This window comes from Streptomyces sp. NPDC002817 (assembly GCF_053592055.1).
Genome location: NZ_JBSFUY010000002.1, coordinates 447,975 through 560,591 on the forward strand (window position 1 = coordinate 447,975; position 112,617 = coordinate 560,591).

At 70.6% G+C, this 112,617-nt stretch carries 99 protein-coding genes, 2 tRNA genes, 1 pseudogene and 1 riboswitch (1 of these 103 cut by a window edge); of the genes and pseudogenes, 62 read left to right on the forward strand and 40 right to left on the reverse strand.

Features of this window, described 5'->3' with window-relative positions:
• Window positions 1-406 carry the beginning of a dolichyl-phosphate-mannose--protein mannosyltransferase gene (locus ACWD3I_RS05065; protein WP_365394115.1) on the reverse strand. The gene continues 1,346 nt to the left of window position 1, outside the view, so 406 of the gene's 1,752 nt are visible here — the first part of the coding sequence; its start codon is at window positions 404-406; its stop codon lies off the left edge, out of view.
• Between the two features lie 62 nt (window positions 407-468).
• Between ACWD3I_RS05065 and rsmI the strand changes: the two genes are divergently transcribed.
• From rsmI to ACWD3I_RS05110, 9 genes are all read left to right on the forward strand, one after another.
• Window positions 469-1,317 (forward strand): 16S rRNA (cytidine(1402)-2'-O)-methyltransferase, encoded by an 849-nt coding sequence (gene rsmI, locus ACWD3I_RS05070; protein ID WP_266891303.1) that lies wholly within the window; start codon window positions 469-471, stop codon window positions 1,315-1,317.
• Window positions 1,318-1,565: 248 nt separating this feature from the next.
• Window positions 1,566-1,976, forward strand: a complete 411-nt coding sequence (locus ACWD3I_RS05075; protein ID WP_365394114.1) for a hypothetical protein — start codon at window positions 1,566-1,568, stop codon at window positions 1,974-1,976.
• A gap of 52 nt (window positions 1,977-2,028) precedes the next feature.
• Entirely contained in the window at window positions 2,029-2,928 is a 900-nt protein-coding gene (locus ACWD3I_RS05080) for a TatD family hydrolase (protein WP_365394113.1), read from the forward strand.
• A gap of 96 nt (window positions 2,929-3,024) precedes the next feature.
• Window positions 3,025-4,371, forward strand: a complete 1,347-nt coding sequence (locus ACWD3I_RS05085; protein ID WP_365394112.1) for a ubiquitin-like domain-containing protein — start codon at window positions 3,025-3,027, stop codon at window positions 4,369-4,371.
• A 33-nt stretch (window positions 4,372-4,404) separates the two neighbouring features.
• Window positions 4,405-5,298: a 16S rRNA (adenine(1518)-N(6)/adenine(1519)-N(6))-dimethyltransferase RsmA gene (gene rsmA, locus ACWD3I_RS05090; RefSeq protein ID WP_365394111.1), complete on the forward strand. Its 894-nt coding sequence runs from the start codon at window positions 4,405-4,407 to the stop codon at window positions 5,296-5,298.
• Window positions 5,295-6,197, forward strand: coding sequence for a 4-(cytidine 5'-diphospho)-2-C-methyl-D-erythritol kinase (locus tag ACWD3I_RS05095; protein WP_365394110.1), 903 nt, complete (start codon window positions 5,295-5,297; stop codon window positions 6,195-6,197). The genes rsmA and ACWD3I_RS05095 overlap by 4 nt, the downstream gene beginning before the upstream one ends.
• Window positions 6,198-6,451: 254 nt before the next feature.
• The gene (locus tag ACWD3I_RS05100) at window positions 6,452-7,231 is read left to right on the forward strand and encodes an MHYT domain-containing protein (RefSeq protein ID WP_365394109.1); all 780 of its coding nucleotides are present in this window, start codon (window positions 6,452-6,454) and stop codon (window positions 7,229-7,231) included.
• 130 nt (window positions 7,232-7,361) lie between these two features.
• Entirely contained in the window at window positions 7,362-9,347 is a 1,986-nt protein-coding gene (locus ACWD3I_RS05105) for a sensor histidine kinase (RefSeq protein ID WP_365394108.1), read from the forward strand.
• Window positions 9,348-9,554: 207 nt separating this feature from the next.
• On the forward strand, window positions 9,555-10,592 hold the full coding sequence (locus ACWD3I_RS05110) for a peptidoglycan recognition protein family protein (RefSeq protein WP_365394107.1): 1,038 nt from the start codon (window positions 9,555-9,557) through the stop codon (window positions 10,590-10,592).
• Window positions 10,593-10,639: 47 nt separating this feature from the next.
• Here the strand turns inward: ACWD3I_RS05110 and ACWD3I_RS05115 are convergent, their stop codons facing one another.
• Window positions 10,640-12,241, reverse strand: a complete 1,602-nt coding sequence (locus ACWD3I_RS05115; protein ID WP_365394106.1) for a S8 family peptidase — start codon at window positions 12,239-12,241, stop codon at window positions 10,640-10,642.
• Window positions 12,242-12,438: 197 nt separating this feature from the next.
• Between ACWD3I_RS05115 and ACWD3I_RS05120 the strand changes: the two genes are divergently transcribed.
• The 4 genes from ACWD3I_RS05120 (at window position 12,439) to ACWD3I_RS05135 (ending at window position 19,113) form a co-directional block, all read left to right on the forward strand.
• Window positions 12,439-14,241 (forward strand): ABC-F family ATP-binding cassette domain-containing protein, encoded by a 1,803-nt coding sequence (locus tag ACWD3I_RS05120; RefSeq protein ID WP_365394105.1) that lies wholly within the window; start codon window positions 12,439-12,441, stop codon window positions 14,239-14,241.
• Between the two features lie 191 nt (window positions 14,242-14,432).
• Window positions 14,433-16,217, forward strand: a complete 1,785-nt coding sequence (locus tag ACWD3I_RS05125; RefSeq protein ID WP_365394104.1) for an outer membrane protein assembly factor BamB family protein — start codon at window positions 14,433-14,435, stop codon at window positions 16,215-16,217.
• Between the two features lie 55 nt (window positions 16,218-16,272).
• Window positions 16,273-18,108: an outer membrane protein assembly factor BamB family protein gene (locus ACWD3I_RS05130; RefSeq protein ID WP_365394103.1), complete on the forward strand. Its 1,836-nt coding sequence runs from the start codon at window positions 16,273-16,275 to the stop codon at window positions 18,106-18,108.
• 297 nt (window positions 18,109-18,405) lie between these two features.
• Window positions 18,406-19,113, forward strand: coding sequence for a helix-turn-helix transcriptional regulator (locus ACWD3I_RS05135; RefSeq protein ID WP_365394102.1), 708 nt, complete (start codon window positions 18,406-18,408; stop codon window positions 19,111-19,113).
• Between the two features lie 48 nt (window positions 19,114-19,161).
• On the opposite strand, the gene ACWD3I_RS05140 is transcribed toward ACWD3I_RS05135, so the two are convergent.
• Both ACWD3I_RS05140 and ACWD3I_RS05145 read right to left on the reverse strand, forming a co-directional pair.
• Entirely contained in the window at window positions 19,162-19,482 is a 321-nt protein-coding gene (locus ACWD3I_RS05140) for a hypothetical protein (RefSeq protein ID WP_365394101.1), read from the reverse strand.
• Window positions 19,483-19,511: 29 nt separating this feature from the next.
• A complete protein-coding gene (locus ACWD3I_RS05145) occupies window positions 19,512-21,200 on the reverse strand; it encodes a sodium:solute symporter family protein (protein WP_365394100.1) in 1,689 nt (562 codons plus the stop codon).
• A gap of 111 nt (window positions 21,201-21,311) precedes the next feature.
• Here ACWD3I_RS05145 and galT point away from each other — a divergent pair, with 111 nt between their 5' ends.
• From galT to ACWD3I_RS05185, 8 genes are all read left to right on the forward strand, one after another.
• Window positions 21,312-22,373 carry a galactose-1-phosphate uridylyltransferase gene (gene galT / locus ACWD3I_RS05150; RefSeq protein ID WP_365394099.1) on the forward strand — a complete coding sequence of 354 codons (1,062 nt, stop codon included), beginning with the start codon at window positions 21,312-21,314 and terminating at the stop codon, window positions 22,371-22,373.
• Window positions 22,370-23,344 (forward strand): UDP-glucose 4-epimerase GalE, encoded by a 975-nt coding sequence (galE, locus tag ACWD3I_RS05155; protein WP_365394098.1) that lies wholly within the window; start codon window positions 22,370-22,372, stop codon window positions 23,342-23,344. Before galT ends, galE begins: the two co-directional genes overlap by 4 nt.
• Entirely contained in the window at window positions 23,344-24,495 is a 1,152-nt protein-coding gene (gene galK, locus ACWD3I_RS05160) for a galactokinase (protein WP_365394097.1), read from the forward strand. The genes galE and galK overlap by 1 nt, the downstream gene beginning before the upstream one ends.
• Before the next feature lie 157 nt (window positions 24,496-24,652).
• A complete protein-coding gene (locus ACWD3I_RS05165; protein WP_365394096.1) occupies window positions 24,653-24,937 on the forward strand; it encodes a hypothetical protein in 285 nt (94 codons plus the stop codon).
• A complete protein-coding gene (locus tag ACWD3I_RS05170; protein ID WP_365394095.1) occupies window positions 24,934-26,172 on the forward strand; it encodes a WXG100 family type VII secretion target in 1,239 nt (412 codons plus the stop codon). The genes ACWD3I_RS05165 and ACWD3I_RS05170 overlap by 4 nt, the downstream gene beginning before the upstream one ends.
• Window positions 26,169-26,807, forward strand: coding sequence for a hypothetical protein (locus ACWD3I_RS05175; RefSeq protein WP_365394094.1), 639 nt, complete (start codon window positions 26,169-26,171; stop codon window positions 26,805-26,807). Before ACWD3I_RS05170 ends, ACWD3I_RS05175 begins: the two co-directional genes overlap by 4 nt.
• Entirely contained in the window at window positions 26,804-27,715 is a 912-nt protein-coding gene (locus ACWD3I_RS05180; protein ID WP_365394093.1) for a hypothetical protein, read from the forward strand. The genes ACWD3I_RS05175 and ACWD3I_RS05180 overlap by 4 nt, the downstream gene beginning before the upstream one ends.
• A gap of 135 nt (window positions 27,716-27,850) precedes the next feature.
• Window positions 27,851-28,528, forward strand: a complete 678-nt coding sequence (locus tag ACWD3I_RS05185; RefSeq protein WP_365394092.1) for a hypothetical protein — start codon at window positions 27,851-27,853, stop codon at window positions 28,526-28,528.
• Here ACWD3I_RS05185 and ACWD3I_RS05190 read toward each other — a convergent pair.
• Window positions 28,525-28,980, reverse strand: coding sequence for a GNAT family N-acetyltransferase (locus ACWD3I_RS05190; RefSeq protein ID WP_365394091.1), 456 nt, complete (start codon window positions 28,978-28,980; stop codon window positions 28,525-28,527). The two genes, ACWD3I_RS05185 and ACWD3I_RS05190, sit on opposite strands and share 4 nt — an antisense overlap.
• Window positions 28,981-29,238: 258 nt before the next feature.
• On the opposite strand from ACWD3I_RS05190, the gene ACWD3I_RS05195 reads away from it, so the two are divergent.
• A complete protein-coding gene (locus tag ACWD3I_RS05195) occupies window positions 29,239-30,006 on the forward strand; it encodes a LuxR C-terminal-related transcriptional regulator (RefSeq protein WP_046257593.1) in 768 nt (255 codons plus the stop codon).
• Here ACWD3I_RS05195 and tamR read toward each other — a convergent pair.
• The gene (tamR, locus tag ACWD3I_RS05200; protein WP_266891343.1) at window positions 29,965-30,462 is read right to left on the reverse strand and encodes a MarR family transcriptional regulator TamR; all 498 of its coding nucleotides are present in this window, start codon (window positions 30,460-30,462) and stop codon (window positions 29,965-29,967) included. The genes ACWD3I_RS05195 and tamR overlap by 42 nt on opposite strands.
• Window positions 30,463-30,550: 88 nt before the next feature.
• On the opposite strand from tamR, the gene ACWD3I_RS05205 reads away from it, so the two are divergent.
• The 3 genes from ACWD3I_RS05205 (at window position 30,551) to ACWD3I_RS05215 (ending at window position 31,948) form a co-directional block, all read left to right on the forward strand.
• A complete protein-coding gene (locus ACWD3I_RS05205; protein ID WP_365394090.1) occupies window positions 30,551-31,348 on the forward strand; it encodes a trans-aconitate 2-methyltransferase in 798 nt (265 codons plus the stop codon).
• Entirely contained in the window at window positions 31,348-31,710 is a 363-nt protein-coding gene (locus ACWD3I_RS05210) for a VOC family protein (protein WP_365394089.1), read from the forward strand. Before ACWD3I_RS05205 ends, ACWD3I_RS05210 begins: the two co-directional genes overlap by 1 nt.
• Before the next feature lie 64 nt (window positions 31,711-31,774).
• Window positions 31,775-31,948 (forward strand): CsbD family protein, encoded by a 174-nt coding sequence (locus tag ACWD3I_RS05215; RefSeq protein WP_365394088.1) that lies wholly within the window; start codon window positions 31,775-31,777, stop codon window positions 31,946-31,948.
• Between the two features lie 21 nt (window positions 31,949-31,969).
• Here the strand turns inward: ACWD3I_RS05215 and ACWD3I_RS05220 are convergent, their stop codons facing one another.
• Window positions 31,970-32,647, reverse strand: coding sequence for a TetR/AcrR family transcriptional regulator (locus ACWD3I_RS05220; protein WP_365394087.1), 678 nt, complete (start codon window positions 32,645-32,647; stop codon window positions 31,970-31,972).
• Window positions 32,644-33,654 carry an acyl-CoA desaturase gene (locus ACWD3I_RS05225; protein ID WP_365394086.1) on the reverse strand — a complete coding sequence of 337 codons (1,011 nt, stop codon included), beginning with the start codon at window positions 33,652-33,654 and terminating at the stop codon, window positions 32,644-32,646. Before ACWD3I_RS05225 ends, ACWD3I_RS05220 begins: the two co-directional genes overlap by 4 nt.
• A 301-nt stretch (window positions 33,655-33,955) precedes the next feature.
• Here ACWD3I_RS05225 and ppc point away from each other — a divergent pair, with 301 nt between their 5' ends.
• Window positions 33,956-36,715 carry a phosphoenolpyruvate carboxylase gene (ppc, locus tag ACWD3I_RS05230; RefSeq protein WP_365394085.1) on the forward strand — a complete coding sequence of 920 codons (2,760 nt, stop codon included), beginning with the start codon at window positions 33,956-33,958 and terminating at the stop codon, window positions 36,713-36,715.
• A 76-nt stretch (window positions 36,716-36,791) separates the two neighbouring features.
• On the opposite strand, the gene ACWD3I_RS05235 is transcribed toward ppc, so the two are convergent.
• The 7 genes from ACWD3I_RS05235 to ACWD3I_RS05265 all read right to left on the reverse strand — a co-directional run bounded on the left by ACWD3I_RS05235 (window position 36,792) and on the right by ACWD3I_RS05265 (window position 42,312).
• A complete protein-coding gene (locus ACWD3I_RS05235; protein WP_365397540.1) occupies window positions 36,792-37,451 on the reverse strand; it encodes an LPXTG cell wall anchor domain-containing protein in 660 nt (219 codons plus the stop codon).
• Between the two features lie 134 nt (window positions 37,452-37,585).
• Window positions 37,586-38,089 (reverse strand): hypothetical protein, encoded by a 504-nt coding sequence (locus ACWD3I_RS05240; RefSeq protein ID WP_365397537.1) that lies wholly within the window; start codon window positions 38,087-38,089, stop codon window positions 37,586-37,588.
• A 54-nt stretch (window positions 38,090-38,143) separates the two neighbouring features.
• Window positions 38,144-38,746, reverse strand: coding sequence for an aminoacyl-tRNA hydrolase (gene pth / locus ACWD3I_RS05245; RefSeq protein ID WP_365397534.1), 603 nt, complete (start codon window positions 38,744-38,746; stop codon window positions 38,144-38,146).
• Between the two features lie 80 nt (window positions 38,747-38,826).
• Window positions 38,827-39,411, reverse strand: a complete 585-nt coding sequence (locus tag ACWD3I_RS05250; RefSeq protein WP_365397531.1) for a 50S ribosomal protein L25/general stress protein Ctc — start codon at window positions 39,409-39,411, stop codon at window positions 38,827-38,829.
• Between the two features lie 202 nt (window positions 39,412-39,613).
• Complete coding sequence (locus ACWD3I_RS05255; RefSeq protein ID WP_266891365.1) at window positions 39,614-40,594, reverse strand: ribose-phosphate diphosphokinase; 981 nt, start codon at window positions 40,592-40,594, stop codon at window positions 39,614-39,616.
• 75 nt (window positions 40,595-40,669) lie between these two features.
• Window positions 40,670-42,118, reverse strand: a complete 1,449-nt coding sequence (gene glmU / locus ACWD3I_RS05260) for a bifunctional UDP-N-acetylglucosamine diphosphorylase/glucosamine-1-phosphate N-acetyltransferase GlmU (protein ID WP_365397527.1) — start codon at window positions 42,116-42,118, stop codon at window positions 40,670-40,672.
• Window positions 42,119-42,240: 122 nt separating this feature from the next.
• Window positions 42,241-42,312 (reverse strand) — tRNA-Gln (locus ACWD3I_RS05265).
• Window positions 42,313-42,569: 257 nt separating this feature from the next.
• Between ACWD3I_RS05265 and ACWD3I_RS05270 the strand changes: the two genes are divergently transcribed.
• Entirely contained in the window at window positions 42,570-43,877 is a 1,308-nt protein-coding gene (locus ACWD3I_RS05270; RefSeq protein WP_365397524.1) for a sensor histidine kinase, read from the forward strand.
• Window positions 43,878-43,919: 42 nt separating this feature from the next.
• Here the strand turns inward: ACWD3I_RS05270 and ACWD3I_RS05275 are convergent, their stop codons facing one another.
• Window positions 43,920-44,414 carry an SUKH-3 domain-containing protein gene (locus ACWD3I_RS05275; RefSeq protein WP_266891371.1) on the reverse strand — a complete coding sequence of 165 codons (495 nt, stop codon included), beginning with the start codon at window positions 44,412-44,414 and terminating at the stop codon, window positions 43,920-43,922.
• A 73-nt stretch (window positions 44,415-44,487) separates the two neighbouring features.
• On the reverse strand, window positions 44,488-45,039 hold the full coding sequence (locus tag ACWD3I_RS05280) for a YwqJ-related putative deaminase (RefSeq protein WP_451084032.1): 552 nt from the start codon (window positions 45,037-45,039) through the stop codon (window positions 44,488-44,490).
• A gap of 301 nt (window positions 45,040-45,340) precedes the next feature.
• On the opposite strand from ACWD3I_RS05280, the gene ACWD3I_RS05285 reads away from it, so the two are divergent.
• The 4 genes from ACWD3I_RS05285 to ACWD3I_RS05300 all read left to right on the forward strand — a co-directional run bounded on the left by ACWD3I_RS05285 (window position 45,341) and on the right by ACWD3I_RS05300 (window position 50,818).
• Window positions 45,341-46,330 (forward strand): SMI1/KNR4 family protein, encoded by a 990-nt coding sequence (locus ACWD3I_RS05285; protein ID WP_365397518.1) that lies wholly within the window; start codon window positions 45,341-45,343, stop codon window positions 46,328-46,330.
• 8 nt (window positions 46,331-46,338) lie between these two features.
• On the forward strand, window positions 46,339-49,149 hold the full coding sequence (locus tag ACWD3I_RS05290) for an SUKH-4 family immunity protein (protein ID WP_365397515.1): 2,811 nt from the start codon (window positions 46,339-46,341) through the stop codon (window positions 49,147-49,149).
• 186 nt (window positions 49,150-49,335) lie between these two features.
• Window positions 49,336-49,797, forward strand: coding sequence for a carboxymuconolactone decarboxylase family protein (locus tag ACWD3I_RS05295; RefSeq protein WP_365397512.1), 462 nt, complete (start codon window positions 49,336-49,338; stop codon window positions 49,795-49,797).
• A gap of 136 nt (window positions 49,798-49,933) precedes the next feature.
• Window positions 49,934-50,818: a coiled-coil domain-containing protein gene (locus ACWD3I_RS05300; protein ID WP_365397509.1), complete on the forward strand. Its 885-nt coding sequence runs from the start codon at window positions 49,934-49,936 to the stop codon at window positions 50,816-50,818.
• Between the two features lie 90 nt (window positions 50,819-50,908).
• Here ACWD3I_RS05300 and ACWD3I_RS05305 read toward each other — a convergent pair whose 3' ends face one another.
• The 3 genes from ACWD3I_RS05305 to ACWD3I_RS05315 form a co-directional block, all read right to left on the reverse strand.
• Entirely contained in the window at window positions 50,909-52,528 is a 1,620-nt protein-coding gene (locus ACWD3I_RS05305; protein ID WP_365397506.1) for a sodium/solute symporter, read from the reverse strand.
• Window positions 52,525-52,935 (reverse strand): DUF485 domain-containing protein, encoded by a 411-nt coding sequence (locus tag ACWD3I_RS05310; protein ID WP_365397503.1) that lies wholly within the window; start codon window positions 52,933-52,935, stop codon window positions 52,525-52,527. Before ACWD3I_RS05310 ends, ACWD3I_RS05305 begins: the two co-directional genes overlap by 4 nt.
• Before the next feature lie 198 nt (window positions 52,936-53,133).
• Window positions 53,134-55,539, reverse strand: coding sequence for a hypothetical protein (locus ACWD3I_RS05315; protein WP_365397500.1), 2,406 nt, complete (start codon window positions 55,537-55,539; stop codon window positions 53,134-53,136).
• Between the two features lie 160 nt (window positions 55,540-55,699).
• Here ACWD3I_RS05315 and ACWD3I_RS05320 point away from each other — a divergent pair, with 160 nt between their 5' ends.
• Window positions 55,700-56,089, forward strand: coding sequence for a hypothetical protein (locus tag ACWD3I_RS05320; protein ID WP_365397497.1), 390 nt, complete (start codon window positions 55,700-55,702; stop codon window positions 56,087-56,089).
• A gap of 34 nt (window positions 56,090-56,123) precedes the next feature.
• On the opposite strand, the gene ACWD3I_RS05325 is transcribed toward ACWD3I_RS05320, so the two are convergent.
• A complete protein-coding gene (locus ACWD3I_RS05325) occupies window positions 56,124-56,618 on the reverse strand; it encodes a GNAT family N-acetyltransferase (protein ID WP_365397494.1) in 495 nt (164 codons plus the stop codon).
• Between the two features lie 19 nt (window positions 56,619-56,637).
• Window positions 56,638-58,143, reverse strand: coding sequence for an MFS transporter (locus tag ACWD3I_RS05330; RefSeq protein WP_365397491.1), 1,506 nt, complete (start codon window positions 58,141-58,143; stop codon window positions 56,638-56,640).
• A gap of 407 nt (window positions 58,144-58,550) precedes the next feature.
• Here ACWD3I_RS05330 and ACWD3I_RS05335 point away from each other — a divergent pair, with 407 nt between their 5' ends.
• The 3 genes from ACWD3I_RS05335 (at window position 58,551) to mfd (ending at window position 65,961) form a co-directional block, all read left to right on the forward strand.
• Window positions 58,551-59,339, forward strand: a complete 789-nt coding sequence (locus ACWD3I_RS05335; RefSeq protein WP_351682564.1) for an ABC transporter ATP-binding protein — start codon at window positions 58,551-58,553, stop codon at window positions 59,337-59,339.
• Window positions 59,336-61,900, forward strand: coding sequence for an ABC transporter permease (locus tag ACWD3I_RS05340; protein ID WP_365397487.1), 2,565 nt, complete (start codon window positions 59,336-59,338; stop codon window positions 61,898-61,900). The genes ACWD3I_RS05335 and ACWD3I_RS05340 overlap by 4 nt, the downstream gene beginning before the upstream one ends.
• 530 nt (window positions 61,901-62,430) lie before the next feature.
• The gene (gene mfd / locus ACWD3I_RS05345) at window positions 62,431-65,961 is read left to right on the forward strand and encodes a transcription-repair coupling factor (RefSeq protein ID WP_365397485.1); all 3,531 of its coding nucleotides are present in this window, start codon (window positions 62,431-62,433) and stop codon (window positions 65,959-65,961) included.
• A 140-nt stretch (window positions 65,962-66,101) separates the two neighbouring features.
• Here the strand turns inward: mfd and ACWD3I_RS05350 are convergent, their stop codons facing one another.
• A complete protein-coding gene (locus ACWD3I_RS05350) occupies window positions 66,102-66,686 on the reverse strand; it encodes a TetR/AcrR family transcriptional regulator (protein ID WP_365397482.1) in 585 nt (194 codons plus the stop codon).
• Window positions 66,687-66,802: 116 nt separating this feature from the next.
• On the opposite strand from ACWD3I_RS05350, the gene ACWD3I_RS05355 reads away from it, so the two are divergent.
• Both ACWD3I_RS05355 and ACWD3I_RS05360 read left to right on the forward strand, forming a co-directional pair.
• The gene (locus ACWD3I_RS05355; protein WP_365397479.1) at window positions 66,803-67,738 is read left to right on the forward strand and encodes an SCO6745 family protein; all 936 of its coding nucleotides are present in this window, start codon (window positions 66,803-66,805) and stop codon (window positions 67,736-67,738) included.
• A 1,001-nt stretch (window positions 67,739-68,739) separates the two neighbouring features.
• Window positions 68,740-69,216 (forward strand): hypothetical protein, encoded by a 477-nt coding sequence (locus ACWD3I_RS05360; protein WP_365397477.1) that lies wholly within the window; start codon window positions 68,740-68,742, stop codon window positions 69,214-69,216.
• 142 nt (window positions 69,217-69,358) lie between these two features.
• Here the strand turns inward: ACWD3I_RS05360 and ACWD3I_RS05365 are convergent, their stop codons facing one another.
• Window positions 69,359-69,544, reverse strand: a complete 186-nt coding sequence (locus ACWD3I_RS05365; RefSeq protein WP_365397474.1) for an antitoxin — start codon at window positions 69,542-69,544, stop codon at window positions 69,359-69,361.
• 161 nt (window positions 69,545-69,705) lie between these two features.
• Between ACWD3I_RS05365 and ACWD3I_RS05370 the strand changes: the two genes are divergently transcribed.
• Together ACWD3I_RS05370 and ACWD3I_RS05375 are read left to right on the forward strand one after the other, a co-directional pair.
• Entirely contained in the window at window positions 69,706-70,476 is a 771-nt protein-coding gene (locus tag ACWD3I_RS05370) for an HNH endonuclease family protein (RefSeq protein ID WP_365397471.1), read from the forward strand.
• A gap of 62 nt (window positions 70,477-70,538) precedes the next feature.
• Entirely contained in the window at window positions 70,539-71,288 is a 750-nt protein-coding gene (locus ACWD3I_RS05375; protein WP_365397468.1) for an N-acetyltransferase, read from the forward strand.
• Window positions 71,289-71,294: 6 nt separating this feature from the next.
• Here ACWD3I_RS05375 and ACWD3I_RS05380 read toward each other — a convergent pair whose 3' ends face one another.
• Together ACWD3I_RS05380 and ACWD3I_RS05385 are read right to left on the reverse strand one after the other, a co-directional pair.
• Window positions 71,295-72,098: a LolA-like protein gene (locus ACWD3I_RS05380; protein ID WP_365397465.1), complete on the reverse strand. Its 804-nt coding sequence runs from the start codon at window positions 72,096-72,098 to the stop codon at window positions 71,295-71,297.
• A gap of 134 nt (window positions 72,099-72,232) precedes the next feature.
• Window positions 72,233-72,913 carry a hypothetical protein gene (locus ACWD3I_RS05385; RefSeq protein ID WP_365397462.1) on the reverse strand — a complete coding sequence of 227 codons (681 nt, stop codon included), beginning with the start codon at window positions 72,911-72,913 and terminating at the stop codon, window positions 72,233-72,235.
• 229 nt (window positions 72,914-73,142) lie between these two features.
• Between ACWD3I_RS05385 and ACWD3I_RS05390 the strand changes: the two genes are divergently transcribed.
• From ACWD3I_RS05390 to ACWD3I_RS05410, 5 genes are all read left to right on the forward strand, one after another.
• Entirely contained in the window at window positions 73,143-75,239 is a 2,097-nt protein-coding gene (locus ACWD3I_RS05390) for an N-6 DNA methylase (protein WP_365397459.1), read from the forward strand.
• Between the two features lie 215 nt (window positions 75,240-75,454).
• Complete coding sequence (locus ACWD3I_RS05395; protein WP_365397456.1) at window positions 75,455-76,096, forward strand: hypothetical protein; 642 nt, start codon at window positions 75,455-75,457, stop codon at window positions 76,094-76,096.
• Between the two features lie 38 nt (window positions 76,097-76,134).
• On the forward strand, window positions 76,135-77,628 hold the full coding sequence (locus ACWD3I_RS05400) for a serine/threonine-protein kinase (RefSeq protein ID WP_266899534.1): 1,494 nt from the start codon (window positions 76,135-76,137) through the stop codon (window positions 77,626-77,628).
• Window positions 77,629-77,830: 202 nt separating this feature from the next.
• Window positions 77,831-78,475: a SurA N-terminal domain-containing protein gene (locus tag ACWD3I_RS05405; RefSeq protein ID WP_365397453.1), complete on the forward strand. Its 645-nt coding sequence runs from the start codon at window positions 77,831-77,833 to the stop codon at window positions 78,473-78,475.
• Between the two features lie 87 nt (window positions 78,476-78,562).
• Complete coding sequence (locus ACWD3I_RS05410) at window positions 78,563-79,552, forward strand: nucleoside triphosphate pyrophosphohydrolase (RefSeq protein WP_365397450.1); 990 nt, start codon at window positions 78,563-78,565, stop codon at window positions 79,550-79,552.
• Window positions 79,553-79,567: 15 nt separating this feature from the next.
• Here ACWD3I_RS05410 and ACWD3I_RS05415 read toward each other — a convergent pair whose 3' ends face one another.
• A complete protein-coding gene (locus tag ACWD3I_RS05415) occupies window positions 79,568-80,827 on the reverse strand; it encodes a cytochrome P450 family protein (protein ID WP_365397447.1) in 1,260 nt (419 codons plus the stop codon).
• Between the two features lie 3 nt (window positions 80,828-80,830).
• On the opposite strand from ACWD3I_RS05415, the gene ACWD3I_RS05420 reads away from it, so the two are divergent.
• The 9 genes and pseudogenes from ACWD3I_RS05420 to ACWD3I_RS05460 all read left to right on the forward strand — a co-directional run bounded on the left by ACWD3I_RS05420 (window position 80,831) and on the right by ACWD3I_RS05460 (window position 90,620).
• Entirely contained in the window at window positions 80,831-81,472 is a 642-nt protein-coding gene (locus ACWD3I_RS05420; RefSeq protein WP_365397444.1) for a transposase, read from the forward strand.
• A gap of 125 nt (window positions 81,473-81,597) precedes the next feature.
• A complete protein-coding gene (locus tag ACWD3I_RS05425; RefSeq protein WP_365397441.1) occupies window positions 81,598-82,521 on the forward strand; it encodes a transglycosylase family protein in 924 nt (307 codons plus the stop codon).
• 204 nt (window positions 82,522-82,725) lie between these two features.
• Window positions 82,726-82,893, forward strand: a riboswitch (cyclic di-AMP (ydaO/yuaA leader).
• 3 nt (window positions 82,894-82,896) lie between these two features.
• Window positions 82,897-83,583: a transglycosylase family protein gene (locus ACWD3I_RS05430; RefSeq protein WP_365397438.1), complete on the forward strand. Its 687-nt coding sequence runs from the start codon at window positions 82,897-82,899 to the stop codon at window positions 83,581-83,583.
• A gap of 330 nt (window positions 83,584-83,913) precedes the next feature.
• The gene (gene eno, locus ACWD3I_RS05435; protein WP_266891431.1) at window positions 83,914-85,194 is read left to right on the forward strand and encodes a phosphopyruvate hydratase; all 1,281 of its coding nucleotides are present in this window, start codon (window positions 83,914-83,916) and stop codon (window positions 85,192-85,194) included.
• Between the two features lie 101 nt (window positions 85,195-85,295).
• Complete coding sequence (locus tag ACWD3I_RS05440; protein ID WP_365397434.1) at window positions 85,296-85,772, forward strand: FtsB family cell division protein; 477 nt, start codon at window positions 85,296-85,298, stop codon at window positions 85,770-85,772.
• A gap of 45 nt (window positions 85,773-85,817) precedes the next feature.
• Window positions 85,818-86,222, forward strand: a pseudogene (locus ACWD3I_RS05445) (DUF501 domain-containing protein); the annotation flags it as partial.
• 201 nt (window positions 86,223-86,423) lie between these two features.
• Window positions 86,424-87,380, forward strand: coding sequence for a Ppx/GppA phosphatase family protein (locus tag ACWD3I_RS05450; RefSeq protein WP_365397554.1), 957 nt, complete (start codon window positions 86,424-86,426; stop codon window positions 87,378-87,380).
• Between the two features lie 420 nt (window positions 87,381-87,800).
• Window positions 87,801-89,183 carry an NAD(P)/FAD-dependent oxidoreductase gene (locus ACWD3I_RS05455; protein WP_365397431.1) on the forward strand — a complete coding sequence of 461 codons (1,383 nt, stop codon included), beginning with the start codon at window positions 87,801-87,803 and terminating at the stop codon, window positions 89,181-89,183.
• A gap of 147 nt (window positions 89,184-89,330) precedes the next feature.
• Window positions 89,331-90,620 carry a cyclopropane-fatty-acyl-phospholipid synthase family protein gene (locus ACWD3I_RS05460; RefSeq protein ID WP_365397428.1) on the forward strand — a complete coding sequence of 430 codons (1,290 nt, stop codon included), beginning with the start codon at window positions 89,331-89,333 and terminating at the stop codon, window positions 90,618-90,620.
• A gap of 53 nt (window positions 90,621-90,673) precedes the next feature.
• On the opposite strand, the gene ACWD3I_RS05465 is transcribed toward ACWD3I_RS05460, so the two are convergent.
• Complete coding sequence (locus tag ACWD3I_RS05465) at window positions 90,674-93,202, reverse strand: ABC transporter permease (protein ID WP_365397425.1); 2,529 nt, start codon at window positions 93,200-93,202, stop codon at window positions 90,674-90,676.
• Entirely contained in the window at window positions 93,202-93,972 is a 771-nt protein-coding gene (locus ACWD3I_RS05470) for an ABC transporter ATP-binding protein (protein WP_266891442.1), read from the reverse strand. Before ACWD3I_RS05470 ends, ACWD3I_RS05465 begins: the two co-directional genes overlap by 1 nt.
• Before the next feature lie 392 nt (window positions 93,973-94,364).
• On the opposite strand from ACWD3I_RS05470, the gene ACWD3I_RS05475 reads away from it, so the two are divergent.
• From ACWD3I_RS05475 to ACWD3I_RS05485, 3 genes are all read left to right on the forward strand, one after another.
• Window positions 94,365-94,447 (forward strand) — tRNA-Leu (locus tag ACWD3I_RS05475).
• Between the two features lie 267 nt (window positions 94,448-94,714).
• Entirely contained in the window at window positions 94,715-95,890 is a 1,176-nt protein-coding gene (locus ACWD3I_RS05480; protein ID WP_365397422.1) for a 4-hydroxybenzoate 3-monooxygenase, read from the forward strand.
• Window positions 95,891-96,084: 194 nt separating this feature from the next.
• Window positions 96,085-97,011, forward strand: coding sequence for a Bax inhibitor-1/YccA family protein (locus ACWD3I_RS05485; protein ID WP_365397419.1), 927 nt, complete (start codon window positions 96,085-96,087; stop codon window positions 97,009-97,011).
• Between the two features lie 71 nt (window positions 97,012-97,082).
• Here ACWD3I_RS05485 and ACWD3I_RS05490 read toward each other — a convergent pair whose 3' ends face one another.
• Window positions 97,083-97,313, reverse strand: coding sequence for a DUF4287 domain-containing protein (locus ACWD3I_RS05490; protein ID WP_046257545.1), 231 nt, complete (start codon window positions 97,311-97,313; stop codon window positions 97,083-97,085).
• Window positions 97,314-97,417: 104 nt separating this feature from the next.
• On the opposite strand from ACWD3I_RS05490, the gene ACWD3I_RS05495 reads away from it, so the two are divergent.
• A complete protein-coding gene (locus tag ACWD3I_RS05495; RefSeq protein ID WP_365397415.1) occupies window positions 97,418-97,729 on the forward strand; it encodes a hypothetical protein in 312 nt (103 codons plus the stop codon).
• Window position 97,730: 1 nt separating this feature from the next.
• Here the strand turns inward: ACWD3I_RS05495 and ACWD3I_RS05500 are convergent, their stop codons facing one another.
• From ACWD3I_RS05500 to ACWD3I_RS05510, 3 genes are all read right to left on the reverse strand, one after another.
• Window positions 97,731-98,513 carry a hypothetical protein gene (locus ACWD3I_RS05500; protein ID WP_365397551.1) on the reverse strand — a complete coding sequence of 261 codons (783 nt, stop codon included), beginning with the start codon at window positions 98,511-98,513 and terminating at the stop codon, window positions 97,731-97,733.
• Between the two features lie 283 nt (window positions 98,514-98,796).
• Window positions 98,797-100,017, reverse strand: coding sequence for an acetyl-CoA C-acetyltransferase (locus tag ACWD3I_RS05505; protein WP_266891451.1), 1,221 nt, complete (start codon window positions 100,015-100,017; stop codon window positions 98,797-98,799).
• A 315-nt stretch (window positions 100,018-100,332) separates the two neighbouring features.
• On the reverse strand, window positions 100,333-101,364 hold the full coding sequence (locus tag ACWD3I_RS05510; protein WP_365397410.1) for an SGNH/GDSL hydrolase family protein: 1,032 nt from the start codon (window positions 101,362-101,364) through the stop codon (window positions 100,333-100,335).
• 149 nt (window positions 101,365-101,513) lie between these two features.
• Here ACWD3I_RS05510 and ACWD3I_RS05515 point away from each other — a divergent pair, with 149 nt between their 5' ends.
• A complete protein-coding gene (locus tag ACWD3I_RS05515) occupies window positions 101,514-102,902 on the forward strand; it encodes a cystathionine beta-synthase (RefSeq protein WP_365397407.1) in 1,389 nt (462 codons plus the stop codon).
• Between the two features lie 343 nt (window positions 102,903-103,245).
• Here the strand turns inward: ACWD3I_RS05515 and ACWD3I_RS05520 are convergent, their stop codons facing one another.
• A complete protein-coding gene (locus tag ACWD3I_RS05520; RefSeq protein ID WP_365397404.1) occupies window positions 103,246-104,073 on the reverse strand; it encodes a helix-turn-helix transcriptional regulator in 828 nt (275 codons plus the stop codon).
• Window positions 104,074-104,222: 149 nt separating this feature from the next.
• Here ACWD3I_RS05520 and ACWD3I_RS05525 point away from each other — a divergent pair, with 149 nt between their 5' ends.
• Window positions 104,223-104,984: an SDR family oxidoreductase gene (locus ACWD3I_RS05525; RefSeq protein ID WP_365397401.1), complete on the forward strand. Its 762-nt coding sequence runs from the start codon at window positions 104,223-104,225 to the stop codon at window positions 104,982-104,984.
• Between the two features lie 9 nt (window positions 104,985-104,993).
• On the opposite strand, the gene ACWD3I_RS05530 is transcribed toward ACWD3I_RS05525, so the two are convergent.
• The 5 genes from ACWD3I_RS05530 to ACWD3I_RS05550 form a co-directional block, all read right to left on the reverse strand.
• Window positions 104,994-105,425 carry a hypothetical protein gene (locus ACWD3I_RS05530; RefSeq protein ID WP_365397548.1) on the reverse strand — a complete coding sequence of 144 codons (432 nt, stop codon included), beginning with the start codon at window positions 105,423-105,425 and terminating at the stop codon, window positions 104,994-104,996.
• An 87-nt stretch (window positions 105,426-105,512) separates the two neighbouring features.
• On the reverse strand, window positions 105,513-106,442 hold the full coding sequence (locus ACWD3I_RS05535; protein ID WP_365397398.1) for an ABC transporter substrate-binding protein: 930 nt from the start codon (window positions 106,440-106,442) through the stop codon (window positions 105,513-105,515).
• Between the two features lie 10 nt (window positions 106,443-106,452).
• On the reverse strand, window positions 106,453-107,115 hold the full coding sequence (locus tag ACWD3I_RS05540; RefSeq protein ID WP_365397545.1) for an ABC transporter permease: 663 nt from the start codon (window positions 107,113-107,115) through the stop codon (window positions 106,453-106,455).
• Window positions 107,115-107,756, reverse strand: a complete 642-nt coding sequence (locus ACWD3I_RS05545; protein WP_365397395.1) for an ABC transporter permease — start codon at window positions 107,754-107,756, stop codon at window positions 107,115-107,117. The genes ACWD3I_RS05540 and ACWD3I_RS05545 overlap by 1 nt, the downstream gene beginning before the upstream one ends.
• Window positions 107,753-108,790: an ABC transporter ATP-binding protein gene (locus ACWD3I_RS05550; RefSeq protein WP_365397392.1), complete on the reverse strand. Its 1,038-nt coding sequence runs from the start codon at window positions 108,788-108,790 to the stop codon at window positions 107,753-107,755. Before ACWD3I_RS05550 ends, ACWD3I_RS05545 begins: the two co-directional genes overlap by 4 nt.
• A 141-nt stretch (window positions 108,791-108,931) precedes the next feature.
• Between ACWD3I_RS05550 and ACWD3I_RS05555 the strand changes: the two genes are divergently transcribed.
• From ACWD3I_RS05555 to ACWD3I_RS05565, 3 genes are all read left to right on the forward strand, one after another.
• Window positions 108,932-110,644, forward strand: coding sequence for an aromatic amino acid ammonia-lyase (locus tag ACWD3I_RS05555; protein ID WP_365397389.1), 1,713 nt, complete (start codon window positions 108,932-108,934; stop codon window positions 110,642-110,644).
• Complete coding sequence (locus ACWD3I_RS05560; RefSeq protein WP_365397386.1) at window positions 110,641-111,561, forward strand: MurR/RpiR family transcriptional regulator; 921 nt, start codon at window positions 110,641-110,643, stop codon at window positions 111,559-111,561. Before ACWD3I_RS05555 ends, ACWD3I_RS05560 begins: the two co-directional genes overlap by 4 nt.
• An 81-nt stretch (window positions 111,562-111,642) precedes the next feature.
• Complete coding sequence (locus tag ACWD3I_RS05565) at window positions 111,643-112,236, forward strand: hypothetical protein (protein WP_365397383.1); 594 nt, start codon at window positions 111,643-111,645, stop codon at window positions 112,234-112,236.
• A gap of 3 nt (window positions 112,237-112,239) precedes the next feature.
• Here the strand turns inward: ACWD3I_RS05565 and ACWD3I_RS05570 are convergent, their stop codons facing one another.
• Window positions 112,240-112,614, reverse strand: coding sequence for a roadblock/LC7 domain-containing protein (locus tag ACWD3I_RS05570; protein ID WP_365397380.1), 375 nt, complete (start codon window positions 112,612-112,614; stop codon window positions 112,240-112,242).
• Between the last annotated feature and the right edge of the window lie 3 nt (window positions 112,615-112,617).

The following is a 112,617-nucleotide window of genomic DNA, read 5'->3' on the forward strand; positions in this document are numbered from 1 at the left end:
CGTCCAGGATCAGGTCGTTGGCGTTCTTGTCCCAGTTGACCTCGAAGCCGCGGTGGACGAGCGCCCAGGCGTCCTTGGCGTAGTACGTCTCATCGAATATCACCGCCTTCGGGCCGCCCAGGTTCCAGAACCGGATGACGCCCGCGAACAGCGTGACGAGCAGCGGACCGCCCCAGCCGGACCACCGCACGATCCGGTCGACCAGCGCTTTCGGCAGCCCGAGCGCCGCCCACATCCGCGGGTTGGGCTGTGCGTACGGCGGTACGAGCCGGTCGCGCACGTCGCTTCTGGGCCCGGCCGTGTAGCCGAAACGGCGCAGCCGCTGCTGCCACGACGGCCGCTGGTCTTGCGGTGCCTGGGCCTGTCGGGTGTCCGTGGAGTCCATGGACGACGCTGTACTGGTCACCGCGCCATCGTAGGGAACACGGCTGTGGGAGTCCCGTGGATGGGTGCTGCGAGGATGGAAACGTGACAGGAACCCTTGTTTTGGCAGGCACCCCCATCGGCGACACCGCGGACGCCCCGCCCCGGCTCGCCGCGGAACTGGCCGGTGCGGACGTGGTCGCCGCCGAGGACACCCGGCGGCTGCGGCGCCTCACCCAGGCGCTCGGGGTGACGCCCAAGGGGCGCGTCGTGTCGTACTTCGAGGGCAACGAGGCCGCCCGTACGCCCGAGCTGGTCGAGGAGCTCGTCGGCGGCGCGCGCGTGCTGCTCGTGACGGACGCCGGGATGCCGTCGGTCTCGGACCCCGGCTACCGGCTGGTGGCGGCCGCCGTCGAGAAGGACATCCGCGTCACCGCCGTCCCCGGCCCCTCCGCCGTCCTCACCGCGCTCGCGCTGTCCGGGCTGCCCGTCGACCGGTTCTGCTTCGAGGGGTTCCTGCCGCGCAAGGCGGGCGAGCGGCTGACCCGGTTGCGGGAGGTCGCCGGGGAGCGGCGGACCCTCGTGTACTTCGAGGCCCCGCACCGGCTCGACGACACCCTCGCCGCGATGGCCGAGGTGTTCGGCGCGGAGCGGCGCGCCGCCGTCTGCCGCGAGCTGACCAAGACGTACGAGGAGGTCAAGCGGGGCCCGCTGGAGGAGCTCGCCGCGTGGGCCGCGGAGGGGGTGCGCGGGGAGATCACCGTCGTCGTCGAGGGCGCCCCGGAGAAGGGACCCGAGGAGCTCGACGGCCCGGAGCTGGTGCGCCGGGTGCGGGTCCGCGAGGAGGCGGGCGAGCGACGCAAGGAGGCGATCGCGGCGGTGGCGGCGGAGGCGGGGCTGCCGAAACGGGAGGTCTTCGACGCGGTCGTCGCGGCCAAGAACGCGGCCTCCTAGAAGAGGGCGCGTGATCCGGCGCACATGCCCTCTGAGCAGGGCGCATGTCTTTTGAGCGTGCGCCCCACGGGCAGGCAAAGGGCGATGGCCGAAGGCAAAGCGCAGCCCCCGCCGCAGAGGCCGTTTCGGCAAGGAAAGTCCAAGACGGTTCCAACACTCGACAGGGCTGATGCATTCGCTCCGGCGGAAGCGTCCACTGGATGAAGGGACGCACCCGTCCCTGTGTCCAGCGGACCAGAGGAGCTGGCATGAGCGAGATCGCAGGGCAGACCGCCGCACTGCGCAGCGGCGCCACCGCCGTCGTCCACGAGTCGTATTCCTTCGCCTGCATGCGGTGCGGGCACGGCTGGGAGCAGTCGTACGAGATCGAGCACCACACCGGTGCCGACGGCCACGACTTCGTCATCTACGTCGCGAACGGCCAGGTCGTGCCGTCGCCGCTGTCCCGGCCCACGTGCCAGAACTGCGACGGGCACGTCGTACGGATCATGCGGCCGGGGCAGGTGTCCTCGGTGCTCGACGCCGCGCACCGCCAGCAGCGCCGCGCCCCGCAGGCCGGCCCGGCCGAGGCGCCCGAGGTGCCCGCGCAGGCCAGGGAGCGCCACCACTGGCAGCTGTCCGATCTCCTGCACCCGTTCCACCACCGCAAGGCGAGCTGAAGCCCCGCCTCCCCCCCGGGGAGAGGGCATGCCCCTTTCGTAGGATCGGGGCATGCCCTCCTCAAGCTCCAGCGCTCGCGAGAAGCACGCAGAAAGCACAGCGCCGCCGCTGCCCGAACCCCTCCGGGTGCCCGTCGCCGACTCCCACACCCATCTCGACATGCAGTCCGGGACGGTGGAGGAGGCTCTCGCGAAGGCCGCGTCGGTGGGTGTGACGACGGTCGTACAGGTCGGCTGCGACGTACGGGGCTCGCAGTGGGCCGCGAAGACGGCGGCGCTGCACGACGCCGTCCATGCCACCGTCGCCCTGCACCCCAACGAGGCGCCGCGCATCGTCCACGGCGACCCCGACGGCTGGTCCCGGCAGGGCGCGCGGCAGCCGGGAGGCGCGCAGGCGCTCGACGAGGCGCTCGCGGAGATCGAGCGCCTGGCCGCGCTTCCGCAGGTCAAGGGCGTCGGCGAGACCGGCCTCGACTACTTCCGCACCGGCCCCGAGGGCAAGGAGGCGCAGGAGCGCTCCTTCCGCGCCCACATCGAGATCGCCAAGCGGCACGGCAAGGCCCTCGTCATCCACGACCGCGACGCCCACGCCGACGTCCTGCGCGTACTCAAGGAGGAGGGCGCCCCCGAGCGCACCGTCTTCCACTGCTACTCCGGCGACGCCGAGATGGCGGAGATCTGCGCCGGCGCCGGATACTTCATGTCCTTCGCCGGCAACGTCACCTTCAAGAACGCCCAGAACCTGCGGGACGCGGTCGCGGTGGCCCCGCCGGAGCTGCTCCTCGTGGAGACCGACGCGCCCTTCCTGACGCCGGCGCCGTACCGCGGACGGCCCAACGCGCCCTATCTCATTCCGGTCACGGTGCGCGCGATGGCCGCGGTGCGGGGGATCGACGAGGACGCGTTGGCTACGGCACTCGCCTCGAACACCGCTCGGGCGTTCGGCTACTGACCCGATCGGCCGTGACCACCAGTAGCCGCGTCGCTTTGGAGAGTGACGGACACTCCGCTAGGTTCTGGGTCTCTCTGGACCCTGGAGCGTGTCGGCGTGAGCAACTCCCAGTACCAGACGTACGAGACGTACGGCCCCGACGATCCGTACGGCGCGGTGTACGACCCGCACAGCGCGGAGACGGTGCCGTACGGCGTCCAGGTCGCGCCGACGCTGCCGACCCCGCCGATGCCCGTGTCGTACGAGGACACGTACCGGCCCGCGTACGAGCGGCCCGAGGCGCCCGCCCCGCACCCCGCAGTGAGCGGGCGGGCCGCGCGCCGGCGGAAGGGGAGGGGCGCCGAGCGCGCGGACAGCGCGATGCGCCGGTTGGTGCCGCAGGCGCTGGTCGTGGCGTTCCTCGCCGGCGGCACCACCGCGTTCGTCGCCAAGGACAAGGCGATCGAGCTGACCGTCGACGGCAAGCCGCGCACGCTGCACACCTTCGCCGACGACGTGACCGAACTCCTCGCCGACGAGGGCGTCGACGTGGGGGCGCACGACGTGGTCGCGCCCGCCCCCGGGACGGCGCTCTCCAGCGGCGACGAGATCGCGGTGCACTACGGGCGCCCCGTACGGCTCACGCTCGACGGGGAGCGGCGCGAGGTGTGGACGACGGCGCGCACGGTGGACGGGGCGCTCAAGCAGCTGGGAGTGCGCGCGGAGGGCGCGTATGTGTCGACCTCGCGCTCCCGGCCGATCGGGCGGGAGGGGCTCACGCTGGACGTGCGCACCGAGCGCGCGGTCACGGTCATGGCGGACGGCCGGTCGCGCACCGTGCGCACGAACGCGGCGACCGTGGGGGAGGTCGTCGAGGAGGCCGGGATCACGCTGCGCGGGCAGGACACGACTTCGGTCGCGCCGGGGAGTTTTCCGCGTGACGGGCAGACCGTCACCGTGCTGCGGATCACCGGGACCAAGGAGGTCCGCGACGAGGCGATCCCCTTCCGGGTGGAGCGCACCGAGGACCCCTCGCTGTTCAGGGGCACGGAGGTCGTCGAGCAGGCGGGGCAGGCGGGGCTGCGGCGGATCACGTACTCCCTGCGGATCGTCAACGGTGTCAGGCAGAAGCCGCGGCGGATCAGGACCGAGGTGGTGCGCGAGGCGCGGACGCAGCTGGTGAAGGTGGGGACCAAGCCGCTGCCGATGTCCGTGCAGGGCGCGGACGGGCTGGACTGGCAGCAGCTGGCGACCTGCGAGTCGGGGGGCCGGCCCGACGCGGTGGATCCGTCGGGGACGTACGGCGGGCTGTACCAGTTCGACACCCGGACCTGGCAGGGGCTGGGCGGCAGCGGACGGCCGCAGGACGCACCGGCGGCGGAACAGACGTTCCGGGCGAAGAAGCTGTATGTGCAGCGGGGTGCCAGCCCTTGGCCGCACTGCGGGAGGCGGCTGCACGGGTGAGGGGTGCCCCCGCCGCCCCGTACCCTTGTGGCCGTGAGCAGCAGCCCCGCCCCCGACGCCCTTCTCGGCCCCGCCGACGTCCGTGAGCTCGCGGAAGTCCTCGGTGTGCGGCCGACCAAGCAGCGCGGGCAGAACTTCGTGATCGACGCGAATACGGTGCGCCGTATCGTCCGTACCGCAGACGTCCGCCCGGACGACGTCGTCGTCGAGGTCGGTCCGGGGCTCGGGTCCCTCACCCTCGCGTTGCTCGAAGTCGCGGACCGGGTCACCGCGGTCGAGATCGACGACGTACTCGCCGCCGCGCTGCCCGCCACCATCGCGGCCCGTATGCCCGGCCGGGCCGACCGGTTCGCGCTGGTGAACTCCGACGCGATGCAGGTCGGCGAGTTGCCGGGCCCGGCACCCACCGCGCTCGTGGCGAACCTGCCGTACAACGTCGCCGTACCCGTCCTGCTGCACATGCTCGAGACCTTCCCGACCATCGAGCGGACCCTGGTCATGGTCCAGGCGGAGGTCGCGGACCGGCTCGCCGCGGGGCCCGGCTCCCGGGTGTACGGCGTGCCGTCGGTGAAGGCCAACTGGTACGCCGAGGTCAAGCGGGCCGGGTCCATCGGCCGTAAGGTCTTCTGGCCCGCGCCCAATGTCGACAGCGGGCTCGTGTCGCTCGTCAAGCGCGCCGAGCCGATCAGGACCACCGCCTCCAGGCGCGAGGTCTTCGCCGTCGTCGACGCGGCCTTCGCGCAGCGGCGCAAGACGCTGCGGGCCGCCCTCGCCGGGTGGGCCGGGTCCGCGGCCGCCGCCGAGGCCGCGCTCGTCGCCGCCGGGGTCTCGCCGCAGGCGCGCGGAGAGGCCCTCACCGTCGAGGAGTTCGCCCGTATCGCCGAGAACCGTGTCGAGCACGACAACGAGGAGCTGAGCCGCCCGTGAGCGTCACCGTCCGCGTCCCCGCCAAGGTCAACGTCCAGCTCGCGGTCGGCGCCGCCCGCCCCGACGGCTTCCACGACCTGGCCAACGTCTTCCTGGCGGTCGGCCTCCACGACGAGGTGACGGTCACCCCGGCCGACGAGCTGCGCATCACCTGCGCGGGGCCGGACGCGGGGCAGGTGCCTCTCGACCGTACGAACCTGGCCGCGCGCGCGGCGCTGGCCCTCGCCGAGCGGCGCGGCATCGAACCCGCCGTGCACATCCACATAGCCAAGGACATCCCCGTCGCCGGCGGCATGGCCGGCGGCAGTGCGGACGGTGCCGGGGCGCTGCTGGCCTGCGACACCCTGTGGGGCACGAACGCCTCCCGCGCGGAACTGCTCGAGATCTGCGCCGAGTTGGGCAGCGATGTGCCGTTCAGCCTGGTGGGCGGGGCCGCGCTCGGGACCGGGCGGGGGGAGAGGCTGCGTGTGCTCGACGTCGGCGGGAGCTTCCACTGGGTCTTCGCGATGGCGAGGCGCGGGCTGTCCACCCCGGCCGTCTTCCGGGAGTTCGACCGGCTGGCCGAGGGGCTCGACGTCCCCGAGCCCGTCGCCTCGCAGGAGTTGATCGACGCGCTCGCGAAGGGTGACTCCGACGCGCTCGCCGCGGCCGTCTCCAACGACCTTCAGCCCGCCGCTCTTTCGCTCTTCCCGGAGCTCGCCGACACCCTCGCGGCCGGCCGATCCGCCGGTGCGCTCGCCGCGCTGGTGTCGGGGTCGGGTCCGACGACGGCGTTCCTGGCGCGCGATCCGGAGGCCGCGGTGAAGGTGGCCGAGGCGCTGTCGGCGTCCGGTACGTGCCGGACCGTGCGGACCGCGGCGGGGCCCGTGCCGGGTGCGACCGTGGTGGCTGGATCCTGACGTTCCCCTGACAGTTTCCCGATCTTCCTCAAACCCTTCACCGGGTAGGGGTTGACTGCACATATATGCAGGTCAGGTGTTACCTAGACCACAGTACTTTAATGTTCACCATTGGCCTTCGAGGTCCTTTTTCGCACGCTCTGTGTCATGGGTGGGGCTGGCATGATCAGCCAACCCCGGTCCTCTGTTACCGGCGGTACTTCCGTGTGCGCGGCGACCCCCCGCCCGTGCCACGTGCGAGAGGAAATCCCCCCATGGGTCACATGGATCACTTCAGCGCCGGCTGGGTCACCCCCGTCCTTTCCTATGTCATGGCGTGCGTCGGCTCGGCGCTGGGACTGCGCTGCACTCTCAGGGCGCTCGAGTCGGACGGCGCCTCGAAACGGAACTGGCTGACGCTGGCCTCGGTCGCCATCGGCTCCGGCATCTGGACCATGCACTTCATCGCCATGCTGGGCTTCAGCGTCGAGGGCACACCCATCCGCTACGACGTCCCGCTCACCGTGCTCAGCCTGCTGATGTCCGTCGGCGTGGTCGCGGCCGGCGTCTTCACCGCGGGGTACGGCAAGTCCCGGGTGACCTCGGTCGTCTTCGGCGGCCTGGGCACCGGCGTCGGTGTCGCGGCCATGCACTACACCGGCATGGCCGCGCTCAATCTGCACGGCCAGGTCGACTACGACCCCGCCCTCGTCATCGCCTCCGTCGCAATCGCCGTCGTCGCCGCGACCGCGGCGTTGACGCTGACGCTGGTCGTGCGGGGTGGGGTGCTGACCGTACTCGCCGCGCTGGTCATGGGGCTTGCGGTGAGCAGCATGCACTACACCGCGATGTACGCCGTCGGGATCTCGCTGACGCCCAGCAGCGCGGGCTTGCCGGGGGCGACGCCGACGGAGTTCATCTTTCCGCTGGCCGTGGTGCTCGGGTCGTTCCTGTTCCTGGCCGCCGCGTATGTCGCGTTGTCGCCGACCGGTAAGCGGCATGAGTCCGCCATTGCCGCGGAGATCCTCCGCGAGGTCGAGCTGGCGACTGCCTAGAGCGCCAACGGGCCTGCCACGTCATGTGCTTCGGCGTGTGCGGGTTCGTCGTGGCTGGTCGCGCAGTTCCCCTCGCCCCTTTGGGGCGCGTTGTACGCACCGTAATTTCCTTGAACGAGGTTCCCCCCCCATGCGCGTTCTCCGCACCACGACCGGCAGACTCCGGCCCAGATCCGTTCGGGCGAAGATCGTCTCCCTGCTGATGCTGCCCATCGTGTCCCTCATGGCGCTGTGGGGCTTCGCCGCCGTGACGACCGCGTCCAGCATCGGCGACACCGAGCGCGCCAAGGACGTCAACGCCGAACTCCTCGCCCCCGTCAGCAGGTTCGTCACCGCGTTGCAGGCCGAGCGCACCGCCGTCATGCGGCACAAGGACGTGCCCGCCGCCTACGCCACCGCCCGCAAGACCACCGACAGGGCCGCGACCGCCCTGCTCGACGGCATCAACGCCTCCAGCTCGGACGCGGCCCTCCTCGACGCGAGCCTGCCGCAGCGCATCGAGACCCTGGAGGGCGAGGCCGACCGGCTCCCCCGGCTCCGTACCGAGGCGGCCGCGAAGCCCTCGACGGCGTACCCGAAGTACACCGCGGTCATCGAGCACGCCTTCTCGGTCGCGGGTGGCCTCACCGGCGACCAGAGCACCGACGCCGCCTCCGACGCGCGCGTGGTGCTCGAACTCGCCCGGGCGCGCGAGGCGTTGGCCCGTGAGCAGGCGCTGCTGGGCGCCGCCCGGGCCGCCGGGACGCTGACCCGGCAGGACTACGCGCAGTTCGTCGGCTCGGTCGCCACGCAGCGGCAGCTGCTCCAGCCGGCGGCCGACGACCTCAGGCCCGCGCACCGGGCGGCGTACGAGGAGATCCTGTCCGGCGACGAGTACGCAGGCCTCCAGGCGGTCGAGAACCGGGTGCAGAGCGCAGGTCCCGGCGCCTCGGCCGTGGCCTCGGGGCTGCTGACCGGCTGGGACGCGGCGTCGGCCGGGGTGCTGAAGGACCTGACCGCGGCCGAGAGCGCCGCCGGTATCGGCGCGACCGCCAAGGCCGACCCGTTCGGCTGGGACACCCTCGGCGCCTCCGGCGTCGCCGTGGTGCTGGGCCTCGTGGGCGTGCTGCTGTCGCTGCTCGTGTCCGTCCTCGTCGGGCGCGGCCTCATCGTCGAACTGCTCGACCTGCGCAACGACGCCCTGGAGGTGGCAGGCCGCCGATTGCCGCAGGCCATGCGCAGACTGCACGCGGGGCAGGGCGTCGACATCGACGCCGAGGCCCCCCTGCGCCGCCTCGTCGGTGATGAACTCGCCCAGGTGGGCACCGCGTTGACCGCCGTCCAGCGCGCCGCGCTCAAGGCCGCCTCCGAGCGCGCCGAACTCCTCAGCGGCATCTCCGGCGTGTACGTCAGCCTCGCCCGCCGCAGCCAGGTGCTGCTGCACCGCCAGCTCGACCTGCTGGACGGCATGGCGCACCGGCAGCAGGACCCGAACGAACTGCAGGACCTGTACCGCGTCGACTACCTGGCCACCCGGATGCGCCGTCACTCCGAGTCGCTGCTGATCCTGTCCGGCATCGCGCCCGGCCGCGGCTGGCGGGACCCGATCCCGCTGGCCGACGTGCTGCGCGCCGCGACCGCCGAGATCGAGAACGCGGGCCGGGTGCAGATCTGGGCGGTGCCGAAGGTGTCCGTGGTGGGCGGTTCGGTCGCCGACGTCATCCATCTGCTCGCCGAACTCGTCGAGAACGCGACGGCGTTCTCACCGCCCAGCGCCAAGGTGCAGCTGCGCGCGGCCCGGATGCGGGACGGGGTGCTCATCGAGATCGAGGACAGCGGCTTCGGCATGAACGAGCAGGCCCTCGCGGACGCCAACAGCAAGATCCAGTCCGAGAGGGTCGACCTCCTCGACGCCAAGCAGATCGGCCTTTTCGTGGTGAACCGGCTGCGCGAGCGCCAGGGTCTGCGGGTGGAGCTGCGCGCCTCGCCCAACGGCGGTGTCACCGCGGCGGTGTTCATCCCCGAACCCTTGATACGCGACGACATGCCGGTGGGCGAGCAGGTCTTCGGCGGGCGTGGGCTGGCCCCGGCCGCGGCGCTGATCCCGCAGCAGCGGATCACCGGCACCGGGGCATGACGCGGTCTTTGCCCGATCTCCACACGATCTACTGCGGACGTAGTACGTGGGGAACACCAGGGGCCCCTAGGGTCACTTGATACTTCAAGCGCCACCAGCGCCCCGCAAGGTGTCACCGGCGCTCCTCAAGTGAACGCATCGGAAGGCACGTCCGTGTCCGAATCCCCCACCTCCCACCGCAGGAAGCGGCCCCTGTCACGTCGTGGCGTGATCGGGGCCGCCGGAGCCGTGGCCGCCGGGGCCGCCCTGACCCCGGTGGTCTTCGCGGCGACCGACTCCGACTCCGGTTCGCAGCCCGAGGCGTCCGGTACGACGCCGGAGAAGTTCCCCACGACCCGCTCCGACGCGGCCACCGGCGCCGGCGCGGCCACCACCGCCTTCGCCGCCTCCTATGTCGGTGTCCGCTGGGCCGGCGCACAGGACGGCGCGTCCCTGCGTCTCCCGGACGGCGACTGGCGGACGCTGAGCGGCGGCTGCGCGACCGTCGACGGCGGAGGCGCTGCCCTGGTCGCGGCCGGCTCCACCACGTCGTACGAGGTGAAGGCGGCGGACGGCACGACGGACGTGCGCTCGCTCGCGATCGACACCACCGACGGGCCGCAGCGCACCTTCAAGGTGCCCTCGGAGCCCACGCGCGTGCGCGGCGTGCGCTACCAGTCGCGGCCCGCGTGGGGTGCGGACGAGTCGAAGCGGTACAAGAACGGCGTGGTCAACTCGCCGGAGAAGTACTACGCGTTGCAGACGATCACCGTCCACCACACGGACACCCCGAACGGCGACGCCGATCCCGCCGCGACCGTCCGGGCGATCTACGAGTACCACGCGGTCACCCTCGACTGGGGCGACATCGGCTACCACTTCCTCATCGACGAGGCGGGCACCGTCTACGAGGGCCGTTACTCCGGCGACGACAACGTCCCCGCCTTCAACTCCGACGGCGACCTCGTCACCGCCTTCCACACCTCCGGCTACAACTCCGGCAACCTCGGCATCGCGCTCCTCGGCACCCTCACCGACCGGGGCCCGACGGACGCGGCCAAGGCCTCGCTGGTCCGTCTGATCAAGGTGATCTCCCGCTTCAAGGGCCTCGACCCGCAGGCGAAGGTCACCTTCACCAACCCGGTCAACGGTGTGACCAAGGACGTCGAGACGGTCAGCGGCCACCGCGACTGGCTGGAGACGGACTGCCCCGGACAGACGATGTACGACCTGCTGACCGAGGTGCGGGCGGCAGCCGCCCGGTGACGGCCGTGCGCCCCGGGCGGTCGTGCTCCCGGGGCGCACACCCGCTTCTAGAACGTCAGCTTCCAGCTGTTGAGATAGCCGGTGTCCGCGCTGTACACGTCCTGGACCTTGAGCTGCCAGGTCCCGTTGACGGTCGTCTCGGCGGACGCGTCGACCGTGTACGTGGCGTCGACGTTGTCCGTGGAGTCCGAGGAACTGCTGCTCTTGAGGCGGTACGTCGAGCCGTCCGGGGCGACCAGGTCGATCACCAGGTCACCGCGGTAGGTGTGGACGATGTTGACGTAGACCGACAGGTCGCTGGGCGCGCTGCCGGTCAGGCCGCTGACGGTGATCGGCGAGTAGACGGCCGAGCCCGCGTCCGGGACGGACACGTCGGTCGTCGACTCGAAGGCGGTGCCGGTGTCGCCGCCGTCGTCCCCGCCGTCGTCGTCACCGGCCGGGGTGACCTGGAGCAGCAGGTTGGGGCTGCCGGTGCCCACGCCGGTGAGCGTGGAGGCGGAGGCCGCCGAGACCAGCGCGGAGGACACCTGGGCGGGCGTGGCGCTCGGGTTCTCGCCCAGGTAGACCGCGGCCGCGCCCGCCACGTGCGGGGACGCCATCGACGTACCGGAAAGACTCGCGGTGGCGGAGTTCGAGGTGTTGTACGTCGAGGTGATGCTCGATCCCGGCGCGAACAGATCCAGTGCGGAGCCGTAGTTGGAGTAACCAGCGCGTGCGTCCGCGCTGGTGGAGGCGCCGACCGTGATCGCGGTGGCGACCCGGGCCGGGGAGTTCGAGGACGCGGTGGTGTTGTCGTTGCCCGCCGCGACCGCGTAGGTGATGCCCGCGGCGATGGAGTTGGCCACCGCCGCGTCCAGCACGGAGTCCGCGTCGCCGCCCAGCGACATGTTGGCGACCGCCGGGAACCGGGCGTTCTCGGTCACCCAGTCGATGCCCGCGACCACGCCGTCGGTCGTGCCGGAACCGTCGTCGTCGAGGACCCGGACGGCGACGATGTCCGCGGCCTTGGCGACCCCGTAGGTGCCGCTCGCGACGGTGCCGGCGACGTGGGTGCCGTGGCCGTTGCCGTCCTGGGCGGTGGAGTCGCCGTCGACGGCGTCGTAGCCGTAGGAGGCACGGCCGCCGAAGTCGGTGTGGGTGATGCGGACGCCGGTGTCGATGATGTACGCCGTGACGCCGCCGCCCGCGCTGGACGGGTAGGTGTAGGCGGAGTCCAGCGGCAGGTCCGCCTGGTCGATGCGGTCCAGGCCCCAGGTCGGGCTCGTCTGGGTGTCGGTGATGTGGACCGTCTTGTTCTGGGTGACCGAGGCGACGGCCGGGTCGGCGGCGAGCCGCTTGGCCTCGGTCTCGGTCATGTCGGTCGCGTAGCCGTTGAGCGCCTTCTTGTAGGTGCGGGTGACCTCGGCGCCGTGGCGGGTGGCGACCGCCCTGCCTTTGGTGGAGGCGGCCCTCGTGCCCGGCTTGAGGGTGACGATGTAGCTGTCCTTGATGGCGCCCTGGGCGTCGGCGCCCAGGATCACGCCCTCGGCGGGGGCGGCGGAGGCGGGGGCGGTCGTGGCGGCGCCGACGGCGAGCAGGGCGGCGGCGGAGACGAGCGCGGCGAGGGCTCCGCGTCTGCGTCGGGGTGTGGGGGACTGCTGCACGAACATGGGGGTGGGACCCCTTCTGGGAAACGTGCGCGGACTGGGCGAGTGGGGGTGGCCTGTGTCCTGTGCGCACACGGTGGCGGTTTTGATGAGGTCACGTCAATCAGGGGAATCCCTACGTCCGGGTAACGGCCGTGGGAAGGGCCGACCGGCGGCCGGACTACCCTGGAGGGTCGAGCATCCCCCTTGTCAGGAGAGAAATGGCCGTCAATCTGGTCAATGTCGAGAACGTCAGCAAGGTGTACGGCACCCGTGCCCTGCTCGACGGCGTCTCGCTCGGCGTCTCCGAGGGCGATCGCATCGGTGTCGTCGGCCGGAACGGCGACGGCAAGACCACCCTGATCCGCATGCTCGCCAAGCAGGAGGAGCCCGACACCGGCCGCGTCACCCACTCCGGCGGGCTGCGCAGCGGCGTCCTCACCCAGCACGACTCCCTGGACTCGACCGCGACCGTCCGCCACGAGGTCATCCGGGACATGGCCGACCACGAGTGGGCCGGCAACGCCAAGATCCGCGACGTCCTGACCGGTCTCTTCGGCGGCCTCGACCTGCCCGGCTTCCCCCAGGGCCTCGACACCGTCATCGGCCCGCTCTCCGGCGGTGAGCGCCGCCGGATCGCGCTCGCCAAACTCCTCATCGAGGAGCAGGACCTGCTCGTCCTCGACGAGCCCACCAACCACCTCGACGTCGAGGGCATCTCCTGGCTCGCCCGGCATCTGCGCGAGCGCCGGTCCGCGCTCGTCTGCGTCACCCACGACCGCTGGTTCCTCGACCAGGTGTGCACGCGCATGTGGGACGTGCAGAAGGGCGACGTCTTCGAGTACGAGGGCGGCTACTCCGACTACGTCTTCGCCCGCGCCGAGCGCGAGCGCATCGCCGCCACCGAGGAGACCAAGCGGCAGAACCTGGTCCGCAAGGAACTCGCCTGGCTGCGCCGCGGCGCCCCGGCCCGTACCTCCAAGCCGCGCTTCCGCGTCGAGGCCGCCAACGAGCTCATCAAGGACGTGCCGCCGCCGCGCGACTCCAGCGAGCTGATGAAGTTCGCGTCCTCGCGGCTCGGCAAGACGGTCTTCGACCTGGAGGACGTGACCGTCCAGGCCGGCCCCAAGGTGCTGCTCAAGCACATCACCTGGCAGCTCGGCCCCGGCGACCGCATCGGCCTGGTCGGTGTCAACGGCGCCGGCAAGACCTCCCTGCTGCGCGCCATGCGCGAGGCCTGGCGGACCGAGGGCGAGACGCAGCCCGTCGGCGGCCGGGTCTCCGTGGGGAAGACGGTCAAGCTCGCCTATCTCTCCCAGGAGGTCGCCGAACTCGACCCGACCCTGCGGGTGCTCGAGGCGGTGCAGCGGGTGCGTGAGCGTGTCGACCTCGGCAAGGGGCGCGAGATGACCGCCGGGCAGCTGTGCGAGACGTTCGGCTTCAACAAGGAGAAGCAGTGGACGCCGGTCGGCGACCTGTCGGGTGGTGAGCGGCGCAGGCTCCAGCTCCTGCGTCTCCTCATGGACGAGCCCAACGTCCTCTTCCTCGACGAGCCCACCAACGACCTCGACATCGAGACGCTGACCCAGCTGGAGGACCTCCTCGACGGCTGGCCCGGCTCGATGATCGTCATCTCCCACGACCGCTTCTTCGTCGAGCGCACCACCGACCGGGTCTTCGCCCTCCTCGGCGACGCCACCCTGCGGATGCTGCCGCGCGGTATCGACGAGTACATCGAGCGCCGCCACAAGATGGAGGAGGCCGCGGCCGCCGCCGCACCGGTCGTCCAGAAGGCCGCGCCCGACAGGAGCGCCGCCGATCAGCGGGCCGCCAAGAAGGAGCTCCAGAAGATCGAGCGGCAGCTCGACAAGGTCTCCGAGAAGGAGACCAAGCTGCACGCCCAAATCGCCGATAACGCCACGGACTTCGCGAAGGTGGCCGAACTCGACGCCACGCTCCGGGACTTGGCCACGGAGCGCGAGGAGCTGGAGATGCGCTGGCTGGAACTCGCCGAGGACGCGTGAAGGGTGCGTGAAGGCGCATAACGGAGGCGTCACGGGCCGGTCCTCCCTTGGGCACAGGGGATGATCGGCCCGGGTTCCTGTCGGTCCCGGGTGATAGAAAGAGCCGTCTGAGAACTTTCTGAGTACGACTCTGAGTCCGTTACCTACCTCAGGGCGTGGCTAAAAATCAGTGAACGAGGGGGAACGCGCTGATGACTCAGCCGCCCAACCAGCCGCCCGGCTTCGGAGCACCGCAGGACCCGCCGCCGCAGGGTGGCTTCGGCGCGCCGCCGCCCCCTGCGGGCCCGCCGCAGACGCCGCCGCCTCCGCAGGGGCCGCCGGCGGGTGCGCCCCAGCCCGGGTACGGCTATCCCCAGCAGCCGCCCGCCGGTCCGTACGGCCAGCCGCAGCAACCGGGGCCTTACGCCCAGCCCCAGCAGCCGGGCCCCTACGGCCAGCCCGGTCCCTACGGTCAGCCCCAGCCGCCCGGCCCCTACGGCCAGCCCGGCTACGGCTACCCGCCCCAGCCGCAGTACCCCGGCGGTCCCGGCACCCCGCCGTCCGGCTCGCGCAACCCCTTCAAGGGCAAGCCCGCCCTCGTCATCGCCGCGGCCGTGGCCGGGCTGCTGGTGGTCGGCGGCACCGTGTGGGCGGTCGCGAGCGGCGACGACGACCCGAAGAAGCCGGTCGCCAAGGAGAGCGGCAGCGCCAAGCCGTCCGCCTCCGACGACCCGGTCAACCCCGGGTACGGCGACGGTGGCGGCGGCGAGGAGCAGACGGACCTCAACGAGGGCCGCCAGTCCGGCGAGTCGAAGGTGCTCTGGTACAAGGACGCGCCCGACGCCCCCGGCAACGGCGCCGACGCCCCCGGCATGTGGATCACCGACAAGACCGCGGTGAAGGCGGCGTACAAGCAGCTCGTCGCCTACAACGTCGGCGACGGCAAGCCCACCTGGGACCCGATCACCTTCGACCAGAAGATCTGCGCGACCACCCCGCAGCAGACGGCCGCCGGCAAGATCGTCGTGGCCTACATGAGCGGCAGCAGCGACCGCGCGGAGTGCAACAAGCTCCAGGAGATCGACCTCAACACCGGCGAGAAGGGCTGGAGCGGCGAGGTATCCGACGGCGAGCTGTTCGACAGCACCCTCCAGATCGAACTGTCCATCACCGGCAAGACGTTGCTGGTGGGTCGCTCGATGTCGGGCACGGGGTACGACGTGGAGACCGGCAAGAAGCTCTTCGACAAGGCGAAGTACGGCGACGCCTGCTTCCCCAGCGCCTTCGCGGGCGGCGCCAAGCTGATCGCCGTCTCCTCCTGCGACGCCTCCGGTGACAACGAGCACGACGAGGTGCAGGAGCTGGACCCGACGACCGGCAAGGTCAAGTGGACCCAGAAGTTCGACAAGGGCTGGCGGGTCGCGCGCGCCTACTCCCTCGACCCGCTGGTCATCTACAGCACCAACGAGGACAAGAACAGCTGGAACATCTCCACGTTCACCGACGGTGGCAAGTTCCGCTCCCAGGTCGCCTTCGACGAGGACTTCGCCCCCGCCTGCGACTGGGCGATCTTCGCGCGTGACCTGACGGGCTGCACCGGCGCGGTCGCCGACGCGGACACCCTCTACCTGCCCACCGAGGCCACCTCCAGCGCCAACGAGATCGTGGCGATCAACCTCTCCAACGGCAAGGAGAAGTGGCGCGTCAAGTCCCCGGCGGACGAGGCGATGCTGCCGCTGAAGATCGAGAACGGCAAGCTGATCGCCTACGTCCAGCCGTCGTACGACGCGGGCGGCCAGGTCGTCTCCCTCGCCACCACCGGCTCGAACCACAAGCCGGCCAAGCTGCTCCAGAACCCGGCGGGCATCGCCGACATCGAGGACGGCTTCTACTCCAAGGCCATCGACTGGGTCGACGGACGCTTCTACCTCTCGACCACACGGTTGAGCGGCAACGACGACACGCCGGAGAAGTTGATGCTCGCCTACGGCAAGTAGCCCCTCGCCCCGTCACGTTCCCGCCGTCGTCCCTACTTCCCGAGGTACCCGCGTCATGACCCAGCCGCCGCCCCCGCCGCCCAACCAGCCCCCGCCCGGGGGTGGTTTCGGCCCGCCGCAGGACCAGCCGCCGCAGCAGCCCGGATTCGGCGCCCCGCAGCCGCCGGCCCAGCAGCCCGGCTACGGCTACCCGCAGGCGCCCCCGCCGCCGCAGGGCGCCCCGCAGACGCCCCCGCCCCCGCAGGCACCGCCGGCGGAGCCGGGCTACGGCTACCCCGGCCAGCAACCGCAGCCGTCGTACGGCCAGCAGCCGAACCCGTACGGGCAGCAGCCCGGCGGTTACGGCCAGCAGCCCAACCCCTATGGCCAGCAGCCCGGTTACGGCTACCAGCAGCCGACCATGCCGCTGCACCCCCAGCCCGGTCAGCCGGCCGGTGGCGGACGGAAGATCAGCCCGCAGCTGGCGATCATCGTCGCGGCGGTGGTGGCGATCGCGCTGATCGTGGGCGGCGGTGCCTGGTACGCCTCCTCGTCCGGCGACGACAAGAAGGACACCGCGAGCTCCAGCGGCGGCACCGGCGGTGGCGGCGACGAGAAGGGCGGCACCGGCGGCACCTCCAGCAAGGGCGACGAGAAGGTCCCGTCCAGCACCGCCGCGTCCGTCCTCTTCCAGGTCCCGCAGCCCAAGCCGCCGGTCGACACCACGTACACGGTGAACGGCTCCTGGCTGACCGACACGGTCTACGCCAAGAGCGGCATCGCCGAGGTCGTCGGCTACGACCCCGACAAGGGCACCAAGCTGTGGACGATCAAGCTGCCCGGCCCGGTGTGCCAGGCCAGCCGCCACGCCACCGAGAACGGTCTGACGGCGATCGCCTACGAGCCCGCCATGCCGACGAAGGAACGTACGGCCGGCTGCAGCCAGATCGCGGCGATCGACCTGAGCGCGGGCAAGAAGCTGTGGACCAAGACCGCCAAGTCCGGTGACCGGCCGATCCGCTGGGACAATGTCACCGTCAGCGCGAACACGGTCGCCGCGGGCAGCACCAGCGGCGGCGGCGCCTGGGACATCGAGAGCGGCAAGTCGCTGTGGGCCCCGAAGCCGACCGACACCTGCTACGACGCGGGCTACGGCGGCGGCGAGAAGCTGGTCGCGGTCCGCAAGTGCGGTTCCTACGGCCAGCGCCAGCTGCAGATCCAGACCATCGACCCGGCCTCCGGGAAGGTGATCTCCGAGTACAAGATGGCGACGGGCATCGAGTACGCGAGCATCGTCTCCACCGAGCCACTCGTCGTGGCCGCCGAGGTCGGCGAGGTCGAGGGCGCGCAGGGCATCTCGGACGTCTTCGCCATCGACAACAAGACCGGCAAGCTGCGCTCGCGCATCTCGGTGGATCCCGAGAAGTACGTGGCCCGTTGCGACGGCATCAGCAGGGTCGAGTACTGCTTCCAGATCGTGGTCGGCAACGACCGGCTCTACCTGCCGACCGAGGAGCGCGACGTCACCGGCAGCGACTACTCCCGGACCAACTCGATCGTCGCCATCGACCTGAACAGCGGCAAGGAGACCGGCCAGCGCGCCGACGCGGGTGACGGCTACATGCTCACCCCGCTGCGCATGGACGGCGGCAACGTGCTGGCGTACAAGCGGCCGCCGTACGACAAGGGCGGTCAGATCGTGACCATCGACGGCGGCACCTTCAAGGAGACGAAGCTCCTGGAGAACCCGGCGACGGAGGCGGTGCGCGACGTGGAGACGAGCATGCTCCCCGAGTACTCCGAGATCCTCTACCGCGACGGACGGCTGTTCATGGCGCAGGTCTACGCGAGCGACTTCGGTGGCAGTTCGACCGAGAAGGAGTATCTCGCGGTCGCCTTCGGAACGAAGTGATCGCTCAGCGCGTGTGAATCCGCTGGTGACCACGGCCCCGTCCCTGCTCAGGGGCGGGGCCGTGCGCGTACCACCCATCAACCTCGAATGCCGGAAATTCCGTCGATCCGGGGCACTTCTCACCAGTAGGGGGAGCGCAACGTCGAACAAGCGTGTAGCTTCCGGGGGCATGAAGAGCGGGGGAGCCGGGAGGGGGCTTCTGACCGTGCGACCAGTGGGCATCCATAGTGGAGCATCCACAGCGGGGCATGGGGATCGTTGCATGGGGATCCATTGGGGGGACTGGGGGGTTGCTCGATGGGAGTGCGGCTCATGGTGGTCGACGACCACCGTCTGCTCGCGGAGGCGCTGGCCTCGGCGTTGAAGCTGCGCGGGCACCGGGTGCTCGCCGCGGCGGCACCCGCCGCGGGCGCGGCGGAGCTGGTGATCACCCGGGCGCCCGAGGTGTGCCTGCTGGGCACGGCGACACCGGCCGAACCGGGCATCTTCGACCCGGTGGTGAAGATCAAGCGCGACCGTCCGCAGGTGGCGGTCCTGGTGCTGGGCCCGGTGCCGAGTCCGCGCGGGATCGCGGCCGCTTTCGCCGCCGGTGCCTCCGGCTATGTACGCCATGACGAGCGCATCGAAGGTGTCGAGCGGGCGATCATGAAGGCGAGGGCGGGCGAGGCGGCGGTCGCGCCCCAGCTCCTGCAAGGCGCCTTCAGCGAACTGCTGAACCCGGCCGCCCAGCCCGACGACGAGGGCCAGCGACTGCTCCAGATGCTCACCCCGAGGGAGGTGGAGGTCCTGGTACGCGTCGCCGACGGCGAGGACACCAGGCTCATCGCGGCCGGCATGGGCATCGCCCCCTCCACCGCCCGCACCCACGTCCAACGCGTCCTGATGAAGCTGGGAGTGGGATCGCGCCTGGAGGCAGCGGCCCTGGCGGCCCGAACCGGCCTACTGGACCGAGCGGGCCCGATACCGCACTCCACTCAGGACCTGAGCGGGGGCCCGGAGGCCTGAGCCGGGCCTGAGAACGCTCGACTCCGGCCTCGGCCCCGGCGGGTGTTCCTACTCGGTCGGCTTCTCGGCCTCCATGGTCGGGGGTGTCGGTGGCGGGGTGGGGCGGAGCTTCAGCCACACCAGGAAGAAGATGCCGAGGAGCAGCATCCCGAGGCCGGTCCAGAGGTTGATGTTGACGCCCTCGGCCTTGTCGAGGGTGGCGTCGGAGGGGTTGATGCCGGCGATCGTGACGATGACGCCGTACAACACGAACAGGCCGCCGATGATGCGGCGCAGGTCGAAGATGCGGGCCGCGGTGGCGGACTGGGCCTGTAGTTCGGCGACTTCCCGCTGGACGTCCTTGTCGGAGTATCCGGAGTGGTCGGACATGGTCTCTCAAACTCCCTTCCGGGGCGCGATCAGAACGAGAACGGGATGTAACAGGCGGCAGCCAGGATCACCGCGCCCCAGCCCAGCAGGGCCGGCCTGCGGTACCAGGCGTCGTCGCCCTCGGCCGGTGCCTCGGACATGCCCGGGGAGCGGGTGCCGTAGACCAGGCCCTGGAGCTCCGCCGCCGGCTTGGGCGCGGTGAACAGCGACACCGCGACCATGACCACCGCGCCCGCCACGAAGCCCACGATCGCCGAGACGAAGTTGGCGCCCTGGTCGGTCGGGATGTCGACGATGCCCTGCTTGTAGATCCAGAAGTAGTTCACCATCGCCGCCACCGTGCCTGCCAGCAGACCCCAGAAGCCCGACTTCGCGGACGCGCGCTTCCAGAACATGCCGACGATGAAGACGACGAACATCGGCACGTTGAAGAAGGAGAACAGGGTCTGGAGGTAGCTCATGATGTTCGAGAAGGACGAGGCCAGGAACGCCGTGCCCACCGACGCCACCACGCCGATCACCGTGATCAGGCGGCCGAAGCGCACGTAGTACGCGTCCTCACGGCCCTTCTCCACGTACCGCGCCCAGATGTCGTTCGTGAACACCGTGTTGAAGGACGACACGTTCGCCGCCATGCCCGCCATGAAGGCGGCCAGCAGACCGGTCACCGCGATGCCCAGGACACCGTTGGGCAGCAGCTGTTCCATCAGGTACGGGATCGCGTCGTTGTACTGGTAGCCCGACTCCGTGGTACCGAAGCCGGGGATCAGGGCCGCGGCCGTCAGGCCCGGGATCATCACCAGGAAGACGATGAAGATCTTGGGGTAGGCGGCGATCAGGGGCGTCCGCCGGGCCGCGCTCAGGTTCTTCGCCGACAGCGCTCGCTGGACCTCCGCGAAGTTCGTCGTCCAGTAGCCGAAGGACAGCACGAAGCCCAGGCCCAGCACGATCGTCAGCCAGTTCGCGCCGAGCGGGTTGTCCGAGCCGATGCCGGTACCGCCCCACGCCGTCGTGAAGTCGGCGCCGTGCTGGGCCGTCAGCTTGTCCGTCAGGCCGTCCCAGCCGCCCACCTTCTTCAGGCCCAGCACCACGATCGGGATGAGGGCCGCGAGGATCACGAAGAACTGCAGGACCTCGTTGTAGATCGCCGACGACAGACCGCCGAGCGTGATGTACGCCAGCACGAACGCGCCCGCGACCACGATCGCCACCCACTGCGGCCAGCCCAGCAGCGCCTCGACGACGATCGCGAGGGCGTACAGGTTGACCCCGGAGATCAGGATCGCGGCGAAGGCGAAGAGTGCCGAGCTCAGCAGGTGCGCCCACTTGTCGAAGCGCAGCAGCAGCATCTCGGGGACCGAGCGGACTTTGGAGGAGTAGTAGAAGGGCATCATCACCAGGCCGAGGAAGACCATGGCCGGGATGGCGCCGATCCAGTACCAGTGCACGGTGTAGACGCCGTACTGCGCACTGTTGGCGGCCATGCCGAGGATCTCGGTGGCGGCCAGGTTGGCGGAGATGAAGGCCAGACCCGTGATCCAGGCGGGCAGCGAGCGCCCCGAGAGGAAGAAGTCGAGGCTGGTCTTCACCGAGCGGCGGGCCGCGAACCCGATGCCCAGGACCACCACGAAGTAGATGCCGAGGATCGTGTAGTCGAGCCAGTTCGTGGGGAGTCGCAGCTCGGCTGCTAGATATGTGCCTTTTGTGACAGTTTGCATGGGCAGCCATTCAACCCTTCCACTGGTGCGCTTTGTTTGATTCCGACGTTGACGCGACTGTCGAGTTATGGTTACTTGTGTTTAGTTCTGTTTGAGTGAAGGAGTCCGGCGGTGAAGAAGACCTCGACCCGACTGGCCGACGGTCGCGAGCTCATCTACTACGACCTGCGCGACGACACCGTGCGGGACGCGGTGGACCGCCGTCCGCTGGACCGGACGGTCACCACGTCCGAGGTCCGCCGCGACGTGCTGCTCGGCGACTCGGTCGCGATCGCCTCGCACCGCCAGGGCCGCACCTACCACCCGCCGGCCGACGAGTGCCCGCTGTGCCCGTCGCAGGGCGAGCGGCTCAGCGAGATCCCGGACTCGTCGTACGACGCCGTGGTCTTCGAGAACCGCTTCCCGTCCCTCGCCGGTGACTCCGGTCGCTGCGAGGTCGTCTGCTTCACCTCCGACCACAACGCGTCCTTCGCCGACCTCACCGAGGAGCAGGCGCGCTTGGTCCTCGACGCGTGGACGGACCGGACGTCGGAGTTGTCTCATCTGCCCTCCGTGGAACAGGTGTTCTGCTTCGAGAACCGCGGCGCCGAGATCGGTGTGACCTTGGGTCACCCGCACGGGCAGATCTACGCGTACCCCTTCACCACGCCCCGCACCGCGCTGACACTGCGCTCGGTCGCCGCCCACAAGGAGGCGACGGGCGGGGAGAACCTCTTCGACGCCGTCCTGGAGCGCGAACTCGCCGACGAGCGGGTCGTCCTGGAGGGTGAACACTGGGTGGCCTTCGTGCCGTACGCGGCGCACTGGCCGTACGAGGTGCACCTGTACCCGAAGCGCCGGGTGCCGGACCTGCTGGGGCTCGACGAGGACGCGCGCTCAGAATTCCCCCAGGTTTATCTGGAACTCTTGAGGCGCTTCGACCGGATCTTCGGCGAAGGTGAGCCCCTCACGCCGTACATCGCGGCCTGGCATCAGGCCCCGTTCGGCGCGCTGGAGGAGTTCGAGGGCGTCAACCGTGACGACTTCGCGCTCCACCTCGAGCTTTTCACCATCCGCCGCACGCCCGGCAAGCTGAAGTTTCTCGCGGGTTCCGAGTCCGGCATGAACGTGTTCATCAACGACATCCGGCCGGAGGCCGCGGCCGAGCGACTGCGAGAGGTAGCGAGTTCATGAGCGGTAAGTACCTGGTCACCGGTGGCGCGGGCTATGTCGGCAGCGTGGTCGCCCAGCATCTGCTGGAGGCGGGCCACGAGGTCGTCGTCCTCGACAACCTGACGACGGGCTTCCGCGAGGGCGTCCCGGCGGGCGCCTCCTTCATCGAGGGCGACATCCGCGACGCGGGCAAGTGGCTGGACGGCTCCTACGACGGAGTCCTGCACTTCGCCGCCTTCTCGCAGGTCGGCGAGTCGGTCGTGAAGCCCGAGAAGTACTGGGACAACAACGTCGGCGGCACCATGGCGCTGCTGGGCGCCATGCGCGAGGCGGGCGTGCGGAAGCTCGTCTTCTCCTCCACGGCGGCCACGTACGGCGAGCCGGTCAGCACCCCGATCACCGAGTCCGACCCGACGGCCCCGACGTCGCCCTACGGCGCCTCGAAGCTCGCCGTCGACCACATGATCACCGGTGAGGCGGCCGCCCACGGTCTGGGCGCGGTGTCGCTGCGCTACTTCAACGTGGCGGGCGCGTACGGACAGCAGGGCGAGCGCCACGACCCCGAGTCGCACCTCATCCCGCTGGTCCTCCAGGTCGCGCAGGGCAAGCGGGAGGCGATCTCCGTCTTCGGCGAGGACTACCCGACGCCGGACGGCACCTGCGTCCGTGACTACATCCACGTCGCCGACCTGGCCGAGGCCCATCTGCTGGCGCTGAAGGCCGCGCAGCCGGGCGAGCACCTGATCTGCAACCTCGGCAACGGCGAGGGCTTCTCCGTCCGCCAGGTCATCGAGACCGTCCGTCAGGTCACCGGCCACCCGATCCCCGAGGTCGTGGCCCCTCGCCGCGGCGGCGACCCGGCGATCCTGGTGGCGTCGGCGCGGGCCGCGCGCGAGAAGCTGGGCTGGAACCCGTCCCGCGCGGATCTCGCGGGGATCGTCGCGGACGCGTGGGAGTTCACGCAGAACATCGGCACAGCAAGGGAGCAGTAGTGGGGCAGCAGGTGCGGGACGGTTTCGTCGAGCTCTACGGAACCGAACCCGAAGGTGTCTGGTCGGCGCCGGGCCGCGTCAACCTCATCGGTGAGCACACCGACTACAACGACGGCTTCGTGATGCCCTTCGCGCTGCCGCACACCGCCGTGGCGGCGGTCTCGCGGCGCACGGACGGCGTCCTGCGGCTGCACTCCGCGGACGTCGAGGGCGGGGTCGTGGAGCTGACGCTCGACGCCATGGTCCCGGAGTCCGACAAGAGCTGGACGGCGTACCCGGCGGGTGTCCTCTGGGCCCTGCGCGAGGCCGGCCACCCGGTGACCGGCGCCGACATCCATCTGTCGTCGACGGTCCCGTCGGGCGCGGGCCTGTCCTCGTCGGCGGCGCTGGAGGTCGTGGTGGCCCTGGCCGTCAACGACCTGTTCGAACTCGGTCTGCAGCGCTGGCAGCTGGCCCGCCTGTGCCAGCGCGGGGAGAACGTCTACGTCGGCGCCCCGACCGGCATCATGGACCAGACGGCCTCGGCCTGCTGCGAGGACGGCCACGCGCTGTTCCTCGACACCCGCGACCTGTCCCAGAAGCAGATCCCCCTCGACCTGGCGGCCGAGGGCATGCGCCTGCTGGTCGTCGACACCCAGGTCAAGCACTCCCACAGCGAGGGCGAGTACGGCAAGCGCCGCGCGGGCTGCGAGAAGGGTGCGGCACTGCTGGGCGTGGACGCGCTGCGGGACGTGCCGTACGGCGAACTGGACGCGGCTCTGGCCCGGTTGGGCGACGAGGAAGAGGTCGTACGACTCGTCCGTCACGTCGTCACGGAGGACGAGCGCGTCGAGCGCGTCGTCAAGCTGCTGGAGTCGGGCGACACCCGCGCCATCGGCCCGGTCCTGATCGAGGGCCACGCCTCCCTGCGCGACGACTTCCGTATCTCCTGCCCGGAGCTGGACCTGGTCGTCGACACGGCCATCGCCTCGGGAGCCCTGGGCGCCCGGATGACCGGTGGCGGTTTCGGCGGCTCGGCGATCGTGCTGGCGGACGTCGCCGACGTGGACTCCATCACCAAGGCGGTGGAGGAGGCCTTCGCCGCGGCCGGGTTCACGGCGCCCCGCGTGTTCGAGGCGGTGCCTTCGCCGGGGGCGCGCAGGCTCTCCTGAGGTTCGCCGCTCCCGTCAGCCCCGTGCTCCTCGCCGAGCGCGGGGCTGACCCTTGTTTTGCCCTGTTTGATTGGATCTTGACGAGCGCGAGGCCGATCCCTGACGCGGCCCCCGAGTAGCGTCGATCCGTTCGAGTACGGGCAGACACGGGGGCGAGATGAGCGACCTGTCGGTCGATTACGCGGTGCTGAACCGCGTGCGGCACAACCTCGACCACATCGCCGAGCTGATGAGGAAACCCGGCCGGGAGATGCGGGAGGTCACCGGTGACGCCATGGGGGTGCCCGAACTCGCCCGGCGGATGGACCACTTCGGCGACGAGTGGTCGTACGGCATCAAGCAGCTGACGAAGTTCTCCGAGAAGGCGTCCAAGGCGCTGCTCAAGGTCAAGGAGTCCTTCGAGAAGCTGGACCACGAACTGGCCGAGGCGGGCCGCAAGTGACACCGGAGGACTTCCCGGCCCTGGGGTTCGTGCCCTGCCCCGGTGACCACGCCGCGGCCGACGAGGTGGCCAGGACGGTGCGCCGGACCGCGAAGGCGCTCGTCGAGATCTGCCAGGTCCTGCACGGCACCGGGGCCGGCGACTGGAAGGGGCAGGCGGCGGAGGCCTTCCGGGAGAAGTTCGACGACGAGTTCCGGCCGCGCATGGACGACGCCCGCGACTCGTTCCGTGACGCTGCGACCGCCCTGGAGGACTGGGCGGCGTACATGGAGCGCAAGCAGGCGGCCGCGGTACGGCTGGAGGCGCGGGCGGCCGAGGTCGACGACCGGCCGACCGGTGCCGAGAAGGCCGACGGGAAGAAGGCCGACGAGCACCGGCACCAGCTGGAGGAGCTGCGACGCGAGGGCCACCGGATGGCCGGCGACTACCGGGAGTACGGCGAGCGCATCGCCGACCGGCTGAAGAACGCCATGGACATCGCGCCGAACGAGCCCGGCATGTGGGACCGGCTCGGGGACGCCATCGAGAGCCTCGGCAAGGCCCTGGCCGACCTGCCGGGGGAGGTGGGGGACCTGCTCTCCGCCGTCGGCGACTGGATCGAGGCCCACGCGGACTGGATCACCGTCGCCGCCTCCGTCGTCGGGGTCATCGCCATCTTCTGCCCGGCGCTCGCTCCGCTCGCGATCGGACTGAGTGCGGTCGCGCTGTTCGCGCACGCGGCGTCGTACGGCATGGAGGGACTCTTCCCGCCCACCGGCGAGAACATCGGGAACTGGCTCACGCTGGGCGGCGACGCGCTCGGCATGATTCCCGGCGTCGGAGCGGCGAAGTCGGGCCTGACGGCCGGGTTCAGGGCGGGACGGGCGGCCGAGGGCTTCGTCGCCGGTACCAGGGTCGGCATCAGGACGGCCGCCGTGACGGCGAAGGACGTCATGAAGGCCGTCGACCCGGTCGCCAAGGTGATCGACAAGCCGGTGATGGCCGTCGCCACCAGGCTGGGCGTCTCGCGCGGCGCCGCCCTGACCGCCACGGAAGGGGTCCAGGCCGCGGCCATGCTCGCCTGGACGGCACCGACCGCGGTCAACGCCCTGGGCACGAGCCCGGCGAAGTACGACGCCGCCACTGTGGGCACCGGCGCGGGCAACATCGTCACGGGCGTCGGCGGCGGAAAGGTCGGCGGACTCGTCGCCGTCGGCAGCGCCATCGGTCTCGGCGCCTGGGAGCTGACCAAGTGAGCGCGGCCACTGTCGACCTGCCCGACCTCTGGTTCGAACTGCCGCCGGGATTCCTGGCGTTCGACCTGGCGGAGGATCCGGAGCCCCGGATGCTGAGGATGGCCGACGCGGCCGACTCGCTCTTCGCCGGCGCCACGCAGGAACAGAAGTTCAGCCTCGTCGTGTCCGGCGAGTACCTGCTCCAGACGATGATCGCGGCCGGCGCCGAGCATGTGTCGAGCTGCCTGCTGCGCATGCCCGGGGACCGGCTGTCCCAGGGCACGCTCTGCGTGCTCGTCGAACCGCCGGGGCCGGGGCCGCGGAGCCAGGACCGACAGGGGGCGGCGCGGCGCACGGCCGAACAGTGGGGCGAACTGTTCCCGGACGCCGAGGTCGGGCTGGTCATGCTGCCCTACGGCATCTCCGCCCTCTGCATCCGCGAGCAGGAGCTGCGGATCCCCGGAGCGCTCTTCGGCCTGGACGAACCGGTGGCGACCACGGTCCGACAGGCGCAGTTCTGCGTGCCGCTCAAGACCGGTCCGGGTGCGGCGCTCTTCGTCTTCATGACGCAGGACGTCGAGCACTGGAGCGCGTACGTCGAGGTGCTCGGCGGCATCATGAAGTCGGTCTCGGCCGGAACGGAGACACAGGAATGAGCGGCAGCGCGGAAGCGGCACAGGAGGCTCGGGGGAGGCGCACCCGGCACCCCGTCCCGCTCGCGATCGGCATCGGCTGCTACGTCGTCGCCGTGATCGCCGGGATGTTCTTCCTGGCGGACGACGTCGGCCTGGCCGTCCGGATCCCCCTGTGGATCGTGCACGGCGTCCTGCTCGCCCTGCTGATCCGGAAACTGGGAGCCAGGGAGTCCGGTTCCTACGCGGCCCTGTTCATCGTGCTCACCTCGGCGATGTCCGTGTACGTCGTCGGCCTGGCACGCGACGACCTCACCCTCCGGCAGCGGGGCGAGAAGGTCAGGGCCACGGTCGTGAGGGAATGGCGGGACCCGGCGCAGGGGCGCAGGGCCCGGCACTCGCACTACACGCTGGAACGGCAGGACGGCACCCGGGTGCCGGGCCCCGCCATGGAGACGACGTCCGACCTCTACGACGTCGGCCAGCGGCTGACCGTGATCGAGGACCCCGACGGCGACCTGGCACCGCAGACGCCGGGCCAGGCCGACGCCACCGGCGAGGTGCTCGGCGCGAGCGCACTGGCCCTCGCCGCACTCGCCTGCGTCGGCTGGATGACCTGGCGCGGCTCGGACGCCGCACGGCGCCGTGACGCACGCACGAGCCCGGGCGACGGCCTGCGCAAGGCGTACAAGGCTGTCACCCGCGATCGCACCACCCCGCAGCAGCAGGAGGAGAACCTCCGTGAGGCCCTGCGCACCCACCCCGCCGACCGGCGCGGCTACATCAAGCTCGCCCCCGAGGACTACCCCGACCTGACCCACACCCGAGCCGCCCGTATCGCCCACGAGACGGGCCTGCGCGCGGAGGCGGCCGGCAACCGGGGTTCGTGGCGGTTCGGGGAGCGGGTGGTGGAGGAAGTCCCTGACGAGTGAGGCCTGCCGGGGCTCGGCGCGTGCGAACACGTTGTGGGGATTGTCCCCGAGTCGTCCTGAGACCGTAACTCCCCGGCCAGAACCCCCCGTTCCGTGTGACCGTGGGGCATATCGCCGTGGGCGAAGGGGGATTTCATGGCTGTGCAGGGCGGTCCTCAGGCTTCACCGCGCAAGGAGCCGGGGTGCCTCAGGGGTCTGGTGGCTCTGGTCGTGTTCATCGGGATCATCTATGCGATCTGGTGGTTCACGGGCGGCAAGGACGGTGACGACGAGGCCTCCTCCAGGCCGTCCGTGTCCGCCTCGGCCACCGGGGACGGCGGCGGCAGTTCGGGGGAGTGGAAGGCCGGGGACTGCGGTGGTCCCGATCCGGACCGGGCTCCCGACGGGTACACGGCGTTGAACTGCGACGACTCCGACGCCACCTTCAAGGCGCTGAAGATCATGGACGCCAGTATCCTGCCCGCCGCGGTCCAGTGCCCGGCGGGGACGGACGTGGTCATCGAGGTGTCGATGAGCTTCGGGTCCGACGAGAAGCCGAGCGGCGGCATCCCCACCGACACCGTCTGCGGGCGCAATCTCTCCGACGACCATCCCGGCGACGCGGGCGCGGGCGGCGGGCAGCTGGTGAAGGGGGACTGCGTCGCGGCGGACGTCGCGGAGATCGCGTGCGACCAGGCGGGTTCCGGTGACTTCAAGGTGCTCGGGCTCGTCGACGCCGGTTCCGCCCGCTGCCCCTCCGGCACCACCGACCCCATCCGGCTGACGATGGTGGTGGGACGGCCGTACGACACCGTCTGCGGCCGCAAGTTCTAGCCGATCCGCTTCGTCAGCGTGTACTCGGTGATCCCCGGCGGATAGTCGGGGATCACGCACACCACGTCGTACCCCTGCTTCTTGTAGAACTCCGGTGCCTGGAAGTCCCAGGTCTCCAGGCGGGAGTTCACACATCCTCGCTCGTCGCGGGAGAGTGTCTCCGCCGTCGCGAGCAACTGCGAACCGAGGCCCGCCCCCCGCCACCGGTCGTCCACCCACAGGTATGTCACGTGCAGCCACGTCGTCCAGGTGTGGCCGACCAGCCCGCCCGCCAGTTCGCCCGCGCCGTCCAAAGCCCAGACGTGGAGCGGAAGTTCCCGTTCACCTGGGGTTCCGTGCAGGGCGCGCAGGATCGGTGAGGCCGCCGTGTTCGTGTCGCGGAGCCGTCTGTGGAGCAGATCGCGTCGGCCTCTGTCGACTTCTGTCTCAATGCGAAACATGCGGCTCACCATAAACGTGCTGGACAGCCAGTTCTGCAAATTACCTTCCGCTCCCGGCCCCCGGCCGTACCCTGATGAACAGCACCGGTGGGGGCCGGTGCTGATCAGGGGGCGAGACAGTCGGGTACGGCGCCCGAAGTGGGGGTAGCAGTTCGTGCACGGCGGCGGCCGTGCGGCCATCGCGCTTCGGACGTCGTACCTGCGCCGGTCTTTCCGTCTCCCGACGATGGGGTATCCCCTGCTCTTACAGAGCTTGGGGAAGGGGGTTTCGTGGTTCGCATCCGAGTCCTGGTAGTCGACGACCATCGCATTTTCGCCGAGTCGCTCGCCGCAGCTCTGGCGGCCGAGCCCGATGTCGACGTTTCCGCCGCCGGCAGCGGTCCCGCCGCGCTGCGCAGTCTGGAGCGCGCGGCCGCCGAGGGGCGCCGCTACGACGTGCTGCTCGTCGACGCCGATCTGGGCGGCAACGTCCAGGGCATCCGGCCCGCCGTGCCCGTACAGGAGGGCAACGAGGACGGGCTCGTCGACGGCATCTCGCTGGTGGTCGGGGTGCGTTCCGCGCAGCCCGGCGTACGCATCGTCGTCCTCGCCGAGAAGGACGACCAGCGGCGTGCCGCGCTCGCCCTGCAGGCCGGGGCGTCGGGGTGGGTGGCCAAGGACTGTTCGCTGTCCAGACTGCTGACCGTCATACGAGGGGTGCTGCGGGACGAGACGCATCTGCCGCCCGCCCTGCTCACGGGGGTCCTCAGGGAGCTCACCGCCGCTCGCAAGCACCGCACCGAGAGTGAGCGGCTCGTCGAGTCCCTGACCCCGCGCGAGCGGGAGGTGCTGCGGTGCATGGTCGCCGGTCTGGGCAGAAAGGCCGTCGCCGAGCGGCTGTTCCTCTCGCCGCACACCGTCCGCACCCATATGCAGAACGTCCTCGGAAAGCTCGGCGTGCACTCCACGCTGGCCGCCGTCGCGCTCGCCCGCCGTGCCGGGGTCGGGCCCGTCGACCTAGCCGGGGATGTTGTCGAACGGGGCGGTCAACTGGCGTAGCAACCCCGCCAGTTCGCCCCGCTGGGCCCGGGAGAGCTCCGCGAGGATCGCGCGCTCCTGGTCGAGCAGTCCGGCGAGGGCCTGGTCCGCGCGGTCCTGGCCCTCGTCCGTCAGCCGGACCAGCACGCCACGCCGGTCCGAGGGGTCCGGCAGACGTTCCACCAGGCCCTTCTTGGTCAGCCGGTCGATGCGGTTCGTCATCGTGCCCGAGGTGACCAGGGTCTGTGTCAGCAGCTGCCCGGGGGAGAGCTGATACGGCGTTCCCGCGCGCCGCAGCGCGGTGAGGACGTCGAACTCCCAGGGCTCCAGGCTGTGCTCGGAGAAGGCCAGTCGACGTGCCCGGTCCAGGTGCCGGGCCAGTCTGCTCACCCGGCTGAGCACCTCGAGCGGTTCCACGTCGAGGTCAGGGCGCTCCCGGCGCCATGCTGCGACCAGCCGATCGACCTCGTCCTCCATGGCGATCAGTCTAGTGGTTGTGTCGATGTGGAGTCTCTTGATGTGAAGTCTCTTGACGTCGAGATAAATCGGGGGTCACAGTGGAGCCATGACGACTTGGGACCCCGCCCAGTACCTGCGCCACGCCGACCACCGCGCCCGGCCCTTCGCGGACCTCCTCACCCGCGTCCCCGGCCTGCCCGCCGAGGAGGCGCCCCGCATCGCCGACCTCGGCTGCGGCCCCGGCAACGTCACCGCGGTCCTCGCCGACCGCTGGCCCACCGCCCGCGTCACCGGCTACGACAACTCGCCCGAGATGCTCGACCGGGCCCGCACCGAGCACGAGGGCCCCACGCCGGGCGGCGGCCGGCTCGACTTCGCCCACGCCGACGTCCGCACCTGGGCGCCCGCACAGCCGTACGACCTCATCGTCAGCAATGCCACGCTGCAATGGGTCCCCGGACATGCGGAGCGCTTCGCCGACTGGATCGCGGGGCTCGCGCCGGGCGGCACCTTCGCCTTCCAGGTGCCGGGGAACTTCGGCGCCCCCAGCCACCAGCTGATGCGCGAACTCGCCCACACCGCCGGCCTCGGCGACCTCCTGCGCCACGACGACGCCGTCCTCACCCCCGAGACCTATCTGGAGCACCTGACCGCCCTCGGTTGCACGGCCGACGTGTGGGAGACGACGTACATCCACCTCCTCACCGGTGAGGACCCGGTCCTCGACTGGGTGAAGGGAACGGGACTGCGGCCCGTCCTCACCGCGCTCGCCGACGATCCGCAGAACCGCGACGACTTCGTGGGCCGCTACCGGGACGCCCTGCGCAAGGCCTATCCGGCGGGACCGCACGGCACACCCTTCCCGTTCCGCCGGATCTTCGCCGTCGCCCGCAAGGGGGCGTGATGCTCACCGGGGTCGACCACGTCCAGCTCGCCGCACCGCCGGGCTCCGAGGACCGGCTGCGGGCGTACTACGTCGGCGTGCTCGGCATGGCGGAGATCCCCAAGCCGCCGGTGCTCGCCGCGCGTGGCGGGTGCTGGTTCCGGGCGGGGGCCGTGCAGCTGCACCTGGGCGTCGAAGATGATTTCCGGCCCGCCCGGAAGGCCCACCCCGGGCTGCGGGTCACGGACATCGAGACGTACGCGGCCCGGCTTGAGGCCCACGGCGCCACGGTGACCTGGGACGCCGACCTGCCGGGACACCGGCGCTTCTACTCCAGCGATCCCGTCGGCAACCGGCTGGAGTTTCTGGAGCCGGTTGTTTGAGCCTCCCCACGCAGGCCACTCGCTGGAGTGACAGCGGGGGACGATCCAGCCGGGAGTGAGTGACGTGGCGAAGGAACAGAAGGCCCGGGCGAAGAAGGAACAGGCCAAGGGCAAGGCCAAGGAGACCATGGGCCGCGCGGTCGGCAACGAGCGGATGACCGCCGAGGGCCGCACCGAACAGGCCAAGGGCGACATGCGCCAGGCCAAGGAGAAGGCCAAGGACGCCTTCAAGCGGTGACCCCGAGGGGCGCCGCGGGACTCAGCTCTTGCGGCGCCCTATCAGGTGCGGCTTCTGCTCGAGGCCGTCCAGCCCGTGCCACGACAGGTTCACCAGGTGCGCGGCGACCTCCGCCTTCTTCGGGCGGCGCACGTCCAGCCACCACTGGCCGGTCAGGGCGACCATGCCGACCAGGGCCTGGGCGTACAGCGGGGCCAGCTTCGGGTCGAAGCCGCGAAGCTTGAACTCGCGGCCCAGGATGTCCTCCACCTGGGTGGCGATGTCCGAGATCAGCGAAGCGAAGGTACCCGTCGACTGCGGGATGGGGGAGTCACGGACCAGGATGCGGAAGCCGTCCGTGTACTCCTCGATGTAGTCCAGGAGTGCGAAGGCCGCCTGTTCGAGGAGCTCGCGCGGATGGCCGGCGGTCAGGGAGCTCGTGACCATGTCGAGCAGGCGCCGCATCTCACGGTCCACCACCACCGCGTACAGGCCTTCCTTGCCGCCGAAGTGCTCGTACACCACCGGCTTGGACACCCCGGCCTTCGCCGCGATCTCCTCCACCGACGTGCCCTCGAACCCCTTGGCGGCGAAGAGGGTGCGACCGATCTCGAGCAGCTGCTGACGACGCTCGGCACCCGTCATCCGGGTGCGGCGCGTGCGCCTTGGTTTCTCATTGCTCTCGGTGCTGCTGGAGTCGGTCGCCACGGCGTCAATCATGCCGCCTTCGCGGGCTCCTTCCCGCGTCGGGAGCCGCCTTCGTCGGTGTTACGGCGCGAATCGATACGTGAGCGTGACGGCCAGCGGACGTCGTACGCCCAGCCGAACATCTCGAACCAGCGGATCAGACGCGCCGAGGAGTCGATCTGGCCGCGCTCCACCCCGTGCCGCGCGGAGGTCGGGTCGGCGTGGTGCAGGTTGTGCCACGACTCACCGCAGGACAGCACCGCCAGCCACCACACGTTGCCCGAGCGGTCCCGCGACTTGAACGGCCGCCTGCCCACCGCGTGGCAGATCGAGTTGATCGACCAGGTCACGTGGTGCAGCAGACAGACCCGGACCAGCGAGCCCCAGAGGAACGCCGTGAACGCGCCCCACCACGACATCGTCACCAGACCGCCGACCAGCGGGGGGATGGCCAGGGAGAGCATCGCCCAGAAGATGAAGTCCCGGGAGATCCGGCGGATCGCCGGGTCCTTGATCAGATCCGGCGCGTACTTCTCCTGCGGGGTCTGCTCCTCGTCGAACATCCAGCCGATGTGCGCCCACCACAGGCCCTTCATCAGCGCCGGAACCGTCTCGCCGAACCGCCACGGGGAGTGCGGGTCGCCCTCCGCGTCCGAGAACTTGTGGTGCTTGCGATGGTCGGCGACCCACCGCACCAGAGGCCCCTCCACCGCCATCGACCCCGCGATCGCCAGCGCGATCCGCAGCGGGCGCCTGGCCTTGAAGGAGCCGTGGGTGAAGTAGCGGTGGAAACCGATCGTGATGCCGTGACAGCCGAGGAAGTACATGAAGACGAGCAGGCCGAGGTCCAGCCAGCTCACTCCCCAGCCCCACGCCAGCGGCACCGCCGCGAGCACGGCGAGGAACGGAACGACGATGAAGAGCAGGAGGGTGATCTGCTCGAGCGAACGCTTCTGCTCGCCGCCCAGGGTGGCGGACGGCATCGAAGGATCGTCGGGCGCCTTCGGGGCGTCTTCGATCACATCGGAGCTTGTGGTCATGGGGCGTCCCCTGTGGGGTTCGAGGGTTTTGTGACAAGGGCCTGGTCAGCGGAGCCTGTGGAAGGGGAGCGGGACTCCCTACGGTTCCGTAACCTACGGCGTCGTAAGTATGGCAGCGCGTCGCCCGACGGCAAGAGCCCGAGAGTCTGCGCGTCCGCACGGACACCTATCCTGGAGTCGTTCGGACAGCGCGGTCCGCTCTCATTTCTTCCCGGATGTCCGGTCCGTATGCGGCAGCAGCCGTCGGACCGGTACCGGGTTCCCTCCCGGACGAGCTTCAACACTGCAAGGAGCCGCACCTGTGAGCAGTGCCGACGACAAGACCGTTTCTCAGGAGACCACCTCCGCCGAGCTGCGCGCCGACATCAGGCGACTGGGGGACCTCCTCGGCGAGACCCTCGTCCGGCAGGAAGGCCCGGAGCTGCTGGAACTCGTCGAGAAGGTCCGCAGCCTCACCCGTGAGGACGGTGACGCCGCCGCCGAACTGCTGCGGGGCACCGAGCTGGAGACCGCCGCCAAGCTGGTGCGCGCCTTCTCGACCTACTTCCACCTGGCCAACGTCACCGAGCAGGTCCACCGAGGCCGTGAGCTCAGAGCCAAGCGTGCCGCCGAGGGCGGCCTGCTCGCCCGCACCGCCGACCGCCTCAAGGACGCCGACCCCGAGCACCTGCGCCAGACGGTCCAGAACCTCAACGTTCGTCCGGTGTTCACGGCGCACCCCACCGAGGCCGCCCGCCGCTCGGTCCTCAACAAGCTCCGCCGTATCGCCGCGCTGCTGGAGACCCCGGTCCTGGAGACCGACCGCCGCCGCTACGACACCCGCCTGGCCGAGAACATCGACCTGGTGTGGCAGACCGACGAACTGCGTGTCGTACGCCCCGAGGTGACCGACGAGTCCCGCAACGCCATCTACTACCTCGACGAGCTGCACGCGAACGCGGTCGGTGACGTCCTGGAGGACCTGACCGCCGAGCTGGACCGCGTCGGCGTCACCCTCCCCGAGAACACCCGCCCCCTCACCTTCGGCACCTGGATCGGCGGCGACCGCGACGGCAACCCGAACGTCACCCCCCAGGTGACCTGGGACGTCCTGATCCTCCAGCACGAGCACGGCATCAACGACGCGCTCGACCTGATCGACGAGCTGCGCGGCTTCCTCTCCAACTCCATCCGCTACACCGGCGCCACCGAGGAGCTGCTCACCTCGCTCCGGGCCGACCTGGAGCGCCTCCCGGAGATCAGCCCCCGCTACAAGCGCCTCAACGCCGAGGAGCCCTACCGGCTCAAGGCCACCGCGATCCGCCAGAAGCTGGAGAACACCAAGCTGCGGCTCGCCAAGAACACCCCGCACGAGGACGGCCGCGACTACCTCGGCACCGCCGAGCTGCTCCAGGACCTGACGCTGGTCCAGACCTCCCTGCGCGAACACCGCGGCGGCCTGATCGCCGACGGCCGGATGAACCGTACGATCCGTACGCTCGCCGCCTTCGGCCTCCAGCTCGCCACCATGGACGTCCGCGAGCACGCCGACGCCCACCACCACGCCCTCGGCCAGCTCTTCGACCGGCTCGGCGAGGAGTCCTGGCGCTACGTGGACATGCCCCGCGACTACCGCGGCAAGCTGCTCGCCAAGGAGCTCAGGTCGCGCAGGCCGCTGGCGCCCACCCCGGCCCCGCTGGACGCGGCCGGCGAGAAGACCCTCGGCGTCTTCCACACCGTCAAGCGCGCCCTCGACGTCTTCGGACCCGAGGTCATCGAGTCGTACATCATCTCGATGTGCCAGGGCGCCGACGACGTCTTCGCCGCCGCCGTCCTGGCGCGCGAGGCGGGCCTGATCGACCTGCACGCCGGCTGGGCCAAGATCGGCATCGTGCCGCTCCTGGAGACCACGGACGAGCTCAAGGCCGCCGACACGATCCTGGAGGACATGCTCTCCGACCCCTCCTACCGGCGCCTGGTCGCGCTGAACGGGGACGTGCAGGAGGTCATGCTCGGCTACTCCGACTCCTCGAAGTTCGGCGGCATCACCACCTCCCAGTGGGAGATCCACCGCGCCCAGCGCCGGCTGCGTGACGTCGCGCACCGCTACGGCGTGCGTCTGCGCCTGTTCCACGGCCGCGGCGGCACCGTCGGCCGCGGTGGCGGCCCCTCGCACGACGCGATCCTCGCCCAGCCCTGGGGAACCCTGGAGGGCGAGATCAAGGTGACCGAGCAGGGCGAGGTCATCTCCGACAAGTACCTGGTCCCCTCGCTGGCCCGGGAGAACCTGGAGCTCACGGTCGCGGCCACCCTCCAGGCCTCCGCCCTGCACACGTCCCCGCGTCAGTCCGACGAGGCGCTGGCCCGCTGGGACGCCGCGATGGACGTGGTGAGCGACGCGGCCCACGCCGCCTACCGCCGTCTGGTCGAGGACCCGGACCTGCCGTCGTACTTCCTCGCGTCGACGCCGGTGGACCAGCTCGCCGACCTGCACCTCGGCTCGCGGCCCTCGCGACGGCCCGGCTCGGGCGTCTCCCTGGACGGCCTGCGCGCCATCCCGTGGGTGTTCGGCTGGACCCAGTCCCGCCAGATCGTCCCCGGCTGGTTCGGCGTCGGCTCCGGCCTGAAGGCGCTGCGCGAGGCGGGCCTGACTGCGACATTGGGAGGAGAGGGCGTGCTCGACGAGATGCACGAGCAGTGGCACTTCTTCCAGAACTTCATCTCCAACGTCGAGATGACCCTGGCCAAGACCGATCTGCGGATCGCCCGCCACTACGTCGAGACCCTGGTCCCGGCCGAGCTCCAGCACGTCTTCGCCGACATCGAGGCCGAGCACGCGCTGACGGTCCGCGAGGTCCTGCGGATCACCGGCGAGACCGAACTCCTGGACGCGCAGCCCGTCCTGAGGCAGACCTTCGCCATCCGCGACGCCTACCTCGACCCGATCTCCTACCTCCAGGTGGCCCTGCTCAAGCGGCAGCGCGACGCGGCCGCCGCGGGCGAGGAGGCGGACCCGACGCTGGGCCGCGCCCTGCTGCTGACGGTCAACGGTGTGGCGGCGGGTCTGCGCAACACCGGCTGACGGTCTCTCGTGACATGGCGGTGCCCCCGAGCCTCGTACCGGCTCGGGGGCACCGCCATGTCGGGGCTTTGCGGCCCTACGACGCCTTGCGACGCCGGAACACCAGGTAGCCGCCCGCCGCGACCAGCACCGCCGCGGCACCGCTCAGCAGACCGACGGGGGCACCGCTGCCGGTCTCGGCGAGATCGCCGGCGCTGCTCCGGGCGGACGGGGAGGAGGAGGCGGACGGGGTTCCCGCGGCCTCGGCGGGCTGCGAGACGGAGGCCGAGGGCGAGGCGGGGGCGGACGGCGTCGCCGTGCCGTCACCCGGGTTGCCGTCGTCGGTGTCCTCGCAGTCGGTCCAGAACACCTTGTGCTTGGCGGAGCCCTTCTCCCCCTCGAAGTTCCAGAACAGCTTGTAGTGGCCGTCCGGCAGCGACAGGTCCTCCGTACGGCCATGACCCTCGCCGTCGAGGGTGATCTCGCCGGACTTCACGGTCTCGCCCTTGACGCCGGCCGTCGGGGCCCAGGACTCGATGTGCCAGTCGACCTCCTGGGCGCTGTCGAAGCCGAAGGCGTCCAGGTAGAAGGTGCAGACGTGCGGTTCGTTGCGACGGAGTTCCTCGCCGGTGGAGGCGTCGTGGATCTTCACGGTCCCGTTGTCACCGGGGGCGGTGGCGTGGGCGGAGGGAGTGGCCGCGAGCAGGGCGGCCACGGCGACGCCGGACAGGGCGCCGGCGCGGGTGAGGGTACGCATGGGCAGTCCATCTTCGAGATGTGACAGGGAAGATGTGGAGGGGGCGGCTCAGCTTCCAGCCCCGCCTGACCCAAGGTCAATCACGAACAGGCAACGCTCAGGTCCTCCACAGGTGTGGAGAACCCCGAAAGCCGTCAGATGGTCACGAAAACGGCGGTGAGCAGTGCGATTCCCGCCCCCGCCATGACCCACGCGCCCCGCGTGCGCCCCAGTCCGCCCGCGACGACGACCGACGCCAGCAGCAGCGCACCGCCCAACGGAACCCAGGCGTAGAGAATCCCGGCCGGCCCGGAGCGGACCACGTCGTCACTGCTGGGCTTCACGACGACGGTGTACGTCTGTCCCCTGCGCACCGCGACCGTCTTCTCGATGACGACCTTCGCGCGCGGCGTGGACCCCTGCGAGATCGGCGTGTAGGGCCCGGTGCAGGTGTCGCCCCCGCACCGCGTCACCTCGATCGTGCCGCTCTCCCGGCCCTTGGTCAGCATCACGTGCTGCGCGGTGCCCCACGACGCCCACACCCCCGCGATCAGGATCAGCGCCGCGACCGTACCCATCGCCGCGAGCCGTCCGAAGCGGAGGGCGGCGACCGAGGCCGGGCGGGAGGCCTGACGGGACTTGGCGGCTGTGGCAGGCATGGCGGGGATCATTGGCCATGCCTGATCAGCCCGTCAACTTCGGTAGGTGACAAGTCAGGAGTTGTACGTGCTTTGCGCCCGCTCCAGCCCTTCGACGACCAGACTCTCCACGGCGTCCGCGGCCCGGTCCACGAAGTAGTCGAGCTCCTTGCGCTCGCCCGACGAGAAGTCCTTCAGCACGAAGTCGGCGACCTGCATCCGCCCCGGCGGCCGTCCGATCCCGAACCGCACCCGGTGGTACTCCGCGGTGAACGCCTTCGTCATCGACTTCAGACCGTTGTGCCCGTTGTCGCCGCCGCCGAGTTTGAGCCGCAGCGTTCCGTAGTCGATGTCGAGCTCGTCATGGATCGCCACGATGTTGGCGACGGGCACCTTGTAGAAGTCCTTGAGCGCGTTCACCGGCCCACCGGACAGATTCATGTACGACATCGGCTTGGCCAGGATCACCCGGCGGTTGAACGGCCCGGGCGGCCCGATCCGCCCCTCCACGACCTGTGCCTGTGCCTTGCCGGCCCGCTTGAACCGCCCCCCGATCCGCTCGGCCAGCAGATCGGCCACCATGAAACCGACGTTGTGCCGGTTGGCGGCGTACTCCGGCCCGGGATTGCCGAGGCCGACGATCAGCCAGGGCCCGTTGGCATCGGTCGTCACGTCCATCTCTCCTTCACGGTCCCTCGATACGCGCCGACCGCCGCCCCGAGGGGAGCGGCGGCCGGCAGTCGCTGTTGCGGGGAGGATCAGGCCTCGGTGGCGTCGGCCTCGGCGTCCGCCGGGGCCTCCTCGGCCTGGGCGGCCAGGACCTGGAGCACGACCGCGTCCTCGTCGGTCGCCAGCGTGGTGCCCTCGGGCAGCGGGATGTCCTTGGCGAGGATGGAGGCACCGGCCTCCAGGCCCGCGATGGAGACGGTGACCGACTCCGGGATGTGCGTGGCCTCGGCCTCGACGTTCAGCGTGCTCAGCACGTGCTCGAGCAGGTAGGCGCCCGGCGCCAGCTCGCCCTCGGTGTGCACGTAGACCTCGACGTTGACCTTCTCGCCGCGCTTCACCAGAAGCAGGTCGACGTGCTCGAGGAAGCCCTTGATGGCGTCGCGCTGCACAGCCTTCGGGATCGCCAGCTGGGTCTTGCCCTCGATGTCCAGGGTGAGCAGGACGTTCGGGGTACGCAGGGCGAGCTGCAGCTCGTGGCCCGGCAGGGTGATGTGGACCGGCTCGGCACCGTGACCGTAGACAACGGCGGGAACCTTGCTGGCACGGCGGATACGGCGGGCCGCACCCTTGCCGAACTCGGTGCGGGTCTCGGCGGCGAGCTTGACGTCAGCCATGGTCACTCCTCGTAGAACAGTTGGGGAAGGTGGTCACCCGGCCAAACCATCGGCCTGCTACGAAGAGCGCGTCGATAACGGAGCGCCGACACCCGCGTGAACAGGTACGGCCTCCCTCGCCGAGCAACTTGCGCAGTCTACTCGGCGGGGGAGGCCGTAGAAAAATCGATCATGCAGAAGCGTTCTGCCACATGGGCAGGGCTCAGTGCTCGTCGAAGAGGCTCGTCACCGAACCGTCCTCGAACACCTCACGTACCGCGCTCGCGATCGTCGGCGCGATGGAGAGGACCTTGATCTTGTCCAGGTCCGCGCCCAGCTCGCCCGGCGTCGGCAGCGTGTCGGTGAACACGAACTCGCTCACACGGGAGTTCTTGAGCCGGTCGGCGGCCGGACCGGAGAGCACACCGTGCGTGGCGGTGACGATGACGTCCTCGGCGCCGTGCGCGAAGAGGGCGTCCGCGGCCGCGCAGATGGTGCCACCGGTGTCGATCATGTCGTCGACGAGGACGCACACACGACCCTTGACCTCACCCACGACCTCGTGGACGGTCACCTGGTTCGCCACGTCCTTGTCGCGCCGCTTGTGCACGATGGCCAGAGGCGCGCCGAGCCGGTCGCACCAGCGGTCGGCGACCCGCACCCGGCCCGCGTCCGGGGACACGACCGTCAGCTTGGACCTGTCGACCTTCCTGCCCACGTAGTCCGCGAGCAGCGGAAGGGCGAAGAGGTGGTCGACCGGGCCGTCGAAGAAGCCCTGGATCTGGTCGGTGTGCAGATCGACGGTGAGGATGCGGTCGGCACCGGCCGTCTTCATCAGGTCCGCGATCAGACGCGCCGAGATCGGTTCACGCCCACGGTGCTTCTTGTCCTGGCGCGCGTAACCGTAGAACGGCACGATGACCGTGATGGAGCGGGCCGACGCACGCTTCAGCGCGTCGATCATGATCAGCTGCTCCATGATCCACTGGTTGATCGGAGCCGTGTGGCTCTGGATCACGAAGCAGTCCGCACCTCGCGCCGACTCCTCGTAGCGGACGTAGATCTCGCCGTTCGCGAAGTCGAAGGCCTTGGTCGGGACAACCCCGACGCCCAGCTGCTCGGCAACCTCCTTGGCAAGCTCGGGGTGGGCGCGGCCGGAGAAGAACATCATCTTCTTCTCGCCGGTCGTCTTGATCCCGGTCACAGCTGTCTCCTCAGAGGTGTCTCAACTGGGTGTGCATTTATCACGGTACGCCGTCCCGGACGCACCCGTTTCCGGTCAGTCTTCGCTCTCGACCTGCCGAGAAGCCGACTCGGCCGCCTTCGCGGCCGCGCTCCCGGGACGCTTGCGAGCCACCCAACCCTCGATATTCCGCTGCTGACCACGGGCCACAGCGAGCGAACCGGGCGGCACGTCCTTCGTGATCACGGACCCGGCGGCGGTGTACGCACCGTCCCCGACCGTGACAGGAGCCACAAACATATTGTCCGAACCGGTGCGGCAGTGCGAGCCGACGGTGGTGTGGTGCTTGTCCTGCCCGTCGTAGTTCACGAAGACGCTCGCGGCACCGATGTTGGTGTGGTCGCCGATGGTGGCGTCACCGACATAGGAGAGGTGCGGAACCTTGGTGCCCTCGCCGATCGAGGCGTTCTTGGTCTCGACGTACGTCCCGATCTTGCCCTTGGCGCCGAGGCGGGTACCGGGCCGCAGATAGGCGTACGGCCCCACGGTCGCGTTCGGGCCGACGTGGGCGCCGTCGGAGACGGTGTTGTCCACGCGGGCGCCCGCTCCGACCACGGTGTCCTTGAGCCGGCTGTTGGGTCCGACCTCCGCGCCCTCGCCGATGTGGGTGGCGCCGTGCAGCTGGGTGCCCGGGTGGACGAGGGCGTCCTGCTCGAAGGTGACGGTGACGTCGACCCAGGTCGTGGCCGGGTCGATGACGGAGACGCCGGCGAGCATGGCGCGGGTCAGGAGACGGTCGTTGAGGATGCGGCGGGCCTCGCTGAGCTGGACCCGGTTGTTGATCCCGGCGATCTCGCGGTGGTCACCGGCGACGGAGGCGCCGACGCGGTGACCGGCCTCGCGCAGGATCCCGAGGACGTCCGTGAGGTACTCCTCGCCCTGCGAGTTGTCGGTGCGGACCTTGCCGAGAGCGTCGGCGAGGAGCTGTCCGTCGAACGCGAACACACCGGAGTTGATCTCACGGATGGCGCGCTGCGACTCGGAGGCGTCCTTGTGCTCGACGATCGCGGTGACGGCACCGGAGACACCGTCGCGGACGATACGGCCGTAGCCGGTGGCGTCGGGGACCTCGGCGGTGAGCACGGTGACGGCGTTGCCGTCGGTGGTGTGGGTGGCGGCGAGGGCGCGCAGGGTCTCACCGGTGAGAAGGGGAGTGTCCCCGCACACGACGACGACGGTCCCGTCGACGACACCGCCCAGCTCTTCGAGCGCCATGCGGACGGCGTGCCCGGTGCCGTTCTGCTGCGCCTGGACCGCGGTGCGTACGTCGGGGTCGATGACGCCGAGGTGCTCGGTGACCTTCTCGCGCGCGTGGCCGACGACGACGACGAGATTCTCGGGGTCCAACTCCCGCGCTGCGGCGAGCACATGACCCACGAGGCTGCGGCCACAGATCTCGTGCAGGACCTTGGGTGTGGCCGACTTCATACGGGTGCCCTCACCCGCTGCGAGAACGACGACGGCTGCCGGGCGAATGGCGCTCACGGGATGCCCTTCGGCTGTGGAGGGGGTGGGTGACATCCGCAGGATACCGGGGCGTTTCATGGGGGACATGGGAGCGGGCCCTGACTGTGCTGTCACCGGTCAGGGCCCGATCTGTGCTTGTGCTCCCCCGCCAGGACTCGAACCCGGACAAATGGCACCAAAAGCCACGGTGCTGCCAATTACACCACGGGGGATGGCGCTCGGCTGGACCGGACACCTGGTCAGGTCGCCGAGCGGGCACCCAACACTATGCCGTACCGGGCCCCTTTCATGCGACGGTACAAGTCGTCGTCACCCGGGTGGAATTCGATCTTCCGGAACGGAACGGTGAGCGATTCGGCAGTTCGAGGGATATCGGTTTGTTTCGTATCCGGCCGGTCACGCAGTGTGGTGTAGGCCAATCCCGGAAACTCACCGGAAAACGCGCGCCGCCCGCCCGTAGGCTGGAGACATGACCACGACGGGGGAAGACCACGCCGCGGCCCGGCCAGGGCCCTGGTGGTGGGATCGGTGGCGCAGTGCCGTACTGGACGCGAGCCTGGCTCTCGCGTCCGTCGTCGAGTGCGGGGCGGAGGGGTACCGGTTCGCGGGGGACGCGGGGATCCCCAGCACCGCGGGGATCGTGTTCGGCGTTCTCGCCGGGTCCGCGCTGCTCGTGCGGCGCAAGTGGCCCATCGCCGTCGTGCTCGTCTCCATCGCCATCACGCCCGCCCAGATGGGCTACCTCATGGCCATCGTCGGCCTCTACACCCTCGCCGCCTCCGAGCTGCCCCGCCGGATCATCGGCTCCCTCGCGGGGATGTCGCTGGTCGGTCAGCTGATCGTGATGTTCGTGCGGATACGGCAGGGCACCACGCGTGGCGGCTGGGAGCTCGGGGACTGGTTCGTCCCGTTCGCCGCGATCACCATCGCCATCGGACTGACCGCGCCTCCGCTGCTCCTCGGACTGTACGTCGGCGCCCGGCGCCGGCTGATGGAGAGCCTGCGGGAACGGGCCGACAGCCTGGAGCGGGAGCTTCAACTGCTCGCCGAGCGGGCGGAGGAGCGGGCCGAGTGGGCGCGCGGCGAGGAGCGGACCCGGATCGCCCGGGAGATGCATGACGTCGTCGCGCACCGGGTGAGCCTGATGGTCGTCCACGCGGCCGCCTTGCAGGCCGTCGCCCGGAAGGATCCCGAGAAGGCCGTCAAGAACGCCGCCCTCGTGGGGGACATGGGGCGCCAGGCGCTCACCGAACTGCGGGAGATGCTCGGGGTGCTGCGCAGCGGGGAGGGCGTCAGGAGCGTCCGCTCGCCCGACTCCGTGCCGCTCGCCGCCGTCGGTGTCGCCGCCGCGGCTGCCGCCTCGCGGGCCGCCGACGAGTCGGACGGGCCCTGTCTGTCCGAGCTGGAGGAGCTGATCGGGCAGTCGGCCGCCACCGGGATGGTCGTGGACCTGACCATCGACGGTGACGCCCGGGACTACGGCGCCGACATCGAGCAGACCGCGTACCGCGTCGTCCAGGAGGCGCTGACCAACGTCCACAAGCACGCGGCGGGCGCCAAGACGCATGTGCGGCTCGCGCATCGGGTGTCCGAGATCGCGATGCAGGTGGAGAACGAGCCGCCGCCGGAGGTGTCGATGGCGTCGGCGCGGTTGCCGTCCGGGGGGAACGGTCTGGTCGGCATGAAGGAGCGGGTCGTCGCGCTGGGCGGGGTGTTCGTGTCCGGGCCGACCGACGCGGGGGGCTTTCGGGTGTCGGCGGTCATTCCGGCGGCGTGACCCGGCGGCGCTTCTCCGTATCGCCTCGTGCTTCTTCCCGCGTCAGCCCGCTGTGAGCCGTACCGGTTCCGTGCCCGCGACGAGGGCGGCCAGGGCCTGGTCGATGTCGGGGCCGAGGTACCAGTCGCCGGTGTGGTCGAGGGCGTAGGCACGCCCCTCGGTGTCGATGGCCAGGAGCGCCGCGGTCTCGGTCTCCGCGCCGAGGGGGCAGACCTCGGTGTCGAGGGCGCGGCCGAGGTCGGCGAGGGTGCGGGCCATGTGGAGGCCGTGCAGGGGGTCGAGGTGGAGGCTCGCCGGGGCGATCTGGCGGCCGGGTCCGGTGGGTGTGATGTGGAGGCCGCCGAATTCGGCCCAGGCCTCGACGGCGGCGGGGAATACGGCGTGGCGGTGGCCCGCCGGGGAGGCGTGTTCACGCAGGGCGTCGGCCCAGATCTCGGCCTGCTTGATGTCCCAGCGCCCGGGTTGCCAGCCGGCGGCGCGCAGGGCGGCGTCGACGGGGACCGGGAAGCGCGTGCTGGAGGTGCGGTCTGGGTGCATCTGCCCTTCGATCGTCGAGTTCGCTGACGTGGTGCCCGGCCTGTCGGCCGTCCTGCCTGCCGTGCGTGGGGGATCAGTCGTCGGCTGCCGCCGGGTCGACGACGCGTACGCCGAAGTGGGCGCTGAGGGCCGCGCAGGCGCGGCAGGGGGCGGCGAAGCTGCCGTGGAGTGGGTCGCCGTCCTCGCGGATGCGGCGGGCGGTGAGTTTGGCCTGCTTGAGGGCCTTGCGGGCCTCGCCGTTGGTCATGGGTCTGCGGGCGGCGCGTCTGCTGCGGGCCTCGTCGGCGGCGGCGAGATGGCGTGAGATGAGGATCGTCTCGGCGCAGCGGCCGGTGAAGCGGTCGCGCTGGGCGGAGGTGAGGGTGTCGAGGAAGTCCTGTACGAGCGGGTGCAGGGGCGGGCCCTGGTCGCCGCGGGCGGCGGTGCCGGTGAGCGTGGCGCCGCGGACGGAGAGGGCGGCGGCGACGGTCGGGAGTATGCCGTCGCGGCGGTGCCGGAGAGTGGGCGCGTGGGGCGCCTCGGCGCTGCTCCAGCCGATCCGAGGATCGCCGGACATACCGGTCCGCGGGTCGTGGGACGTGGCTGGTCGCGGCCCTGTGTGCGGTCCCGTCTGCGTCGTATTCATGATCATCATCCCCTCCCGAGCATCCCCCCGGACGTCACAGAGTGCCAAATGCCGTGGCTGGTGCGGAAGCTGGGGCGGCGCGACACGCCCGGGTTTGGGCGGGCTGTCACGAGGGGGTGACGGCTGGTCACGGAAGCGGAGGGCCGCTGACCGGCGCCCGGTGACCGGTGTCGTCGTACCGCATAGGCTGTCGGCACCCGCATGTATGCGGTCAACGCGTTGGAGAAGTCGAATACGGGCTGGGGCGGGCCGGAGCCGGTCGTGCCACGGGCCGTACAGAGTGCCGCAGGGGGCAACCGCCATGACGACAGGTCGGCTCGGGCAGCAAGCCGCGCCGCCGAACGCGGCCTACGCCGGGCAGGTCGTGCATTTCCCGGATCCGGTCCGGGCGTCCCGTCACCCCAGAGGGGTGCGGGTGGACGAGCACGGCTACCCCGACTTCTCCGCGTATGCGCGTGCCGCCACGGAGATCGCCGATCCGCCGGAGGGGTTCGGCGTCGACGAGCTCCGGCTGACGGACTACGTGTCGGCGAACGCGGCCCTCGCGGCGACCGGTCATGAACTGTGGGACACGGTGCCCGCGGTGGCGACCCCGCACGGCTGGACGTGGCACCACGTGGTGGGTTCACGGCGGCTCGAACTGGTGCCCGTAGAGGTGAAGGCGCTGCTGCGGCATCACGGCGGTATCGCGACGGCCGCGGTCGACCACGGCAAGCGCGGGACGCGGCCGTTGCAGGAGACGCGGCCCGCGCACTTCGGTCTGCCGAAGTCGGGTGCGGCGGTGTCGGAGTCGCAGGTGCTGGGGGTCGAGGAGGAGCTCGGGTACCGGCTGCCGGGTGCGTACCGGTCGTTCCTGAAGGCGGCGGGCGGCTGTGCCCCCGTCGGCGCGGCCCTGGACCCGGAGCTGGGTCTCCTGGTCGACCAGCCGTTCTTCACGGTGCGGGACGAGGCCGCCGTCAACGACCTCGTCTACGTCAACAAGTGCCTCCGGGACCATCTGACCAAGGACTACCTCGGTGTCGGCTTCGTCCAGGGCGGACTGCTGGCCGTGAAGGTCAAGGGCGAGGGGATCGGATCCGTGTGGTTCTGCGCCTACGACGACGCGCGGGACGTGGATCCCACCGTTCCGCCCGCCGACCGCGTGGAACGGCTGCTGCTGCCGTGCGGCGAGGACTTCGACGCCTTCCTGTCCCGACTGGCGGGCAATCCGCCCGAGTTGGAGACGGTGGCGAACCTGATGGTGGACGGCGGGTTCGCGCGGTCCGTGCCGGTTTCCGGGGCTGGGGAGTGAACTGACCGATGGTGACCTTCGCACAGGCGCAGGAGCGCGCCGAAGAGTGGATCAACGGGGATGTGCCCTCGTACCAGCACCGTGAGGTGCGGGTGCGGGAGTTCGAGCTCGGCTTCGTCGTGTGGGCGGAGGACCGTGCGGACGGGCCGCGCTCGGACGGTGGTGCGCAGCGGCTGGTGATCGCCCGGGACAGCGGTGAGGCCACGTTGTGGCCCTCGCTGCCGGTGGGCGAGGTGATCCGCCGGTACGAGGAGGAGTACGGACGTGTCGCCGACGACGCCGCTGCCGCCCCGCCGGCGCCCGCGGCCCGGGTCGATCTGAACCAGACGTCCTTCTTGTTGACGCCGCCGGAGTGGTTGCAGGAGGCGGCGGATCAGCTGGGGATTCCGGATCGGCGGGGTGGGTCCGGTGCCGGTGCGGGCTCGGGGTCCGGGGCTCCGGCGGGGGCTCTTCCTGAGACGCAGGCCGGGGTGCCGACAGGGGCGCCTTCCGCGTCGGGTGTGCCTGCCGGGGCCACGCCGTGGGCCGGTACGGACACCAACGCGGATGCGGGGGACGACCGTTCCGTGCCGCTGCCCGCGACCGTGTTCGCGCCGCCGTTGAGCGGTACCGACGACGACACCCCGCCGCCCGCGACACCGCCGGACGCCAAGACGGCGCTCATGTCGGGCGGCAGCCAGCTTCCGCCGACGGCGCTCGCACGGGCGCTCGACGATCCGAACGCGCCGCGTGCCGGTGCAGGTGCGCCGGTGGGCGGGGTGCCGGGTGCGCCGCAGGGGAACACGCCGCCTCCAGGTGGGTCGGCTTACGGCTATCCGGGTGCGCCGGGTACGCCTCCGCCGGGTGTGCCGCAGGGCAGTACGCCGCCTCCGGGTGGTGCGGTGCCTGGTGGTTCGGCCTATGGCTATCCGGGTGCGCCGGGTGGTGTGGGCGGGCCGGGTACGCCACCGCCGGGTGTGCCGCAGGGCAGTACGCCGCCGCCGGTGCCGGGGCCTTCTTCCTATGGGTATCCGCAGGGGCCCGGGGGTGCGCCGGGTGCGCCTCAGCCTCCCGTGGGGCCGGGTGCGCCGGAGCGGTCGCTCGCGCCGAACGCCGGGGACATCGCCGATGCCGCCACGAGCAAGGCGTCGCCTCCGCCGCGTCGGGGTGGCGGCTCGACCACGCCGCCTCCGCCGGGCAGCCCCGGGGCGCCGGGCGCGCGGCCGGGTGCCACGCCTCCGCCCGCGCCGGGTGCGCCGGCGGGCGGGTATGTGCCGACGCAGCTCGTCTCCGCGCTGGGGCCCAACGGGCTTGAGGGCGGGCCTGCCGGGCCGGGGGCACCGCAGCCTCCGGGCGCACCGGGTGTTCCGGGCGCGCCGACTCCGCCGGGTGCGCCGAATCCGCCCGGCGGTACGCCTCCGGGCGGTATGCACCATGCCGCCACGATGTTTGCCGACCCGGGGCGCATGGGCCCGGGCGGGGGCGCGCCGCAACCTCCAGGCGCCCCTGGCATGCCCGGTGCGCCCGGTGCGCAGATGCCGCCCGGCGCCCCGGGGGTGCCTGGAGCGCCGCACGCTCCCGGGGCACCTCAGCCTCCGGGAGCCCCGGGTATGCCCGGTGCGCAGGGCTCTTCGGGGGGCCCGCGTGGTGCTGTTCACCACGCCGAGACGATGCTGGCCGCGCCCCCCGTGGGCGCCCCCGGCGCGCCTCCGCCGCCGCAAGCCCCCGGCGCACCCGGTGTTCCGGGCATGGCGCCGGGCGCCCCCCAGCCGATGCCGCCCGGAGGGATGCCTCCCGGCGCCGTGCCGCCGCCCGGTCAGCCCGGGCCCGGTCAGCCGCCGGCGTACGGCTACCCGCAGCAGGGGCAGCCGACCGTCGGTCCCGGGTATCAGGCCGTCCTGCGCTACCGCGCGCAGGACGGGTCGGAGCAGCAGCTGATCCGGCGTTCGGCGCCGGGTACACCGCACCCGGAGTGGCAGATCTTCCATGAGCTGCGGGGGATGAACATCCCGCCGGACCAGGTGCTGGAGCTGCACACGGAGCTGGAGTCGTGCGAGCTGCCGGGTGCCTACTGTGCGCGGATGATCCGGGAACAGTGGCCGCAGGCGCGGATCGCGAGCATCGCGCCGTACGGCACGGATCACGCGAGCCGGCAGCAGGGGATGCAGCAGCTGCTGGCGCACCAGGGTGAGTTGCACCAGGTGGCGGACGGGCCGGCGCGTCCGGCACCCGTCCGCGCCCCGCTTCCCCCGGTGCAGCCGGCGCCGCCGATCCCGCCGGAGAGCATCGCGCAGGAGATGGCGGGGGCGTTCGGGCCGGGGGTGTTCCGGTTCGAGCAGGCCGCGGTCTCCCGGCAGGGCGTGCCGCCGGTGGTGGCGCACTCGCTGGTCGCGGCGGGACTGCCGATGGACATGGGCCCGTTCTTCTGGGCGCAGGCCCAGCCGGGGCGGCCGGTGCCCACGCTCGCCGAACTGGCGCAGGAGCGGGGGGTGCAGCCGGCGGCGGACGCGGGGTCGTACCTCGTCATGGGCAGTGACTTCGGCAAGGCGATCTGTGTGCAGTACGGGACGGCGAACATCGTTGCCGTGCCGGTGGAGGCCGGGCCCGGCGGTGCGCCGGTGCCGCCGCAGTTCGTGAACACGGGGCTGCCCGAGCTCCAGCGGTGCCTGGCGCTGCTCGGGCGGATGTGGCGGCTCAGGTTCGGGCTGAACCAGGAGCAGGCGGGCCGTTGGACCGTCGACTTCCAGGCCCAGCTGGCCTCGCTCGACCCGGCGGCGCTCGGTTCGCCGGAGAGCTGGTGGTCGGTGCTGCTGGAGCAGATGTGGGACGGCCTGCTGTGAGGCGGCGCCCGCACTGACACCGATCTGACACCGATCTGAGGAAGCCGGGCCCGGTCATCGCGACCGGGCCCGGCTTTCCGCTGTCTCCGGTGGGCGCCGAAGTCCTTCCGTCGCACGGTCACATCCGGCCTCCGCGCTCCGTCAGTGAAGTGACAGCAGCGCACCACTTGCTTCAGGAGGCACACCATGAAGGCACGCATGACGAACCCGGCGTACGTCCTTCCCAGCGCGATGAACGGCATCGGCACGCTCTTCCAGTCGATCGGCGAGAGCGGACTGGACCAGGAACTGTCGGAGCTCGTGGGACTGCGGGTCAGTCAGATCAACGGGTGCAGCGCCTGTGTGCACGCGCACGTGCTGAACCTGCGGAAGGCCGGGACCGGCGAGGAGCGGATCGCGGCGGTCGCGGCGTGGTTCGAGGCGCCGTTCTTCAGTGACGCCGAGCGGGCGGCGCTGCGGCTGAGCGAGGCGATGACAAGGCTCCCGGACCGGTCGCAGGAGTCCGTGCCGGACGAGCTGTGGGACGAGGTGGCCGACCACTTCGACGAGAAGGAGCTGTCCGGACTGATCCTCTTCGTCTCGCTCATGAACCTGTTCAACCGCGTCAACACGACGATCAGGGAGCCGGCGGGCACCACCTGGGGCTGAGCCTCGGCCGCCCGACTGCAGAGGGACGGCCGTGACCTCTGTGCGGAGTGTCGCGTTATGCACATTTCTGCCTGATCCATCAAGATGTGCGCGAAATCGTCATTTCGCACACATCTTGATGGAGAGGGGTCCCAGGATGAGCGGCACACCTGTCCCGTCCCACGGCTTCATGGCCGTACGGCGTGGCTACCGTCCCGAACAGGTCGACGCGTACGCCGCGGCGCTCTCCCGGGACCGTGACACCTCCTGGGAGCGCGCCGCCCGTCTCACCGTGCTCGCCAAGGAGATGGAGGCGGAGCTCGAGGCGTTGCGCGAGAGGGTCGCGAGGCTCGCTCCGCAGACGTACGAGACGCTCGGGGAGCGTGCGCGCCGGCTCTTCCAGCTCGGGCAGGAGGAGGCCGCGGCCGTGGGTGACGGCGCGCGGCAGGAGGCGCAGCGCCTCGCGGAAGCGGCGCGGGAACGTGCGAACGGCGTGCGCGACAAGGCACAGGCGCACGCCGACGCCGTACGCGCCGATGCGGAGGAGCGCGCCCGTCAGCGACTGCTCGCCGCGCGCGCCGAGGCCGACGAGATCCGCATCGCCGCCCGGCGCGAAGTGAAGGAGGGGCGCACGGAGGCGCTCGCCGCGTTGCGCGAGGTACGGCAGCGCACCATCGGGATGCTCGCCGAACAGGACAAGGAGCACGCCGAGCGCTGGGCCGAGGCGGAGCGCGAGGAGGCCGAGCGCGCGGCGGCGCTCGACGCCCGGCACGCCGAACAGGTGGCGCGCGCCGAGGCCGCGCTGTCCGAGGCGAAGCAGGCGTTCGCCGACGCGGAGACCTCCGCCCGGCAGCGCCAGGAGGAGGCACACGTACGTGCCGCCGAGATCCTCGCCGAGGCACGCGTGCGGGAGGACCGGATCGCCCGTGAGACGGAGCGTGTGCTGCGTGAGCACGGGGAGCGCTGGGACGACGTACGCGCCCACATGGACCTCGTACGCAACAGCCTGACGACACTGACGGGGCGCGCACCCGCAGAGTAGGGCGCGTGCACGCCCCGTCGGGCGCGAACTCCGGCGCTCACGCCCTTCTCGACAGCGCGCCCCCGCCGCAGGTGGCGCCCGGCCCGAGGGTCAGTCCTCCCGCCGTACCGCCCCCGCCAGGATCAACCCCTCCACCGCTTCGTACTGCCGTCGCTGTTCCTCCGCCTTGCGCCGTCCCGACACCACGGTCCCGAGCCAGCCGAAGGCGAAGCCGGCCGGGATGGAGACGAGGCCGGTGGTGGTGAACGGGAACCAGTTGAAGTCGGCGTCGGGGAAGGCGGAGACGGGGGAGCCGGAGACGAGGTTGGTGCCCGGCATCAGCAGCAGCACCGTCAGGGAGCCGCCGATCAGGGTGCAGAGCAGGCCCGTTCGGGTGTAGCGGCGCCAGAAGAGGCCGTAGACCAGGGCGGGTGCTATCGCCGAGGCGCCCAGGCAGAAGGACAGGGTCACCAGGGGCTGCAGGCTGCGGTGCTGGACCATCGTGGCCAGCAGGATCGCCGGGATGCCGACGGCCAGCGCAGAGACCCGGGCCAGGGTCATCTCACGGCGCGCCGACAGTTCCCGCACCCGGCCCGCGAACACGTCGTGGGCGAGCGAGTTGGCGCAGGCGAGGATCATGCCGGCGACGGAGGCGAGCAGGGTGAGGAAGATCGCCGTGGTGACCGTCGTGAACAGCAGGGTCTCCGCCGTCGAGACGTCCGCGCCGAACACCGCCCGGGAACCCAGCAGATACGCCGTGTTGCCCTGCGGGTCCGCCTCCGCGATCGCCGCGCGCCCGATCAGGGCGGTGGCCCCGAACCCCACGATCGTGATGACGAGCACGAACAGCACCACCGCCGACACCGCCCAGGACATCGAACGGCGCACCTGGCGGGCGCTGGAGGCGGTGTACATACGCATGGTGACGTGCGGGAGGCAGGCACCGCCGATGACCACCGTCAGCTGCGAAGTGATCATGTCCAGCCGGGGGTTGGACCCGCCCGTGAACTGCAGCCCCGACTCCAGGAAGGCCGGACCCACCCCGCTCTGCGCGGCGGCGGCGTCGAACAGCGCGCCGGGACTCCAGTCGAACCGCTGCAGCACCAGGACGGCGACCACGGCGCCCGAACCGAGCAGCATCACGATCTTCAGGATCTGGATGAGAGCGGTGCCCTTCATGCCGCCGATCGCCGCGTAACTGATCATCAGCACACCGAGCCCGATGATGCAGCCCGTCTGGAGCCCCTCGCCGGAGAAGCCGAGGATGAAGGCCAGCAACTGCCCCGTCCCCGCGAGCTGCACCAGCATCAGCGGCAGCAGCGCCGCGAGCGTCACCGCGCACGCCGCGATCCGCACGGAACGCCCCGGCATGCGCCGCGCCAGCGCGTCGCCCATGGTGAACCGGCCCGCGTTGCGCAGGGGTTCGGCCAGCAGGAACATCAGCAGCATCAGCGACAGCGCGGTGCTGAGGGCGAGCACGATGCCGTCGTAGCCGCACAACGCGATCACCCCGCCCGTGCCGAGCACGGTCGCGGCGGAGATGTAGTCGCCCGCGATGGCAAGGCCGTTGCGCAGGGCGCCCAGGGAGCCGTAGCCGGTGTAGAACTCGTCCAGGTCGTCCCTGTCGGGCCCGGTCATCACGCACAGGAGCAGGGTGATCGTGGCGACGGCCGAGAACGCCACCAGGGACATCGCCTGCGCCGAGTCGCTGAAGCCCGTCTGTCCCGTCATCGGGTCGCTCCCCGCTTGGCGTCCAGCTCGGACTGCTTGCGGATGCGGTCCGCGAGCGGGTCGACGCGGGCCCGGGCCGTGCGCTCGTACAGGACGATCGCCAGCCAGGTGACCGGGAGTTGGAACAGGGCCAGTAGCAGACCGGTCGGGGGCGCGTCGCCGATGCGGCCGGTCATGAAGGACGGGGCGAACGCGGACAGGATGAGGAACAGGGTGAAGTAGCCGAGCGCGGTGAGGGTCGCGACGCGGCGTTGCCAGCGGTAGGCGCTGCGCAGGATCCGCAGATCGCTGTGGTGCCCGAGCGCCTCGTGACGGGGACGGTGTCCCGGGGCTCGGCCGGGAGCGTGTTCGGGGGCGAAGGGCGGCTGCCAGGGGTAGGTGGGCGGTGGGGCCGGGTCGTATGACATCCCGGTGGCTCCTTGCGTGGCTCGGGGCCCGGTGCGGACCGCAGGGAGTTGGGGGGTGGGGTGAGCGGAGCCACGCACGCTACTCGCTGGTAGCCGGATGTGGGAGACGGTTCACCAAACTGATTGGTCGGTATGCGCTTACTTCTCTGACCTCGGGTGTTACCCGGATTAACTCAGATTTTTGAGTGGTGTGAACGGCTACTTCAAGTGAACGAGCGCTACGGACGGTGGCACTTCGGAGCGATCGGCGGAGGGGGCGTCGAGCCGGGCGCGGAAGGTGATGCGCACGTCTTCCCGCCGTCGCGCCGCCCGCCCGGCCCGCACCGTGAAGCCGACACTCACGCGTCCTCCGGTGGCCACCCGCACCCGGGCGTCACCGTCGGCCCGCACCGACCAGCCATCGGACATCGCGCCCGCCTCGACCGTCACATGCCGGGCCTCGGCGCCGAAGTTGTAGACGTCGACGGCCATGCGCGTACGGCGCCCGAGCCGATAGCCGTACGGCGGTGGCGCGTCCCCGTCCTGCTTGCCGGGCGCGGCGTTGCGGGCGGGGTAGCGCTGGCTGAGGACGATGTGCTCGGCGGGGGAGAGGCGGGTGCGGGCCGGGGGAGTCGCCGCCACCGTGGTCCGCGCGCCCGGCGTGACGAGGTAGACGGGATCGAGCGAGACGGTCACGGTGCCGCCGGGCAGACGGCGGCCCATCACGTCGTACGCGACGGTCGCGCCGATCCGTACGGGCCGTTCCGCCCACGCCACGGTGACCAGCTCACCCCGCCCGTTGTCGAAGACGAACCCGCGTGCTCCTGCGGGGAGTTGCCCGGCGGGCCCGACGCGGTGGGCGGCGCCGAGCAGTGAAGTGAGGGCCGCGAAGGCGCTGTAGGCGGGAAGCGGTGCGAAGTCCCTGTCGAACAGGCCGAAGTACACGCCGTCGTCGTGGAGGGGCGGTGCGGCGAACCAGAACTGCCGGGCATTGCCGGCGGCGAGCCCTTCGACGAACGACCGCACCAGGTAGCGGGCCTGCCGCGCCTGTTGGGCGTACGTGAGGTTCTGCCGCGGTCGTGCCGTGAGAAACGCCCCGCACTCGGTCATCCACAGCGGCACAGGCGCCTGGTGACGCCGGGCGAGCGCGTGCTGCTCCTCCGAGGCGCCGGGGACGGTCGGCTCGCCCTCCTCCGTGGGATCGGGGTAGCCGTGGAAGGCCCAGACGTCGGCGTACCGCACCACGTCGTTGGCGAGCACCAGGTCCTGGAAGGGGCCGGACTGGGCGAACCCGGGGAGCACGACGAGGGGCGGCCGGTCCGCCGTGTCCCTGACCCCGAGCGCGGCCGCCTTCACGAACGCGGCGTGCGCGTCGCCGGTGCTGAAGGTGGTGTCGACGTCGGGTTCGTTCGAGAGCTGGAGCGCCTCGGGACGGGCGGCGGCGAGGCGGCGGGCATAGCGGTAGGCGTGCCGTAAGTCGGCGGGCAGGGGGAGCGAGGCGTCGGTCATCGCCCACTCGGGGGCGGGCGAGAGGACGTCGAGCACGGCCAGGCCGTGGGCGCGGAGGGCGCGGGTCGTGCGGTCGTGATGGGCGGTGTCGTACGCACCGGGGGCGGGCTCGACGGCGGGCCAGGACTGGCCGTCTCGTATCCAGGCGGCGCCCATGTCCCTGATGGCGGAGGCGAATTCGGGGAGGCGGGAGGGCGGAAGGAGGGAGGTGGCCCAGAGGTTCACGCCGAAGGGGTTGGCGGAGTCGGGGGTGGGGGCGGCTGTGGCGGGGAGGCGGGCGAAGGCGGTGGTGAGGGGGTGGCGGTTCGCTTCGGCTGTCACGCGGTAGTGGCCGGGCGGGAGGCCGGCGGGGAGGGGGACGGTGGTGGTGGTCGTGCCCGCGGGGATCGTCGTACGGCCGCCGGTGGCGCGGTGTCCGAAGTAGTCGGTGACGGTGTAGCGGACGGGGACCGGGCGGGGTGCGGGACGGTCGAGAGTGAGGTGCAGGCGGGCGGGGTGAGGGGCGCGGTGGCGGGGGACGGACGCCTCGCGGAGGGTCGGCGGGGCCGGTCGGGTGGGGCGGAGGGTGATGCGGTCGAGGGAGACGGCGTAGGCGACGGTGTCGTCGAGGACGGTGGGCTCGGTGACGCGGAACGTGAGGGTGTTGTCGCCGCGGTGGAGGCCGACCGTGCCGAGGTCCAGGGTGGAGAGGTCGCCCCAGGCGGGCGGGGACTCGTACCAGTGGGGCTGGGAGTGGTCGAGGTCGGTGAACGGGGCGTTGTTCACCGAGAGTTGGAGGTAGGAGGCGGTCTTCTCGGTGTGGGGGGTCTCGACGGGGGCGGTTGCGACGGCGGTGAGGGTGTAGGGGCCCGGGTGGGGGGCGTGGATGCGGTAGGTGGCGTACCAGCCGGTGGCGTGCGGGGGCTTGGTGGTGGTGAGGAGGGAGAGGTAGCGGCCTTGTGAGGCGCGGGGGTCGCGGGTGGTGGGGATGTTGGTGGCGGTGGGGGTGTCGGTGTGGATGGGGTGGGGGCGGTGAGGGCCGGCCGTCGTGGATCGAGGGTGGATGGTGGGTGGGGCCGCGGCTGCTGTCGCCGCGCCGATTCCTGCCGCAATTGCCGTACGCCGGTTGAGGTTCATGGGTTCAGGAGACGGGGGCGGGTGGCGGCGGGGCGTCGTTCGGGAGGGTGGTATGACCCGGAATGGGGGGTGGGGGGTTGCCCTAGGGGGAGTGGGAGTGGACGCCTGTGGGGTGTGGGGCGGGTGGGTACGATGCGGGCTCTACCGGGGGATGGTGTTGATGTCCGACGTACGTGAAGTCGTCATGCCCAGACAGGTGCGGGGCGCTCAGGTCCTGCTGTTCGTGCTCGCCGTCGGCGGCCTCGTCTCGATGCTCGCGCTCTCGGACGGGCTCACCGCTTACGGGCAGGGCGAGATGCTCGCGCCCTGGGCGCTGGTGTGGGTCTGTGCCCTGCTTGCCCTCACCTACGACGGGGGCGCCCGGGGCGGGGTGCGGGTGACGACCATCGTGTTGATGGTGTTCATGGTGCTGCCGACGGTCATGAAGATGGGCGAGGCGGTGGGGGCGGGGCTGTTTCTGGACGCTGCGCTGCGGACCGTGCTCGGGGTCCCTGTTGTCGTGCTGCTGTTTCTGCCGGAGTCGACGGCCTGGTTCGACCGGGAGCGGTGAGGGGCCCGGCCGGTCGCGTCCTGGCCCCTCAGCGTCAGGGGAGCACGCGCGCGTAGCGCACTCCCGGGCGTTCCATCAGGGTGATCCGCTCGGTGAGCACGAAGCCGTTGCGTTCGAGGACTGTTCGGGACGCGGTGTTGTCCTCCGTCGTCTTCGCCGTCAGGGAGCTCAGGCCGTACGACGTTCCCGCCATCCGGCACACCTTGCCCACCGCCGCCGTGGCGACCCCGCGTCCCGCGGCCCGTTCGCCGACGCGGTACCCCAACTCCCCCGAGCCGCCCGCCACATCCATCAGGTTGAAGCGGCCGAACAGCGAACCCTCCCCGTCCAGCAGGACATGGAAGTGGCAGTCGCCGGACTCCTGCTCGTCCAGCAAGGCGTGGTGGCGGGCGGCGAATCCCCGCGGTGTGAAATAGGCGTCGCCACGATCCGGCACCGTGCGCGCGAAGTACTCCCGGTTCTCCCGCTCGAAGGCCAGCAGTGCCTCCGCGTGGTCCGGCCGCAGTCGCTCCAGTCTCAGTTCCGCCATGTCCGGCACCGTACGCATCTCACTCCGTGATCACCGGAAATTTCCGTGGCGCCAGCACCAGCAGCACCACGAATGCCAGCGCCGCGGCCCCCGCCGCCCCCAGATACACCGCGTGCACCGCGTCCGCGATCGCTCGCCGCAGCGGCTCCGAACCGGCGCCCGAATCCAGCGCGCGGGTCACGGAGTCCAGGTCGCTCGCGCCGCCCAGCCGTGCCGACAGCACGCCGTTGGCCACCGCGCCGAAGAGGGCCGCGCCGATCGTCTGGCCGGTCTGCCGGCAGAAGAGGACCGACGCCGTGGTCGTACCGCGCTCCGACCAGACCACCGTCGACTGCACGCCGATGATCAGCGGGAGTTGGAAGAGGCCCAGCGCGGCGCCCAGGAGCAGCATCAGGAGGGTCGGCTGCCAGGCCCGGCCGGGATACGGCAGGAAGGGGAAGGCGAAGAGGATCAGCGCCGCCGCTCCCATGCCCAGCATGGCCGTGTTGCGGAAGCCGATCCGTCGGTACACGTGCTGGCTGAGGGCCGCCGACACCGGCCAGCTCAGTGTCCAGATCGTCAGGACGAAGCCGGCCGCCACCGGTGCCAGGCCGAGGACGGACTGGGCGTACGTCGGGAGGAAGACCGTCGGTGCCACCATCAGCAGGCCCAGCGCGCCCAGGGCCAGGTTGACCGCCGCGATCGTGCGGCGGCGCCACACCCAGCCGGGGATGATCGGCTCGGCCGCCCGGCGTTCGACGAGGACCACCAACGCGACCAGGGCAAGTCCCGTACCGAACAACGCCAATGACGGTGCCGACAGCCAGGGCCAGGCCACCCCGCCCTGCACCAGCGCCGTCAGCAGGACGCCTCCGCAGGCGAACACCGCCAGGGCGCCCGCCCAGTCGACACGGGGGCGGCGGCCGGGGGAGTCCCGTTTCGGTTCGTGCAGGTAGCGGACGATCAGCCAGAGGGCGAGTGCTCCCACCGGCAGGTTGACCAGGAAGATCCAGCGCCAGTCCGCGTACGCCACGAGGAGGCCGCCCACGCCCGGGCCGGCCACCGCCGACACCGCCCACACCGTGGACAGCTTGGACTGGATCTTCGGGCGTTCCTTCAGGGGGTAGAGGTCGGCGGCCAGGGTCTGGACCGTGCCCTGGAGCGCGCCGCCGCCCAGGCCCTGCACGATACGGAACGCGATCAGCGAGCCCATGTTCCAGGCGACCGCGCAGAGCAGGGAGCCCAGGAGGAAGAGCACCGCCCCCGCGATCAGTACCGGCTTGCGGCCGAAGGTGTCGGAGAGCTTGCCGTACACCGGGAGGGTCACCGTCACGGCCAGCAGATAGCCCGAGAAGAGCCACGAGAAGAGGGAGAAGCCGCCCAGGTCGCCGACGATCTGGGGGACGGCCGTGGAGACGATCGTCGAGTCGAGGGCGGCCAGGGCCATCGCGAGCATCAGCGCGGCGACGACGGCGCCGCGGCGGCGCGAGTCCCTCGGGCCGTCGGCCCTCGCCGCGGGCTGTATCTCCGTGTCCCCCTGGCCCATGAGATCCCTTCCCCCTGCATCTATCTGCCGCGCAACACCCTCTCACTTGACCCTCACGTCGCGGCAGGGTGCAGCCTGAGCGGGTGGCGGGTGGAGCCGACCCCTAGATCGCCTCCACCCTCGGGTGGATCGCCCCTAGGGGTACCTCCGTACTACGGCTGGGGGAGGGTTCGTACCGCCGGAGGACGTGAGGGCACCCGGCCCGTCCTTAACCTGGCTTTACGCCGCTCGGGGGCGGTGTACCGCAGCAGCGGGGGTGGGGTTTTCCCCACCAGAAGACGGCGCTCAGCACCAGCGCGCCGGACCCTCGCTGCGACCAGACTCATCGACACAGCAGCACGTACCACTCGGCACGGATCGACAGGGATCAGTGCGCGCCATCCACTGACCGACATAGGAGATAAACCGTGACATCGGCTGTGACCATCACCAGGCACGGGGGCACTGGAGGGACTACGGCCGTTGCCGCGCGGGCGCGGCAGGTCGTCAAGGCGTACGGGTCCGGCGAGACCCGGGTCGTCGCCCTCGACCATGTGGACGTGGACATCGCACGCGGGCAGTTCACCGCGATCATGGGGCCCTCGGGCTCCGGCAAGTCCACGCTCATGCACTGCCTCGCCGGACTCGACACCGTCACGTCCGGGCAGATCTATCTGGACGACACCGAGATCACCGGGCTGAAGGACAAGAAGCTCACGCAGCTGCGCCGGGACCGGATCGGGTTCATCTTCCAGGCGTTCAACCTGCTCCCGACGCTGAACGCGATAGAGAACATCACGCTGCCCATGGACATCGCCGGCCGGAAGCCGGACAAGGCGTGGCTGGGGCAGGTCGTCGACACCGTCGGGCTGAGCGACCGGCTCAAGCACCGGCCCACCCAGCTCTCCGGCGGTCAGCAGCAGCGTGTCGCCGTGGCCCGGGCACTGGCCGCGCGGCCCGAGATCATCTTCGGTGACGAGCCGACCGGAAACCTCGACTCCCGTGCGGGCGCCGAGGTGCTGGGCTTCCTGCGCAGGTCCGTGTCCGAGCTCGGGCAGACCATCGTGATGGTCACGCACGACCCGGTCGCGGCCTCGTACGCCGACCGTGTGCTGTACCTCGCCGACGGCCGGATCGTCGACGAGATGTACAAGCCGACCGCGGACGCCGTCCTGGACCGCATGAAGGACTTCGACGCCCGGGGACGGACGTCATGACCGTCCTGAAGACCTCGATGCGCAACTTCTTCGCGCACAAGGGGCGGATGGCCCTGTCGGCCGTGGCCGTGCTGCTGTCGGTGGCGTTCGTGTGCGGCACGCTCGTCTTCACCGACACCATGAACACGACGTTCGACAAACTCTTCTCGACCACCGCGTCCGATGTCACGGTCTCCCCCAAGGCGGCCAAGAGCGACGACACCCCGCAGAACGGCAGGCCCGAGTCGCTGCCGGCCTCCACGGTCCAGCAGGTGACGAAGGCGGACGGCGTCAAGTCGGCCGAGGGTGCGGTCAGTTCGATGAACGTGACCGTCGTCAACAGCGACAACAAGAACATGGGGTCGTCGACCGGGGCGCCCACCATCGCGGGCAACTGGACCAAGAGCGACCTGCGTTCGATGGAGATCACCTCCGGGCACGCGCCGCGCGGGCCCACCGAGACGATGGTCGACGCCGACACCGCCGACAAGCACGACCTGAAGATCGGCGACGAACTGCGCACCATCTCCGTCATCGGTGACTTCAAGGCGAAGATCGTCGGCATCGCCACCTTCAAGATCACCAATCCCGGTGCCGCGATCGTCTACTTCGACACCGCCACCGCGCAGCGCGAACTCCTGGGCACCGAGGGCCGGTTCACCCAGGTCTACGCCACCGCCGCGGCCGGCGTCAGCGACACCCAGCTCAAGCAGAACGTCACACAGGCCCTGGACGGCACGTACAAGATCCAGACGGCCAAGGAGAACGCCGACGAGAACCGCGAGGACGTCGGCGAGTTCATGAACGTCATCAAGTACGCCATGCTCGGCTTCGCCGGGATCGCGTTCCTGGTCGGCATCTTCCTGATCATCAACACCTTCTCCATGCTGGTCGCCCAGCGGACCCGCGAGATCGGCCTCATGCGGGCCATCGGTTCCTCCCGCAAGCAGGTCAACCGCTCGGTACTGGTGGAGTCGCTGCTCCTCGGCGTCGTGGGCTCGATCCTCGGTGTCGGCGCCGGTGTCGGTATCGCCGTCGGGCTGATGAAGCTCATGGGCATGGCCGGCATGAACCTCTCCACCGAGGACCTCACGGTCAAGGCGACCACCCCGGTCATCGGCATGGTCCTCGGCGTCGTGGTCACCGTCCTCGCCGCCTACCTGCCCGCCCGCCGGGCCGGCAAGGTCTCCCCGATGGCCGCACTGCGCGACGCCGGTACACCGGCCGACGGCAAGGCGGGCCTGGTGCGGGGCATCATCGGGCTGGTCCTGACGGGCGCGGGCGGCTTCGCGCTCTACGCGGCCGCCACCGCCGACACGGCCAAGGACGGCTCGCTGCTGCTGGCCGGCGGCGTGGTGCTGACCCTGATCGGCTTCGTCGTGATCGGCCCGCTGCTGGCGGGTGCGGTCGTACGGGTCATCAGCGCGGTCATCCTGCGGGCCTTCGGCCCGGTCGGCCGCATGGCGGAGCGCAACGCTCTGCGCAACCCCCGTCGTACGGGTGCCACGGGCGCCGCCCTGATGATCGGCCTCGCCCTCGTGGCCTGCCTCTCGGTGGTCGGCTCCTCGATGGTCGCCTCGGCCACCAGCGAGCTCGACAAGTCGGTCGGCGCGGACTTCATCGTCCAGGGCGGCCAGCGGATCGTCCCGCAGGCCCAGAAGGCGATGGAGCAGAGTCCGGACCTGGCGCACGTCACCTCGTACAAGGAACTCGAGGCGACCCTGACCTCGCCCGACGGCAAGAAGGACACCAAGGGCGTCACCGCGGCCGACCCGACGTACGCCCAGGACCTGCGCCGCCCGACGACGGCGGGCACCCTGTCCGCCGCGTACGGCAAGAACGCGATGTCCGTCGGCTCCGACTACGCCAAGGACCACGGCATCCGCGTCGGCGACACCATCACCGTCGCCTTCAAGGGCGGCGACACGGCGAAGCTCAAGGTCGCGGCGATCACCGACGACAGCGGGGCGCTGGACAAGGGGTCGCGCTACCTCAGCATGGCGACGATGAAGCAGTACGTCCCCGCCGACCAGATCCCGCCCAACTCGATCATGTTCGCCAAGGCCAAGGAAGGCCAGGAGAAGCAGGCCTACGCGGCCCTCAAGGACGCGCTCCACGACTACCCGCAGTACCAGGTCCGCGACCAGACCGACTACAAGGAAGAGCTGAAGGACCAGGTCGGCCAGCTCCTGAACATGGTCTACGGCCTGCTGGGTCTCGCGATCATCGTGGCCGTCCTGGGCGTCGTGAACACCCTGGCCCTCTCGGTGGTGGAGCGGACCCGCGAGATCGGCCTGATGCGCGCGATCGGCCTCTCCCGCCGCCAGCTGCGCCGCATGATCCGCCTGGAGTCGGTGGTCATCGCCCTCTTCGGCGCCCTGCTGGGCCTGGGCCTGGGCATGGGCTGGGGCGCCACCGCCCAGAAGCTCCTCGCCATGGAGGGCCTCAACGTCCTCGACATCCCCTGGCCCACCATCATCGGCGTCTTCATCGGCTCGGCCTTCGTGGGCCTGTTCGCCGCCCTCGTCCCGGCCTTCCGCGCGGGCCGCATGAACGTCCTCAACGCCATCGCGACCGAATAGCCATATCGCACGGGGGAGCAGGGCCCGGCGCCGAGAAGTCACGGGGGACTTCTCGGCGCCGGGTGTTTTTGTGCCGGGTGGGGCGCTGTCCCGATCCCCCGCCCGCCCGTGCGGAGCCGCACTTCTCAAGTGCTGGTGCGTCGGTCTTGGTCTGTCGGGTGTGTTGTGGGCGAGGGTTTGCCGTCCCGATCCCCCACCCACCCCGTGCGGAGCCGCACCCCTCAAGGGCCGGCCCGCTGGTCTCAGCCCGTCCGGCGTTTGAGGACGAGGCCCTTTCGGGGCCGATGGGGGTCTGGGGGCGGAGCCCTCAGGGGCGGGGTTGAAGGGGCGGCAGCCTCTGGAGGAGGGGACGGGCAGGGGCGGCGAGGGCGAAAACAGCCGGACGTCGGCGGGGACGCAGGGTGCGAAGAGAACCGGCGTTATCCACAGCCCCGGCACCCGCGACCGCAGCGACGTACGCTGGATACCCCCCGGCCGGTCACCGCGTCGGGCGATTCGCGTTGCCCACCCTCGGACGAAAGCCGCCCCGAATGAGCCTGCACGGTCTGCTCGACGCCGTCGTCAAGGACACCGCCCTCACGGAAGCCATCACCGCGGCCGCAGACGGCAACCGCATGCACGTCGACCTGGTCGGCCCCCCGGCAGCCCGCCCCTTCGCCATCGCCGCACTCGCCCGAGAAGCCGGCCGCACCGTACTCGCCGTGACGGCGACCGGCCGCGAGGCCGAGGACCTGGCCGCGGCCCTGCGCTCCCTGCTCCCGCAGGAGGGCGTCGTCGAGTACCCCTCGTGGGAGACCCTCCCGCACGAACGCCTCAGCCCCCGCAGCGACACCGTCGGCCGCCGTCTCGCCGTCCTGCGCCGCCTGGCCCACCCCCGCCCGGACGACCCCGAGACCGGCCCGGTGTCCGTGGTCGTGGCCCCGGTGCGCTCCGTGCTGCAACCGCAGGTCAAGGGCCTCGGCGACCTCGAACCCGTAGCGCTGCGCACGGGACGGACCGCCGACCTCAACGCCGTCGTCGACGCCCTCGGCGCCGCCGCCTACGCGCGCGTGGAACTCGTGGAGAAGCGCGGCGAGTTCGCCGTACGAGGCGGCATCCTGGACGTCTTCCCGCCCACGGAGGAACACCCGCTCCGCATCGAGTTCTGGGGCGACGACGTAGAGGAGATCCGCTACTTCAAGGTCGCCGACCAGCGCTCCCTCGAGGTCGCCGAGCACGGCCTGTGGGCCCCGCCCTGCCGCGAGCTGCTCCTCACCGACGACGTACGCGCGCGTGCACGTGCCCTCGCCGAACAGCACCCGGAGCTGGGCGAACTGCTCGGCAAGATCGCCGAGGGGATCGCCGTGGAGGGCATGGAGTCCCTCGCGCCGGTTCTCGTCGACGACATGGAGCTCCTGGTCGACGTACTGCCGAAGGGCGCCATGGCCGTCGTATGCGATCCGGAGCGGGTACGCACGCGTGCCGCGGACCTCGTGGCGACGTCGCAGGAGTTCCTCCAGGCTTCCTGGGCGGCCACGGCGGGCGGCGGCGAGGCGCCGATCGACGTCGGCGCGGCCTCCCTGTGGTCGATCGCGGACGTCCGGGACCGGGCGCGCGAGCTGGACATGATGTGGTGGTCGGTGTCGCCGTTCGCGGCGGATCTCGAGCTGGAGGCGGACACCCTCAAGCTCGCCATGCACGCCCCCGAGACCTACCGCGGCGACACCGCGAAGGCCCTCGCCGACACCAAGGGCTGGCTCGCCGACGGCTGGCGCACGGTCTTCGTGACCGAGGCGCACGGCCCGGCGGCCCGTACGGTCGAGGTGCTGGGCGGCGAGGGCATCGCGGCGCGCCTGGAGGCGGAGCTGGGGGCGATCGCCCCGTCCGTCGTGCACGTGGCGTGCGGCTCGATCGACTACGGCTTCGTCGACCCGTCGTTGAAGCTCGCCGTGCTCACCGAGACCGACCTGACCGGCCAGAAGGCGGCCGGCAAGGACGGCGCCCGGATGCCCGCCCGGCGCCGCAAGACGATCGACCCGCTGAGCCTGGAGGCGGGCGACTACATCGTCCACGAGCAGCACGGCGTGGGCCGCTACATCGAGATGGTGCAGCGCACCGTGCAGAGCGCCACGCGCGAGTACCTCGTCGTCGAGTACGCCCCCGCCAAGCGCGGCCAGCCCGGTGACCGCCTCTACATCCCGACCGACCAGCTGGAGCAGATCACCAAGTACGTGGGTGGCGAGTCCCCGACCCTGCACCGGCTGGGCGGCGCCGACTGGACGAAGACGAAGGCCCGCGCGAAGAAGGCCGTCAAGGAGATCGCGGCCGACCTCATCAAGCTCTACAGCGCGCGCATGGCGGCGCCCGGGCACACCTTCGGCCCGGACACCCCGTGGCAGCGCGAGCTGGAGGACGCGTTCCCGTACGTCGAGACCCCGGACCAGCTGACGACCATCGCCGAGGTCAAGGAGGACATGGAGAAGTCGGTCCCGATGGACCGTCTGATCTGCGGCGACGTCGGCTACGGCAAGACGGAGATCGCGGTCCGGGCCGCGTTCAAGGCGGTGCAGGACGGCAAGCAGGTCGCGGTCCTCGTACCGACGACCCTGTTGGTGCAGCAGCACTTCGGCACCTTCTCCGAGCGTTACTCGCAGTTCCCGGTGAACGTGCGGGCGCTCAGCCGCTTCCAGACGGACACCGAGGCGAAGGCGGTCCTCGAGGGCTTGCGCGAGGGCTCGGTGGACGTCGTCATCGGCACCCACCGGCTGTTCTCGTCCGAGACCAAGTTCAAGGACCTGGGCCTGGTCATCGTCGACGAGGAGCAGCGCTTCGGCGTCGAGCACAAGGAGCAGCTGAAGAAGCTGCGCGCCAACGTCGACGTACTGACGATGTCCGCGACCCCGATCCCCAGGACCCTGGAGATGGCGGTCACCGGCATCCGCGAGATGTCGACGATCACGACCCCGCCGGAGGAGCGCCACCCGGTGCTGACCTTCGTCGGCCCGTACGAGGAGAAGCAGATCGGCGCGGCGATCCGCCGTGAACTGCTGCGCGAGGGCCAGGTCTTCTACATCCACAACAGGGTCGAGTCCATCGACCGCGCGGCCGCCCGTCTGCGCGAGATCGTGCCGGAGGCCCGGATCGCGACGGCGCACGGCCAGATGTCGGAGACGGCGCTGGAGCAGGTGGTGGTCGACTTCTGGGAGAAGAAGTTCGACGTGCTCGTGTCGACGACGATCGTGGAGTCGGGCATCGACATCTCGAACGCGAACACGCTGATCGTGGAGCGGGGAGACAACTTCGGTCTGTCGCAGCTGCACCAGCTGCGCGGCCGGGTGGGCCGAGGCCGGGAGCGCGGTTACGCGTACTTCCTGTACCCCCCGGAGAAGCCCCTGACGGAGACGGCCCACGAGCGTCTGGCGACCATCGCCCAGCACACGGAGATGGGCGCGGGCATGTACGTGGCGATGAAGGACCTGGAGATCCGAGGCGCCGGAAACCTGCTCGGCGGCGAACAGTCCGGCCATATCGCGGGCGTCGGCTTCGACCTGTACGTCCGCATGGTCGGCGAGGCGGTGGCCGACTACCGGGCCTCCTTGGAGGGCGGTGTCGAGGAGGAGCCGGCCCTCGAGGTCAAGATCGAGCTCCCGGTCGACGCCCACGTCCCGCACGACTACGCCCCGGGCGAGCGGCTCCGCCTCCAGGCCTACCGCTCGATCGCCTCGGCCAACACCGAGGACGACATCAAGGCCGTACGGGAAGAACTCGTCGACCGCTACGGCAAGTTGCCGGAACCGGTGGAGAACCTGCTCCTGGTGGCAGGCCTTCGCATGCTGGCACGCGCGTGCGGCGTCGGCGAGATCGTCCTCCAGGGCACCAACATCCGCTTCGCACCCGTGGAGTTGCGCGAGTCGCAGGAGCTGCGGGTCAAGCGGCTGTACCCCGGGACCGTCATCAAGCCGGCGGCGCATCAGTTGCTGGTGCCGCGGCCGAAGACGGCGAAGGTGGGCGGCAAGCCGTTGGTCGGGCGGGAACTGCTGGGCTGGGTCGGGGAGTTCCTGGCGTCGATCCTGGGGTCGTAGCCTGCCGGTGTCCGGCGCCGTGCCGGAGCCGGCTGCCGGAATGGTTGTCGGGGGCGGGAGTGAGAAGCGGCTGCTGCATCAGCCGCGACCACTGCCGCCTTCCTGACGAACCCGCTCACGTGGCCGGGAACAGCACCCGCTCACATGGCCCGGAACAGCATCCCCGCCAATGTCCGGAAGACCTCCTCCGGGTCCCTGCCCTCCACCGGCCCGTCCAGGTTGTGTCCGAGCAGCAGCGTGGCGAAGCCGTGCGCGAGGGACCAGGCCGCGACGCCCGCGAGGCGCGGCTCGACGCCCTCGGGGTCCACCCCGGACACGGCCTCGCGCAGGGCGTCGCCGGCGAGGGTGCGGGCGGTGGTCAGCTCGAGGTCGTCGGCGCGCAGCAGTCCCGGCGAGAACATCACCTGGAAGTGCGCCGGGTGCTCACGCGCGAAGCGCACATAGTGGACGCCCGCCTCCTTGAGGTCCGGCGCCTCCCGCAGCGCGGTCGCCAGCAGTCCGAACCCCTCCGCCGCGATCGCCGTGAGCAGGCCGGTGCGGTCCCCGAAGTGATGGGCGGGGGCCGCGTGCGACACCCCGGCCCGGCGGGCGAGGTCGCGCAGGCTCAGCGCGGACGGGCCGTCGGCGGCGATGACGTCCAGCGCGGCGGTGAGGACGGCGCGGCGCAGATCGCCGTGGTGGTAGGAGCGGCGCGAGGCCGGCTTCGGGGTGTCCGCGGATGCCATGGACAGCAGCGTACGCCCAATCTAGGCATTGACAAGTTGGTGGGGTTCGGGCAATCTTGTCAGTGACAAGTTGTGGAGCGGGTTCGAAGCACTTGGATACGACGAGGAGTCATGCCATGTCGCAGCACGAGAGCGAGACCAGTACGGTCACCGCCGGCGTCGCCCCGGCCCGCGTGCGCCAGCTCTGGCACCTGCTGGAACCCCTGCACGCGGTGGTGTACTACGCGCCGGAGGTCTTCGAGGAGTCCGCGGCGCTCGGCTTCGACACCAAGGAGCGCTGGCCGAGCTACTTCCCTCTCCGCGCGGCCCCGTTGGGCGTGGTGGGCGCCGAGCGGGTGACCTCCGCCTTTTACAGCTTCAGCCCTCGTATGGTCGCCGAGCACATCGACTGCGCGTGGAGTGTCGCGAGCCCCGAGGCGGTGCTGGCGGCGCGGCTGCGAGGCGTCGACCGGGCGTACCGAGAGATATTCGGCGAGCGCGTCGACAGCCCCGAACTGGCGGAGGCCGCAGCCCTCGCCCGCCGGGCCGCCGAAGCGGTGAACAGTGCGGGCCGCCCCCTCGCCGCGGCCAACGCCGAGCTGGAGTGGCCCACCATCCCGCACCTCCAGCTGTGGCATGCGGCGACGATCCTGCGCGAGCACCGCGGCGACGGCCATCTCGCCGCCCTGCTCATCGCCGGCCTCGACCCGGTCGAGTCGCTCGTCTCCTTCGCGGGGATCGGCGCCGCGTCCGTCGAACGCTTCGAGAGCCGCGGCTGGAGCGACGAGGAGTGGTCGGCCGCACGCGAACGCCTGACCACCCGAGGCGTCGTCGACGAGGACGGCACGGCAACAGAGGCCGGCCGCGCCCTGCGCCACCAGGTCGAGCAGCACACCGACCAACTCGCCACCGCCCCCTGGCGGTCACTCGACCAGGCCGACATCGACCGTCTCGTCGAACTCCTCGGCGACTTCTGGGTGGCGGTGCTGTCCTCGGGGCTGCTGCCTTCGGAGACGACGCTGGGGATAGGCAAGGTGTCAACTGCACCGGTCGTGAACGGCCGGGCTGGTTGATGTCCTTGGTGCGGCGAGCCTCGCGGCCCGCGTACTTCTTCGCCCGCCGCTTCGCGGACTTCGTGTTCTTCTTCTGCAGTTTGGCGCGCAGCGTCCGGTCGTGCTCACGCCTCCGGTTGGTCTTGCGTCCGCAGTGGCGTGCACCGTCGGAGGTCACCGCGATGTTCACGATGCCCAGGTCGACCCCCAGAAAGGAGGGCGGGTCCACGTTCAGCGCCTTCTCGTCGATCTCGCAGGTCGCGATGAGGAACCAGGCGCCGTCCTGGCACACCAGGTCGGACTCGCCCCTGCGTCGCGCGGCCAGTACGGCCAGCTGCTCGGCCTGTCCGGTGAAGGCGAGGTCCTTCATCCGGCCGCCGGTGGTCCAGATCGAGACCGTGCGCCGCTCGTGCTGCCAGGACAGCATCCGGTCGTCGTAGGGCTGGGCGGCATCCGGCCGGAAGGCGACCGGCTTGCCCAGGACGCGGGTGTGGCGTTTGGAGCCGGGCAGCCCGTAGCGGCCGCCCCGCGGATTGGCCTTCATGGTGGTGTAGGCGTCGCAGGTCTTCTTGATCGCGTGCTGGGCGGCCTGCGCTCTTTTTCCTCGAACGCAACCTGGGCGGCCCATGTGGCGGCCTCGTTGCAGGCGTACAGAGTCGCCTCAAGTGCTTCCGCCTGTAGGGGCGTTGGCAGCAGCTTCACCCGCACCACCAGCTTCATGAACACGACCCCAACCACCCGGACAAGCCCGCCGACTACGCGCGTAGGTATTCCGCTTGACCGGGTGATCCCTTGACCGCGCGTTCGCTTCACGGCCTTGTTCGGCTCCGCCGACGGCATTCCGGGCGCTCCGCGCCCGGTGGCACGACTCGGCCACGCTCCGCGTCGCAGTCCTGGGATGCGATTCCTCCCGGGCTAAAGGCCCGGGGTTCCTCGCAAGGTCACGCTGAACGGAGACCGGGGAGGCACGGGCCGCTGGGAAACCGCCTGCGTCCGGCGTGGGCTCGCGACAGCATGACGGCATGCCCGATCTGCTGTGGGACGACGTCAAGGAGTGCTTCGACCCGGACGCGACGGGGACGCTGCCGGACCTCCGCGTCCCGCACACCTCGGCCGACGACTGGCAGGCGCTCCTCGACCTCGTCGTGGAACGCGGCTGGAACCACGAGTACATGGAGGGCGCGACCGAGCTTCCGCTGCCGCGAGCCGCGGACGTACTGACCCGGCCGCTGGACGCGGAGTGCCCCCAACTCCGGGTCCGACCGGCGGAGGACATGCTCGCGATCTTCCGCTTCCTCGCGGACGAGGAGATCGACTTCGACATGGACCTGCGGGAGTTGCAGGGACAGGAGCGGCTGGACCTGTTCTGCGACTTCCTGCGGACGGTGGGCCGGCGGCTCGGCAAGTCGGTGTTCATGGACCCCGAGGGTGCCTGTGGTCATCCGTTCCTGAAGTTCGACGCCGGGCTGGGCAAGGTCGTGTTCCTGGGGGAGCGGTGAGGGTCGCCCGCAAACGCGAGGCCGTCCGCGGGAGTCGTGTTCTCCGTGGACGGCCTCGGTTGCAAGGTGGTTCAGGGGATCCCGACCGCCCGGGCGGTGCGCCCGGCAGGGATCTCGTGCTCCTCCGTGGGGTCTGCTGGCCTTACGGCTGTTCGGGCCTGTCGCGATCCATGCCCATCGCGCCTTCGATCTTCTGCTGCCCGTCGTCGACCTGGCTCTCGTACTTGTTGCCCGTCTTCTCGTTGACCTTCCGCTCCGCCGCGTCGGACATGTTCTTGGCCTTGTCCTGCGCCGTGCGGTTGCTCTTGAACCTGTCGAGGATGCCCATCCAGAGCTCCTTCCGGAGGTGACTCAGCAATGACGATACGCCCGAGTTGGGATGTATGCCCCTTGAAGCCCTATATGGCCTGGACCTCTCGGCCAGTACCGTGAGAGCAGGCACGATCGCTCGTGCGGGGTGGACCAAGAGAACAAGGGGAGGGACGCACCGTGACGCGTCTGAGGGGTGGGGCGGCGAGCGCCGCGGCGATGCTCGGCATGGTCGTACTGCTCGCCGGTTGCGAGGGCGTGGAACTGCCCGCGGACAGTGAGCCCTCCGGCTCCGGCCCGGCCGTGAGCTCGGGCCGCGCGGTGAGCCCGCTGGACAACCCGGACGGCACCGAGCCCGGCCTCGCGGCCATCACCGCGGACGCCGACAGAGCCAAGGCGCGCGCCCTGATCGAGAAGGTGGAGACCAAGGGCCGCGGCCCCAAGACGGGCTACGACCGGGACGAGTTCGGCTACGCCTGGATGGACTCCGCGCCCGGCGGCATCCCCTTCTCCCGCAACGGCTGCGACACCCGCAACGACCTCCTCCAGAGGGACGGCGAGGACATCCGCTTCCGCTCCGGTTCGGACTGCGTCGTCGTCTCCATGACCCTGGCCGACCCCTACACCGGCAAGGAGCTCGACTGGGTCAAGTCCCGTGCCACGGCGGTCCAGATCGACCATGTGATGCCGCTGTCGTACGACTGGCAGATGGGTGCCTCGCGCTGGGACAAGGGCAAGCGCGAGGACATCGCCAACGACCCGCTCAACCTCATACCGGTGGACGGCCCGACCAACGGCTCCAAGAGCGACTCGGGCCCCGCGTCCTGGCTGCCCCCGAACAAGCAGATCCGCTGCTCGTACGTGGTGCGCTTCGCACAGGTCTCGCTGAAGTACGAGCTCCCTGTGACGAAGGCCGACAAGGAGATGATGCTGCGGCAGTGCGGGGGCTGACCCGGCTGTCAGGGCCGGAAAAGCGGTTCCCGGCCGTGGTACCGCCCGCCTACCGTGACCGCATGGAACTGAAGGCGTCGAGTCTCGCCGAACGCCCCGACGACCACGGGCGCGTGGTCGCGATGGCCGACAGCTGGCCGGAGTTCGTCACCAGGGACCTGGTGGGTGACCAACACTACGGCCGGATCGCCAGGGAGTTCCCGGCGTATGTGCTGTTCGCCGAGGACGAGCGGGGCGAGGTCGTCGCCACGGGGTTCAGCGTGCCCTTCGCCCTCGACACCGAGGGCCGGGGCGAACTGCCAGCCCGGGGCTGGGACGAAGTGCTCCTGTGGGCCTTCGCCGACCTGCGCCGCGGCGTCCGGCCCGACACCGTCAGCGCGATCGCCATCAACGTCCGGCCCGACGCCCAGGGCAAGGGCCTGTCCGGCCGCATGCTGTCGGTGATGCGCGACAACGCCCGCGCGCACGGCTTCAACGAGGTCGTCGCCCCCGTCCGACCCAGCGCCAAACACCTCGAACCGCACACCCCCATCGAGGAGTACGCCCACCGGGTACGCCCCGACGGGCTCCCGCACGACCCCTGGCTGCGCGTCCACGCCCGGGCCGGCGCCACCATCCACTCCGTGTCGCCGGCCTCCATGACGGTGGCCGGTTCGCTGGAGCAGTGGCGCCGCTGGACGGGGCTGCCCTTCGACACCCGGGGCGACATCGAGGTGCCCGGGGCGCTGGTGCCGGTGCGGTGCGAGCCGGAGCGGGGGTACGCGGTGTATGTCGAGCCCAATGTGTGGATGCGGCATCCGTTGCAGCCGTAGGGCGGTTCAGGCGCCCAGGGCGTCGAGGTCGAGGATCTCGCCGCTGGGCTTCTGCGCGGGGACGGGCTTGTCGTACTCGCTGAAGGTCAGGGTGCCCGGGTCGCTCGCCGAGGCGCTGTCGACCCGCAGCAGATACGGCTTGCCCTCGGTGGCGACGTAGAGGGTGTAGCGCTCCTTGCCGTCCCGCTCGTGCAGCACGATCGCGGGCGTGCCGTCCACGGTGGTCGTCTTGGAGCGTGACGCGTCCGAGTTCACGTCGTCGGCGTCGCCGAGCACCGTGTCCAGGTCGCAGAAGCCCGCGATGTCCTTGGCGTCCTCGCCCTTCGCGGACATCTTGGTCCACTTGCCGGCCAGCAGCGCCACGGCCGCGTCCACGTCCGACTTCTTCTCGCCCTTGCTCTGGGCGCGCAGGAAGGCCTCGTCGTACTTCATGTAGACGGTGTCGCCGACCTTGATCAGATCGGCCTTGCCCTGGCCGCCCACGCTCATCGTGCCGGCGCATTCGCCCTGCTTGTTCAGGGCCATGTCGATCTCGATGGTGCCCGCGGACCCGTCGTCGGGGACGTCCCCCTTCATCCGCAGCGACGAGGCGCCGGTCGTGGCCTCGACGGCCCGGTCGGCGATCTCGCCGCCGGTCAGTCCGGCGAACGGCTCCTTCGCCTTGCTTGGACTGCTCGACGGGCTGGAGCTGCGGGCTTTGCCGTCCGCCTTGTCCTTCCCGGACCGGCCGGACTGGTCCGACTGGCAGCCGGTGAGCGCGAGGGCGGTCGTGGCGGTGAGGCAGAGGGCGGCAAGTGCGGTTCGACGCATGGGAATTCCTCGGTGGTGTCGCGGGGTGTGGTGAGCGGGTGCGGCGAGATGCGCGGCGTGCGGAAAGGGAGCGCGGTCCGGCGGGTACTGCCGTGGGTCGGCCCCGCCGGACCGCGCCGTACGGTGGGCCGGCGTCAGCCGGTCTTCTTCCAGTCCGTGCAGCCGGACGTCTTGAAGTAGGTGTCCGAGGCGCTGATCGTGACGACGGCCGAGCCGGTCACGTTGTCGTTCGCGATGATCGAGTCGAGGCCGTGCTCAGCGTCCTTGGTGCGCTCCCAGTAGCACATGTCGTCCTTGTTGCCGGTGGACCTGTAGGTGCCGGGGGCGATGTCGGCGCCGACTGCGAACATGCCGCCGTCGCCGGCCATCCTGGCCGCGGGGGAGCCCTTCGCCTTGGTGTCGACGGCCTCCCAGTCGTTGCAGTCGCTCGACTTGAAGAGCTTGTCGGAGGCCTTGACGGTCACGTAACTGGTGCCGGTGACATTGTCGTTGGCGAGCAGGGAGTCCATCTCGCCGGAGGAGTCCTTGGCGCGCTCCCAGTAGCACATGCCGTCGTCGTTGCCGGTGGTGCGGTAGGTGCCGGGCTTGATGTCCGAGCCGACCTGGAAGTCGCCGTCCCCCTCGAACGCGATCTTCTTCTCCTCGGCCGCCTGCGCCGCCTCCTTCTGGCCGCCGGGCTTCGCCTGTGCGGACGCCGAAGAGCCCTTGTCGCTGCTGGTGGAGTCGCTGCTGTCGTCGCCGGAGTTCGCCGACACGGCACCGATGACGACGATCCCCACGACGGCCCCCAGCGCGACCTTGCCCTTCATGCCCATGACTGTGTCCCCTCCAACACGGTGACAGCCGCCGATCGGCTGCCGTTCGTTCGCTGGGTCAATAAGACCAGAGCGTGTGAACCGAGTCAACACGGTTCACGGAATGTTTGAGTACACGGGCGTGAATGGGTAGATCTTGCGCACACCGCTATGCTCGGCGTCACACGCGGAGCGCAGACAGATGCGGGGACGCGCGGGGCCACGCAGCACGACGAGGGGAGCCGGGCCGGTGCAGGACAACGCCACAGAGGTGACCGCCGCCGGGATCGCCCGGCTCGCCGGCGTCGGCCGCGCCGCCGTGAGCAACTGGCGCCGCCGCCACGCCGACTTCCCCAAGCCGGTCGGCGGCACCGAGACCAGCCCGTCCTTCGCCCTCGCCGAGGTCGAGACCTGGCTGCGTGACCAGGGAAAACTCGCCGAGGTCCCGCTGCGTGAACGCGTCTGGCAGCAGCTCTCCGGCCACCCCGAGGGCCCCGTCACCGCACTCACCCACGCCGGCTGCGTCCTGCTGCTCATCCACGACCGCCCCACCGTCTGGCTGGACGCGAGCGCGGGCTCCGACGCACGTCTGGCCGCGATGCTGCCGGGAGTGCTGGAGGAGGTACTGGCACCACGGTTCGGTGCTGCGGCGGCTGTGAACACCTCGGACACCGTGAACAGCCCCGGCGTTGTGAACACCCCACCCTCAGTGAGCCCCCGCGCTGCCGTTCACGCCCCCCTCGGCCCCGAACTCCTCCCCTCCGTCCCCCTGCTGCGCGGGGCCGCCGAACTCGCGGCGGAGCTGGGCGCCCGACAGACCTTCGAGTTCCTGCTCGGCCGGCACCTCGACGCCAACCCGCGCCAGTACACGCTCACCCCCGCCGACCTCGCCGGCCTCATGGCCGACCTCGCGGGCCCCGCCCGCACCGTCCTCGACCCGGCCTGCGGCACCGGCGCCCTGCTGCGCGCCGTCACCGCCCGCGCCGACCAGGAGCTGTACGCCCAGGACAGCGCCCCCGAGCTAGCCGGCCTGACCGCACTCCGGCTCGCCCTGCACACCCGCGCCGGCGTGCACGGCGCCACCGGCGACACCTTGCGCGCCGACGCCCACCCCGAGCTGCGTGCCGACGCCGTCCTGTGCCACCCGCCGTTCAACGAGCGCAACTGGGGGCATGACGAACTCGCCTACGACCCCCGCTGGGAGTACGGCTTCCCGGCCCGCACCGAGTCCGAGCTGGCCTGGGTGCAGCACGCGCTCGCCCGCCTCAAGGACGGCGGTACCGCCGTACTCCTCATGCCGCCCGCCGCCGCCTCCCGCCGCTCGGGTCGCCGTATCCGCGCCGACCTGCTGCGCCGGGGTGCGCTGCGCGCGGTCGTCGCCCTGCCGGTCGGCGCGGCACCCCCGTACAACATCCCGCTCCATCTGTGGGTGCTGCGCCGCCCCGAGAAGGCGCCGGCCCAGCCCGAGGTGCTGCTCGCCGACACCGGCCAGTTCGCCACCGAGGGGCGCGGAGGCCCCGACTGGCGGGTCGTGCGGGAAGCGGTGCTCGACGCCTGGCGCGCCTTCGACCGCGCGGGCACCTTCCAGGAACGCCCCGGCCTCGCGCGCTCCCTGCCCGTCATCGATCTTCTCGACGACGACGTGGACCTCGCCCCGGCCCGCCACCTCCCGCCCGCGACAGCGGCCGACGGCGCGGAGGCGCTCACGGCCGTGCGCGAGCGCCTCGGTGAGACCCTGCGCCTGACCACCGACCTCACCCCGCCGCCCGCCGACACCGCACAGCCCGCACGCTGGCCGCTCACCACCGTCGGCGAACTCGCGCGCGGGGGCGCCCTGGTGATGCGCACCGGCGGAATCGGCGGCCACGCGCGCGTGCCCGTCCTCACCGACCACGACGTCATCGCCGGCACCGCCCCCTCCGGCTCGCTCCCCGAGAGCGACGAGGAGGCCGTGCTGGTCGAGCCGGGCGACGTCGTCGTGCCGGTCCTCGGCGGCGGCTCGATGGCGCGCGTGATCGACGACGCGAGCGGGGGCGCCGCCCTGGGGCGCAGTCTCGTACTCCTGCGTCCCGATCCCACGGCGCTCGACCCCTGGTTCCTCGCCGGCTTCCTGCGCGGCACCGCCAACAACCGGCAGGCCAGCAGCTACGCCTCCACCGCGACCCGCCTGGACGTGCGCCGTCTGCAACTGCCCCGGCTCCCGCTCGACGAACAACGGCGCTACGGCGCGCGCTTCCGCGCACTCGACGAGTTCGAGCGGGCGCTACGGCACGCGGGCCGGCTCGGGAACCAGCTCGTGCGCGGGATGTACGACGGCCTCACCGACGGCACGGTCGCACCCGACTGACGTCCCGGTGGCGCCCGACAGTTGCGGAATCCGACCCTCCGGCCGCCTCCGCCGTGACCTGCGCCGCCGTACGACGTGATCAGCACGACAACGGTTCGGTACAACCCTGGACCGCATGTCGTTGTCGGCCTATACGCTCGAAGCGACAATCGCAGGAACGGGGTTGCCGGGCGTCGGCCGCCCACGTATGCCCACCTCAGGCACCAGGAGCTGTCATGCATGGCCACGGCTACACGCAGCCGGTGAAGCAGCCGCCCCATCCGGCGTTGCTGGTCTTCCTGCGCGTGCTGTTCGTGGTGCTCGGGATCTTCAGCGTCGGCCTGCTGGCCTGGGCGATGCTGCTGCGTCTGGCGCTCGTGACGCGCAGGGGGCTCGACTGGGTCCTGTTCGTGGCCTCGTTCGTCGCGATCGTCACCGGACTGGTGCTGCTCGGCATCGAGGGCGGCGAGGAGATCCACACCGCGGGCGGCTGGACCGGCCTGATCCTGCTCCTGGGCACACTCATCGCCGCGATCTCGTACTACCTCTCCGCGGACATCCGCCACTTCCACCAGCTCCGCTACGCGGCGTACGGCCCGCAGCCCGCCCCGGCACCGGTGTACGGCTACCCGCAGCCCCAGTCCCCGTACACCGCGACGACCCAGCCGCAGACGCCCGCGCCGATCCCGCAGAGCCCGCTGCCGCCCCCGCCCGCACCCCGCGACGCGGTGCCCCACGCACCCGTGCCCCCCGCGCAGCCGCCCCAGCGCCCCGCGCCCGCCCGCATCGACCAGGTGCGCGCAGAGCTCGACGAACTGAGCGACTACCTGCGCCGGCAGGACGGGAACCCCAACGGCGGCTATGAGGGCGGAAGGTGACCGTGACGACGGGACGTGTCGTCGCAGGCCGCTATGAACTGTCCACGCTCATCGGACAGGGCGGCATGGGACAGGTCTGGACGGCCTACGACCAACGGCTCGACCGGCGCGTGGCGGTGAAACTGCTGCGCCCCGACAAGGTGGCCGGGCAGGAGGCCGACGAGCTGCGCCGCCGGTTCGTACGCGAATGCCGGGTGACCGCACAGGTCGACCACCCCGGACTCGTCACCGTGCACGACGCGGGCAGCGAGGGCGAGGAGCTGTTCCTCGTCATGCAGTACGTCGACGGCGCGGACCTCTCCGACCACCTCGCCGAGCACGACCCCTACCCCTGGCAGTGGGCCGTCGCGGTCGCCGCGCAACTCTGCGCCGTGCTGAGCGCCGTGCACGCCGTACCGATCGTCCACCGCGACCTCAAGCCGCGCAACGTGATGGTGAAGCAGGACGGTACCGTCACCGTCCTCGACCTCGGCGTCGCCTCCGTCATGGACGCCGACACCACCCGCCTCACCCACACCGGCACCCCCATCGGCTCGCCCGCCTACATGGCGCCCGAGCAGGCCATGGGCGGCGCGGTCGGCCCCTACACCGACCTGTACGCACTCGGCGTACTGCTCCACGAACTCCTCAGCGGCGACGTCCCGTTCTCCGGCTCCACGGCGCTCGGCGTGCTGCACCGCCACCTCTACGAGCCCCCGCTCCCCGTGCGCCGTCTGCGCCCCGAAGTCCCCGAGGCGCTCGAGGCGCTCGTCCTGCGCCTGCTCGCCAAGGACCCGCAGCACCGGCCCGCCAGCGCGCAGGAGGTGTACGAACACCTGTCGCTGCTCCTGCCCGCGCGCGGGACCCCCACAGGGGCACCCCTCGACCCCACGCGCCCCTTCCTTCGCCCGCACGCCCCCTGGCCGGACCGCGCCCGCACCCCCGCGCCCCAGCCGGCGCCCGCCACGCCGCACGCGCCCCCCGCCGAGAAACCCGACGTCGCCCGCGCCGTCGACGAGGTCAAGCGCCTCCTCGGCGAAGGCCGCATCACCCAGGCCGTCGACATCCTCGGCGCGATCCTGCCCGCGGCGGCGGAACAGCACGGCGAGCACTCCCCGGTCGTACGCACCCTGCGCAAGCAGTACGCCGCCACGCTCATGGACGACGGTCAGTACCGGCGCGCGCTGCCCGAACTGCGCCGCCTCGCCGACGAACGCGCCGCCGAGGCCGGCCAGGCCGACACCCAGTCGCTGCGCTTCCGCTACGAGGCCGCCCAGTGCCTGGAACAGCTCGGCGAACCCGCTGCGGCGCTGGCCGAGTACCGTGCGCTGCTGCCGTACTACGAGAACCAGTACGTGGCCGGCGACCCCGAGCTCGCCCACGACGTCCGCCGCCGCATCGGCCACCTCCTGCTCGCCCTCGGCGACCGCGCCGCCGCCCACGACACACTGGCCCGCCTCGTGCACGACGTGGAACGCCTGCACGGCCCCGGCCACCCCCTCGCGGTGGAGGTCCGACGCACCCTGGAGTGGCTGGGGCAGGTACGCGGCTGAGTACGCCGCCGCACGTGCCGCGACGAGCCGCCGAACCCCAGCCGACCTCGCCCGACCCGCTCAGCGTCCCCGCCAGAGTGCGTCGGTGCCCGAAGTCCTGGTGAATCGTTGGTCGAATGGGTTGGCCAGAGCTTGTCCACTGCCTAACATCGATCACCGCAAGACTTTGTGCACCGTCGCACAATCTCCTCGGGAGGCTTCCTTGCACCGCCGCCGTCGCACCGCGCTCCTCCTCTCCGCCGCGATCGTCGCGGCGCCCCTCCTCACCGCATGCGGAAACGACGCGCATCCCGGTGCGGCAGCCGTAGTCGGCGGCCAGCGGATCACCGTCGCCCAGCTGGAGACCAGGGTGAACGAGGTGCGCGAGGCACAGCGCGCCGCGGTGCCGGACGAGGCGCAGTACGCGCAGGCCATCGCCAAGACCGGCACCCTCAGCCGGGACACCCTGCACAGCATGGTCCTCGACCAGGTCCTGCACCGCGCGGCGCAGGACGCCGGGGTGACGGTCACGCGCAAGGAGATCCAGGACATGCGCACCGGCCTGGAACAGCAGGCCGGCGGCGCCAAGGCCCTGGAGACGGCCTGGCTCCAGCGCTACGGCATCGCCCCCGAGCGTCTCGACGAGAACCTCCGCCTCCAGCTCGAGGCCCAGAAACTCGCCGCCGTCCTCGGCACCGACACCGGCAAGGCCGACTTCTGGGAGGCCCTGGCCAAGGCGTCCAAGAAACTCGACATCGACCTCAACCCCCGCTACGGCACCTGGGACGACGCGAAGAGCAGCCGCGTCGACGCGAAGACGCCCTGGGTCCGGGAGGTCACGGCGACGGGGACACAGGAGACGGCGTAACGCCATCGCCGGCCGTACGATCCCACCCCACCCCGGGCCTGTGGACAAGTGATCGGCTCTGTCGGCGGTGTGGGTTAGCTTCGAGCTGTGAACACCACCAGCCCCGAATCCGCCCCGGCCGCCGCCCCCGGCCGCATCGTCCTGCTGACCACCAGCCACCGTGTCGCCCCCGGCCTGCTGTCCTGGCCCGCCTGGCAGGCGCTGCACGACGCCGGCCGTGTGCTCTGCGCGGACGGTGCGCACCCGCAGCTGCCGTATCTGCGCGAGGCAGGGATACAGGTCGACGAGGCATCCCCGACCGCGGAGGAACTGGTCGAGGCGTGCGCGGGCGGCCACACCGTGGTCGTGGTCGCGACGGGTGAGGGCGAGCCCCAGCTCACCGACGGCCTCGCCCGCCTCGCCGGCTCGGGCCGCGTGTCCATGCCCGACCTGGAGCTCCTCCCCGCCTCCTACGACCTCCCGGGCGCCCGCCTCCTCGACCTCGTCCAGGTCATGGACCGCATCCGCGCCGAGTGCCCCTGGTCCTCCCAGCAGACCCACAAGGGCCTCGCGAAGTACGGCATCGAGGAGGCCTACGAACTCGTCGAGGCCATCGAGGAGGGCGACCGCGACGAACTCCGCGAGGAACTCGGCGACGTCCTCCTCCAGGTCGTCTTCCACGCCCGCATCGCGGAGGAGGACCCGGACACCCCCTTCTCCGTCGACGACGTGGCGGGCGGCATCGTCACCAAGCTCATCCACCGCCACCCCCACGTCTTCGGCGACGAGACCGCGACGACCCCCGAGGAGGTGAAGGAGCACTGGCTGCGCACGAAGGCCATAGAGAAACAACGTGAATCGGTGACGGACGGCATCCCCCTCGGCCAGCCGGGCCTGGCGCTCGCCGCCAAGCTGGCGTCGCGTGCCCGTACGGCAGGCCTGGAGGTCTCGCTGCCGACGGGCGAGGGCATGGGGTACGAACTGCTCGCCATGGCGGTGAGCGCCGAGGCGGCGGGCGTGGATCCGGAGGCGGCACTGCGGAGCGCGGCACGGGCGTACCGGGACGCGGTGCTGGAGGCGGAGGGAAACGGCGGCTAGGTCGCCGGGACGAGATCAGACGGGCGGATGGTCGGCTCGGACGGGGGTGAACCGTACGGGGAGGTCACGAAGTCCACGCATGATGAGTCCGCCTCGCCAGCGCAGGTCGGCGGGGTCGGCGGCGAGCTCGAGATCCGGCAGGCGGCGCAGCAGGGTCTCCAGGGCCGTACGGCCCTCGAGGCGGGCCAGGGGCGCACCGAGGCAGTAGTGGATGCCGTGGCCGTACCCGAGGTGCTGGTTGTCACCGCGGGACAGGTCGAGCGAGTCCGGAGCGGCGAACCGGGCCGGGTCGCGGTCCGCGGCGGCAAGCACGACCAGCACCGGGTCGCCGACGGCGATGGGCTGCCCGCCGATGACGAGGGGCTCGGTGGCGTAGCGCCAGGTGGCCAGCTCCACGGGGCCGTCGTAGCGGAGTAGCTCCTCGACACCGGTGTCGAGGAGCTCGGTCTCGCCGCGCTCGATCGAATCCTGGAGCCGGGCGCGCTGGTCGGGGTTGCGCAGGAGCGCGTACGTGCCGTTGCCGATGAGGTTGATGGTGGTCTCGAAACCTGCGAACAAAAGCACGAAGCACATCGCGGCAGCTTCGTTCTCGGTGAGGTGCTCGCCATGGTCTGAGGCTCGGATGAGGTCCGAGATCAGGTCGTCGCCGAGGTCGCTGCGCTTGCGGTGGATGAGCTCGGCGAGGTAGCCGCGGATCTTCTTGACGGAGCGGGCGACACCACCTCGTGGGCCCCCTCCGTGCCGGATCATCATGCCCGCCCAGTCGCGGAAGTCGTCCTGGTCCTCGCGAGGGACGCCGAGCAGATCGCAGATCGCGTAGATCGGCAGGGGGAAGGCGAAGTCGTGGATGAGGTCGGCCTGGCCCTGGGGTGCGAACCGGTCGATGAGATCGTCCGTCAACTCCTGCACCCGCGGCTCGAATTCGGCCACCCGACGCGGGGTGAACGCCTTGGAGACGAGACGGCGCAGCCGGGTGTGGTCCGGAGGGTCGATGTTGAGCAGATGCGTCATGAGATTGGCGCTGCGTTCGCCGGGGATACCGGTCCGGCTCTTGCCCTGAGCGTCCCCCGCATGGTGGTCGGGGTTCTTCGAGAGGCGCTGGTCCGCGAGCGCTTGGCGCGCATCGGCATAGCGGGTCACCAGCCACGCCTCGACGCCGCTGGGGAGTTTCGTCCAGTGGACGGGGGAGTGCTCGCGCAGCCAGGCGTAAGCCGGGTACGGGTCGGAAGCGAACTCCCAGGTGAAGAGTTCGGGGCCGGTGTTCGAGGCGTTCACGTGATGACCGTATCCGCAGCCGCAGGGAGTGTGCGCGGCCGCCGGTACGCACGGGTCGAAGGGGCCGCGACACGCGCGATGACCGAACTGGCCGCTGTTCCCGGCCTCGACCAGTCGGTGGAGGACGCCGCGGTGCGCCAACTCTCAGAAGACGTGCGGAGCGCAAGGCAGGGGGGAGTGATCGGCCTTCTGGACATCACGGTGAAGCCGCTCGGAGAGGTGCGGAAGCGTTCCGGGGTCAAGTGCAGGGTGACGCAGCGGCATGAGAGGACCGGGACGCCCGTCCCTGCCGAGGTACCGGAGCAGGCCTGGCCTGTCGTCGAGGAACTGATGACGGCCTACTTCCGGCGTCGCCGGTTCGCGCGCGGCGCGGTGGACGTCCGGACGCAGGTGAACGGGATTCTGCACCGACTCCGTACGGGCTGCCTCTGGGACGGGCTTCCCGCACGCTTCGGCCCGTGGGCGCTTGCCAAGGACCGACAGAACGCCTGGTTCAAGAAGGGCTTCTGGTCCGTCCTCATGAGCCACTTGAACTCCTGGGGGCAGAGCTCACCGGTCCGGCGTGAACTCCTCGTCCCATCACTGCGTGTCACAGCGGGAGTTGTGCTGGAACCGGCCAAACATGACACGCCCTCAAGTCTGTGATCTTCACGTGATCTACGCGGCATTAACTTGTGACAAGTGTTCGACTGCCGATACGTTCACGCATCAGCGCGGCGACTGTCTCCACCCGCCGCGCCGGTCACTGTTGTCTCGCGAAAGGCCTCCGCATGCTCACCGGGAACGGTCGTCACCGTCGCCCCCGCCAGGCTCCGGCACTCCTCGTCGCGGCCGGAGTGACCGGCTCCGCCATCGCGATCCCGCTTCTCGGCGCCACCGGCGCGAGCGCGGCCGACGGGAACACCTGGGACCAGGTCGCCAAGTGCGAGACCGACGGTTCCTGGAGCGCGAACAAGGGCGACGGCTACTACGGCGGGCTGAAGCTGTCCCAGGAGAACTGGGAGAAGTACGGCGGCCTCGACTACGCCACGAGCCCCGACCTCGCCAGCCGCAACCAGCAGATAGCCGTCGCCGAGAAGGTCCTCGCGGACCAGGGCGTCGGCGTCTGGGGCACCTGCGGTCTGCTGAACGGGCTGAGTAAGGACTCGGCTTCGGAAGACGTCGACACCGGCGTCGAGAGCGGCACCCCGTCGGCATCCGAAGAGTCGGGTTCATCCGAATCATCCGATTCGTCCGCCTCATCCGGGCTGTCCAACTCCTCCGGATCGTCCGACTCGTCGACCGAGTCCTCCGCCGACCCGACCTCCTCACCCTCGGCGTCCACCGAAGCGGACAACTCTTCCAAGTCGGACACCTCTGACCCCGGTGCCGGAAACTCACAGCCGTCCGACAGTCCATCCACGGCACCGGCAAAGAGTGATGAATCGGACAACTCCTGGCAAGAAGGCGGCTCTTCGGCTCTCGTCGACACCGGCGCCCTCTCCGCCACCAAGGAGAGCACCGGTCGGCACCGCGGCGCGAGCGCCGACGAGGGCTCGTACACCGTCCGCGTCGGCGACACGCTCGCCTCCATCGCCGACTCCCTTGACGTCGACGGCGGATGGCGCCGGCTCTACACCGAGAACAGGCAGGTCATCGGCGCCGACCCGAGCAGTATCGAGCCCGGTCAGACCCTCGTACTCGGTAGCGAATAGGGCGAAAACCCCAGAGAAATGCCGGGAGTTCGCGCCACACTTCACATCAAATGTCCGGTTTGGTGAAAGTGTGGGATGAGTCTCAGAAGCCCTGATCGTCTTTGAAATTCCCCGGATTCCCTGTCTACGGTCAACACCGCTCGTCACCGCGAGCCCCGGCTGCCGCAACGCCGAATCCTGCCAGCGGCCGTACGGGAACAGTCGTCGCGTCAAGCGCCGTAGGCAGGAGCGGGGGACCCAAGGTAAGTGCCGGGCCCAGCGGTTCACGCTGGTCCGGCTTGGGGTGAAGCCGCGCATCGAGAGATGCGCGGCCGGGCAACTCAACCGGCCCGAACCCGACAGCTCACCTCGCAGGCGTCGGTGAGGGGATCCACCATGCTGTTTTCCGGTAAGGGCAAGCATCGTCGTCCGTCCAAGGCCACCCGCGCCGCCGCGCTCGCCGGCGTCACCGGTGTCGCCATAGCCGCCCCGCTGATGGCGGCCGGCAACGCCTCCGCCGCCACCGCCTCCGAGTGGGACGCCGTCGCCCAGTGCGAGTCGGGCGGCAACTGGGCCATCAGTACCGGCAACGGCTACTACGGCGGTCTGCAGTTCTCCGCCTCCACCTGGGCCGCGTACGGCGGCACGTCGTACGCCGCGCAGGCCAACCAGGCCACCAAGGCGCAGCAGATCGAGATCGCCGAGAAGGTCCTCGCGGGCCAGGGCAAGGGTGCCTGGCCGTCCTGCGGCGTCGGCCTGTCCAGCGCGAGCTACAACGGCAGCGGCTCGTCGGGCAGCGGCTCTTCCAGCGACAGCGGCTCCGACAGCAGCACCCGCTCCTCCGAGCAGCAGGCCTCCCGCTCCTCCGAGCGCCCGGCAGCCAAGAAGACCGTCACCACCCCGACCGGCAAGAAGGTCAAGAAGGGCGACGGCGAGTACAAGGTCGTCAAGGGTGACACCCTCAGCTCCATCGCCGAGGAGCACGACGTCAAGGGCGGCTGGCAGAAGCTGTTCAAGCTGAACAAGGACATCATCAGCGACGCCGACTTCATCTACCCGGGTCAGCAGCTGCACCTCAAGTAAGGGCCGCGGCACTCAAGCAGGACCCAGCTGAACCACAGTGCCCTCACATCCGTGGTCCTCATACTGAAGGCCTCGTGAGGGTCCCCCCGTCCCCACGGGCTCCCCGCTCCGGTGCGTGTTCCCCCGTACGCACCGGGGCGGGGCTTTTTTCTGCGCCGGTTTCTGCCAGGTTTCCGAAAGCGTCTTTGTTCCGTTCGGAAACAATTTACTCTCGGTTCTGTCCACGGGGCGGTCCGCACGGTGGCCGATCGCCCGGAGCCGGTTAGGCTCGTCTCGCAGAACACACCGCGGTCCCGGCGGACCGTGTCACATCCCAAGAAGGAGATGCTCGTGCCGTCCATCGACGTCGTCGTAGCCCGGGAAATCCTGGACTCCCGAGGCAACCCCACGGTCGAGGTCGAGGTCGGCCTCGACGACGGCAGCACGGGTCGTGCCGCCGTTCCGTCCGGCGCCTCCACGGGTGCCTTCGAGGCCATCGAGCTCCGCGACGGTGACCCCAACCGCTACCTGGGCAAGGGTGTCGAGAAGGCCGTCCTCGCCGTCATCGAGCAGATCGGCCCGGAGCTCGTCGGCTACGACGCCACCGAGCAGCGCCTGATCGACCAGGCCATGTTCGACCTGGACGCCACCGACAACAAGGGCTCGCTCGGCGCCAACGCCATCCTCGGCGTCTCCCTCGCCGTCGCCCACGCCGCCTCCGAGGCCAGCGACCTCCCGCTCTTCCGCTACCTGGGCGGCCCGAACGCGCACCTGCTGCCCGTTCCGATGATGAACATCCTGAACGGCGGCTCGCACGCCGACTCCAACGTGGACATCCAGGAGTTCATGATCGCCCCGATCGGCGCGGAGTCCTTCTCCGAGGCGCTGCGCTGGGGCGCCGAGGTCTACCACACCCTCAAGAAGGTGCTGAAGACCAAGGGCCTGTCCACCGGCCTCGGCGACGAGGGCGGCTTCGCCCCGAACCTGGAGTCCAACCGCGCCGCCCTCGACCTCATCATCGAGGCCATCAAGCAGGCCGGTTACGTCCCCGGCGAGCAGATCGCGCTCGCGCTCGACGTCGCCGCGTCCGAGTTCTACAAGGACGGCAAGTACGAGTTCGAGGGCAAGTCCCGCTCGGCCGCCGAGATGACCGAGTACTACGAGGAGCTCGTCTCCGCGTACCCGCTCGTCTCCATCGAGGACCCGCTGTACGAGGACGACTGGGCCGGCTGGAACACCATCACCGCGAAGATCGGTGACAAGGTCCAGATCGTCGGCGACGACCTGTTCGTCACCAACCCCGAGCGCCTGGCCCGCGGCATCGAGGAGGGCTCCGCGAACGCCCTGCTCGTCAAGGTGAACCAGATCGGCTCGCTGACCGAGACCCTGGACGCCGTCGAGATGGCCCAGCGCAACGGCTTCAAGTGCATGATGTCCCACCGCTCCGGCGAGACCGAGGACGTCACCATCGCCGACCTCGCCGTCGCGGTGAACTGCGGTCAGATCAAGACCGGCGCCCCGGCCCGCTCGGACCGCGTCGCCAAGTACAACCAGCTGCTGCGCATCGAGGAGATCCTCGACGACGCCGCGGTGTACGCCGGCCGCTCGGCGTTCCCCCGCTTCAAGGGCTGACCCCGGCAGGGCTAAGCCTTAGCCAGTCGTACGTACGTCCCCGCACCGGTCCCGTACCGTGTGCGGGGACGTACGCGCGTGTGTGAAGGAGGGGCTGGGACATGGCCGTCAAGGACCGGGACCGGTTCTCCACCGCGACCAGGATCCGGTTGCTCGGCGAGCAGACCGCGGCCCGGGTCTACCGTTCCCAGACCAAGCGGCAGGCCCGCCGCTCCCGGCTGACCGGCCGGGCGGCACTGCTCGCGCTGGTCCTGTGCTCGCTGATCGTCGCGCTCGCCTATCCGATAAGGCAGTACGTCTCCCAGCGCGCCGAGATCGCGGACCTCCAGCAGCAGCAGGAACAGGCCCGGCAGCGGGTCGAGCAGCTGCGGGACCAGAAGGCGCGCTGGCAGGACGACGCCTACGCCGAGCAGCGGATTCGCGAGCGGCTCCACTACGTGATGCCGGGGGAGACGGGATTCATCGTCGTCGACCCGGGCGCGGCGCGGCAGTCGCGGGCCGACATGGGGGCGGCCGACCGCCCCTGGTACTCCAACGTCTGGGACGGGGTCGACAAGTCCGACGCCTCCGACCAGTGAACCGACCTTTTCCGCAGTCAGACAGCAGAGAGACTTTCGTACGGCATGGAAACGCCCCCGCCGACCACTGAGCGCACCGAGCCCACCGACGCCGACGTCGAGGCCTTCAAGCAGCAGCTCGGACGTCCGCCGCGCGGCCTGCGCGCGATCGCGCACCGCTGTCCGTGCGGCCAGCCGGACGTGGTGGAGACGGCCCCCCGGCTCCCCGACGGCACGCCCTTCCCGACGACGTACTACCTGACGTGCCCGCGTGCCGCCTCGGCGATCGGCACGCTGGAGGCGAACGGCGTCATGAAGGAGATGACGGAGCGGCTCCAGAGCGACCCGGAGCTCGCCGCCGCCTACCGTGCCGCGCACGAGGACTACATCGCGCGCCGTGACGCCATCGAGGTCCTGGAGGGCTTCCCCAGCGCGGGTGGCATGCCGGACCGGGTGAAGTGTCTGCATGTGCTGGTGGGGCACTCCCTGGCCGCGGGGCCCGGCGTGAACCCGCTGGGCGACGAGGCGATCGAGATGCTGCCGGAGTGGTGGCGCAAGGGTCCGTGCGTGCAGCCGCTCGTGGCTCCCGACCCGGCGGACGAGCTGCCGGGCGAGGAGGGCGTGGTCTCCGATCCCGCCGGGGCCCGCAGCGGCTCCTTCGCGTACGCCCCGCTGGTCCCCGAGGGTTTCAGCCGGGTCGCGGCCGTCGACTGCGGTACGAACTCCATCCGGCTCCTCGTCGCGGACGTCAACCCCGCCACCGGAGAGCTGCTGGAGCTGGACCGGCGGATGACGATCGTGCGGCTCGGCCAGGACGTGGACCGGACCGGCCGGCTGGCCCCGGAGGCGCTGGAGCGGACGTTCGCGGCCTGCCGGGAGTACGCGGACGTGATCCGTGAACTGGGCGCCGGCAAGGTGCGGTTCGTCGCCACCTCCGCCTCCCGGGACGCCTCGAACCGGGACGAGTTCGTCCAGGGTGTCGTCGGCATCCTCGGTGTCGAGCCCGAGGTCATCTCCGGTGAGCGGGAGGCGGAGTTCTCCTTCACGGGCGCCACCAAGGAGCTGACCGGTCACGACGGGTTCGCCGAGCCGTATCTCGTCGTGGACATCGGCGGCGGTTCGACGGAGTTCGTGGTCGGGGACGACCGGGTGCGCGCCGCCCGTTCCGTCGACATCGGCTGTGTGCGGATGACCGAGCGGCATCTCGTCCAGGACGGGGCGGTCGGCGACCCGCCGTCCGAGGCGCAGATCGCCGCCGTCCGTGCCGACATCGAGGCCGCCCTCGACCTCGCCGAGGAGTCCGTGCCGCTGCGCGACGCGCGCACGCTGGTGGGGCTCGCCGGGTCCGTCACCACCGTGTCGGCGATCGCGCAGGAGCTGCCCGAGTACGACTCGGTCCGCATCCATCACTCCCGGGTCTCCCGCGAGCGGGTCCGCGAGATCACCGAGTGGCTGCTGCGCTCCACGCACGCCGAGCGCGCGGCCGTGCCCTCCATGCATCCCGGGCGCTTGGACGTCATCGCCGCGGGGGCTCTCGTACTGCTCTCGATCATGGAGCGGATCGGGGCCGAGGAGGTCGTCGTGAGCGAGCACGACATCCTCGACGGCATCGCGTGGTCGATCACGTAGCCCTCTGCTGAGCAGGAAGAACAACGTATGAGCACGCCTGAGGGGCCCTTCGGGGCCCCTCTGTCGTGTGCCGTCGGAAAAGTTCGTGAAGTTCTTCACAAGGAAATCGGTCCCGTTGGGCGATGAATGTGGCCCGGTTGACCCTTCCGGGGCCCCAACACCCCTGTGAACACGTTCAAAACGGCGGGATGGGGACCCTCTGCGAGGGTGTTGCGCGAGATCGTTTCGAAGGTCTCACGAAGGCTCCGAAAGCCCGGAGAGGCAGCTCACGCGGCATTGACAACGGTCGGCACTGCACGCCGGTTCCGGGTCCACGCCATGACCTGGATCACGCGAGCCGCGGAGGATAACACACACCCCGTCGGAGCTTGTGAAGGGGCGCACGAGCGACCCCCCAGGGGCGGGTGGATACTCGATGGCATGAGCACCACGGAGCGTCCCAGGATCCTCGTAGTAGGCGGTGGGTACGTAGGCCTGTACGCAGCTCGGCGCATTCTCAAGAAGATGCGCTACGGCGAGGCGACCGTCACGGTCGTCGACCCCCGGTCGTACATGACCTACCAGCCCTTCCTCCCCGAAACCGCCGCCGGCAACATCTCCCCTCGCCATGTCGTCGTCCCGCTGCGACGCGTGCTGCCCAAGGCGGAGGTGCTCACCGGCCGGGTCACCACCATCGATCAGGACCGCAAGGTCGCCACGATCGCCCCGCTGGTCGGCGAGGCGTACGAGCTGCCCTTCGACTACCTGGTCATCGCGCTCGGCGCGGTCTCCCGCACCTTCCCGATCCCCGGCCTCGCCGAGCAGGGCATCGGTATGAAGGGCGTCGAGGAGGCCATCGGCCTGCGCAACCACGTCCTCGAGCAGCTCGACAAGGCCGACTCCACCACCGACGAGGAGATCCGCCGCAAGGCGCTCACCTTCGTCTTCATCGGCGGCGGCTTCGCCGGTGCGGAGACCATCGGTGAGGTCGAGGACCTGGCCCGCGACGCGGCCAAGTACTACAAGACGGTGTCCCGCGAGGACATGCGCTTCATCCTGGTCGACGCCGCGGACAAGATCCTGCCCGAGGTCGGCCCCAAGCTCGGCCAGTACGGCAAGGAGCACCTGGAGAGCCGCGGTGTGGAGATCTACCTCTCCACCTCGATGGACTCCTGCGTCGACGGCCACGTGGTGCTGAAGAACGGCCTGGAAGTCGACTCCAACACCGTCGTGTGGACCGCCGGCGTCAAGCCGAACCCGGTCCTGTCGCGCTACGGCCTCCCGCTCGGCCCCCGCGGCCACGTGGACACCGCCCCGACCCTCCAGGTCCAGGGCACCGACTACATCTGGGCCGCCGGCGACAACGCCCAGGTCCCGGACGTCGCCGCCCGCAAGGCCGGCGTCGAGAACGCCTGGTGCCCGCCGAACGCCCAGCACGCGCTGCGTCAGGCCAAGGTCCTCGGCGACAACGTGGTCTCCGGCATGCGGGGCTTCCCGCAGAAGGAGTACGCGCACTCCAACAAGGGTGCGGTGGCCGGTCTCGGCCTCCACAAGGGCGTCGCGATGATCGTCATGGGCAAGGTGAAGATCAAGGTCAAGGGCCGTCTCGCCTGGTACATGCACCGTGGCTACCACGGTCTGGCGATGCCGACCTGGAACCGCAAGGTCCGCGTCTTCGCCGACTGGACCCTCGGCATGTTCCTCAAGCGCGAGGTCGTCTCCCTCGGCGCGATGGAGCACCCGCGCGAGGAGTTCTACGAGGCCGCGAAGCCCGTGCCGGCAGCCGCGAAGCCGGAGCAGAAGACCGAGGCGAAGGCCTCCTGACCCGCTCCGGTCACTGAACAACCACCCGAAGGACCTCCCGCCATCCGTGGTGCGGGAGGTCCTTCGGCGTTCCTGGGATTGCGTCCCGGCCTGTCGTTGTTTAAGCAGGTGGACAAAAGCGGGATCCTCGTCACGGAGGTGTGCGCCATGTCCGATGCCGCCCTGCGGCTGAAGAACCTCTTGGAACGACTACTGGGAGTCCCCCTCCCGGTGTGTATCCGCGCCTGGGACGGGTCCCAGGCGGGCCCGCCGGGCGCCCCCGTGCTGGTCGTGCGCAATCGCCGGGCCGTCCGGCGGCTGCTGTTCAAGCCCGGCGAGCTCGGCCTCGCGCGCGCCTGGGTCGCCGGAGACCTCGACATCGACGGCGACCTCTACACCGCCCTCGGCCTCATCTCGGGCCTCGTCTGGGAGCGCGACGAGGGCTCCAGGAGCCTCTCCGAGGCGCTGCGCGACCCCGGCGTACGGGCCGCCGTGCGCGGCCTCGTGAAGCTCGGCGGAGTCCCGCTGCCGCCCGCCCCGCCCCGCGAGGAGGTCCGCCGCCGCGGCCACCTCCACACCAAGCGCACCGACAGACGCGCCGTCAGCCACCACTACGACGTCGGCAACGACTTCTACGAGATCGTCCTCGGCCCGTCGATGGTCTACTCGTGCGCCTACTGGGAGTCCCCCCGCGCCACACTCGAAGCCGCCCAGCGCGACAAGCTCGAACTCGTGTGCCGCAAGCTCGGCCTGACACCCGGTCAGCGGCTCCTCGACGTCGGCTGCGGCTGGGGATCGATGGCCGTCCACGCCGCCCGCGAGCACGGCGCGAGCGTCGTCGGCGTCACCCTCTCCCAGGAACAGGCCTCCTACGCCCGTAAGCGCGTCGCCGACGAGGGACTCACCGACCGGGTCGAGATCCGCGTCCAGGACTACCGCGACGTCACCGACGGGCCCTACGACGCGATCGCCTCCATCGGCATGGCCGAACACGTCGGCGCCGACCGGTACTTGGAGTACGCCCGGGACCTGTACGCCCTCCTGAAGCCCGGCGGACGGCTCCTCAACCACCAGATCGCCCGCCGCCCGGAGCGCGACGGAACCACCTACCGGGTCGACGAGTTCATCGACGCCTACGTCTTCCCCGACGGCGAACTCGCCCCCCTCGGCACCACCGTCACCCAACTGGAGCGCGCCGGACTGGAGGTGCGTGACATCGAGTCGATGCGCGAGCACTACGGCCTCACCCTGCGCCGCTGGGTCGCGAACCTGGAGGCCGACCGGCCCCGTGCCCAGCGGATCGCGGGCCCCGGCCGGGCCCGGGTCTGGCTCCTCTACATGGCGGCCTGCGCCCTGGCCTTCGAATGCAACCGCATCGGCGTCAACCAGGTCCTGGCCGTCCGGCCACCGGAGTCCGGCACGTCCGGGCTGCCGCTGCGGGCACGCACCTGGAACTGAACAGACGGAAGGGGCCCGCCGCTCGCACGCGACGGGCCCCGAACGCCGTACGGCTATTCCGACTTGATGGCCGTCAGCATGTTCAGCCGGGACGCGCGCCGGGCCGGCCACAGGGCCGCCAGGACGCCGACCGCCGCCGCCAGCAGCAGGAAGAGACCCATCCTGGTCCACGGCAGGACCAGTTCGTACGTCGCCATCTTGGTGCCCAGCAGCTCGCCGGCCGCCCAGCCGAAGAAGACGCCCAGGCCGATGCCGAGCACCCCGCCGAACAGGGAGATCACCAGGGACTCCAGGCGGACCATCCGCTTGATGCCCTTGCGGTCCAGGCCGATCGCGCGGAGCATGCCGATCTCCTGGGACCGCTCGAAGACCGACATGGCCAGGGTGTTGATGACACCGAGGACCGCGACGATCACCGCCATGGCGAGCAGGCCGTAGAGCATGTTCAGCATCAGGGTGAACATCTGCGCGATGTCGTCGGACAGGTCCTGCTTGCTCTGGACCTTGATGGCCGGGTTGGTACCGAGGGCCTTCTCCAGCTTGTCCTTCGTCGCGCTCGTCGCGCCGTCGGACGTCTTCACCATGACCATCATGTCGGCGGTGTCCGACAGATGCGGGGTGAGCGTGGCGTTGTCGAGGAGGAGGCCGCTGAAGAACTCGTTGCCCTCGTAGACCCCGGCGACCGTCAGCTTCTGCTTCCTGCCGTCCTCGTAGGCGACCGTGAAGCTCGAACCGGCCTTCCAGCCACGCTGCTCGGCACGATCGGAGTCCACGACGACCTGTGTGCCGCCCACCTTGAAGGCGCCGTCGTCGACCTTGAGATCGGTGAGCTTGCCGAACGAGGCTCCGTTGACGCCGGTCAGGAACTCCGTCTCGCCACCGATGCGGGAGGGGGAGTTGCGCATCGGGCTGATCTCGGTGACGTCATCGACCCGGGTCAGCTCCTTCGCGACGTCCGGCGAGAGCTCGTTGCCGTTCGCCATCGACACGACGTAGTCCGCGCGGATCGCCGACGACGCCATCTTGTCGATCGACTTCTGCAGACTGCCCGCCATCACCGTCATACCGGTGATGAGGGTCAGGCCGATCATCAGCGCGGAGGCGGTGGCAGCGGTACGACGGGGGTTGCGGACCGAGTTCTGCCGGGCCAGCTTGCCGGCCGTGCCGAAGATGCGCAGGACGGGCGCGGCGGCCGCGATCAGCGGGCGGGACAGCAGCGGGGTCAGGATGAACACACCGATGATCAGCAGGACCGCGCCGAGGCCCATCGGGGCCTGACCGTCCGAGCCCTCCATCGTGGTGGCCGCCAGGACGACCGCGACGCCGGCGCCGCTGAAGAGGGCGCCCAGGGTGTTGCGCAGCACCAGCGACTTGGTGGTGGCCTGCGCGTGCACGCTGCTCATGGCGGCGACCGGCGGGATCTTCGCGGCCCGGCGGCCCGGCAGCCACGCCGCCAGCATGGTGATGAGGACACCGACCGCGAGGGCGGTGGCGATCGTGCCGCCGGAGACGATCAGCGGGCCGCCGGGGACGGTGGCGCCCAGGGTGCCCATCAGTGACCGGAGCCCGGCGCCGATGCCGATGCCCGCGATCAGACCGGTCACCCCGGCGACCGTGCCGACCACGAACGCCTCGACCAGCACCGACCGCGTGACCTGTCGGCGCGAGGCGCCGACGGCCCGCAGCAGCGCGAGTTCCTTGGTGCGCTGGGCGACCAGCATGGTGAAGGTGTTGGCGATGATGAATGTGCCGACGAAGAGCGCGATGCCCGCGAAGACCAGCAGCCCCTGCTTCAGCCCGGCCATCGACGAGGAGATCATCTCGGCCTGGTCGTCGGCGAGTTGACGCCCCGTCGTGGTCTCCACGAGGTTCATCGGCAGCGCCTTGTCGAGGGCGGCCTTCAGCGCGGTCTGGGAGGTGCCGGAGGCGGCCTTCACGTCGATCTGGTCGTACGTGCCGGTCTTGCCGAACAGCGTCTGCGCGGTCGCCGTGTCGAACAGGGCGAGGCTGCCGCCGGCGGCGACATTGCCGTCGTCGGTGGTGAAGATGCCGGTGATCCTCGGCTCGAGGACCGGCCCGTCGACGGAGATCCGCACCGTGTCGCCGACCTTGTAGCCGGCGCGCTCGGCGGTCTCGGAGTCGATGGCGACCTGGTTCCTGCCCTGCGGTGCCGCACCTTCCTTCAGCGGGTACCGCGGGTCCTTGTCCCCCCAGTAGTTCCCGCCCTGCGACTGGAAGCCGCCGCCGATGAGCTTGCCGTCCTTGTCGGCGATGGCGGTGAAGCCGTTGACGACACCGATGGTCGAGGCGGCCCCGTCGACCTTCGCGCTCGTGTCGAGCAGTGCCTGGGTGAGTTCGGGGGTCTTGCCGACCTTGTCGCCCTTGCTCTCCTGGTAGTTGGGCTGCACGGCCACGTCAACCTGGTCGAAGCCCTTGGCCGAGCTGTTCTGGTAGGCGTTCGAGATGGTGTTGGTGAAGACCAGCGTCCCGGACACGAAGGCCACGCCGAGCATCACGGCGAGCACCGTCATGAGCAGCCGGGCCTTGTGCGCGAGGACGTTGCGCAGGGCGGTGCGGAACATCAGGAGGTACGGCCCTTCGCGTCGAACTGCTTCATGAAGTCGAGGACCGAGTCCGCGGTCGGCTGGTACATCTCGTCCACGATCCGCCCGTCGGCGAGGAAGACGACCCGGTCCGCGTACGCGGCGGCCACCGGGTCATGGGTCACCATCACCACGGTCTGCCCCAACTCCCGTACGGAGTTGCGGAGAAAGCCCAGCACCTCGGCGCCGGAGCGCGAGTCGAGGTTTCCGGTGGGCTCGTCGCCGAAGATGATGTCGGGCCTGGAGGCGAGGGCACGGGCGACGGCGACGCGCTGCTGCTGACCGCCGGAGAGCTGGGAGGGGCGGTGGGAGAGCCGGTCCTTCAGCCCCACCATCTGGATCACCGAGTCCAGCCACTGCTTGTCCGGCTTACGGCCCGCGATGTCCATGGGGAGCGTGATGTTCTCCAGCGCGGTCAGCGTCGGCAGCAGGTTGAACGCCTGGAAGATGAAGCCGATCTTGTCCCGGCGGAGCTTGGTGAGCTGCTTGTCCTTGAGGGAGCCCAGCTCGATGTCGCCGATGCGTACGGACCCGGAGGAGAACGTGTCCAGTCCGGCCACGCAGTGCATCAGCGTGGACTTGCCGGACCCCGACGGGCCCATGATCGCGGTGAACTCGGCCTGCCGGAAGTCGACGGAGACCCGGTCGAGGGCGACCACCTGGGTCTCGCCCTGTCCGTAGATCTTCGACAGATCCGTGGCGCGAGCGGCCACGGTGGTGGCTCGGCCGGCGATGGGAGTGGTGGTCACGGGTGGGCGCTCCTGACGGGACGACGACATGTTCGGGGGACGTGAACCATCGTCTCGGCACCTCGCCGCCGTGTAGTCAGCCGCTGTTCCGGTTCCGGGGGGCGACTTCCGGTTGACCGCGCCCGGCGGTCTCATACCTGGGGATGACGGGGGCCCCTGAGGGCGGGCCGCGTCGAGAACAGGTGGAGCCCCCTCGTTCGGGCGGTGAAATTCCGTCATTCCGCATGCGCGGTCCGTCGTCACGCGTAAGGCTATTGGCAAGTGCGGATGGCCCGTTCCACGGGCTGATGCACCCTCAGACGTCAATAAAATAAGACAACATCGGTCCGCCCGTCCGCTGTTCGGGGGATGTATCCCGATAGGCTCGAACCTCGACGCGGAGCCCATGGCCTGCCCGGATGGTGGAATGCAGACACGGCGAGCTTAAACCTCGCTGCCCCTCGCGGGCGTACCGGTTCAAGTCCGGTTCCGGGCACCTCCGACCTTTTCAGAACCCGTAGGCAGACACCGCTTCCCACGGGGTCCTTCCTTCAGACCCTGGCTCCCGAGCCGAGCTGACGCCGTGGCGGCCACTGGCCGGACCACCGCGAACCCACCCGGGCGTTCTGCCCCGCACCGACCGTTGACACAGGGCGCTGCCCGGCGCAGACTCGCGAGAGCAATTTGGTGAAGGAAATTTCACTATACGAACCATGTGAGCCACGCGAACAGCGGCAATGACGCCCACCGAAGGGAACGACCGATGCGCACCACCGTCGGCATCATCGGAGCCGGCCCCGCCGGCCTCCTCCTCGCCCGGCTGCTTCACAACGCCGGCATCGACTCGGTCGTCCTCGAAAGCCGCGACCGCTCCTACGTCGAGCAGCGGCAGCGGGCCGGGATCCTGGAGCAGGGGACCGTGGACGTGCTGCGGGCGGCCGGGGCCGGGGAGCGGATGGAGAGGGAGGGGCTGCGGCACGACGGGATCGAGCTGCGGTACGACAGGAAGCGGCACCGGGTCGACTTCCCGGCCCTCACCGGTGGGCGGTCCGTGATGGTCTACGCGCAGACCGAGGTGTGCAAGGACCTCATAGCCCTCCAGCTCAAGGAGGGCGGGCCGCTGCTCTTCGAGGCGGAGGCGCTGGCCGTGGAGGGGGCGGATGGGGACAGCCCGAGCATCCGGTTCCGGTATGAAGGGCGTGAGGACGTTCTCGAGTGCGAGTACGTCGTCGGGTGCGACGGGTTCTGGGGCGTCGCGCGCAAGGCGATTCCCGAGGAGCTGACCCGGGTCTTCGAGCGGACGTACCCCTTCGGCTGGCTCGGCATCCTCGCCGACGTCCCGCCCTCCCACGACGAGTTGGTCTACGCCCGCCACGACCGCGGCTTCGCCCTGCTGTCCATGCGGTCGCCGTCCGTCTCCCGGCTCTACCTCCAGGTGCCCGAGGGAACCGACGCGGAGAGCTGGGGCGACGAGGAGATCTGGGACGAGCTGGAGCGGCGCTTCGAGACCGACGACGACTGGCGGCTCCAGCGCGGCCCCGTCACCCAGAAGTCCGTCACGCCCATGCGGTCGTACGTCCACGAGCCCATGCGGCACGGCCGGCTCTTCCTCGCCGGGGACGCCGCCCACATCGTGCCGCCGACCGGGGCGAAGGGGCTGAATCTCGCCGTGGGGGACGTCGTCACCTTCGCGCGGGCGCTGGCGCATGAGAAGGAGACGGGGTCCACCGAGCTCCTCGACGCCTACTCCGAGACCTGTCTGAGCCGCGTCTGGCAGGCCGAGCGGTTCTCGTACGACATGACGACGCTGCTGCACCGGGCCCCCGACGCCACCCCCTTCGAGGACCGGCTCCAGGTGGCGCGGCTGGAGCGGATCGTCTCGTCCGAGGCCGCCGAGACCGACCTGGCCGAGGGGTACACGGGGTTCCCGTTCGGGTGAGTGATCTCCGACCGGTCGCGGCGATGTACCGGCTTGGTCATGAACCTGCCCCTCCGTGGCCGGGAATCAGTGGGCCGCGTAGCGTGTTGGCCAGCACAACAAGGGAAAGATCCTCCCCAAGCATTAGGGTCAATCCTTTGCCTACCTATTACTCTTGAGCCCAAGGCCCACAACAGTGGCCATGGAGGAGTGAAATGAGGAGCAGCAACCCGGTCTTCTCGCGACGGGGGTTCAGCCGCGACAACGGCTACGCGGGCTTCAACGCCCAGCCGCAGGCCGGGGGCGCCCCTGTAGGCACGCAGGCCAACCCCTACGCGCAGGGCAACCCGTATGCCCAGCCGCAGGCGGACCCCTACGCGCAGAACCCGTACGCGCAGAATCCCTACGCCCAGCAGGACCCGCAGCACGGCGCGCCGCCGCAGGCCCCGGCCACCACCGGCCGGATGACGATGGACGACGTCGTCCTTCGCACCGGCACCACCCTCGGCATCCTGGTCGTCACGGCCGCGGTCGCCTGGGCGGCCCTGCCGGTCGACGACGCCAACATCGGCCGGTCGTACGGCATCGCCATCGGCGCCGCCCTGATCGGCATGGTCCTGGCGCTCGTCCAGTCCTTCAAGCGCAAGGCCTCGCCCGCGCTGATCGTCTCGTACGCGGCGTTCGAGGGTGTCTTCCTCGGTGTCGTCTCCAGCGTCGTCGACAACCGCATCGCCAGCGGCGCGGCCATGCAGGCCGTGATCGGCACGCTCGCGGTCTTCACCGCGGTCCTGGTGGCGTACAAGGCGGGCTGGATCCGCGTCAACCGCCGGTTCTACGGCTTCGTGATGGCGGCCGCGCTCGGCTTCGTCCTGCTGATGATGGTGAACCTGCTGTTCGCCGCCTTCGGCGGCGGTGACGGCCTCGGCTTCCGCAGCGGTGGCCTCGGCATCGTCTTCGGCATCATCGGCGTCCTGCTCGGTGCGTGCTTCCTGGCCCTCGACTTCAAGCAGGTCGAGGACGGCATCGCCTACGGTGCTCCGCGCGAGGAGGCCTGGCTGGCGGCGTTCGGCCTGACGATGACGCTGGTCTGGATCTACCTCGAGTTCCTGAGGCTGATCGCGATCCTCAACAGCAGCGACTGACGCACCTCGCGTGTGTGAAGGGGCCCCGGGTTCTCCCGGGGCCCCTTCGTCGTCTGGGTGCGTGCGCGCGCCTAGAGGAGGTTGCGCGCGGCCCTCCTCAGGTCGTACTCGTGGATGAGAGCTTTCGCGTGGCCGTAGGCGAGGTTGTGTTCGTGGCGGAGCCAGCTGACCTTTTCCTCGAAGCGGAAGAGAGAAGGGCCTTCTTCGACGGTGCGGAGCCAGTCGGACACTTCACGACCGGTGCAGTGAGGGATGCGGGCGAGCAGATTGCGGTGGGTCTCCTCGGAGAGGACGTGGGACATCGGCGCCTCCGGACGCAAAGGGGATGTAAGCCGGTCCTTCAGGTCACCGTGCCTGAGCGTTCGCCCGTTGGCAACAGTCCCGGTGCGGCGCGTACGGTGTCGCCGTGGCCGATACAGCGCGTTTGACGCAAGCCGTGGATCACTTCGCCGACCGGTTGAGGGCAGCCCCCCAGAGCCGGTTGCAGCGGGGAGGCGCCACCGAGGCACTGGGGCTGGCCAGGGAGTTGGTCCGTCGGGCGCAGCTTCTCGAAGACCCCTCGAAGGAGCCTCGGGAGATGCCGGACGCCGGGATGTTCGCGGCCGCGGACCAGATCACCGTGGCCGTGCACGACTTGGCCCTCGTCCTGACGGACGAGGGCCAAGTCGCTGAAGCCGTGCAGTTGGTGGAGGAGGCGCAGAAGCGCGCCGGAGTCTGAGCTACAGGCTCGCTATGACCCTGTCGGCCAGGATGTAGACGTTCTCCTCGCCGCACGCGAAGGTCAGGGTGTACGCGCCCGAGACTCCCGAACCGCCCAGCAGTATCGGGGTCTCGCCCGCCGTCAGGGCCGCCGAGAGGCGCTCCGCCGTCTCCCGGTGACCCGGGGTCATGCACAGCGTGGTGCCGTCGGCGAAGACATAGACGTCGAGGGTGCCCAGCGGGCCCGGTCGGACGTCGGCCAGCTCCACGCGGCCGGCGGCCAGTTCCTCGAGGGTGGACACCGTGCGCTCATGGTCGTTCACCACCGGCGACTGCACCGGGACGAAGTCCGGGTGGGAGGGGTGGCGGCGGCGGGCCGCTGCCAGCTCCGGGGAGTCCCCGGCGAACTCGTCGATGTCGGACGCTGGCTCGGAGACCGGCTCCAGCGGCTCCAGGCCCACGAAATCGGCCTGGCGGGGCAGGAACAGCTCACTGTCGGGCAGGCCGAGCAGGGTCGGCGCGTCGGAGGCGTCACGGGCCTCCTGGGCGGCCCAGAACGCCCGCGCCTCGGCGAGCTCCCGCTCCCGCTCCTCGGCGAGGGCCTCGGCCACGGCGGCCCGTATCTCAGCGGCGTCGGCGGAGTGGCGGGCGGTCGGCACGAGACCGCGCGCGGCGGTCGCGTTCGTCCTGGCAAGCTCCGTGTGCAGGGCCGCGACCTGGCGGCGCAGCTGCATGAGGGTGCGCAGGACGGCGACGGCCACGGCGCCCGTGGCGGCCGTGGTGACCAGCAAGGCGATCGGCATGGCGCTCACTGACGTACTCCCGGTTCAAAGTCGACCCCCGACTTCCTACATCAGCTTGAAGGGCGGACTATCCCGCTGTCAGTGCGTAACGTCACGAAACGGGCAGGACTTTGGGCCCGGAGTTTAGTGTGAGAACGGCCCTGACCTGCGTAAATCCCTTTGCGAAGGGAGATAGGTCACATCCTGGGGGAGATTGGATCACAAAACGGCCCAGAACCCTGGTGGTTCAAGGGTTCTGGGCCCGAGCCTCACGCCGGGTGCCCGTGGGATCACGGGCAGTTGGTCAGCTGAGGCGCTCGATGACCATCGCCATGCCCTGGCCGCCGCCGACGCACATCGTCTCCAGACCGAACTGCTTGTCGTGGAACTGGAGGGAGTTGATGAGCGTGCCGGTGATGCGGGCGCCGGTCATGCCGAAGGGGTGGCCGACGGCGATGGCGCCGCCGTTGACGTTCAGCTTGTCCAGGTCGATGCCGAGGTCGCGGTAGGAGGGGATCACCTGGGCGGCGAACGCCTCGTTGATCTCGACCAGGTCGATGTCGTCGATGGTGAGGCCGGCGCGGCGCAGGGCCTGGTTGCTCGCCTCGACCGGGCCGAGGCCCATGATCTCGGGGGACAGGCCCGAGACGCCGGTGGACACGATGCGGGCGAGCGGGGTGAGGCCGAGCTCGCGGGCCTTGGTGTCGGACATGATGACGACCGCGGCGGCGCCGTCGTTGAGCGGGCAGCAGTTGCCGGCGGTGACGAGTCCGTCGGGGCGGAAGACGGGCTTGAGGCCGCCTACGGCCTCCAGGGTGACGCCGGCGCGCGGACCGTCGTCCTTGCTGACCACCGTGCCGTCGGGAAGCGTCACCGGGGTGATCTCGCGCTCCCAGAAGCCGTTCTTGATGGCTTCCTCGGCGAGGTTCTGGGACCGTACGCCGAACTCGTCCATGTCCTGGCGGGTGACGCCCTTGATGCGGGCGAGGTTCTCGGCGGTCTGGCCCATCCCGATGTAGGCGTCCGGTACGAGGCCGTCCTCACGCGGGTCGTGCCAGGTCGTGCCCTCCTGCTGGGCGACCTCGACCGTGCGGGCCTCCGCCTCCGCGAAGAGCGGGTTGTGCGTGTCCGGGAGGCTGTCGGAGTTGCCCTTGGTGAAGCGGGAGACCATCTCGACACCGGCCGAGATGAAGACGTCGCCCTCGCCGGCCTTGATGGCGTGCAGGGCCATGCGGGAGGTCTGGAGCGAGGAGGAACAGTAACGGGTCACGGTGCACCCGGGGAGGTGGTCCATCCCCATCTGCACGGCGACGATGCGGCCGAGGTTGTTGCCCTGCTCGCCGCCGGGCAGACCGCAGCCGAGGTGCAGGTCGTCGATGTCCCTCGGGTCCAGCTCGGGGACCTTGGCCAGGGCCGCCTGGATGATCGTGGCGGTGAGGTCGTCCGGACGGAGGTCCTTCAGCGAGCCCTTGAAAGCGCGGCCGATGGGTGAGCGGGCGGTCGAGACGATCACTGCTTCGGGCATGACGGCTCCATTGGCGTGCGAGGTTCTTCCGGGCAGGGCTGGTTGGGAAGTTACCCGTACGTATGGGCCAGGTCACGGGTATGGGGGTGTGACCCTGACCGCAGTTTTCTAAGCGCTTGCTTTCCTCGCCCCCGCCGCCCCTACCCGTTCCCATCCCCAAGGGCTGCCGCCCCTTCGACCCCGCTCCCAGGGGGCGCTGCCCCCTGGGCCCCGCTCCTCACACGCCGGAGGGGCTGACCGACCTGCCCGTCCGACAGCGGGGGTCCGGGGGCGCAGCCCTCAGGGATGGGACGGGTAGGGACGGCGGGGACGAGATCAAGGCTGTGCCGGGGTTCGCTCCGGTTCCGTCACCGATACGCGGCGGCGCTTTCTGCGCTTCAGGAGGGCCCAGGGTCCCTTCGGGCCCGTCGGCATCGCTGCCGTCACCTCGGTGCCGGGTTCCGCGACCGCCTCCGCGGCAGCTCGGGCGACCGGGAGGAAGCCTTCGCGGCGGGAGACGTCCGGGCGTTCTTCCTCCGCCGGCCAGAGGCCCAGGGTCGCGCAGACCGTGGGAAGGACCGCCATGGCCGCGGTCGCGTAGCCCTCCGCCGAGGGGTGGTAGTTGTCCGGGCCGAAGAGCTCGCGGGGGTTCGCCGCGAACTCCGGGCCCAGCAGGTCGCCCAGGGACACCGTGCGGCCACCTTGTTCGACCGTGCCGATCGTCTGGGCGGCCGCCAGCTGGCGCGAGGCCCGGCGGGCCAGCCAGCGCAGGGGCTGCTGCACCGGTTCGATCGAGCCGAGGTCGGGACAGGTGCCGACCACCACCTCCGCACCCGCCGTGCGCAACCGGCGCACCGCCGCCGCCAGATGGCGCACCGACTGGGTCGGCGCGATGCGGTGCGTCACGTCGTTCGCGCCGATCATGATCACGCAGACGTCCGGCAGCCGACCGGGGTCCGCGAGGATCAGCGCCACCTGGCGGTCCAGGTCGTCGGAGCGGGCGCCGGGGTTCGCCACGTTGCGCAGCTCCACCGGGCGCTCCGCCACCGCCGCCAGCCCCGACGCCAGCAGCGCCCCGGGAGTCTGGCCCGAGCGGTGCACACCCTGCCCCGCGGCCGTGGAGTCGCCCAGCATCGTCAGCCGCAACGCGGGTTCACCCGGCGTGGCGTACGCGATGCCGTACAGGCCCTGCGCATTCGGCACATGCGGCGACGGACTGTTGCCGTTGCCCACCTGCCGCTTGGCCAGCCGCACCTCTGCCAGTAGCAGCCCCACGGCCGCCGCGCCCACCAGACCGATCCCGCCGCCGCCGTACGCCGCGCCGGCCGCGATCCGCCGGGCCACCCTCGCCCTCGACATGCTGGTCATACGTCGCCGCCACCTCCGTGCTAGCCGTACAACCACTCCTTGCCCCGTACCGACGGTCGTCCAATCTCAACGGCGAGTGAACGACCGCTCCGGGCTTTAGGCTGACCGAACCACTAAGACCACATCTTTTGCAGCATCCGGAGACAACGGTGCAATTCCACGACTCGATGATCAGCCTCGTCGGCAACACCCCGCTGCTGAGGCTCAACAACGTCACCAAGGGCATCCAGGCCACCGTCCTGGCCAAGGTGGAGTACTTCAACCCGGGCGGGTCCGTGAAGGACCGCATCGCCCTGCGCATGATCGAGGCGGCGGAGGAGAGCGGCGCACTCAAGCCCGGCGGGACGATCGTCGAGCCGACCAGTGGCAACACCGGCGTCGGCCTTGCCATCGTGGCCCAGCAGAAGGGGTACAAGTGCATCTTCGTGTGCCCCGACAAGGTGAGCACCGACAAGATCAACGTGCTGCGGGCCTACGGGGCCGAGGTCGTCGTCTGCCCCACCGCCGTCGACCCCGAGCACCCGGACTCGTACTACAACGTCTCCGACCGGCTCGTCCGTGAGACGCCCGGTGCGTGGAAGCCCGACCAGTACTCCAACCCCAACAACCCCCTCTCCCACTACCACTCCACCGGCCCCGAGCTGTGGGAGCAGACGGAGGGGAAGATCACCCACTTCGTCGCGGGGGTGGGGACGGGCGGCACCATCTCCGGCACCGGGCGCTATCTGAAGGACGTCAGCGACGGCAAGGTGAAGGTCATCGGCGCCGACCCGGAGGGGTCCGTGTACTCCGGCGGGTCCGGGCGGCCGTATCTCGTCGAGGGCGTCGGTGAGGACTTCTGGCCGACCGCCTACGACCGGACCGTCGCCGACGAGATCGTGGCCGTGTCCGACAAGGACTCCTTCCAGATGACCCGCCGCCTGGCCAAGGAGGAGGGGCTCCTGGTCGGTGGCTCGTGCGGCATGGCCGTCGTCGGCGCGCTGCGGGTCGCCGAGCGGCTCGGTCCCGATGACGTCGTCGTCGTGCTGCTGCCCGACAGCGGCCGCGGGTACCTCTCCAAGATCTTCAACGACGAGTGGATGGCCGACTACGGCTTCCTCGAGGACGAGGGTCCCAGCGCCCGCGTCGCCGACGTCCTCAACGACAAGGTGCACGGCGCCATCCCGTCCCTGGTCCACATGCACCCGGACGAGACCGTCGGCCAGGCCATCGACGTGCTGCGCGAGTACGGCGTCTCGCAGATGCCGATCGTGAAGCCGGGCGCCGGTCACCCGGACGTCATGGCGGCGGAGGTCGTCGGGTCGGTCGTGGAGCGGGAGTTGCTCGACGCGCTGTTCGCCAAGCGGGCCTCGCTGGAGGACCCGCTGGAGAAGCACATGTCGGCGCCGCTGCCGCAGGTCGGCTCCGGCGAGCCGGTCGGCGACCTGATGACGGTGCTCGGCACCGCGGACGCGGCGATGGTCCTCGTCGAGGGCAAGCCGACCGGTGTGGTCAGCCGGCAGGATCTGCTGGCCTTCCTCGCCAAGGGCGGGAAGTGACGGTGAACGTCCGGTGAACCGGCGGTGCGGCAGGCGGACTTCCGTTTGCCTACCGAAGTGGTGGACTTCGCGGAAGTGGTACGAGCGTGTCACGTCCGCGCAGCACACGCTTAACACGGGTCGGGCACATTAGTGGATGTCGGCAGGGCGGGAGCGGCTCCCCGCCCCGGCCGGCACCGAAACGGCGTCACAGGACCTCCGGAGCGGCTCCCGGACCTCCACAGACGCCTTGGACGCGAGGCCCGGCCCTGACCCGGTCAGCGTCCCTCGCGGGGACCGCCGTCGTCCCGCCCCCCGGCAACGGGGGTGCGGCGGTCCCCGCGAAAGCCTTTTCCGGGACCCTTCAACGCACCTCGGCGGAAGCCCAACTCCCGAGCAGCGCCAGCCTCTCCGCCGTCTCCGACCCCGGCTCCGGTGTGTAGACCAGCAGCGTCAGATCCCCGTCACTGGGCAGGGTCAGGCTCTCGTACGGGAAGACCAGCCGGCCCGCGACCGGGTGCTGGACGCGCTTCATGCCGTAGGCGCACTCCTTGACCTGGTGGTCGGCCCACAGGCGGCGGAAGTCCTCGCTCTTGAGGGAGAGTTCGCCGACGAGTGCGGTCAGTTGCGGGTCGTCCTGGTGGTGGCCGGCCTGGACCCGCAGATGGGCCACGCACTGGGCGGCCACCGCCTGCCACTCCGGGTAGAAGTCATGGGCCGCGGGGTCGAGGAAGACCTGGCGGGGGATGCTGCGGGTCTCGGCCGTCGTATCGCTGTAGCCGAAGACGGCGTCGGCCAGGGCGTTCCAGGCCAGGACGGTCATGCTGCGGTCCAGGACGAAGGCCGGGGTGCGGTCGACGCTGTCGAGCAGCAGTTGGATGCCCGCGCGGACCCGGGGCGCGGTCGTGCGTGCGCCCCGCTTACGGGGGCGGGCCACCGCGTGCAGATAGGCGTGTTCCGTCTCGTCGAGGCGCAGTACGCGTGCGACGGCGTCCAGGACGGCGTCGGAGACGCTCGGACCTCTGCCCTGTTCCAGACGGATGTAGTAGTCGACGCTCACGCCCGCCAGCTGCGCCACCTCCTCCCGGCGCAGACCGGGTACGCGGCGCCGCCCGTGCGAGGGCAGCCCCACCTCCTCCGGCTGGATACGAGCACGGCGTGTGCGCAGAAAGTCTCCGAGGTCCCCGTCCATGAGTTCGATCGTAGGGGAGCGGCGGCATTCGAACCTGGTACTGGCAGACCCAGGAAAAGCTCATCCCTGGGTACGGCGGAGCGGGTGGCGCAGGGTGGTGGTCGTCGCCGGGGGTGCCCGGCGGACTTCCGACCACCTAGGAGCACGCAATGTCGTACGAGAACCTGGCCGGCCGTACCGCCGTCGTCACCGGGGCCGCGAGCGGGATCGGCGAGGCCATCGCCGTACTCCTGGCCGCGCAGGGTGCGAAGGTCGCGCTGCTGGCGCGGCGTCAGGAGCGCCTGGACGCCCTCGTCGAGAAGATCCGGGCCGATGGCGGGCAGGCGCTCGCCGTGGTCGCCGATGTGACCGACGACGGTTCGGTGGACGCGGCCGTCGAGCGGATCCACGCCGTCTACGGGGCTGTCGACCTGGTCGTGAACTCGGCGGGCGTCATGCTGCCGAACCCCGTCGACGACGGGCGCGGCGACGAGTGGCAGCGGATGATCGACACCAATGTCACCGGCGTGCTGCGGATGATCCAGGCCTTCACCGCGGATCTGGTGGGCACCGCCGCCGAGGGGCGGACCGCGGACCTCGTGAACATCTCGTCCATCGGCGCGCACATCACGTTCCCCAACTACGCGGTGTACGGCGCCACCAAGGCCGCGCTGACCTATCTCTCCCAGTCCCTGCGGGGTGAGTTCGGGCCGCGCGATGTGCGGGTCACCAACGTCGAGCCGGGACTGACGCAGACCGAGCTCGCCTCGCACATCGACAGCGACGGACTGCGGGAGCAGATCGGCGGGATGGTCGACGCGGTGGGCACGCTGTCGGCCGAGGAGGTCGCCGACGTCGTCGCCTACGTCACCAGCCGCCCCCGGCACGTCAACCTGCGGCAGATCATGGTGCTGCCGACCCGGCAGGCGTGACCCGCCCGGTCAGTCCTCCCAGGCGTCGTCGGCCTTGTGGTGGCGGTGGCGGCGGCCCCGGAACAGCTCCGGGTTGGTGCGGACCGCCTGGAAGGCGTTCACGCCCACGATGCCGGCCCAGGCGACCAGGAGGCCCGGGAGGTGGCCGATGCCGCCGCCGATCGCGGACAGCGGGATCGCCAGGACCATGGAGACGATGCCGAAGCCGAACCGCTCCCCCCAGGAGTCCGTGGGCTTCGGCGACCGGGAGCCCCGGGCCACCACCATCTGCTGCTCGGCCATCTGCCGGCGCACCCGGCGCTCCACCGCGCCGTCGATGCGCTGGTCGACCTTCTCGAGGAAGGAGTCGACCAGCGCGGACTCGTACTCCTCGCCCAGTTCCCTGCGGGCCTGCAGGGTGGCGTCGAGTTCCTTCTTCAGGTCGGCGTCCCGCGCGTCCATTCCGCTCATGGAATCCAAGTTAGGCAGCGCCGACGCCCGCCGCACTGGGGATACCCCCCGTGTTGATGGTCGGGTTCAGCCCCTCGGTCAGCTCAGCCCGTGCTGGGTCGCGTACGCGTTCGCCACGTCCTCCGGGTCCTTCTTGTCCTTGTCGACCTGGCGGTTGAGCTCGGTGAGCTGGGCCGTGGTGAGGACGTTGCCGAGGCGGGCCAGTGCCTTGCGGACCGTGGAGTCGGCCTTGCGGTCGGCGATGAGCGGGACGACGTGCTGGCCCGGGATGAGGTTCTCGGGGTCGGTGAGCACCACCCAGTCGTTGGCCCGGATGTCGGTGTCCGTGGTGAAGAGATTCGCCACGTCCACGTCGCCCTTCTTCAAGGCGCCCTTGACCAGCGGTCCTGAGGAGTCCAGCGACTTGAACTCCTTGAACTCGACGCCGTACACGTCCTTCAGTCCAACGACGCCCACCTGGCGCTTCTTCACCTCCGGCGCCGCGCCGATGACCAGCTTGCCGTTCTGCTTCCTCAGGTCGGCGAGGGAGGTCAGGCCGTACTTCCTCGCCGTCTCCCGGGTGACGACGAAGGCGTCGGAGTCCTCGGCCATGCCGTACGGCAGCACCTGGAGCCCGGCGGGGAGCGCGACGGCGAGGGCGTTCTGCATCGCGCCCTCCTCGGTGGCCGTCGCCTTCGGGTCGAGGTAGTGCAGGAGGGCGCCCTGGTACTCGGGCAGCAGGTCGATGTCGCCGCCCCTGAGGGCGGGGATGAGGATCTCGCGGGTGCCGAGGTTGGGGCGGACCTTCACCTTCACGCCGGCCGCTTCCAGGACGGCCGCGTAGAGGTGGCCCAGTACCTGGTTCTCGGTGAAGTTGGCCGTGCCGATGGTGACTCCGTCCTTGCTGGAGCCGCCGCCACCGGTGCCGGAGCCTTCGCCGTCGAGGGAGGTGATGCCGCCCGCGCAGGAGGTCAGGGCGGGGACGGAGGCCGCTGCGAGGAGGCCGCCGAGGAGGGTGCGTCGGTTCATCGAGGGGTCCCTAGGCAGTGCGGTGGCGGAAGAGGAAGCGCTGGAGGCCGGACAGGGCCAGGTCCAGGACGACGGCGATCGCGGCGACCAGCACCGCGCCGCCGAGTACCTGTACGAGGTCGCGCTGGGCCAGACCGTCGAAGACATAGCGGCCGAGGCCGCCGAAGGAGACGTACGCGGCGATGGTCGCCGTGGCGACGACCTGGATCAGCGCCAGGCGCAGGCCCGTCATGACCAGGGGGAGCGCGAGCGGCAGCTCGACCTGGAACAGGACCTGGTGGCCGCGCATGCCCTGCCCGCGGGCGGCGTCGCGGACGTCCGGGTCGATCGCCGTCATCCCGGCGTAGGTGTTGGTGACGATCGCCGGGACCGCGAGGGCGACCAGGGCGACGTACACCGGCAGCATCGACAGTCCGCCGGCCAGGAAGACCAGCACGACCAGGCCCACGGTCGGCAGCGCGCGGCCGAAGGACGCGAGGTTGATCGCGACGAAGGCGCCCTTGCCGGTGTGGCCGATCAGCAGGCCGAGGGGGAGGCCGATCGCGGCCGCGATGAGGGTCGCGAGGAGCGAGTACTGGAGGTGCTCGGCGAGGCGGTGGGCGATGCCGTCCGAGCCGGACCAGCTCGCGCCGCTGGTCAGCCATGTGCCGAGGTTCTTGAAGAGTTCGTACATCAGGCTCGCCGCCTCTTCCACGGGGTGAGGACGTACTGGAGGGCGACCAGCAGGGCGTCCGCGACCACCGCGAGGAGGATCGTGAGGACCACGCCCACGATCACCGGGGTCGGGAAGTTGCGCTGGAAGCCGTCGGTGAAGAGCTGGCCGAGGCCGCCGTCGCCGATGTAGGTGGCGACCGAGACCAGCGAGATCGACATGACCGTCGCGATGCGGACGCCCGCCATGATCACGGGGAGCGCGAGCGGGAACTCGACGGTCAGGAGCGTGCGCAGCGGGCGGGTGCCCATCGCCTTCGCCGCCTCCTTGGTCTTCGCGGGGACCGAGTCGAGGCCCTCGACGGTGTTCCGGAGCAGTACGACCAGCGTGTAGACGGTCAGACCGATCACGGTCGTGGTGCGGGTGAGGCCGCTGACCGGCAGCAGGAGCACGAAGATCGCGATCGACGGGATCGTGAACAGGACGTTCGAGACGCCGAGCAGAAAGCCGCGCAGGGGCCGGATCCGATGGGCGATCACCGCGAGGGGCAGTGAGATCAGGACACCGAGGAAGACCGCGCTGAGGGCTGCCTGCAGATGGGAGATCGTGAGGGTGGTGAGGTCGTCGGTGTGGTCGCCGATCCATGACCAGTCGATGGTCATGCGGTCACCACCCTGGCCTCGCTGTGCGCCTGGCCCGCGTGTTCGTGGATGTCGTCGCGGGAGGAGACGCCGGTGAGGACGCCCGTCGCGTCGACGCGGGCTATCAGGCCGGTGGGGGAGGCGATGGACTCGTTGAGGGCCGACAGCAGGGAATCGTTGTCGGTCAGCGGTCGTACGGGGATCTCGGTGTCCTTCGAGGCCCAGTGCAGGGGCTTGTCCGCCGCGTCGAGGACGAGGGACCACGGGCCGCCCTCGGGAGCCGGGCCCTGCGGGACGTCCGCGAGGGTCTTCAGCGAGAGCAGCTTCAGACCGCGCTCGGCGCCGAGGAAGTCGGCCACGAAATCGTCGGCGGGGCGGGCCAGGAGTTCGGCGGGGGTGGCGCACTGGACGAGGTGGCCGCCGGTGCGGAAGACGGCGATGCGGTCGCCGAGCCGGACCGCTTCGTCGATGTCATGGGTGACGAAGACGATGGTCTTGCCCAACTCCTTCTGGAGCCGCAGGAGTTCGTCCTGGAGTTGGGCGCGTACGACGGGGTCGACCGCGCCGAACGGCTCGTCCATGAGCAGCACCGGCGGGTCGGCGGCGAGGGCGCGGGCCACGCCGACGCGCTGCTGCTGGCCGCCGGAGAGCTGGTGCGGGTAGCGCTTGCCGGCGTCCGGTGCGAGGCCCACGGTCTCCAGGAGCTCGGCGGCGCGGGCGCGGGCCTTCCTGCGGCCGTGGCCGAGCAGGAGCGGCACGGTGGCGATGTTGTCGAGCACCGTGCGGTGCGGGAAGAGGCCGGCCTGCTGGATGACGTAGCCGATGGAGCGGCGCAGCTCGGCCGCGTCCTGGTGGGTGATGTCCTTGCCGCCGACCTTGATGGTGCCGGAGGTCGGCTCGACCATCCGGTTGATCATCCTGAGGGTGGTCGTCTTGCCGCAACCGGAGGATCCGACGAGGACGGTCACGCCGCCTTCCGGCATGTCGAGGGTCAGGTCGTGGACTGCTGTCGTGCCGTTGGGGAAGCGCTTGTGGACCGCGTCGAACTGGATCATGAGATGTCCCTTGCCCGGCTGTATAACGTCATGCAGAGTTCTCTGTAGCTGAATAACTTGTCAACGGGTTGATGTAAATCCGACGTAACGGATGACCGGCAGGCAAGATCGTGTGTCCGGATTGAGGGGAGTTTGGGCTTGATGTCGTCTCGGATCGTGGACGCGCCCGGTTCTGTGCACACCGGTCTGGTGGTCCTCGACGGGATCGGACTCGGTGTCGCGGACGTCGTGCGGCTCGCCGACGGGGCCGCGCGGCCGGTGCCCGGGACCGATGCGATGAAGCGGGTGACCGAGTCCTGGGACGCCGCCCGGCAGATCGCCGCGACCGGTCGCGTCTACGGCCGCTCCACCGGCGTCGGCGCCAACCGGAACGAGTCCGTGCCCACCGAGGCGGCCGCCGAGCACGGGCTGCGGCTGTTGCGCAGCCACGCCGGGGCGATCGGGGAGGAGCTCCCGGCGAGGCAGGTCCGCGCGATGCTCGCCGTCCGCGCGAATCAGCTGCTGGCCGGTGGTGCGGGTCTGCGGCCGACCGTGGTCACCGCGCTGTGCGAGGCGCTGGAGAGCGGGGCGTATCCGGTCGTCAACGAGTTCGGGTCCGTGGGCACGGGGGACATCGCGGCGTTGGCGCAGGTGGGGCTGGCGTTGGCGGGGGAGCATCCGTGGCGGGGCGCGGCGGGAGCGGGCGGGGGTCCTTCCGGCACCTTCGGCGGGCTCGGTGCGGGCGGAACCTCCGGCGGGATCGGCGGCGTTCGCGGTGGGCCCGGTGTGGACGCCTCCGGTGGGGCGGGCTCGCGCGGTGTCCCAGGTGGCTCGGGGCCGCGCGGCAGCTCCGGCGGGCTCGGTGCGGGTGGTTCCGGGGAGCCCCGGGGCTCGGTCGGTGCGCCCGAGCCGCAGCCCCTCGACAACAACGACGCCCTCGCCTTCATCAGCAGCAACGCCCTCACCCTCGGGCAGGCCGCCCTCGCCCTGCACGAGCTGCGGGGGCTGCTGGAGGCCACGCAGGTCGTCGGGGCGCTGTCCCTGCTCGCCGTGGACGGGTCGCACGAGGCGTACGCGGCGCCCGTGCATGCCGCCCGGCCGCACCGGGGGTCCTCCGAAGTCGCCCGGCGGATGCGGGAGCTGATCGGCGCCGACGAGCGGCCCACCCCGCCGCTCGGGCGGATCCAGGACCCGTACGGCTTCCGGTGTCTGCCCCAGATCCACGGTCCCGCCCATGACGCGGCCGACGCCCTGGAGGAGGTCGTCGCGATCGAGATCAACGCGGCCGCGGAGAACCCGCTGATCACCCCCGAGGACATGGCCGCCTACCACCACGGCGGCTTCTACCAGGCCCAACTCGCCCTCGCCCTGGACCACTTCAGGCTGGCACTGACCCAGGTCGCCCGGCTGTCGACATCACGGCTCTCCACCCTCAACGAACCCGCCTACACCCGTCTGCGCCCCTTCCTCGCCGACCCCGAACCCGCCTCCTCCGGCGTGATGATCCTGGAGTACGCCGCCGGCGCCGCCCTCGGCGATCTGCGGGCCTTCTCCGCACCCGCGTCGCTCGGCCACGCTGTACTCTCCCGAGGCGTCGAGGAACAGGCCAGCTTCGCCTCGCTCGCCGCACGTCAGACTCTGCGGGCGTGCGGTGCGTACCGTCTGGTGGTGGGCTGCGAACTCGTCGCCGCCGTACGGGCGCTGCGCCAGCGCGACCTCGGCCCCGACCCGGACCTCCCGGTGGGCCGCGCGCTGGAGCTCGCCATGGCGGTGCTCGACGAGGACCAGGCCGACCGGCCGCTCACGGACGACGTGACGGCGGCGACCGCACTGCTCGACCGGTTCACGGACATCTGGAGGGGGAGCGAGTCATGAGCGCGGAGAAGGCCGCGGAGCAGGGTGGCGAGCACGGTGGCGAGCCGAGTGCCGAGCGCGGTGGCGAGAAGGCCACGGCCGTGGCCGACAGCCCGGCCGCACGGCTCCAGGCGCTCTTCGAGGGGCACCGGCTCACACCGACCCAGCGGCGCATCGCGCACAGCATGGTGCGGCGCGCCGCCGACGTGCCGTTCCTGTCCAGCGTCGAGCTGGCCGAGCTCGCCGGGGTCAGCCAGCCGTCCGTCACCCGCTTCGCGGTCGCCCTCGGCTTCGACGGCTACCCGGCCCTGCGCAAGCATCTGCGCGAGGTCGCGCCCGCCGAACAGACGACGGCCTCGGCGTCGTACAACGAGTACCAGCAGGCCGTCGAGGCCGAGATCGAGAACCTCAGGCACCTGGCGGAGCTGCTCGCCGACCCGCGGCCCGTGCAGAGGGCCGGACGGCTGCTCGCGGCCTCGCGTCCGCTGCCGGTGCTGGGCCTGCGGGCGGCCGCCTCCCAGGCGTACGGCTTCGCGTACTTCGCCGCCAAGGTCCATCCGGACGTACGGCTGCTCCACGAGGGCGGCACGATGATCCACGACCGGATCGACGCCGCCGTCCGCGCGGGCGCCTCGACGCTGCTGTGCTTCGCGCTGCCCCGGCATCCGCGGGAGGTCGTGGACACCCTCGGGTACGCGAAGGAGGCCGGGCTGACCGTCGTCACCGTCGCCGACTCCGCGTTCGCGCCGGTCGCCAAGGTGTCCGACCTGCTGCTGCCGGCCGCCGTGGGCACCGGGCTCGCCTTCGACACCGCGTGCGCTCCGATGCTGCTCGGGCGGGTGCTGCTGGAGGCCATGTGCGACGACCTGCCGCAGGCGCAGGCCCGTCTCGAGGAGTTCGACGCGCGGGCGGCGGCGCGGGGTCTTTTCGTGGAATGACGCGGCTTTAAGACTCGTCTCACGTTCGCTTACTAGCCTGCGCGGCCGAAGGACTGTGCCGGAACGGCTAGGAGGCGGAACGTGGCACACGGAGATCGCAGAGCCCAAGGTCTGGCCCGGGTGGCCGTCGTCGTACGCGCCGGGGCCGCGCCGCTGTGGTGGGCCGGGGTGTTCGCGGCCGGTGTGGGCGTCCTGGTGCCGGGGCTGACCGGGCGCCGGATCGGCGTCCTGGCGGGGGCGGCGCTGTTCATCGTCGCGGCGGCCGTCGTGTCGTACCGCCGTCGCAAGCGCTACACCGCCCTGACGCGCGGTGCCGCCCGCGCCGGCAAGCACGATGTCCTCCAGGACCGCGCGGTGACCGTACGGAACTGGCGCCGCGGCCACCGCTGGTGGCTGCTGCTCGCCTTCGCGGCCGCGCTGGGCAGCTCCTTCGTCGTCCCCGCGGCGGGCGGCATGCTGCTCGCCGGGACCGGCGTGGGACTGTGGCTGAAGGCCGCGTGGCTCGGGCGGCGCGAGCGGGCCGAGGACGCCCTGCTGTGGGTGCGGGTCGACTGGCTCGACGCACGCGGCGGACGCCCGGCCGGCAAGACGGTCAAGGCGTACCGCGGCACCGGCATCGCGGCGGGCGACGCGGCCCCGGGCGGGGCGCGCCGCCGCGCCGCGGCACTGGTCTGAGCGTCAGACCTCCAGGTCCTCCTCGATCTTCCGCAGCTGATGGCGGGCCATCGCCAGGTTGGAGCGCTTGGCGTCCAGGACCAGGTAGATGAACAGTCCGTTGCCGCCACGACCGCTGATCAGACGGAGCAGGTGGTACTGGTCGGAGAGCGTGATCAGGATGTCCTCGATCTGTCCCTTGAGCCCCAGGTGCTCCATGGTGCGCATCTTGGCGCGCACGACGTCGGTGTTCCCGGCGGCCGCGACGTTCAGGTCGAAGCCCTTGCTGCCGCCCATCGTGCCGAGCGCCATACCGCTGGTGTAGTCCACGAGGGCGACTCCGGTCGCGCCCTCGATGGAGGCGAGAGCTTCCTTCAGACAGGTTTCGGTGTTGGCCATGGT

What these genes read in the sequence shown, in the direction of transcription:
- ACWD3I_RS05510 (WP_365397410.1), bottom strand. Translation starts at nt 101,364, where the DNA reads ATGACCAGCATGTCGAGGGCGAGGGTGGCCCGGCGGATCGCGGCCGGC.
- ACWD3I_RS05490 (WP_046257545.1), bottom strand. Translation starts at nt 97,313, where the DNA reads ATGTCCCACGTCCTCTCCGAGGAGACCCACCGCAATCTGCTCGCCCGC.
- ACWD3I_RS05465 (WP_365397425.1), bottom strand. Translation starts at nt 93,202, where the DNA reads ATGTTCCGCACCGCCCTGCGCAACGTCCTCGCGCACAAGGCCCGGCTG.
- ACWD3I_RS05340 (WP_365397487.1), top strand. Translation starts at nt 59,336, where the DNA reads ATGACCGTCCTGAAGACCTCGATGCGCAACTTCTTCGCGCACAAGGGG.
- ACWD3I_RS05165 (WP_365394096.1), top strand. Translation starts at nt 24,653, where the DNA reads ATGAGCGACCTGTCGGTCGATTACGCGGTGCTGAACCGCGTGCGGCAC.
- ACWD3I_RS05315 (WP_365397500.1), bottom strand. Translation starts at nt 55,539, where the DNA reads ATGAACCTCAACCGGCGTACGGCAATTGCGGCAGGAATCGGCGCGGCG.
- ACWD3I_RS05280 (WP_451084032.1), bottom strand. Translation starts at nt 45,039, where the DNA reads ATGAATACGACGCAGACGGGACCGCACACAGGGCCGCGACCAGCCACG.
- ACWD3I_RS05220 (WP_365394087.1), bottom strand. Translation starts at nt 32,647, where the DNA reads ATGATTGACGCCGTGGCGACCGACTCCAGCAGCACCGAGAGCAATGAG.
- ACWD3I_RS05505 (WP_266891451.1), bottom strand. Translation starts at nt 100,017, where the DNA reads ATGCCCGAAGCAGTGATCGTCTCGACCGCCCGCTCACCCATCGGCCGC.
- ACWD3I_RS05325 (WP_365397494.1), bottom strand. Translation starts at nt 56,618, where the DNA reads ATGGCGGAACTGAGACTGGAGCGACTGCGGCCGGACCACGCGGAGGCA.
- ACWD3I_RS05480 (WP_365397422.1), top strand. Translation starts at nt 94,715, where the DNA reads ATGCGCACCACCGTCGGCATCATCGGAGCCGGCCCCGCCGGCCTCCTC.
- ACWD3I_RS05525 (WP_365397401.1), top strand. Translation starts at nt 104,223, where the DNA reads ATGTCGTACGAGAACCTGGCCGGCCGTACCGCCGTCGTCACCGGGGCC.
- ACWD3I_RS05350 (WP_365397482.1), bottom strand. Translation starts at nt 66,686, where the DNA reads ATGGCATCCGCGGACACCCCGAAGCCGGCCTCGCGCCGCTCCTACCAC.
- ACWD3I_RS05290 (WP_365397515.1), top strand. Translation starts at nt 46,339, where the DNA reads ATGGTGACCTTCGCACAGGCGCAGGAGCGCGCCGAAGAGTGGATCAAC.
- ACWD3I_RS05560 (WP_365397386.1), top strand. Translation starts at nt 110,641, where the DNA reads ATGAGCGCGGAGAAGGCCGCGGAGCAGGGTGGCGAGCACGGTGGCGAG.
- ACWD3I_RS05420 (WP_365397444.1), top strand. Translation starts at nt 80,831, where the DNA reads ATGACCGTATCCGCAGCCGCAGGGAGTGTGCGCGGCCGCCGGTACGCA.
- ACWD3I_RS05125 (WP_365394104.1), top strand. Translation starts at nt 14,433, where the DNA reads ATGACTCAGCCGCCCAACCAGCCGCCCGGCTTCGGAGCACCGCAGGAC.
- ACWD3I_RS05115 (WP_365394106.1), bottom strand. Translation starts at nt 12,241, where the DNA reads ATGTTCGTGCAGCAGTCCCCCACACCCCGACGCAGACGCGGAGCCCTC.
- ACWD3I_RS05440 (WP_365397434.1), top strand. Translation starts at nt 85,296, where the DNA reads ATGGCCGTCAAGGACCGGGACCGGTTCTCCACCGCGACCAGGATCCGG.
- ACWD3I_RS05395 (WP_365397456.1), top strand. Translation starts at nt 75,455, where the DNA reads ATGCATGGCCACGGCTACACGCAGCCGGTGAAGCAGCCGCCCCATCCG.
- ACWD3I_RS05130 (WP_365394103.1), top strand. Translation starts at nt 16,273, where the DNA reads ATGACCCAGCCGCCGCCCCCGCCGCCCAACCAGCCCCCGCCCGGGGGT.
- ACWD3I_RS05145 (WP_365394100.1), bottom strand. Translation starts at nt 21,200, where the DNA reads ATGCAAACTGTCACAAAAGGCACATATCTAGCAGCCGAGCTGCGACTC.
- ACWD3I_RS05240 (WP_365397537.1), bottom strand. Translation starts at nt 38,089, where the DNA reads ATGCCTGCCACAGCCGCCAAGTCCCGTCAGGCCTCCCGCCCGGCCTCG.
- ACWD3I_RS05140 (WP_365394101.1), bottom strand. Translation starts at nt 19,482, where the DNA reads ATGTCCGACCACTCCGGATACTCCGACAAGGACGTCCAGCGGGAAGTC.
- ACWD3I_RS05275 (WP_266891371.1), bottom strand. Translation starts at nt 44,414, where the DNA reads ATGCACCCAGACCGCACCTCCAGCACGCGCTTCCCGGTCCCCGTCGAC.
- ACWD3I_RS05270 (WP_365397524.1), top strand. Translation starts at nt 42,570, where the DNA reads ATGACCACGACGGGGGAAGACCACGCCGCGGCCCGGCCAGGGCCCTGG.
- ACWD3I_RS05460 (WP_365397428.1), top strand. Translation starts at nt 89,331, where the DNA reads ATGTCCGATGCCGCCCTGCGGCTGAAGAACCTCTTGGAACGACTACTG.
- ACWD3I_RS05205 (WP_365394090.1), top strand. Translation starts at nt 30,551, where the DNA reads ATGACGACTTGGGACCCCGCCCAGTACCTGCGCCACGCCGACCACCGC.
- ACWD3I_RS05235 (WP_365397540.1), bottom strand. Translation starts at nt 37,451, where the DNA reads ATGCGTACCCTCACCCGCGCCGGCGCCCTGTCCGGCGTCGCCGTGGCC.
- ACWD3I_RS05535 (WP_365397398.1), bottom strand. Translation starts at nt 106,442, where the DNA reads ATGAACCGACGCACCCTCCTCGGCGGCCTCCTCGCAGCGGCCTCCGTC.
- ACWD3I_RS05210 (WP_365394089.1), top strand. Translation starts at nt 31,348, where the DNA reads ATGCTCACCGGGGTCGACCACGTCCAGCTCGCCGCACCGCCGGGCTCC.
- ACWD3I_RS05305 (WP_365397506.1), bottom strand. Translation starts at nt 52,528, where the DNA reads ATGACGGGACAGACGGGCTTCAGCGACTCGGCGCAGGCGATGTCCCTG.
- ACWD3I_RS05425 (WP_365397441.1), top strand. Translation starts at nt 81,598, where the DNA reads ATGCTCACCGGGAACGGTCGTCACCGTCGCCCCCGCCAGGCTCCGGCA.
- ACWD3I_RS05355 (WP_365397479.1), top strand. Translation starts at nt 66,803, where the DNA reads ATGTCGCAGCACGAGAGCGAGACCAGTACGGTCACCGCCGGCGTCGCC.
- mfd (WP_365397485.1), top strand. Translation starts at nt 62,431, where the DNA reads ATGAGCCTGCACGGTCTGCTCGACGCCGTCGTCAAGGACACCGCCCTC.
- ACWD3I_RS05430 (WP_365397438.1), top strand. Translation starts at nt 82,897, where the DNA reads ATGCTGTTTTCCGGTAAGGGCAAGCATCGTCGTCCGTCCAAGGCCACC.
- ACWD3I_RS05385 (WP_365397462.1), bottom strand. Translation starts at nt 72,913, where the DNA reads ATGGGCATGAAGGGCAAGGTCGCGCTGGGGGCCGTCGTGGGGATCGTC.
- ACWD3I_RS05180 (WP_365394093.1), top strand. Translation starts at nt 26,804, where the DNA reads ATGAGCGGCAGCGCGGAAGCGGCACAGGAGGCTCGGGGGAGGCGCACC.
- ACWD3I_RS05545 (WP_365397395.1), bottom strand. Translation starts at nt 107,756, where the DNA reads ATGACCATCGACTGGTCATGGATCGGCGACCACACCGACGACCTCACC.
- ACWD3I_RS05455 (WP_365397431.1), top strand. Translation starts at nt 87,801, where the DNA reads ATGAGCACCACGGAGCGTCCCAGGATCCTCGTAGTAGGCGGTGGGTAC.
- ACWD3I_RS05100 (WP_365394109.1), top strand. Translation starts at nt 6,452, where the DNA reads ATGGGTCACATGGATCACTTCAGCGCCGGCTGGGTCACCCCCGTCCTT.
- ACWD3I_RS05375 (WP_365397468.1), top strand. Translation starts at nt 70,539, where the DNA reads ATGGAACTGAAGGCGTCGAGTCTCGCCGAACGCCCCGACGACCACGGG.
- ACWD3I_RS05550 (WP_365397392.1), bottom strand. Translation starts at nt 108,790, where the DNA reads ATGATCCAGTTCGACGCGGTCCACAAGCGCTTCCCCAACGGCACGACA.
- ACWD3I_RS05380 (WP_365397465.1), bottom strand. Translation starts at nt 72,098, where the DNA reads ATGCGTCGAACCGCACTTGCCGCCCTCTGCCTCACCGCCACGACCGCC.
- ACWD3I_RS05330 (WP_365397491.1), bottom strand. Translation starts at nt 58,143, where the DNA reads ATGGGCCAGGGGGACACGGAGATACAGCCCGCGGCGAGGGCCGACGGC.
- pth (WP_365397534.1), bottom strand. Translation starts at nt 38,746, where the DNA reads ATGGACGTGACGACCGATGCCAACGGGCCCTGGCTGATCGTCGGCCTC.
- galE (WP_365394098.1), top strand. Translation starts at nt 22,370, where the DNA reads ATGAGCGGTAAGTACCTGGTCACCGGTGGCGCGGGCTATGTCGGCAGC.
- ACWD3I_RS05520 (WP_365397404.1), bottom strand. Translation starts at nt 104,073, where the DNA reads ATGGACGGGGACCTCGGAGACTTTCTGCGCACACGCCGTGCTCGTATC.
- ACWD3I_RS05300 (WP_365397509.1), top strand. Translation starts at nt 49,934, where the DNA reads ATGAGCGGCACACCTGTCCCGTCCCACGGCTTCATGGCCGTACGGCGT.
- ACWD3I_RS05250 (WP_365397531.1), bottom strand. Translation starts at nt 39,411, where the DNA reads ATGGCTGACGTCAAGCTCGCCGCCGAGACCCGCACCGAGTTCGGCAAG.
- ACWD3I_RS05570 (WP_365397380.1), bottom strand. Translation starts at nt 112,614, where the DNA reads ATGGCCAACACCGAAACCTGTCTGAAGGAAGCTCTCGCCTCCATCGAG.
- ACWD3I_RS05530 (WP_365397548.1), bottom strand. Translation starts at nt 105,425, where the DNA reads ATGGACGCGCGGGACGCCGACCTGAAGAAGGAACTCGACGCCACCCTG.
- ACWD3I_RS05075 (WP_365394114.1), top strand. Translation starts at nt 1,566, where the DNA reads ATGAGCGAGATCGCAGGGCAGACCGCCGCACTGCGCAGCGGCGCCACC.
- ACWD3I_RS05225 (WP_365394086.1), bottom strand. Translation starts at nt 33,654, where the DNA reads ATGACCACAAGCTCCGATGTGATCGAAGACGCCCCGAAGGCGCCCGAC.
- ACWD3I_RS05540 (WP_365397545.1), bottom strand. Translation starts at nt 107,115, where the DNA reads ATGTACGAACTCTTCAAGAACCTCGGCACATGGCTGACCAGCGGCGCG.
- ACWD3I_RS05295 (WP_365397512.1), top strand. Translation starts at nt 49,336, where the DNA reads ATGAAGGCACGCATGACGAACCCGGCGTACGTCCTTCCCAGCGCGATG.
- ACWD3I_RS05080 (WP_365394113.1), top strand. Translation starts at nt 2,029, where the DNA reads ATGCCCTCCTCAAGCTCCAGCGCTCGCGAGAAGCACGCAGAAAGCACA.
- ACWD3I_RS05365 (WP_365397474.1), bottom strand. Translation starts at nt 69,544, where the DNA reads ATGGGCATCCTCGACAGGTTCAAGAGCAACCGCACGGCGCAGGACAAG.
- ACWD3I_RS05555 (WP_365397389.1), top strand. Translation starts at nt 108,932, where the DNA reads ATGTCGTCTCGGATCGTGGACGCGCCCGGTTCTGTGCACACCGGTCTG.
- ACWD3I_RS05120 (WP_365394105.1), top strand. Translation starts at nt 12,439, where the DNA reads ATGGCCGTCAATCTGGTCAATGTCGAGAACGTCAGCAAGGTGTACGGC.
- ACWD3I_RS05360 (WP_365397477.1), top strand. Translation starts at nt 68,740, where the DNA reads ATGCCCGATCTGCTGTGGGACGACGTCAAGGAGTGCTTCGACCCGGAC.
- ACWD3I_RS05310 (WP_365397503.1), bottom strand. Translation starts at nt 52,935, where the DNA reads ATGTCATACGACCCGGCCCCACCGCCCACCTACCCCTGGCAGCCGCCC.
- tamR (WP_266891343.1), bottom strand. Translation starts at nt 30,462, where the DNA reads ATGGAGGACGAGGTCGATCGGCTGGTCGCAGCATGGCGCCGGGAGCGC.
- ACWD3I_RS05485 (WP_365397419.1), top strand. Translation starts at nt 96,085, where the DNA reads ATGAGGAGCAGCAACCCGGTCTTCTCGCGACGGGGGTTCAGCCGCGAC.
- ACWD3I_RS05185 (WP_365394092.1), top strand. Translation starts at nt 27,851, where the DNA reads ATGGCTGTGCAGGGCGGTCCTCAGGCTTCACCGCGCAAGGAGCCGGGG.
- ACWD3I_RS05320 (WP_365397497.1), top strand. Translation starts at nt 55,700, where the DNA reads ATGTCCGACGTACGTGAAGTCGTCATGCCCAGACAGGTGCGGGGCGCT.
- ACWD3I_RS05500 (WP_365397551.1), bottom strand. Translation starts at nt 98,513, where the DNA reads ATGCCGATCGCCTTGCTGGTCACCACGGCCGCCACGGGCGCCGTGGCC.
- ACWD3I_RS05135 (WP_365394102.1), top strand. Translation starts at nt 18,406, where the DNA reads ATGGGAGTGCGGCTCATGGTGGTCGACGACCACCGTCTGCTCGCGGAG.
- ACWD3I_RS05285 (WP_365397518.1), top strand. Translation starts at nt 45,341, where the DNA reads ATGACGACAGGTCGGCTCGGGCAGCAAGCCGCGCCGCCGAACGCGGCC.
- ACWD3I_RS05105 (WP_365394108.1), top strand. Translation starts at nt 7,362, where the DNA reads ATGCGCGTTCTCCGCACCACGACCGGCAGACTCCGGCCCAGATCCGTT.
- ACWD3I_RS05190 (WP_365394091.1), bottom strand. Translation starts at nt 28,980, where the DNA reads ATGGTGAGCCGCATGTTTCGCATTGAGACAGAAGTCGACAGAGGCCGA.